Annotated in this window: 103 protein-coding genes and 2 riboswitches (2 of these 105 cut by a window edge); of the genes, 50 read left to right on the top strand and 53 right to left on the bottom strand. The window is 74.0% G+C overall.

Annotated features, from left to right (window positions below; genetic code table 11):
- Positions 1–377 carry the 5' end (the start) of an MFS transporter gene (locus ACFWPI_RS05595; protein ID WP_380424599.1) on the bottom strand. The gene continues 895 nt to the left of window position 1, outside the view, so only the first 377 of its 1,272 coding nucleotides appear in the window; it begins with the start codon at positions 375–377; its stop codon lies beyond the left edge, outside the window.
- Positions 378–607: 230 nt separating this feature from the next.
- Here ACFWPI_RS05595 and ACFWPI_RS05590 point away from each other — a divergent pair, with 230 nt between their 5' ends.
- From ACFWPI_RS05590 to ACFWPI_RS05580, 3 genes are all read left to right on the top strand, one after another.
- Positions 608–1,957 carry a condensation domain-containing protein gene (locus tag ACFWPI_RS05590; RefSeq protein WP_380377271.1) on the top strand — a complete coding sequence of 450 codons (1,350 nt, stop codon included), beginning with the start codon at positions 608–610 and terminating at the stop codon, positions 1,955–1,957.
- A gap of 108 nt (positions 1,958–2,065) precedes the next feature.
- The gene (locus tag ACFWPI_RS05585; RefSeq protein WP_380377272.1) at positions 2,066–3,037 is read left to right on the top strand and encodes an NAD-dependent epimerase/dehydratase family protein; all 972 of its coding nucleotides are present in this window, start codon (positions 2,066–2,068) and stop codon (positions 3,035–3,037) included.
- Between the two features lie 142 nt (positions 3,038–3,179).
- Complete coding sequence (locus tag ACFWPI_RS05580) at positions 3,180–4,028, top strand: aminoglycoside N(3)-acetyltransferase (protein ID WP_380377273.1); 849 nt, start codon at positions 3,180–3,182, stop codon at positions 4,026–4,028.
- 101 nt (positions 4,029–4,129) lie between these two features.
- Here ACFWPI_RS05580 and ACFWPI_RS05575 read toward each other — a convergent pair whose 3' ends face one another.
- From ACFWPI_RS05575 to ACFWPI_RS05560, 4 genes are all read right to left on the bottom strand, one after another.
- Positions 4,130–5,656, bottom strand: a complete 1,527-nt coding sequence (locus tag ACFWPI_RS05575; protein ID WP_380377274.1) for a M1 family metallopeptidase — start codon at positions 5,654–5,656, stop codon at positions 4,130–4,132.
- A 187-nt stretch (positions 5,657–5,843) separates the two neighbouring features.
- Entirely contained in the window at positions 5,844–6,716 is an 873-nt protein-coding gene (locus tag ACFWPI_RS05570; protein WP_380377277.1) for a sulfurtransferase, read from the bottom strand.
- A 139-nt stretch (positions 6,717–6,855) separates the two neighbouring features.
- A complete protein-coding gene (locus ACFWPI_RS05565; RefSeq protein WP_380377278.1) occupies positions 6,856–7,188 on the bottom strand; it encodes a hypothetical protein in 333 nt (110 codons plus the stop codon).
- Between the two features lie 177 nt (positions 7,189–7,365).
- Positions 7,366–8,271 (bottom strand): polysaccharide deacetylase family protein, encoded by a 906-nt coding sequence (locus ACFWPI_RS05560; protein WP_380377280.1) that lies wholly within the window; start codon positions 8,269–8,271, stop codon positions 7,366–7,368.
- Between the two features lie 198 nt (positions 8,272–8,469).
- Here ACFWPI_RS05560 and ACFWPI_RS05555 point away from each other — a divergent pair, with 198 nt between their 5' ends.
- Positions 8,470–9,330 carry an SAM-dependent methyltransferase gene (locus tag ACFWPI_RS05555; protein WP_079135406.1) on the top strand — a complete coding sequence of 287 codons (861 nt, stop codon included), beginning with the start codon at positions 8,470–8,472 and terminating at the stop codon, positions 9,328–9,330.
- A gap of 118 nt (positions 9,331–9,448) precedes the next feature.
- Here the strand turns inward: ACFWPI_RS05555 and ACFWPI_RS05550 are convergent, their stop codons facing one another.
- The gene (locus ACFWPI_RS05550; protein WP_380377282.1) at positions 9,449–10,318 is read right to left on the bottom strand and encodes an Fpg/Nei family DNA glycosylase; all 870 of its coding nucleotides are present in this window, start codon (positions 10,316–10,318) and stop codon (positions 9,449–9,451) included.
- Positions 10,319–10,452: 134 nt separating this feature from the next.
- Here ACFWPI_RS05550 and ACFWPI_RS05545 point away from each other — a divergent pair, with 134 nt between their 5' ends.
- The 4 genes from ACFWPI_RS05545 to ACFWPI_RS05530 all read left to right on the top strand — a co-directional run bounded on the left by ACFWPI_RS05545 (position 10,453) and on the right by ACFWPI_RS05530 (position 13,242).
- Positions 10,453–10,905: an SRPBCC family protein gene (locus ACFWPI_RS05545; protein WP_363369629.1), complete on the top strand. Its 453-nt coding sequence runs from the start codon at positions 10,453–10,455 to the stop codon at positions 10,903–10,905.
- 149 nt (positions 10,906–11,054) lie between these two features.
- Complete coding sequence (locus ACFWPI_RS05540; protein ID WP_063346431.1) at positions 11,055–11,732, top strand: hypothetical protein; 678 nt, start codon at positions 11,055–11,057, stop codon at positions 11,730–11,732.
- Between the two features lie 98 nt (positions 11,733–11,830).
- Positions 11,831–12,628, top strand: coding sequence for a DsbA family protein (locus ACFWPI_RS05535; protein ID WP_380377284.1), 798 nt, complete (start codon positions 11,831–11,833; stop codon positions 12,626–12,628).
- On the top strand, positions 12,625–13,242 hold the full coding sequence (locus tag ACFWPI_RS05530) for a vitamin K epoxide reductase family protein (protein ID WP_380377285.1): 618 nt from the start codon (positions 12,625–12,627) through the stop codon (positions 13,240–13,242). The genes ACFWPI_RS05535 and ACFWPI_RS05530 overlap by 4 nt, the downstream gene beginning before the upstream one ends.
- A gap of 111 nt (positions 13,243–13,353) precedes the next feature.
- On the opposite strand, the gene ACFWPI_RS05525 is transcribed toward ACFWPI_RS05530, so the two are convergent.
- A complete protein-coding gene (locus ACFWPI_RS05525) occupies positions 13,354–14,337 on the bottom strand; it encodes an adenosine deaminase (RefSeq protein ID WP_063346434.1) in 984 nt (327 codons plus the stop codon).
- A 173-nt stretch (positions 14,338–14,510) separates the two neighbouring features.
- On the opposite strand from ACFWPI_RS05525, the gene ACFWPI_RS05520 reads away from it, so the two are divergent.
- Together ACFWPI_RS05520 and ACFWPI_RS05515 are read left to right on the top strand one after the other, a co-directional pair.
- Positions 14,511–14,792, top strand: coding sequence for a DUF6158 family protein (locus tag ACFWPI_RS05520; RefSeq protein WP_063346435.1), 282 nt, complete (start codon positions 14,511–14,513; stop codon positions 14,790–14,792).
- A gap of 122 nt (positions 14,793–14,914) precedes the next feature.
- Complete coding sequence (locus ACFWPI_RS05515) at positions 14,915–16,303, top strand: NADP-dependent succinic semialdehyde dehydrogenase (RefSeq protein WP_380343024.1); 1,389 nt, start codon at positions 14,915–14,917, stop codon at positions 16,301–16,303.
- Positions 16,304–16,354: 51 nt separating this feature from the next.
- On the opposite strand, the gene ACFWPI_RS05510 is transcribed toward ACFWPI_RS05515, so the two are convergent.
- A complete protein-coding gene (locus ACFWPI_RS05510; protein WP_380377287.1) occupies positions 16,355–16,651 on the bottom strand; it encodes a hypothetical protein in 297 nt (98 codons plus the stop codon).
- A gap of 44 nt (positions 16,652–16,695) precedes the next feature.
- Positions 16,696–17,703 (bottom strand): Ku protein, encoded by a 1,008-nt coding sequence (locus ACFWPI_RS05505; RefSeq protein WP_380377288.1) that lies wholly within the window; start codon positions 17,701–17,703, stop codon positions 16,696–16,698.
- 101 nt (positions 17,704–17,804) lie between these two features.
- On the opposite strand from ACFWPI_RS05505, the gene ACFWPI_RS05500 reads away from it, so the two are divergent.
- From ACFWPI_RS05500 to ACFWPI_RS05490, 3 genes are all read left to right on the top strand, one after another.
- Positions 17,805–18,029, top strand: a complete 225-nt coding sequence (locus tag ACFWPI_RS05500) for a hypothetical protein (RefSeq protein ID WP_380377289.1) — start codon at positions 17,805–17,807, stop codon at positions 18,027–18,029.
- Positions 18,030–18,285: 256 nt separating this feature from the next.
- Positions 18,286–19,725: an amino acid permease gene (locus tag ACFWPI_RS05495; protein WP_063346440.1), complete on the top strand. Its 1,440-nt coding sequence runs from the start codon at positions 18,286–18,288 to the stop codon at positions 19,723–19,725.
- A gap of 165 nt (positions 19,726–19,890) precedes the next feature.
- A complete protein-coding gene (locus tag ACFWPI_RS05490) occupies positions 19,891–21,081 on the top strand; it encodes a helix-turn-helix domain-containing protein (RefSeq protein WP_380343018.1) in 1,191 nt (396 codons plus the stop codon).
- Positions 21,082–21,210: 129 nt separating this feature from the next.
- Here ACFWPI_RS05490 and ACFWPI_RS05485 read toward each other — a convergent pair whose 3' ends face one another.
- Positions 21,211–22,008: a trypsin-like serine protease gene (locus ACFWPI_RS05485; protein ID WP_063346442.1), complete on the bottom strand. Its 798-nt coding sequence runs from the start codon at positions 22,006–22,008 to the stop codon at positions 21,211–21,213.
- A 332-nt stretch (positions 22,009–22,340) separates the two neighbouring features.
- On the opposite strand from ACFWPI_RS05485, the gene ACFWPI_RS05480 reads away from it, so the two are divergent.
- The 4 genes from ACFWPI_RS05480 to ACFWPI_RS05465 all read left to right on the top strand — a co-directional run bounded on the left by ACFWPI_RS05480 (position 22,341) and on the right by ACFWPI_RS05465 (position 28,706).
- Positions 22,341–23,198 (top strand): EI24 domain-containing protein, encoded by an 858-nt coding sequence (locus ACFWPI_RS05480; protein ID WP_380377291.1) that lies wholly within the window; start codon positions 22,341–22,343, stop codon positions 23,196–23,198.
- A 539-nt stretch (positions 23,199–23,737) separates the two neighbouring features.
- A complete protein-coding gene (locus tag ACFWPI_RS05475; RefSeq protein WP_380377292.1) occupies positions 23,738–24,403 on the top strand; it encodes a lytic transglycosylase domain-containing protein in 666 nt (221 codons plus the stop codon).
- 202 nt (positions 24,404–24,605) lie between these two features.
- The gene (locus ACFWPI_RS05470; protein WP_380377294.1) at positions 24,606–25,610 is read left to right on the top strand and encodes a glycosyltransferase family 2 protein; all 1,005 of its coding nucleotides are present in this window, start codon (positions 24,606–24,608) and stop codon (positions 25,608–25,610) included.
- 174 nt (positions 25,611–25,784) lie between these two features.
- Positions 25,785–28,706, top strand: a complete 2,922-nt coding sequence (locus ACFWPI_RS05465; protein WP_380377296.1) for an FAD-binding and (Fe-S)-binding domain-containing protein — start codon at positions 25,785–25,787, stop codon at positions 28,704–28,706.
- On the opposite strand, the gene ACFWPI_RS05460 is transcribed toward ACFWPI_RS05465, so the two are convergent.
- Entirely contained in the window at positions 28,703–29,209 is a 507-nt protein-coding gene (locus ACFWPI_RS05460) for a hypothetical protein (RefSeq protein ID WP_380377298.1), read from the bottom strand. The genes ACFWPI_RS05465 and ACFWPI_RS05460 overlap by 4 nt on opposite strands.
- 41 nt (positions 29,210–29,250) lie before the next feature.
- The gene (locus ACFWPI_RS05455; protein ID WP_380377300.1) at positions 29,251–29,763 is read right to left on the bottom strand and encodes a DUF1453 domain-containing protein; all 513 of its coding nucleotides are present in this window, start codon (positions 29,761–29,763) and stop codon (positions 29,251–29,253) included.
- A 79-nt stretch (positions 29,764–29,842) separates the two neighbouring features.
- On the opposite strand from ACFWPI_RS05455, the gene ACFWPI_RS05450 reads away from it, so the two are divergent.
- Positions 29,843–30,466 carry a TetR/AcrR family transcriptional regulator gene (locus ACFWPI_RS05450; protein ID WP_380377302.1) on the top strand — a complete coding sequence of 208 codons (624 nt, stop codon included), beginning with the start codon at positions 29,843–29,845 and terminating at the stop codon, positions 30,464–30,466.
- A 63-nt stretch (positions 30,467–30,529) separates the two neighbouring features.
- Here ACFWPI_RS05450 and ACFWPI_RS05445 read toward each other — a convergent pair whose 3' ends face one another.
- From ACFWPI_RS05445 to ACFWPI_RS05435, 3 genes are all read right to left on the bottom strand, one after another.
- On the bottom strand, positions 30,530–30,988 hold the full coding sequence (locus tag ACFWPI_RS05445) for a CBS domain-containing protein (protein WP_380377304.1): 459 nt from the start codon (positions 30,986–30,988) through the stop codon (positions 30,530–30,532).
- 77 nt (positions 30,989–31,065) lie between these two features.
- Positions 31,066–32,037, bottom strand: a complete 972-nt coding sequence (locus ACFWPI_RS05440; protein WP_380377305.1) for a slipin family protein — start codon at positions 32,035–32,037, stop codon at positions 31,066–31,068.
- A 369-nt stretch (positions 32,038–32,406) separates the two neighbouring features.
- Entirely contained in the window at positions 32,407–33,324 is a 918-nt protein-coding gene (locus ACFWPI_RS05435; RefSeq protein ID WP_063346448.1) for a PIG-L deacetylase family protein, read from the bottom strand.
- Positions 33,325–33,618: 294 nt separating this feature from the next.
- Here ACFWPI_RS05435 and ACFWPI_RS05430 point away from each other — a divergent pair, with 294 nt between their 5' ends.
- Positions 33,619–34,401 (top strand): uracil-DNA glycosylase, encoded by a 783-nt coding sequence (locus tag ACFWPI_RS05430; protein WP_380377307.1) that lies wholly within the window; start codon positions 33,619–33,621, stop codon positions 34,399–34,401.
- 94 nt (positions 34,402–34,495) lie between these two features.
- Here ACFWPI_RS05430 and ACFWPI_RS05425 read toward each other — a convergent pair whose 3' ends face one another.
- Positions 34,496–35,269, bottom strand: coding sequence for an SDR family NAD(P)-dependent oxidoreductase (locus tag ACFWPI_RS05425; RefSeq protein ID WP_380377309.1), 774 nt, complete (start codon positions 35,267–35,269; stop codon positions 34,496–34,498).
- A 147-nt stretch (positions 35,270–35,416) separates the two neighbouring features.
- Here ACFWPI_RS05425 and ACFWPI_RS05420 point away from each other — a divergent pair, with 147 nt between their 5' ends.
- Complete coding sequence (locus ACFWPI_RS05420) at positions 35,417–36,268, top strand: helix-turn-helix transcriptional regulator (RefSeq protein ID WP_380377310.1); 852 nt, start codon at positions 35,417–35,419, stop codon at positions 36,266–36,268.
- Positions 36,269–36,286: 18 nt separating this feature from the next.
- Here the strand turns inward: ACFWPI_RS05420 and ACFWPI_RS05415 are convergent, their stop codons facing one another.
- Entirely contained in the window at positions 36,287–37,174 is an 888-nt protein-coding gene (locus ACFWPI_RS05415) for a CHAD domain-containing protein (protein WP_380377311.1), read from the bottom strand.
- A 286-nt stretch (positions 37,175–37,460) separates the two neighbouring features.
- Here ACFWPI_RS05415 and ACFWPI_RS05410 point away from each other — a divergent pair, with 286 nt between their 5' ends.
- The 3 genes from ACFWPI_RS05410 to ACFWPI_RS05400 all read left to right on the top strand — a co-directional run bounded on the left by ACFWPI_RS05410 (position 37,461) and on the right by ACFWPI_RS05400 (position 39,811).
- Complete coding sequence (locus ACFWPI_RS05410) at positions 37,461–38,135, top strand: hypothetical protein (protein ID WP_380377313.1); 675 nt, start codon at positions 37,461–37,463, stop codon at positions 38,133–38,135.
- A gap of 135 nt (positions 38,136–38,270) precedes the next feature.
- Positions 38,271–39,092 (top strand): DsbA family protein, encoded by an 822-nt coding sequence (locus tag ACFWPI_RS05405; RefSeq protein ID WP_380377314.1) that lies wholly within the window; start codon positions 38,271–38,273, stop codon positions 39,090–39,092.
- 68 nt (positions 39,093–39,160) lie between these two features.
- Positions 39,161–39,811, top strand: coding sequence for a vitamin K epoxide reductase family protein (locus tag ACFWPI_RS05400; RefSeq protein WP_380377315.1), 651 nt, complete (start codon positions 39,161–39,163; stop codon positions 39,809–39,811).
- Positions 39,812–39,844: 33 nt separating this feature from the next.
- On the opposite strand, the gene ACFWPI_RS05395 is transcribed toward ACFWPI_RS05400, so the two are convergent.
- The 4 genes from ACFWPI_RS05395 to ACFWPI_RS05380 form a co-directional block, all read right to left on the bottom strand.
- Positions 39,845–40,342 (bottom strand): NUDIX domain-containing protein, encoded by a 498-nt coding sequence (locus ACFWPI_RS05395; protein WP_380377316.1) that lies wholly within the window; start codon positions 40,340–40,342, stop codon positions 39,845–39,847.
- 113 nt (positions 40,343–40,455) lie between these two features.
- Complete coding sequence (locus tag ACFWPI_RS05390) at positions 40,456–41,529, bottom strand: serine hydrolase domain-containing protein (protein ID WP_380377317.1); 1,074 nt, start codon at positions 41,527–41,529, stop codon at positions 40,456–40,458.
- A gap of 46 nt (positions 41,530–41,575) precedes the next feature.
- Positions 41,576–42,088 (bottom strand): GNAT family N-acetyltransferase, encoded by a 513-nt coding sequence (locus ACFWPI_RS05385; RefSeq protein WP_380342973.1) that lies wholly within the window; start codon positions 42,086–42,088, stop codon positions 41,576–41,578.
- A 23-nt stretch (positions 42,089–42,111) separates the two neighbouring features.
- A complete protein-coding gene (locus ACFWPI_RS05380) occupies positions 42,112–42,537 on the bottom strand; it encodes an ankyrin repeat domain-containing protein (protein ID WP_380377319.1) in 426 nt (141 codons plus the stop codon).
- A 426-nt stretch (positions 42,538–42,963) separates the two neighbouring features.
- Between ACFWPI_RS05380 and ACFWPI_RS05375 the strand changes: the two genes are divergently transcribed.
- The 3 genes from ACFWPI_RS05375 (at position 42,964) to ACFWPI_RS05365 (ending at position 45,742) form a co-directional block, all read left to right on the top strand.
- Positions 42,964–43,158, top strand: coding sequence for a hypothetical protein (locus ACFWPI_RS05375; RefSeq protein ID WP_063346460.1), 195 nt, complete (start codon positions 42,964–42,966; stop codon positions 43,156–43,158).
- A 317-nt stretch (positions 43,159–43,475) separates the two neighbouring features.
- Entirely contained in the window at positions 43,476–45,092 is a 1,617-nt protein-coding gene (locus ACFWPI_RS05370) for a hypothetical protein (protein WP_380376503.1), read from the top strand.
- A gap of 275 nt (positions 45,093–45,367) precedes the next feature.
- Complete coding sequence (locus ACFWPI_RS05365) at positions 45,368–45,742, top strand: RNA polymerase-binding protein RbpA (RefSeq protein WP_030306127.1); 375 nt, start codon at positions 45,368–45,370, stop codon at positions 45,740–45,742.
- A gap of 111 nt (positions 45,743–45,853) precedes the next feature.
- Here ACFWPI_RS05365 and fxsA read toward each other — a convergent pair whose 3' ends face one another.
- The 4 genes from fxsA to ACFWPI_RS05345 all read right to left on the bottom strand — a co-directional run bounded on the left by fxsA (position 45,854) and on the right by ACFWPI_RS05345 (position 50,510).
- Complete coding sequence (gene fxsA / locus ACFWPI_RS05360) at positions 45,854–46,432, bottom strand: FxsA family membrane protein (RefSeq protein ID WP_380376506.1); 579 nt, start codon at positions 46,430–46,432, stop codon at positions 45,854–45,856.
- Positions 46,433–46,487: 55 nt separating this feature from the next.
- Positions 46,488–48,128, bottom strand: coding sequence for an apolipoprotein N-acyltransferase (gene lnt / locus ACFWPI_RS05355; protein WP_380376509.1), 1,641 nt, complete (start codon positions 48,126–48,128; stop codon positions 46,488–46,490).
- A gap of 296 nt (positions 48,129–48,424) precedes the next feature.
- Positions 48,425–50,038, bottom strand: a complete 1,614-nt coding sequence (locus ACFWPI_RS05350; protein WP_380376511.1) for an amidohydrolase — start codon at positions 50,036–50,038, stop codon at positions 48,425–48,427.
- Between the two features lie 31 nt (positions 50,039–50,069).
- Entirely contained in the window at positions 50,070–50,510 is a 441-nt protein-coding gene (locus tag ACFWPI_RS05345) for an Lrp/AsnC family transcriptional regulator (protein WP_045694655.1), read from the bottom strand.
- A 229-nt stretch (positions 50,511–50,739) separates the two neighbouring features.
- On the opposite strand from ACFWPI_RS05345, the gene ACFWPI_RS05340 reads away from it, so the two are divergent.
- On the top strand, positions 50,740–51,210 hold the full coding sequence (locus tag ACFWPI_RS05340; RefSeq protein WP_208869051.1) for a hypothetical protein: 471 nt from the start codon (positions 50,740–50,742) through the stop codon (positions 51,208–51,210).
- Between the two features lie 98 nt (positions 51,211–51,308).
- Here ACFWPI_RS05340 and ACFWPI_RS05335 read toward each other — a convergent pair whose 3' ends face one another.
- Complete coding sequence (locus ACFWPI_RS05335; RefSeq protein WP_380376514.1) at positions 51,309–52,472, bottom strand: acyl-CoA dehydrogenase family protein; 1,164 nt, start codon at positions 52,470–52,472, stop codon at positions 51,309–51,311.
- A 209-nt stretch (positions 52,473–52,681) separates the two neighbouring features.
- On the opposite strand from ACFWPI_RS05335, the gene ACFWPI_RS05330 reads away from it, so the two are divergent.
- Both ACFWPI_RS05330 and ACFWPI_RS05325 read left to right on the top strand, forming a co-directional pair.
- Positions 52,682–53,314 (top strand): uridine kinase, encoded by a 633-nt coding sequence (locus tag ACFWPI_RS05330; protein ID WP_380376516.1) that lies wholly within the window; start codon positions 52,682–52,684, stop codon positions 53,312–53,314.
- 407 nt (positions 53,315–53,721) lie between these two features.
- Entirely contained in the window at positions 53,722–55,698 is a 1,977-nt protein-coding gene (locus ACFWPI_RS05325; RefSeq protein WP_380376587.1) for an AAA family ATPase, read from the top strand.
- Positions 55,699–55,736: 38 nt separating this feature from the next.
- On the opposite strand, the gene ACFWPI_RS05320 is transcribed toward ACFWPI_RS05325, so the two are convergent.
- From ACFWPI_RS05320 to ACFWPI_RS05270, 11 genes are all read right to left on the bottom strand, one after another.
- Positions 55,737–56,723 (bottom strand): NAD-dependent epimerase/dehydratase family protein, encoded by a 987-nt coding sequence (locus ACFWPI_RS05320; protein WP_380376519.1) that lies wholly within the window; start codon positions 56,721–56,723, stop codon positions 55,737–55,739.
- Positions 56,724–56,821: 98 nt separating this feature from the next.
- Positions 56,822–57,868 carry a hemolysin family protein gene (locus ACFWPI_RS05315; RefSeq protein ID WP_063346468.1) on the bottom strand — a complete coding sequence of 349 codons (1,047 nt, stop codon included), beginning with the start codon at positions 57,866–57,868 and terminating at the stop codon, positions 56,822–56,824.
- A complete protein-coding gene (locus tag ACFWPI_RS05310) occupies positions 57,865–59,208 on the bottom strand; it encodes a hemolysin family protein (RefSeq protein WP_380376522.1) in 1,344 nt (447 codons plus the stop codon). The genes ACFWPI_RS05315 and ACFWPI_RS05310 overlap by 4 nt, the downstream gene beginning before the upstream one ends.
- A gap of 306 nt (positions 59,209–59,514) precedes the next feature.
- A complete protein-coding gene (locus ACFWPI_RS05305) occupies positions 59,515–59,955 on the bottom strand; it encodes a PH domain-containing protein (RefSeq protein ID WP_063346470.1) in 441 nt (146 codons plus the stop codon).
- Between the two features lie 164 nt (positions 59,956–60,119).
- Positions 60,120–60,968, bottom strand: a complete 849-nt coding sequence (gene hisG, locus ACFWPI_RS05300) for an ATP phosphoribosyltransferase (RefSeq protein ID WP_363369700.1) — start codon at positions 60,966–60,968, stop codon at positions 60,120–60,122.
- A 45-nt stretch (positions 60,969–61,013) separates the two neighbouring features.
- A complete protein-coding gene (locus ACFWPI_RS05295; RefSeq protein WP_063346472.1) occupies positions 61,014–61,286 on the bottom strand; it encodes a phosphoribosyl-ATP diphosphatase in 273 nt (90 codons plus the stop codon).
- Between the two features lie 100 nt (positions 61,287–61,386).
- A complete protein-coding gene (ribH, locus tag ACFWPI_RS05290; protein WP_063346473.1) occupies positions 61,387–61,860 on the bottom strand; it encodes a 6,7-dimethyl-8-ribityllumazine synthase in 474 nt (157 codons plus the stop codon).
- Positions 61,861–61,931: 71 nt separating this feature from the next.
- Positions 61,932–63,209, bottom strand: a complete 1,278-nt coding sequence (locus ACFWPI_RS05285; protein ID WP_380376527.1) for a bifunctional 3,4-dihydroxy-2-butanone-4-phosphate synthase/GTP cyclohydrolase II — start codon at positions 63,207–63,209, stop codon at positions 61,932–61,934.
- Positions 63,206–63,793, bottom strand: a complete 588-nt coding sequence (locus ACFWPI_RS05280; RefSeq protein ID WP_380376590.1) for a nicotinamide riboside transporter PnuC — start codon at positions 63,791–63,793, stop codon at positions 63,206–63,208. Before ACFWPI_RS05280 ends, ACFWPI_RS05285 begins: the two co-directional genes overlap by 4 nt.
- A gap of 56 nt (positions 63,794–63,849) precedes the next feature.
- Positions 63,850–64,512 carry a riboflavin synthase gene (locus tag ACFWPI_RS05275; protein WP_063346476.1) on the bottom strand — a complete coding sequence of 221 codons (663 nt, stop codon included), beginning with the start codon at positions 64,510–64,512 and terminating at the stop codon, positions 63,850–63,852.
- A gap of 208 nt (positions 64,513–64,720) precedes the next feature.
- Positions 64,721–64,848: riboswitch (FMN riboswitch) on the bottom strand.
- 197 nt (positions 64,849–65,045) lie between these two features.
- Positions 65,046–65,360: an antibiotic biosynthesis monooxygenase gene (locus ACFWPI_RS05270; protein ID WP_159398348.1), complete on the bottom strand. Its 315-nt coding sequence runs from the start codon at positions 65,358–65,360 to the stop codon at positions 65,046–65,048.
- A gap of 141 nt (positions 65,361–65,501) precedes the next feature.
- Here ACFWPI_RS05270 and ACFWPI_RS05265 point away from each other — a divergent pair, with 141 nt between their 5' ends.
- Positions 65,502–66,197 carry an MSMEG_1061 family FMN-dependent PPOX-type flavoprotein gene (locus ACFWPI_RS05265; RefSeq protein WP_380343448.1) on the top strand — a complete coding sequence of 232 codons (696 nt, stop codon included), beginning with the start codon at positions 65,502–65,504 and terminating at the stop codon, positions 66,195–66,197.
- 57 nt (positions 66,198–66,254) lie between these two features.
- On the opposite strand, the gene ACFWPI_RS05260 is transcribed toward ACFWPI_RS05265, so the two are convergent.
- Positions 66,255–66,443 carry a DUF1508 domain-containing protein gene (locus tag ACFWPI_RS05260; protein ID WP_063346479.1) on the bottom strand — a complete coding sequence of 63 codons (189 nt, stop codon included), beginning with the start codon at positions 66,441–66,443 and terminating at the stop codon, positions 66,255–66,257.
- Between the two features lie 167 nt (positions 66,444–66,610).
- Here ACFWPI_RS05260 and ACFWPI_RS05255 point away from each other — a divergent pair, with 167 nt between their 5' ends.
- The 5 genes from ACFWPI_RS05255 to ACFWPI_RS05235 all read left to right on the top strand — a co-directional run bounded on the left by ACFWPI_RS05255 (position 66,611) and on the right by ACFWPI_RS05235 (position 71,964).
- On the top strand, positions 66,611–67,024 hold the full coding sequence (locus tag ACFWPI_RS05255; RefSeq protein WP_380376532.1) for an HIT family protein: 414 nt from the start codon (positions 66,611–66,613) through the stop codon (positions 67,022–67,024).
- 258 nt (positions 67,025–67,282) lie between these two features.
- Positions 67,283–68,350 carry a glycoside hydrolase family 19 protein gene (locus ACFWPI_RS05250; protein WP_380376593.1) on the top strand — a complete coding sequence of 356 codons (1,068 nt, stop codon included), beginning with the start codon at positions 67,283–67,285 and terminating at the stop codon, positions 68,348–68,350.
- Positions 68,351–68,541: 191 nt separating this feature from the next.
- Positions 68,542–69,618 (top strand): serine hydrolase domain-containing protein, encoded by a 1,077-nt coding sequence (locus ACFWPI_RS05245; RefSeq protein ID WP_380376534.1) that lies wholly within the window; start codon positions 68,542–68,544, stop codon positions 69,616–69,618.
- Positions 69,619–69,782: 164 nt separating this feature from the next.
- Complete coding sequence (locus tag ACFWPI_RS05240) at positions 69,783–70,589, top strand: hypothetical protein (protein WP_380376537.1); 807 nt, start codon at positions 69,783–69,785, stop codon at positions 70,587–70,589.
- 199 nt (positions 70,590–70,788) lie between these two features.
- Positions 70,789–71,964 carry an alpha/beta hydrolase family protein gene (locus ACFWPI_RS05235; protein ID WP_380376540.1) on the top strand — a complete coding sequence of 392 codons (1,176 nt, stop codon included), beginning with the start codon at positions 70,789–70,791 and terminating at the stop codon, positions 71,962–71,964.
- Positions 71,965–72,097: 133 nt separating this feature from the next.
- Here ACFWPI_RS05235 and ACFWPI_RS05230 read toward each other — a convergent pair whose 3' ends face one another.
- On the bottom strand, positions 72,098–72,637 hold the full coding sequence (locus ACFWPI_RS05230) for a winged helix-turn-helix transcriptional regulator (protein ID WP_380376542.1): 540 nt from the start codon (positions 72,635–72,637) through the stop codon (positions 72,098–72,100).
- 121 nt (positions 72,638–72,758) lie between these two features.
- On the opposite strand from ACFWPI_RS05230, the gene ACFWPI_RS05225 reads away from it, so the two are divergent.
- Together ACFWPI_RS05225 and ACFWPI_RS05220 are read left to right on the top strand one after the other, a co-directional pair.
- Positions 72,759–74,261 carry an MFS transporter gene (locus tag ACFWPI_RS05225; RefSeq protein WP_380376545.1) on the top strand — a complete coding sequence of 501 codons (1,503 nt, stop codon included), beginning with the start codon at positions 72,759–72,761 and terminating at the stop codon, positions 74,259–74,261.
- Between the two features lie 69 nt (positions 74,262–74,330).
- Positions 74,331–78,011 carry a SpoIIE family protein phosphatase gene (locus tag ACFWPI_RS05220; protein WP_380376547.1) on the top strand — a complete coding sequence of 1,227 codons (3,681 nt, stop codon included), beginning with the start codon at positions 74,331–74,333 and terminating at the stop codon, positions 78,009–78,011.
- A gap of 54 nt (positions 78,012–78,065) precedes the next feature.
- Here ACFWPI_RS05220 and ACFWPI_RS05215 read toward each other — a convergent pair whose 3' ends face one another.
- From ACFWPI_RS05215 to ACFWPI_RS05205, 3 genes are all read right to left on the bottom strand, one after another.
- The gene (locus ACFWPI_RS05215) at positions 78,066–79,133 is read right to left on the bottom strand and encodes an S-adenosylmethionine:tRNA ribosyltransferase-isomerase (protein ID WP_380376549.1); all 1,068 of its coding nucleotides are present in this window, start codon (positions 79,131–79,133) and stop codon (positions 78,066–78,068) included.
- Positions 79,130–79,879 carry an SDR family NAD(P)-dependent oxidoreductase gene (locus ACFWPI_RS05210; RefSeq protein ID WP_380376551.1) on the bottom strand — a complete coding sequence of 250 codons (750 nt, stop codon included), beginning with the start codon at positions 79,877–79,879 and terminating at the stop codon, positions 79,130–79,132. Before ACFWPI_RS05210 ends, ACFWPI_RS05215 begins: the two co-directional genes overlap by 4 nt.
- A gap of 72 nt (positions 79,880–79,951) precedes the next feature.
- Complete coding sequence (locus ACFWPI_RS05205) at positions 79,952–80,920, bottom strand: pseudouridine synthase (RefSeq protein WP_380376553.1); 969 nt, start codon at positions 80,918–80,920, stop codon at positions 79,952–79,954.
- Positions 80,921–81,046: 126 nt separating this feature from the next.
- Here ACFWPI_RS05205 and ACFWPI_RS05200 point away from each other — a divergent pair, with 126 nt between their 5' ends.
- The 3 genes from ACFWPI_RS05200 (at position 81,047) to ACFWPI_RS05190 (ending at position 83,832) form a co-directional block, all read left to right on the top strand.
- Complete coding sequence (locus ACFWPI_RS05200) at positions 81,047–82,135, top strand: PP2C family protein-serine/threonine phosphatase (protein ID WP_380376556.1); 1,089 nt, start codon at positions 81,047–81,049, stop codon at positions 82,133–82,135.
- A 134-nt stretch (positions 82,136–82,269) separates the two neighbouring features.
- Complete coding sequence (locus tag ACFWPI_RS05195; RefSeq protein ID WP_380376559.1) at positions 82,270–82,659, top strand: DUF3224 domain-containing protein; 390 nt, start codon at positions 82,270–82,272, stop codon at positions 82,657–82,659.
- A gap of 102 nt (positions 82,660–82,761) precedes the next feature.
- Positions 82,762–83,832, top strand: a complete 1,071-nt coding sequence (locus ACFWPI_RS05190; protein WP_380376562.1) for a DUF5995 family protein — start codon at positions 82,762–82,764, stop codon at positions 83,830–83,832.
- On the opposite strand, the gene ACFWPI_RS05185 is transcribed toward ACFWPI_RS05190, so the two are convergent.
- Positions 83,793–85,232 (bottom strand): GuaB1 family IMP dehydrogenase-related protein, encoded by a 1,440-nt coding sequence (locus ACFWPI_RS05185; protein WP_380376565.1) that lies wholly within the window; start codon positions 85,230–85,232, stop codon positions 83,793–83,795. The two genes, ACFWPI_RS05190 and ACFWPI_RS05185, sit on opposite strands and share 40 nt — an antisense overlap.
- Positions 85,233–85,511: 279 nt before the next feature.
- Between ACFWPI_RS05185 and ACFWPI_RS05180 the strand changes: the two genes are divergently transcribed.
- Both ACFWPI_RS05180 and ACFWPI_RS05175 read left to right on the top strand, forming a co-directional pair.
- Positions 85,512–87,020, top strand: coding sequence for an SDR family NAD(P)-dependent oxidoreductase (locus ACFWPI_RS05180; protein ID WP_380376568.1), 1,509 nt, complete (start codon positions 85,512–85,514; stop codon positions 87,018–87,020).
- Positions 87,021–87,060: 40 nt separating this feature from the next.
- On the top strand, positions 87,061–87,513 hold the full coding sequence (locus ACFWPI_RS05175; RefSeq protein WP_380376571.1) for an NUDIX hydrolase: 453 nt from the start codon (positions 87,061–87,063) through the stop codon (positions 87,511–87,513).
- Between the two features lie 154 nt (positions 87,514–87,667).
- Here the strand turns inward: ACFWPI_RS05175 and ACFWPI_RS05170 are convergent, their stop codons facing one another.
- From ACFWPI_RS05170 to ACFWPI_RS05160, 3 genes are read right to left on the bottom strand one after another with little or no spacing between them, the layout of a single operon-like run.
- Complete coding sequence (locus ACFWPI_RS05170) at positions 87,668–89,908, bottom strand: FtsX-like permease family protein (RefSeq protein WP_380376574.1); 2,241 nt, start codon at positions 89,906–89,908, stop codon at positions 87,668–87,670.
- Positions 89,905–90,609, bottom strand: coding sequence for an ABC transporter ATP-binding protein (locus tag ACFWPI_RS05165; protein WP_380376577.1), 705 nt, complete (start codon positions 90,607–90,609; stop codon positions 89,905–89,907). Before ACFWPI_RS05165 ends, ACFWPI_RS05170 begins: the two co-directional genes overlap by 4 nt.
- The gene (locus tag ACFWPI_RS05160) at positions 90,606–91,130 is read right to left on the bottom strand and encodes a PadR family transcriptional regulator (RefSeq protein ID WP_380376580.1); all 525 of its coding nucleotides are present in this window, start codon (positions 91,128–91,130) and stop codon (positions 90,606–90,608) included. Before ACFWPI_RS05160 ends, ACFWPI_RS05165 begins: the two co-directional genes overlap by 4 nt.
- A gap of 467 nt (positions 91,131–91,597) precedes the next feature.
- Here ACFWPI_RS05160 and ACFWPI_RS05155 point away from each other — a divergent pair, with 467 nt between their 5' ends.
- Complete coding sequence (locus ACFWPI_RS05155; RefSeq protein ID WP_380376583.1) at positions 91,598–92,266, top strand: hypothetical protein; 669 nt, start codon at positions 91,598–91,600, stop codon at positions 92,264–92,266.
- 48 nt (positions 92,267–92,314) lie between these two features.
- Here the strand turns inward: ACFWPI_RS05155 and ACFWPI_RS05150 are convergent, their stop codons facing one another.
- The 3 genes from ACFWPI_RS05150 to ACFWPI_RS05140 form a co-directional block, all read right to left on the bottom strand.
- Positions 92,315–92,992, bottom strand: coding sequence for a YoaK family protein (locus ACFWPI_RS05150; RefSeq protein WP_063346500.1), 678 nt, complete (start codon positions 92,990–92,992; stop codon positions 92,315–92,317).
- A gap of 59 nt (positions 92,993–93,051) precedes the next feature.
- Positions 93,052–93,786 carry an MgtC/SapB family protein gene (locus tag ACFWPI_RS05145; protein ID WP_063346501.1) on the bottom strand — a complete coding sequence of 245 codons (735 nt, stop codon included), beginning with the start codon at positions 93,784–93,786 and terminating at the stop codon, positions 93,052–93,054.
- A gap of 120 nt (positions 93,787–93,906) precedes the next feature.
- Positions 93,907–95,556 carry an NRAMP family divalent metal transporter gene (locus ACFWPI_RS05140; RefSeq protein WP_380424594.1) on the bottom strand — a complete coding sequence of 550 codons (1,650 nt, stop codon included), beginning with the start codon at positions 95,554–95,556 and terminating at the stop codon, positions 93,907–93,909.
- Positions 95,557–95,914: 358 nt separating this feature from the next.
- A riboswitch (M-box (ykoK) riboswitch) is annotated at positions 95,915–96,092 on the bottom strand.
- 137 nt (positions 96,093–96,229) lie between these two features.
- On the opposite strand from ACFWPI_RS05140, the gene ACFWPI_RS05135 reads away from it, so the two are divergent.
- The 4 genes from ACFWPI_RS05135 (at position 96,230) to ACFWPI_RS05120 (ending at position 101,302) form a co-directional block, all read left to right on the top strand.
- Complete coding sequence (locus ACFWPI_RS05135; protein ID WP_380380971.1) at positions 96,230–97,084, top strand: ABC transporter ATP-binding protein; 855 nt, start codon at positions 96,230–96,232, stop codon at positions 97,082–97,084.
- Complete coding sequence (locus tag ACFWPI_RS05130; protein ID WP_380380969.1) at positions 97,081–99,831, top strand: FtsX-like permease family protein; 2,751 nt, start codon at positions 97,081–97,083, stop codon at positions 99,829–99,831. The genes ACFWPI_RS05135 and ACFWPI_RS05130 overlap by 4 nt, the downstream gene beginning before the upstream one ends.
- Positions 99,832–99,977: 146 nt before the next feature.
- On the top strand, positions 99,978–100,346 hold the full coding sequence (locus ACFWPI_RS05125) for a BlaI/MecI/CopY family transcriptional regulator (protein WP_063350923.1): 369 nt from the start codon (positions 99,978–99,980) through the stop codon (positions 100,344–100,346).
- Positions 100,343–101,302, top strand: coding sequence for a M56 family metallopeptidase (locus tag ACFWPI_RS05120; protein ID WP_380380672.1), 960 nt, complete (start codon positions 100,343–100,345; stop codon positions 101,300–101,302). The genes ACFWPI_RS05125 and ACFWPI_RS05120 overlap by 4 nt, the downstream gene beginning before the upstream one ends.
- A 38-nt stretch (positions 101,303–101,340) precedes the next feature.
- On the opposite strand, the gene ACFWPI_RS05115 is transcribed toward ACFWPI_RS05120, so the two are convergent.
- Both ACFWPI_RS05115 and ACFWPI_RS05110 read right to left on the bottom strand, forming a co-directional pair.
- Positions 101,341–102,360: an acetamidase/formamidase family protein gene (locus tag ACFWPI_RS05115; protein ID WP_380380670.1), complete on the bottom strand. Its 1,020-nt coding sequence runs from the start codon at positions 102,358–102,360 to the stop codon at positions 101,341–101,343.
- Between the two features lie 229 nt (positions 102,361–102,589).
- Positions 102,590–103,660 carry a C40 family peptidase gene (locus tag ACFWPI_RS05110; protein ID WP_063346507.1) on the bottom strand — a complete coding sequence of 357 codons (1,071 nt, stop codon included), beginning with the start codon at positions 103,658–103,660 and terminating at the stop codon, positions 102,590–102,592.
- Between the two features lie 302 nt (positions 103,661–103,962).
- Between ACFWPI_RS05110 and ACFWPI_RS05105 the strand changes: the two genes are divergently transcribed.
- The 3 genes from ACFWPI_RS05105 to meaB are packed head-to-tail and all read left to right on the top strand — an operon-like array spanning position 103,963 to position 109,046.
- Positions 103,963–105,831 (top strand): methylmalonyl-CoA mutase family protein, encoded by a 1,869-nt coding sequence (locus tag ACFWPI_RS05105; RefSeq protein ID WP_380380668.1) that lies wholly within the window; start codon positions 103,963–103,965, stop codon positions 105,829–105,831.
- Entirely contained in the window at positions 105,828–108,032 is a 2,205-nt protein-coding gene (scpA, locus tag ACFWPI_RS05100; RefSeq protein ID WP_063346509.1) for a methylmalonyl-CoA mutase, read from the top strand. The genes ACFWPI_RS05105 and scpA overlap by 4 nt, the downstream gene beginning before the upstream one ends.
- A gap of 12 nt (positions 108,033–108,044) precedes the next feature.
- On the top strand, positions 108,045–109,046 hold the full coding sequence (meaB, locus tag ACFWPI_RS05095; protein ID WP_380380665.1) for a methylmalonyl Co-A mutase-associated GTPase MeaB: 1,002 nt from the start codon (positions 108,045–108,047) through the stop codon (positions 109,044–109,046).
- A gap of 298 nt (positions 109,047–109,344) precedes the next feature.
- On the opposite strand, the gene ACFWPI_RS05090 is transcribed toward meaB, so the two are convergent.
- Both ACFWPI_RS05090 and ACFWPI_RS05085 read right to left on the bottom strand, forming a co-directional pair.
- Positions 109,345–109,818, bottom strand: a complete 474-nt coding sequence (locus tag ACFWPI_RS05090) for a DIP1984 family protein (RefSeq protein WP_380375422.1) — start codon at positions 109,816–109,818, stop codon at positions 109,345–109,347.
- A gap of 114 nt (positions 109,819–109,932) precedes the next feature.
- A protein-coding gene (locus tag ACFWPI_RS05085; protein WP_380375420.1) for a hypothetical protein crosses the window boundary here: on the bottom strand, positions 109,933–110,648 show its 3' portion. The gene runs 112 nt beyond the window's last position; only the last 716 of its 828 coding nucleotides appear in the window; its start codon lies beyond the right edge, outside the window; it ends in the stop codon at positions 109,933–109,935.

The raw sequence follows: 110,648 nt of genomic DNA, 5'->3' as shown, positions 1-110,648 counted from the left end.
GTGGCGAACAGCATCTCCAGGGTCTTGGCCGCGCGTTCGGCCAGACAGGTCAGGGCGACGGCGGGGAGCAGCGTGGCGAAGTCGTCGACGACCAGCAGCAGGCCCATCGTTCCGATCCGCAGCAGGTGGCACCCGATCAGCAGCCACCGCACCGGCAGCCGTTCGGCCGCCCGCCCGGCGAGCGGGGACCCGGCGATCCCCGCCGCCGCGCCCACGCCCAGCAGCACGCCGAGCTGCCGGGCGTCCATCCCGCACACGTAGGTGAAGTACAGCACCGAGGCCGCCGCCCACACCCCGCTCCCGGTCCGGTCGACGCACTGCGCCAGCAGCATGATCCGCGCGTCGCGCCCGCCCGGCGGCTTCCGCAGCTGCGCCATCAGTCCGTTCCCCCGCATGGCAGGCCCCCGTTGCATGATCGACATCAATCTCGACATCAAGATACTTCACGTCGAGATAGATGCGGAAGCCCCGGCCGCACACCCGCCGGGCCCCGAACCTCGGACCTCGACGGCGGGCGGGCGGTGCGCCACACTCTCCCCAGCAGCATCCGCGCTCCCAACGCACCGGCACGACGTCACGATCCACCGCCACATCGGAGAGCCACACGGTGACCACTCGTCAACTGCTGGAGATCGCCTTCTCGTCCGGCCGGGCCGGGTCCGGCCCTGCCACCTGGGGCCAACAGGCCATCTGGGACGTCCTGAGCCGGCTCACCCCGGCCGACGCGCCGCGCTACAACATCGCCGCGGCGGCGCCGCTCGACCCCGGGCTGCCGCTGCCCGCCCTGCTCGCCGGCCTGGAGGGGCTGCTCCACCTGCACGACTCGCTGCACACCCGCCTGGTGCCGGGCGAGGCCGGCCGGTTACACCAAGTGGTCGACGCCGAGGGCCGGTTGGAGGTGGAGGTGCGGCACTGCGCGGAGCCGGCCGATCCGGTCGAGGCGGGCGCGCGGCTGCACGAGGAGCTGGCGGCACTGCCGTTCGACACCGCCACCCAGTGGCCGATCCGGGTCGGCGTGGTGGAGGCGGGCGGGTCGGCCCGGTACGTGAGCCTGGTGCTCTCGCACACCGCGGTGGACGGCACGGGGATGAACCGCCTGGTGGCCGACCTGACCGCGCTCTGCCAGGGCACCTCGCCGGACGAACTGGCCAAGATCCGCGAGCCCGCCCAACAGCCGCTGGAAGAGGCGGAGTTCCAGGCCTCCGAGCGCGGTCGGCGGCGGGACGAGGGCGCCCGCAAACAGTTCCTGCGCAAGCTCCGGCTGGCCCCGGCCCGGCTGTTCCCCCCGCCCGGCGAGCCGGCCACGCCGGGCGCCAGGTTCCCGAACGCCGTCCTGCGCTCGCCCGCGCTGCCCCGCGCCGTGGACCAGGTGGCGGCCGCCCACCGGGTGACGCCCTCCTCGGTGCTGCTCGCGGCGACGGCGGCGATGACGGCCCGGCTGTCGGGCTCGACGGAGGCGGTGCTGAACGTCGTGGTGAACAACCGCTTCCTGCCCGAGCTGACCAACGCGGTGAGCGTGGTCGCGGGCGACGGGCTGTTCCACCTCCCGGACGCCACCGCCGAGTTCAGGGACGTCGTCCGGCGCACGAACGCCGCCGCGATCGGCGCCTACCGCCACGCCTACTACGACAAGCTGCGACTGCAGGCCGAGATCGGGCGGCTCGCCGCCGAGGGCGTCCCGCTCGCGGACCGGTCCTGCATCTTCAACGACACCCGCGAGCTGGTCACCGCCTCCCCCGACACCGGGACGGGCGAGGAGACCACCCTGACCTGGCCGGTGGAGTTCGAGCCCCGCCCCGGCCTGACCTACGCCCTGGACGCACTGCAGTCCCCGGGCGCACTGAGCCTGACCATGACGGCCGACCCCGCGGTGCTCCCGCGTCCGGCGATGGAGCGCTTCCTGTACGGGATCGAGGAGTTGATCCTCACCGAGGCCCGCACCCTCGGAGCAACCTAGGCCTGTCCCGAGACCGGAGGGCACCGCGCACCACGCGGCGCCCTCCGGCGCCTCCCCGCCACCCGCCGCTCCCCCCGGGCCCGTTGGCCCCGCCGCTACGCTGGGCCCATGCGGATCCTCCTCCTCGGCGGCACCTCCTTCGTCGGCCGCGCAATCGCCGACGACGCCCTGCGCGGCGGCGCCGAGGTCGCCCTGTTCACCCGCGGCCGGACCAACCCCGGTCTCTTCCCCGCCGCCGCCCACCTGATCGGCGACCGCGACACCGGCGACTACACCGCCCTGCGCGGCCGCTGGGACGCGGTGGTGGACGTCAGCGGCTACCGCCCCCGCCAGGTCGGCCAGGCCATGGACGCACTCGGCGACCGGGTCGGCCGCTACCTGTTCATCTCCAGCCACGCGGTGTACGAGCGCGCCGGCCTCGCCCCCGGCTCGGACGAGTCCGCCCCGCGCCGCGCACCCCTGCGCGACGCCGAGCAGCTCACCGAGGAGACGTACGGCCGGCTCAAGGTCGCCTGCGAGGACGACGTCACCGCCCGCTACGGAGACCGGGCGACGATCGTGCGCCCCGGAAAGGTGGCCGGCCCCCACGACGAGCAGCGCGGGCTCACCTACTGGGCGCGCCGGGCCGCCCGGGGCGGGCGGATCGCGCTGCCGGGGCGGCCGGAGCAGCCCGTCCAGGTGGTCGACGTGCGCGACCTGGCCCGGCTGGTGGTCCGGCTGCTCCAGGACGGCCGGGCGGGCGCCTTCCACGCCGTCGGCCCGGCCGAGCCGACCACGCTGGGCGGGCTGATCGCCACCTGTGCCGAGGTCGCGGGCGCCGAGGTGGAGGTCGTCCCGGTGCCGCCGGAGAGCGCGCCGCCGCCGTTCTTCCCGCTGGTCCGGGCCGCGCCGCTCTGGCCCGGACAGCAGCGCAGCGCCGCCCGGGCCAGGGCGGCCGGGCTGCCGGCGACCCCGCTCGCGGTCACCGCCGCCGACGTGCTCGCCTGGGACCGCGAGCGCGGCGAACCGCCCCTCGGCCACGGCTTCACGCCCGAGCAGGAGGCCCGGGTGCTGGCCGAAGCGACGGGGTCGAGGCCCTGAACGGCCGCCGACCCTGCACAGCACGACCGGTCAGGACGGACTGCCGGACGGCCAGCCCGTCCTGACCGGTTGTCAGTGTCACGCGCTATGGTCGGCCCCGAACGATCCCACCAGCACCTGCACAGCACCGCCAGGGGGCACCATGACCGCGCACCGCACCACCGCGCACAGCGCCGGCCCGCGCACCACCCCGCTCGACGCACCGCTCAGCACCGCCGATCTCGTCGACGGCTGGCGGCGGGTGGGCGTCCGCGAGGGCATGGCGATGATCGTGCACTCCTCGCTCTCCAGCCTCGGCCGGGTCGACGGCGGCGCCGCGGCCGTGGTGGCCAGCCTGCGCGAGGCGGTCGGGCCCGGCGGCACGGTCGCGGTGCCCACCTTCACCACCGCCGTCGTCCGGGACCCGGCACCGGAGCACGCCGGCCTGCCGAGCCCCGAGGTCGCCGAACGGCGCGCCGCCGTCCCGCTGTTCCACCCCGGGCTCCCCTCCCCGATGGGCGCCGTACCGGAGGCGCTGCGCGCGCTGTCGGAGAGCCTGCGCAGCACGCATCCGCAGGCCTCGGTCGCCGCGGTCGGGGCGCACGCCCGCGAGGTCACCGCCCGCCGCTCGCTGGGCTTCGCGGTCGGCCGCGAGTCGCCCTTCGGCGCGCTGCACGACCTCGGCGGGTACGTGCTGCTGATCGGTGTCGGGCACAACCGCAACACCTTCCTGCACTACGCCGAGACCTTCGCGCCCAACCGCCGCCTCAAGCTCCGGCGCTTCCCGATGGCGATCCAGGGCGAGCGGGTCTGGATCGAGGCGCCCGACGTGGGCGACGACAACGACACCCACTTCCCGCTCGTGGGAAAGGAGTTCGAGGAGCGGGCGGGCATCCGCGAGGTGCTGGTCGGCAACGCGCCCTGCCGGCTGATCCCGGTCCGGGAGCTCATACCCTTCGCCGTCCGCCGCCTCACCGAGCTGCTGGCGGCGGACGGCCTCGGAGCGGCGTAACCCGATCGACCGCCCGCTTCCTCAAGCGGCCGACCGGACCACGCCCGTCACCAGGTCACCAGATCACCAGGTCACATCCGGGGGCTCAACGCACCCAGACCTCAATGCTCCTCGTCGTGCAGCGAGTTGGTCTCCTGGATCTTCTTCCAGGACTTCGGCTCCGCCGGCAGCTGCCCGTCGGCCTGTCCCGCGCCCGCACCCGGCGCGAGCGAGGCCGCCGCTGCGGCCGGCGCCGGCCCGACGGCCGGCTTCGAGGCCGTGAACAGCCAGGTGGCGAAGAGGTCCCCGAGCTTCTTCCCGGAGACCTTCTCGGCGTACGCCTGGAACTCCGGGACGGAGGCGTTGCCGTAGCGGCGCTCGGTGGGCCAGCCCTTCAGGATCTGGAAGAACTTGTCGTCCCCGACGGCATTGCGCAGCGCCTGGATGGCCACCGCGCCCCGGTCGTAGACGGCGTTCGCGAACTGGTTGGCGGCGCCCGGGTCGCCCGGCTTGACGGTCCAGAAGGGGTCGTCGGCCGGGTGCGAGGCGTAGACGTAGTCGGCGATTTCCTGCGCCGTGCCCTCGTTCTCGTGCTCGGACCAGAGGAACTGCGAGTACCGGGCGAAGCCCTCGTTCAGCCAGATGTCGCTCCAGTGCGAGACCGAGACGCTGTCGCCGTACCACTGGTGGGCCAGCTCGTGCACGACGACGGAGGTGTTGGAGCCGCGCGCGAACTGCCGGGGGCTGTAGAAGACCCGGGTCTGGGTCTCCAGGGCGAAGCCGGTCTTGACGTTGGGCACGTAGCCGCCGACGGAGCTGAACGGGTAGTCGCCGAAGTAGCCGCTCAGCCAGTCGACGATCTCGCCGGTGCGCTCGACGCTGGCCTTGGCCGCGTCGGTGTTCTCGCCGAGGTCCTTGCTGTACGCGTTGTAGACGGGCAGCCCGCTCGGCGTGGAGTCGGTCGTGACGTCGAACTTGCCGACCGCGAGGGTGGCCAGGTAGGTCGCCTGCGGCTTGTTCTCGCGCCAGCTGTAGCGGGTCCAGCCGGCCTGGGAGACGGCGCCGGCCAGGATGCCGTTGCTGATCACCTGGTTGCCGTCCGGCACCTGGACCGAGACGTCGAAGGTGGCCTTGTCGCTCGGGTGGTCGTTGCTCGGGAACCACCACCACGCCGACTCGGGCTCACCGGCGGCCACCGCGCCGTCCGGCGTGCGCAGCCAGGCGGTGAAGCCGTACTTCTTCACGGTGGACGGGACGCCCTTGTAGCGGACCACCACGGTGGCCTGGCTGCCCTTGGCGAGCGGCCGGGCGGGCGTGACCTCCAGCTCCTGCTCCCCGCTGGTGGCGAAGGTCGCCGGACGTCCGTTGACCCGGACCTCCTGGACGTTCAGCGCGAAGTCGAGGTTGAAGCGGGAGAGGTTCTCGGTCGCCGTGGCGAGGATGGTGGTGGCGCCCTCCAGTTCGTCGGTGGCGGGCTGGTATTTCAGCCGGATGTCGTAGTGCGAGACGCGGTACCCGCCGTTCCCGTAGGTCGGGTAGTACGGGTCTCCGATGCCGGCCGCGCCGGGTTGGAAGTCGGCCGCCGAGGCGGGGACGGCCAGGAACAGGCTCAGGGCGCTGGCAGCAGAGACGATCAGCCTCTTGCGCACGTGGTCCTCCAGGGTCACTGGGACGATGGGTCGGATCGATCCATGTCCCGGCGGCTCCCGGTCCACTCCCCAATTGTGAGATGTTCATGAAAAGAAACAGGCCGACATGGCGCCGCCGCGACACCGCCACACACCCCGGGGACCCCCTGCGCCCCACCCGCCCCTCACGCCCCGGCCCCCGCCCCCCTCACCCGCCGAGCGTCACCGGCGCCCGCACCAGCGAGCCGTACTCCGTCCACGAGCCGTCGTAGTTCTTCACGTGCGGGTACCCCAGCAGCTCGGTGAGCGCGAACCAGGTGTGCGCCGACCGTTCGCCGATCCGGCAGTACGCGATCACCTCGCGCTCCGGTTCCACACCCTTCCCCCCGTACAGCGCCCGCAGTTCCTCCGCCGAGCGGAACGACCCGTCGTCGTTGGCCGCCTGCGACCAGGGGACGTTCACCGCGCCGGGGATGTGCCCGGGCACCTGCGCCTGCTCCTGCGGCAGGTGCGGCGGCGCGATCAGCTCGCCCCGGTACTCGGCGGGCGAGCGGACGTCGACCAGCACCGCGTCCGAACCGGGCTTGGCGAACAGCTCGGCCTTGCCGAGCACTTCGTCCCGCAGCGCCCGCAGCTCCGGGCGCTCGGGCCCGGTCAGCCGGTAGGAGGTGTGCTGGTAGTCCATCACCTCTTCGGTGAGCCCGCGCCCCTCCAGCTCCCACTTCTTGCGCCCGCCGTCCAGCAGCCGCACGGGCCCGAAGCCGCGCAGCCGCAGCAGCCAGTAGGCGTACGCGGCGAACCAGTTGTTGTTGCCCCCGTAGAGCACCACGGTGGTGTCGTCCTCCACGCCGGCCGCCCGCAGCAGGTGCTGGACGCCCTCCCGGCCGGCGTAGTCGCGGCCGACCCGGCTGTGCAGGTCGGTGGTCCAGTTCCAGCCGATCGCGCCGGGGATGTGGTCCCGGTCGTAGGCGGCGGTGTCCTCGTCCACCTCGACGACCCGGATCGTCCCGTCGTCCAAGTGGCGGGCCAGCCACTCGGTGCGGACCAGCGCCTCGGGGTGTGCGTAGCCGTTGCCGGTCATCCCAGGCCCTCCTTCGCTCTGCCCAGGCTTTCGGCGCCCGACCAGGGGCACAGCGAGCCGCGCACGGGCACGGCGGGGCGCCGGCGACCGGGCCGGACAGTTCGACGCTACGCCGACCGTCCGGCCCGGGCCACCCGGCTCAGGAGAAGATCACGGAGCGCAGCTTCAGCCGGTCGCCGAGCTTCTTGCCGGGGTTCATGACGTAGTAGACGTCGCCGTCGCAGTCGTAGTCCAGGAAGACGGTGGCCGTCGAGGTGGTGAGGTTCTCCGGCGCGAAGGCCGGGTCCTTGTCGGTGGCCCCGAACAGGTTGATGCACACGCGGCTCTCCGGGTCGGCGAGCCCGGCCGGCGTGCCGGGGAGACGGCCGACCTTGTAGAGGAAGTCGCCGGTGGCGGCGTTGGCGGAGGTCGGAACGGCGAGGACGAGGGCGACGGCGCTGGCGACGGCGAGTGCGGTGTTGCGGAGACGCATGATTGATGGCCTTTCAGGAGGTACCTGGTGGTACCTGATGCATTGATGCGAGATCACCCTAGAGGCCCAAAATCAGCAGAAACGGTTCTCCCAATCCACTCTTTCAGGTGGTTTAAGCGGCAAAGCCGCGACTTCTACCGGGAACCGTCACCCGCACCCGCCGCCCCGCGCCCGCACTCAGTTCGCCGGGGCCGAGAAGGAGTACCCCTGGTCGACCAGCACCGGCAGGTACGCCTTCAGCGCCGCCACCGTCTGTGACCGGTCGCCGCCGCCGTCGTGGTTGAGCACGATCGACCCGGGCCGGACGTTCTTGAGGATCCGCTCGGCGATCACCGAGGTCCCGGGCGTGGCCCAGTCCTCCGGGTCCACCGTCCAGCCCATCGGCCGCATCCCGAGTTCGGTGGTCACCCTGATCGCGACCGGCGACCAGTCCCCGCCGGGCGCGCGGAACCAGGACGGCTGGCGCCCGGTGGTCCGGTACAGCAGGTCGGAGGTGCGCTCCAGCTCGTCCCGCACCGCCTCGTCGGACATGTGCCGCAGGTCGGGGTGGGTCCAGGTGTGGTTGCCGATGTGGTGGCCGTGGTCCGCGATCTCCCGCACCAGCCCGGTGTTCTCGACGGCGCACTCGCCGACCAGGAAGAAGGTCGCCCGGATCCCGTACTGCTGGAGCAGCGCCAGGACGGTCGGCGTGTACCGGGGATCCGGCCCGTCGTCGATGGTGAGCCCCACCACCCGTTGGCCCGGGTCGAGTTGGTTGACCGGCTTGGCCTCCTCCTCCGTGAGCCGCCGGCGGGCGGGCATCGGCGGCGGGGCGGCGGCGGGTGTCGGCGGGGCCGGGGCGGCCTGCGGGGGCGCGGCGGAGGCGGCGGCCTGGGCCGCCTCCGGCCCCGGGGCCGGCCCGGCGGCCTCCGGCACGGCGCCCGGCGGCCTGGCCGTAGCGCCTGCCCCGGCGTCGTCCGCGCCGCTCCAGGGGCTCCCGCAGCCGGCCGCCCCGAGCAGGGACATCCCGGCCGCGACCAGCAGCAGTCGCCGCGAGGGCGTTCGCTTGGGCGTTTGTGAGTAAATCTGATGATCTGACAGCATTCTGAATGCTTCCCCCGTGTGCCGCCGCCGCTCCCCGATGGCGCCTCAGACGGGCCCGATCACCACTCCGACGGCGCAAGCGCACCCCGCCCGCCCCCGGCTTCCCCGCGACTTCCCCGACCGGACGCCCGGCCTCCCCTCCCGACCGCTACGCTGTGCCTTCCCCAGTGTGATGATCTGCCATCAGAGGACGTGGCCATGACGACAAGTCAGGACATCCCGGACCAGGGCCGGCCCGACGACGACCCCGCCGAGCTGAGCCAGTGGGAACGGTTCGGCGTCGACACCACCGCCCCCCACTCGGCGCGCGTGTACGACTACTGGCTGGGCGGCAAGACCAACTTCCCGCCGGACCGCGCCATGGGGCAGGCCATCGAGGAGGCCGTGCCGAGCGTCAAGCAGATGGCCAAGGCGAACCGCGCCTTCCAGGGCCGGGCCGTCCGCCACCTCGCCCGGGAACACGGCATCCGCCAGTTCCTCGACCTCGGCACCGGCATCCCCACGTCGCCCAACACCCATGAGATCGCCGAGGCGGTCAGCCCCGGCACCCGGGTGGTCTACGTCGACAACGACCCGATCGTGCTCGCCCACGCCCGCGCCCTGATGGTGTCCAGCCCGGCCAGCCGGACCACCTACATCCACGCCGACCTGCGCAAGCCCGAGGAACTGTTCACCGACCCGGCGCTCACCGCCACGCTGGACCTCACCCAGCCGGTCGGCCTGCTGATGATCGCCGTGCTGATGCTCATCGCCGACGAGGACGACCCGTGGGGCCGGGTCGCCGCCCTGCGCGACGCCCTGCCCGCCGGCAGCTGCATCGCCCTCACCACCCCCACCCAGGACTTCGACCCGGAGGCGGTCGGCAAGGTCACCGAGGCCGCCCGGGCCGGCGGCATGACCCTCGTCCCGCGCACCCACGACGACGTCCTGCGCTTCTTCGACGGCTGGGACCTGGTCGAGCCGGGCCTCTCCCCCGTCCTCGCCTGGCGCCCGGACGGCGAGCCGCCGGCCGACCCGAAGGCCGCGTACTACTGGGGCGGCGTCGCCGTCAAGCGCTGAACCCGCGCCGGGCCCGCTCCCACCGGAGCCCCACAGGAACCCACCCCGGGCGGGGCGGGCCGCACCAGGCCCGCCCCACCCGCGCCCTCACCCCAGCAGCCCCGCCCCACCCGCGCCCTCACTTCAGCAGCCGCGACAGCCGCCGGTCCGCCAGCGGCTTCCCCCCGGTCTGGCAGGTCGGGCAGTACTGCAGCGAGGAGTCCGCGAAGGACACCTCGCGCACGGTGTCCCCGCAGACCGGGCAGGGCAGGCCGGTCCGGCCGTGCACCCGCAGCCCCAACTTCTTCTCCGCCTTGAGCTCCCCCGCCGCCAGCCCCCGCGAGCGCTCCACCGCGCCGCGCAGCGTGGCGCCGAGCGCCTCGTAGAGCCGCGCCGTCTCCTCCTCGGTCAGGCTGGACGCCGGCTTGTACGGGGACATCCGGGCCGCGTGCAGCACCTCGTCCGAGTAGGCGTTGCCCACCCCGGCCAGCACGCCCTGGTCCCGCAGCACGCCCTTGAGCCGGCGCCGGTCGCCGCTCAACAGGGCGGCGAAGTCCGCCAGGGTGAACGCCGGGTCCAGCGGGTCGGGGCCGAGCCGGGCCACCCCGGGCACCTCGGCCGGGTCCTTCACCACGTAGACCGCGAGGCCCTTCTTCGTCCCCGCCTCGGTCAGGTCGAAGCCGTCGCCGGCCTCCCCGGCCAGGCGCAGCCGCAGCGCCAGCGGGTTCCTCGGGCTCGGGCGCGGCGGTTCGGCGGGCAGGCCGTCCTTCCAACGCAGCCAGCCGGCCCGGGCCAGGTGGACCACCAGGTGCAGCCCGCCGGCCTCGATGTCGAGGAACTTGCCGTGCCGGGTCACCGGGCCGACGGTCCGCCCCTCCAGCGCGGTGACCGGCGGGTCGTACGTCTTCAGCGCGCTGATCGCGACCGGCTGCACCCGGGCGATGACGCGCCCGGTCAGCCGCTCGGACAGGAAGTCGCTCAGCGCCTCGACCTCGGGCAGCTCCGGCATGCGCCCAGTCTCCCGCAGCCCCGCGGCGGCCGCCCGCCCGGGGGCGCGCCTTTGCCCGGCTCCCGCGCGGGGCGCAGGCTGGAACTGCGCGCCGTACCCAGCGCCCCCCTGCGCCCCCGCCACGGAGCACCGTGATGAGCATCCTTGAGGAACAGATCGACCTCGCCGTCCCCGTCCTCGTCGCCTGGGAGCAGCTGCACCGGGTGCACGAGTACCCGCAGTTCGTCGACGGCGTCCGCAGCGCCCACCCGCACGGACGGAACCTGGCGCACCTCGGGGTGGAGGTCGACGGCGCCGAGCGGGCGGTGGACACCGAGATCACCGACCGCGGCCGGGGCCGGGTGATGTCCTGGCGGACGCTCGACGAACCGCGGCTGCACGGCGCGTTCGCGCTGCTGCCGCTGGACGCCCGGCACACCCGGCTGCAGATCCGGGTGGAGTACGACCCGGAGGCGATGCACGAGGCGTTCGGCGGGCCGCGCGGCTTCGCCCTGGCCGGGGCGATCGAGCGGACCGTACGGGACGACCTGGAGCACTTCCGGGAACTGGTCGAGGAACGGGTCGGCGCGGCGGTCAGACGCGGGTGAGCGCAGCCGGCAGGCCCGGATGAGCACGGCTGGCAGGTCCCGGTGAGCCCGGCGGCCCGACCCGCGTAAGAGCCGCATAAGCCCAGCTCAGCGCCGGTGGTGAGGCTCTTCACAGCGGACCTCCGGCCCGACCGTTTCGCTTTCAACCTATGGCAGACTCGGATGCCATGGACATCGGCCCGGTCACCAGGACGCTCCGCGCGGCGGTCTTCGCCGCGCTGGTCGTGCTGCTCGCCGGGCTCGGCCAGGTGCTGGTCACCGGCCGCGCGCTGCCGGCCGGCCCGATGGCCCTGGCCTGCGTCGCCGTGTTCGCGGTGGCGTACGCGCTGGCCGGCCGCGAGCGCGGCTACCCGGCGGTCGCGGCGGTGTTCCTGCCGCTGGAGCTGGGCGTCAGCGCACTGTTCGACTTCGCGCAGACCGCCTGCCCGTCCCTGCCGCCCGGCTCCGCGCGCGGCTTCCAGCCGCTGCTGTGCGGCGGCGGTTCGCTGGGCGGGTTCCTGCTCGGCCACGGCGTCTCCCAGCAGATCGGCGTCCTGCTGCTCCTGCTGCTGCACGCCGCGATCGCGCTGGCCGGCGCGTTCTGGCTGCGCCGCGCGGACGCCGCGCTGGCCGGCCTCGCCCGCACCGTCCGGATGCTGGGCGACTTCCTGCACCGGCACCTGCCGGCCGCCGCCCGCTGGCTGCGGCTGCTCGCCGCGCCCGTCCCGGCCCGTCCGGTGGCGCGGGTGCCGTTCCCCCGGGCCAGCCGGGCCCTGGTCCCGGCCGAGGACGTCGTCGTCCGCCCGACCGTCCGGCGCGGTCCGCCGGCGCTCGCCCTGGCCTGCTGACAGGCGCGCGCCGCTCGGCGCCGCTCCCGGCCGGTCCTCTCGCCGCGCGCCCCGCGCGCCCGCACCCCCGCACGCCCGAGAGCACAGGACGACACCTCATGAGCAACACCCGCAAGGCCGCCGCCAAGACCAACGCCACCGATCGCATGCGCGCCGCCCGCGCCCAGGCCGAGCGCTCCGACCGGATCCGCCGCCGGGTCGTGGTCGGCGGCGCCTCCGCCGCCGTGCTCGCCCTCGTGGCGGGTGTGGCCTTCGCCGTCGGCGGCTCCTCCGGCTCCGGTTCCGCCGACGCGGCCGCGAGCGGCCCGCTGGTCGTCCCCGCCAACACGGGCGGCCAGGACGGCACCGTGATCACCTACGGCAAGGCCGACGCCCCGCACACCCTGGAGATCTACGAGGACTTCCGCTGCCCGTTCTGCGAGCAGTTGGAGACCACCACCGGCAAGGCCATCCAGCAGCTCGCCGACGACGGCACGTACAAGATCGAGTACCACCTGGCGACGTTCCTGGACAAGAACCTCGGCGGCAAGGGCTCGCGCACCGCGCTGGCCGCCGTCGGCGCCGCGCTCAACGAGGGCGTGGACAAGTTCAAGCAGTTCCACGACGTGCTCTACGCCAACCAGCCCGACGAGCGCACCGACGGCTTCGGCGACGTCAACCACCTCCTCGACCTGGCCGGCCAGGTCCCCGGGCTGAAGACCGACGGCTTCGTCAAGGCCGTCCAGGACGGCACCTACGCGCCGTGGGCGGCCAAGGTCAACGAGGAGTTCAACAAGAGCGACGTCACCGGCACCCCGACCGTCAAGCTGGACGGCAAGAAGCTGGACGTCCTCACCGGCGGCAAGGCCGCCACGCCCGAGCAGTTCACCGCGATGGTCAAGCAGGTGACCGGATGACGGCCGCCGCCCCCGCCGTGCGGACGTACGGCGCGAGCCGCCCGTTCGCCTGGCTGCTGCTGATCGGCGGCGCGGTCGGCCTGTTCGCCTCCTCGGTCCTCACCCTGGACAAGATCCGGCTGCTGAAGGACCCGTCGTACGTCCCCTCCTGCAACATCAACCCGATCATCAGCTGCGGCTCGATCATGCGCAGCGACCAGGCCGAGGCCTTCGGCTTCCCCAACTCGCTGCTCGGCCTGGTCGGCTTCGGGGTCGTCATCGCGATCGGCGCCGGGCTGCTCGCCGGGGCGGCGTACCGGCGCTGGTTCTGGCTCGGCCTCCAGGCCGGGACGGTCTTCGGCATCGGCTTCGTGACCTGGCTGATGTACCAGGCGCTCTACCGGATCGGCGCGCTCTGCCCGTACTGCATGGTGGTCTGGGCCGCGATGATCCCGCTGTTCTGGTACACCACCCTGCACAACCTGCGCTCCGGGATCATCCCCACCGGCCGCGCCCTGCGCCCGGTCGTCCGCGAGGCGGCGCGCTACCACTGGGTCGTCCCGGCGCTCTGGTACGCGGTGATCGCCCTGCTGGTCCTCAACCGGTTCTGGTACTACTGGAGCACCCTGCTCTGACCCCGTTCGGCCGACCGTTCGGCCGACCGTTCGGCAGACCCGGCCGCCCGGCCCCGGGCCCTACGCTCCGGGGCCGGGCGGCTGGCCGTCAGGCGCCGCCCAGGACAGTACCTAGAAGCGGAACTCCTCGACCTCGGCCAGCAGTTCGGCCCGGCGCTCGTCATCGATGAAGGAGGCCCGGAAGGAGTTCGCGGCGAGCCGGCGCAGGGTCTCCTCGTCGAGCGCGAGGGCCTGCTGCACGGCACGGAAGTTGTCGTCGACGTAGCCGCCGAAGTACGCCGGGTCGTCCGAGTTGACGGTGACCAGCAGGCCGGCCTCCAGCATCTCGCGCAGCGGGTGGTCGGCGAGGGTGTCGATGCACCGCAGGCGGACGTTGGAGAGCGGGCAGAGCGTCAGCGGGACCTGCTCGCGGACCAGCCGCGCGACCAGCTCGCCGTCCTCCAGGCAGCGCAGACCGTGGTCGATCCGCTCGACGCCGAGCACGTCCAGCGCCTCGGTGATGTAGGACGCCGGGCCCTCCTCGCCCGCGTGCGCGACACGGCGCAGCCCGGCCTCGGCGGCCCGCCGGTAGACCTCGCGGAACTTGGCCGGCGGGTGGCCGACCTCGGCCGAGTCGAGGCCGATGCCCGCGATCCGGTCGAAGTACGGGCGGGCGGCCTCGAAGGTCTCCAGCGCGGATTCGGCGGACTCGTCCCGCAGGAAGCACATGATCAGCTGGGTGCTGATCCCGTGCCGCTCCTCGCTGCGCGCCAGCGCCCGGGTCAGGCCGTCGACCACCACGCCGAGCGGCACGCCGCGCGCGGTGTGCGCCTGCGGGTCGAAGAAGATCTCCGCGTGCCGCACCCCCGCCTCGGCCGCCCGGGTGAGGTAGGCGTCGGCGAGGTCGGCGAAGTCCTCCTCGGTGCGCAGCACGGCCATCAGCGCGTAGTACAGGTCCAGGAAGGACTGCAGGTCGCTGAAGGAGTACGCCGTCCGCAGCGCCTCGGTGTCGGCGTAGGGCAGCGTGACCGCGTTGCGGGCGGCGAGGGCGAAGGCGAGTTCGGGCTCCAGGGTGCCTTCGATGTGGAGGTGGAGTTCGGCCTTGGGGAGCGGCATGGGGGATCTGTCCGAGCTGTAGGGGGCGGGAGCGAAGAGTCCAGAAGCATTCATCCTACGATCCGTTCGATCACGACCGGCCTGACGGGCACGCCCCCCGCCACCCGAACTGGTGCACCGGCCGGGGGCAGCGGGCACCCTGGAGGAGGGGGCTTCCGCCGAGGAGGTACCAGATGCGGCACGTCGAGGATCCGCACATCCGGCCTGCGGGCGTCTCCCCGCACGCCCTGGGCAACGACACGCTCCTGCACGAGCTGGAACAGCTGCACCGCACGCGCCACGAGACCTTCCTGTACGGCTCGGAGGAAGCCCTCAAGCGGCACACCCTGCGCACCGGGCAACTGGAGGCCGAGTACCTGCACCGCTTTCCCGGCCGGCTGGTGACGGCCGGGCGGACCAGGGCCGGCGCCCGGGCCCGCGAGGCGGCGGCCCGGGTGGAGTCGCTGCCCGAGTAGACGTGCCCGCGCCACCACCGCCCGGCGGGACACGCCGGGCGGTGGTGGCGTGCCCCGGGCGGGCCTTCGGGGAGGGTGAGAGGCGCAGACGCACCGGACCCCGACCCCCCTGGGAGCCCCGCATGCCCATCGCCAGCGTCAACCCCGCGACCGGCGAGATCCTGGAGACCTTCGAACCGCTCGACGCGGCCGGCATCGAGCAGCGGCTGGCCCGCGCCGAGGCCGCGTTCCACGGCTACCGCACCACCCCCTTCGCCGCCCGCGCCGACCTGCTGCGCCGGGCCGCCGACCTGCTGGACCAGGACCGGGAGGCGATCGCCCGCACGATGACCGAGGAGATGGGCAAGCCGCTCACCGCCTCCCGGGCCGAGGCCGCCAAGTGCGCCACGGCGATGCGCTGGTACGCCGACCGCGCCGAGGAACTGCTCGCCGACGAGCACCCGGCCCCGGCCGACGTCGCCGACTCCGGCGCCGCCCGCGCCTACGTCCGCTACCGCCCGCTCGGGGCGGTGCTGGCCGTGATGCCGTGGAACTTCCCGTTCTGGCAGGTGGTCCGGTTCGCCGCGCCGGCCCTGATGGCGGGCAACGTCGGCCTGCTCAAGCACGCCTCCAACGTGCCCCGGACGGCGCTGGCGCTGGAGGAGCTGTTCCGCCGGGCCGGCTTCCCGGAGGGCTGCTTCCAGACCCTGCTGATCGGTTCGGGCGCGGTCGAGGGCGTGATCCGGGACCGCCGGGTGGCCGCGGTCACACTCACCGGCAGCGAGCCCGCCGGGCGGGCGGTCGCCGCCACCGCCGCCGACGAGGTGAAGAAGGCCGTCCTGGAACTGGGCGGCAGCGACCCCTTCGTGGTGCTGCCCAGCGCCGACCTGGACGCGGCGGTGCGCACCGCCGTCCGGGCCCGGGCGCAGAACAACGGGCAGTCCTGCATCGCCGCCAAGCGCTTCATCGTGCACACCGACGTGTACGACCGCTTCACCGCCGCCTTCACCGAGGCGATGCGGGCGCTGCGCGTCGGCGACCCGATGGAGGAGGCGACCGACGTCGGCCCGCTGGCCAGCCGCCAGGGCCGGGACGACCTGGAGGAGCTGGTCGAGGACGCCCGCACCCACGGCGCCCGGGTCGAGTGCGGCGGCGGACGCCCGGAGGGCTGGGACACCGGCTACTTCTACGAGCCGACGGTGCTGACCGGCATCACCCCGGCCATGCGGATCCACCAGGAGGAGACCTTCGGCCCGGTCGCCACGGTCTACCGGGTCGCCGACCTGGACGAGGCGGTGGCGCTCGCCAACAACACGCCGTTCGGGCTCAGTTCCAACGTCTGGACCCGGGACGAGGGCGAGCAGGAGCGCTTCGTCCGCGACATCCAGGCCGGCGGGGTGTTCTTCAACGGGATGACCGCCTCCCACCCGGCGCTGCCGTTCGGCGGCGTCAAGCGCTCCGGGTTCGGCCGGGAGCTGTCCGGGCACGGGATCCGGGAGTTCTGCAACATCACCACGGTGTGGATCGGCTGAGCACCCCCGGATCCGCAGGCACGAACCGAGCCCGGCTCGGACCCGGCCGGGTCAGGACGCCACCCGGTGCCTGCCCCGGCCGGGCGTCATCCAGCGGGCGACCACGCCGACCAGGGCGAGGACGGTCGCTCCCCAGACGATGGCCATCAGCACCAGCATCGGCAGCCAGCTCACCTGGGCAGCGACCATGCCCAGGCCGAGCGAGAGCGCGACCATGACCACCACGGCGGTCGGGTTGAGGCTCAGCAGCCAGTGCCAGGCCCGCTGCGCCGGGCTCCGGCGCTGCGGCGGGGCCTCGGGGTCGGTGTCGGTGTCGGTGTCGAGTTCCTTGTAGGTCAGCAGGTCCATCGGGATCGCCTCCGGTTCTCGGGGGGCTGCCGGATCCGCGGGGCTCAGGAGGCCTTGCGCGGAGCCGTGGACTTTCCGGTCGCGGTCCTTCCCGCCACGGCCTTTCCGGTCGCGGACTTTGCGGTCGTGGTCTTCTTCGCCGGGGCAGTCCTCTTCGCCGAGGCCGCCTTCCCGGCGGCGGGCTTCTTCGCCGGGGCGCGCTTGCGGGTCGCGGGCTGCTCGTCCTCCGGTTCGTCCGTGTCGGGCCCCGCGTCGGGCCCGGCGGCGTGCCCCCGCCCGCCCTTGGCCCGCTTGAGGCTGCTGCGCAGCGCCTCCATCAGGTCGATCACGTTGTCGGGCGCCTCGCCCGGATCCTCCTCGTGCGGGAGCTCGACGCCCTCCAACCGGGCCGTGATCACCTGCTGGAGCGCCTGCTGGTAGTCGTCGTGCAACTGGGCGAGGTCGAAGTCCTCGGAGAGGGTGTCCATCAGCGACCGCGCCATCTTCAGCTCCTGCGGCCGGACGGTGACGTCCCCCTCGGGCGCGATGCCGGCCGCGGGGCGGACCTCGTCGGGCCAGATGCAGGTCTGGAGCACCAGCGTGCCGTCGTGCACCCGCAGCACCGCCGGGGATTCCCGGGTGCGCAGCGCGATCTTGGTGACGGCGATCTGCCCGGACGCGGTGAGCGCGTCGCGCAGCAGGGCGTACGGCTTGGCGGCGGCCTGGTCGGCGACGCCCACGTAGTAGGCCTTGGAGAACATCAGCGGGTCGATCTCGCCGGCGTCCACGAAGGCCAGCACGTCGATGATCTTCTTGCTGGGCAGCGGCAGGTCGGCGAGGTCCTCGTCGGTGAGCGTGACGGTCCGGCCGTCGGGGGACTCGTAGCCCTTGGCGATCTCCGCGTACGGGACTTCCTTCTCCTCCCGCTCGCAGTACCGCTTCATCCGCACCCGTCCGCCGTCCTTGGCGTGCACCTGGTGCAGCGGGACGTCGTGCTCCTGGGTGGCCGAGTAGAGGTGGACGGGGATGCTGACCAGCCCGAAGCTGATCGTCCCCTTCCAGGTGGTCTGCATGGGGGTCGCTCCTTCCCGGAGCGTGCCGAGAATCCCACTGTGCCTGGGTTTGCCCCGATCGGCCACACCGGGCCGACAATGAGCCGAGGAGGTCGATGCCGATGACCGTCCGGAGCCGTGGGCAGGGCGCAGCGCCGCCGCCGGAGCGGACCGTGTACCGGGTGGTGTACGCGGTGCGGGGCGAGGCCGGCGTGCGGCGGGCGGAGGTCGAGGTGGTTCCCGGGTACTCGCAGGAGGGCGACATCCCCCGGATCCTGGCGGCGCGGCTGACCGGCCGGCCCGCGGACGCGGCGCGGATCACCGTGCTGGACCTGCGCGGGCCGTGAGCCGCGACAGGGCTCCGACCGGGCCCCGAGCGCCGCCGACGCATTGGCGGTGCGTCAGATTTGAGCTTTTCGCACCCCTTTTCCACCCGCTCTGACCTGGCTTTTTATGTCCGGTTACCGAACATTTACGGATGCTCTGTTCCGATACTCGGCCGTAGAAGTTAGGTTGCACCGCAATGCGCGGGTCCGTCCCCCACCCTCCGGCGCAACGAGCCGAGGGTCGCGCCGCGCGCTGGAAAGGCACAGGGCTCATCTGATGAGTGCGGACACCACCAGGCCTGCGGCAGCCGCCCAGGTCCCCCAGCAGGCCGGGCCGCCCGGGCACGGCGGCGAGGGCCATCTGAAGGCGGGGCTCAAGAACCGCCACCTGTCGATGATCGCCATCGGCGGGGTGATCGGCGCCGGCCTGTTCGTCGGCTCCGGCGCGGGCATCGCCTCCACCGGGCCGGGCATCCTGCTCTCCTACACGCTGGCCGGTGTGCTGGTCGTGCTGGTGATGCGGATGCTCGGCGAGATGGCGGCGGCCGACCCGCAGAGCGGCTCGTTCTCGGCGTACGCGGACCGCGCGCTCGGCCGCTGGGCCGGGTTCACCATCGGCTGGCTCTACTGGTTCTTCTGGGTCGTGGTGCTCGCGGTGGAGGCCACCGCCGGCGCGAAGATCCTCAACGCCTGGATGCCCGGCGTGCCGCAGTGGGCGTTCGCGCTGCTCGTGATGGCGGTGCTGACCGCCACCAACCTGTTCTCGGTCGCCTCCTACGGCGAGTTCGAGTTCTGGTTCGCCGGGATCAAGGTGGTGGCGATCGCCGCGTTCCTGGTGATCGCCACGCTCGCCGTCTTCGGCGTGCTGCCCGGCACCCACGCGGTCGGCACCAGCAATCTGACCGGCCACGGCGGCTTCCTGCCGCACGGCGTGGGCGCGGTGTTCACCGGCATGCTCACGGTGGTCTTCGCCTTCATGGGCAGCGAGATCGTCACCCTGGCCGCGGGCGAGTCGGAGGACCCGGAGCGCGCGGTCAGCAAGGCCACCAACAGCGTGATCTGGCGCATCGGGATCTTCTACCTGGGCTCGATCCTGCTCGTGGTCACCCTGCTGCCGTGGGACTCGGACGCCGTCAAGGGCAGCCCGTACGTGGCGGTGCTGGAGCACGTGGGCATCCCGGGCGCCGGCCAGGTGATGAACGTGATCGTGCTGACGGCCGTGCTGTCCTGCCTCAACTCCGGGATGTACACGGCCTCCCGGATGGCCTTCTCGCTCGGCCAGCGCGGGGACGCGCCCAAGGCCTTCGCGACCGTGACCAAGCGGGGCGTGCCGCGGGTGGCCATCCTGTCCTCGGTGGTCTTCGGCTTCGTCGCGGTGTTCTTCAACTACACCTCGCCGGACACGGTGTTCGCGTTCCTGCTCAACTCCTCCGGCGCGGTTGCGCTGTTCGTCTGGCTGGTGATCTGCTTCTCCCAGCTGCGGATGCGCCGGATCATCGAGCGGGAGGCTCCCGAGCGGCTGACCGTCCGCATGTGGCTGTACCCCTACCTGACCTGGACGGCCATCGGCATGATCGGGTTCGTGGTGGCGTACATGTTCACCGACGCCGACGGGCGCAAGCAGATGTACCTGTCGCTGGTCGCCGCGGCGATCGTGCTCGCGGCCTCGGCCGTGGTGGGCCGACGGCGGCGGGCCGCGGTGGCGGCGGGGTCCTGACCCGTCCGCGCCGCGCGACAGTGCCGGGTCCGGGAGCCGTTGCGGAGGCTCCCGGGCCCGGTGCCGTTCGCCGGACACGAACCACAGTTTGACAATGGCACGTCAAGGGGGATACCTGGGCATGGCGCTCCCCCACGAGCGCTCCCCCACCCCCCGGGAGACCCCTTGCCACCCCTCCCCGCCCCCGCGTCCGCGCGCCTGCGCTTCGGCCACCGGCTGCGCCACTGGCGCGAGGCCCGCGGACTCAGCCAGGCCGAACTCGGCCGCCTGCTCGGCTACCACAACTCACTGATCAGCCGAGTGGAGAACGCCCGCCGCTGGCCACCGCCGGGGCTCCCCGCCCGGGCCGACGAACTCCTGCTCACCGGAGGCGAGTTGGCCGCCCTGTGGCAGCCCGTCCGGCAGGAGCGGGAACACCTCGGCGAACTCGCCGCCCCCGCCCTGCCGCCCCTCGGCGAGAGCGGCACAGGGCCCCCGACGGGCCGACCGGACGCCGCCACCTTCGCCGTGCTCGGCCACCTGCTCGACGTCTACCGCGCGGCCGCCGCCCACACCGGCGGCGAACAGCTGGCCACCGTCCTCGAACACCACGCCCGCACCCTGGCCGCCTGGCAGCACGCCGCCCCGCGCGAAACCGCCCCCGCCGTCCGCTCGCTCGCCGCCCGCTACGCCGAACTCGCGGGCTGGGCCCACTTCGAGGGGGACCGCCGCACCCGCGCGCTCGGCTGGTACGCGGCCGGACTGGAATGGGCCCGCGCCGCCGACGACCAGCCGACCGCGGCCGCCCTGCTCGCCCGGCAGAGCACCCTGCACTGGTGGAGCGGCGACCCGGCCACCGCGCTCGCCCTGGCCGAGGCCGCCCACGCCACCGCCCGCACCCTGCCCGGCCTGCGGGCCTGGGCCGCCCTCGCCCAGGCGCACGCCCACGCGCTGGCCGGCGCGGCGCCCGAGACGTGGCGGGCGATGGCGGACGCCGAACGGCTGACCGAGGCCGCCCTGCGGGCCGGCGAGCCGGTGCCCGGGGCCGCCCGAGCGGCCCTGGTGCTGGGCGTCGCCCACGGCACCTGCCACCGGGACCTCGCCGTCCGCACCGGCCGCACCGCCCACGCGCACGCGGCGGTGGCCCACCTGGGCGCCGCCCTGGGGCGCCTGGACCAGGCCGCCCACCCGCACGACCACGCCCTGGTCGCCGGCCGCCTCGCCGGGGCGTACGCCCGGGCCGGGCGCCACGAGGCCGCGGCCGCCGTCCTCTCCCGGCTGCCGCCGGACGCCACCGGCCGGATCGCCTACGAGCGGCGCCGGGCCCGGGCCTGGCTGGGCGGCTCGACGGCGCACCGGCCCCCGGCGGACGGCTGACGGCTGACGGCTGACGGCTGACCGCTGACCGCTGACCGCTGACGGCGGACGCGCCGGAGCGCCCGGTGGGGATTCTCCGGGCGCTCCGGCTCTTCGGTTCTTCGTTCTTCGGTTCTTCGGCGGTCGGCGTCAGAGCCCGGCCGCCGCCGAGGCGATGTCGGCCGCGTAGGTGCTGACCTTGGTGTAGACGCCCGGGTAGCCGGGCCGGGCGCAGCCGTTGCCCCAGCTGACGATGCCGACCTGGACCCAGCGGCCGGCCGCGTCCCGGTGGACCATCGGCCCGCCGGAGTCGCCCTGGCAGGTGTCGACGCCGCCCTGGTCGACGTAGCCCGCGCAGAGCGAGGCCGCGCTGTTCAGGCCCGGGTAGGCGTTGGCGCAGGCGGCGTCGTCGACGAACGGCACGGTGGCCTTGAGCAGGTAGCGCTGCTGCGCGCCGCCCTCGGTCGCGGCGCCCCAGCCCATGATGGTGAAGGTGCCGCTGTCGTAGGCGGTGGAGTCGGTGGTCGGCAGCGTGCTCACCTGGCTGCCGCCGACCGGCGAGGCCAGCTTGATCAGCGCCCAGTCGTCGCCGCTCTCCGCGCCGGAGAAGCCGGGCGCCTGGTACACGTACGTCGAGCGGACCTTGACCGCGCTGCCGCTGCGCAGGTCGACCGCGCCGGCGGTCGCGGTGATGCTGGTGTCGGCACCGGTGCCGTTGACGCAGTGGGCGGCGGTGAGCACGATCTGCGGGGTGTAGAGCGCGCCGCCGCAGCCCATCGAGAGCCGCACCACGAACGGGAACTCGCCCTGCGCCGCCCGCGTGCCGCCGACCACGCCCGGCGACGGCGCCGAGGGTGCGGGCGAGGCGGCGGCGGGCAGCACCAGCGCGCCGGTGCCGAGCACCAGTGCGGCCAACAACACGATGAATCTGCCGAATTGACGCTTCATCAGACTCCTCCACTGACAGGTCGGGGAGCACCGAGGGTGGCCCCGAAGGCGTCGCGACAGGAGGGGCCCGACCCTGCCGGTCGAAACTGGCAGGAACACGGCAATGCGGGGTTCCGGACGGGGAAGCCAGGGCATGTCTGACAATTCGCGTCGGATCGGCGTGTGGCGTCTGGGTGCGTGCATCGCAAGGCGGAGGAGGGAGTCCATGCGGTGGGGGCACCTCCCGGCCGGAGGCTGGGGGCCATCGGCGACCGACGACAACGCGGCGAGGTGCGTGCCCAGACGCCACACGCCCGGCGGGAATTGTCAGACATGCCCTAAGGTGATCGCCCATGCGAGATCTTGTGGCGGGGATGAAGTACCTGGTCGGGGGCCAGAAGTGGGTGGGTCGGCACGGCCGCTGGTGGGGCTTCGGCATGCTGCCCGCACTGCTCACCCTGGCCGGGTACGCCGTCGCGCTCGTCTTCCTCGGCGGCTGGTCGAAGGACCTCGCCGACTGGGCCACCCCGTTCGCCGACCACTGGAGCTCGCCCTGGCAGGGCCTGCTGCGCGACGCGCTCGCCGCGATCGCCTTCGGCGGCGGCCTGCTGCTCTCGCTGCTCACCTTCACCGCCGTCACGCTGCTGGTCGGTCAGCCCTTCTACGAGGCGCTGTCCGCGAAGGTCGACGAGACCGAGGGCGGTGCGCCCACCCCGCCGGAGTCGCCGCTGTGGCGCGAACTGGTGATCGCGGTACGGGACAGCGTCTCCGTCCTGGTGCGGGTGGCCGCGTTCGGCGTGGTGCTGTTCGCCTGCGGCTTCATCCCGGTGATCGGGCAGACGGTGGTGCCGGCGCTGGGCTTCCTGGTGTCCGGCTTCTTCCTGACCGTCGAGCTCGTCGCCGTCGCCCTCCAGCGGCGCGGGGTGCCGCAGCGTGAGCGGATCCGGCTGCTGCGCGCCCGGCTCGGGCTGGCGCTGGGCTTCGGCACGCCGCTGATCCTGGCGTTCCTGGTTCCTCTGGTGACGGTGCTCGCCATGCCGGGGGCCGTCGCGGGCGCCACCCTGCTGGCCCGGGACCTGGCCCTCGACACGGCCCGCGACCTCGCCCTCGACCCGGTCCGCGACGCGGCCCCGGCGGACGAGCAGGAGCCGGAATCGGCGGCGGAGCCGGCCTCCCGGCCCGCCACCGGGAACCCGTACGCGACCTCCTGAAGCGGTGACCGGCCGGTCACCCTGCGCCGATCCCGGCCGGCCGGAGGTGTGAGGCCGCCCACACGGGGTTCGCCGTCTACTGCCCCCGATAGTGGACGGCTACGGCCCGGGCGCCGGCCGACCCCCCGGCACGGGCTCCCGTCCCGCGTCGGGCTGCCCGGAACACCTCGAAGAACGCAGGCCACCGCACCTCACACCCACGCATTCCGCTCGCGCCACCGACCTTCGACCTACAAATACGCAAGTCGGACAAATTCCCCCAAACCCATCACCGCGTCTCGCCGCAGCCACCCTGCGGCTACTACCCGCCGTAGTGGCACCCGCCTTTGCCACCCGTCCCCGGCCCTGCGAAGAATGGCCCGTCGCCAGGCAGCGCAGCCGGCCCCCTCCGCCGCGCAGCCGACCCGCCCCGCCACTTCCGCCGGGGCGCCACGGCCGTCCCGGACGGCCGCGCGGGCCCCGCCCACCCGGGCGCCCGTGCGATGCCCCGCACCCGGTGCCACCGGCACGGCCCCCGACGGAAAAGGATTGTCCGCTTCATGCAGCTCAGCCATGCCCGCCGCAACTCCCTGATCACCGGCATCGCCACCCTCGTCGTCGCGAGCGCCGCCACCGCCGCCCTCGCCCTCCCGCAGGCCGGGAACACCACCGAGGCCGCCGCCCCTGCGGCCGCCGTCACGGTGGACGGCAAGGCGGCCGCCGACCAGGCCCAGGCTGACACCGCTGCTGCTGCCGCCGACCAGGCCGCTCAGGAGGCCCAGGCCCAGGCGCAGGCCCAGGCCGAGGCGGAGTCCGCCGCCCAGGCGCAGGCCGAGGCCGACGCGAAGGCCCAGGCGGACGCCAAGGCCAAGGCCGACGCGGACGCCGCCGCCTCCCGCTCCCAGGCGCGCCAGGACCTCACCAGCGCCCCGACCCTCACCGGCAGCCCGCAGCAGATCGCCGCGCAGCTCGTCCCGGCCGGCCAGCTCCAGTGCTTCAGCAACATCGTGTCCCGCGAGAGCAGCTGGAACCATCTCGCCGTCAACGCCTCCTCCGGCGCGTACGGCCTGGTCCAGGCGCTGCCCGGCAGCAAGATGGCCTCGGCCGGCTCCGACTGGCGCACCAACCCGGCCACCCAGATCAAGTGGGGCCTGGACTACATGAACTCCCGCTACGGCAGCCCCTGCGCCGCCTGGTCGTTCTGGCAGAACCACCACTGGTACTAAACCGAGGCTGCCGAGCCTCGACGCACCCCGGGCCCGCGACGCACCACGCGTCGCGGGCCCGGCGCGTTCCGGCTGTCGTGGACGCGTCCGGCAGGCCGCGTGAAGATATGGCGTACGGTCGTACGATTTGGCGGGGATTGCTCGGTATTACGCACCGTCAGGGCTTTGCCACGGTCAGCGCGTCCTCTTACGCTCCGGCGTCATGCCCTCACCCCTCATCAGCGTCGTACTCCCCGCCTACGACCAGCACAAACAGCTCGCGGACTGCCTGGACTCGCTGCTCTCACAGTCCCTCCAGGACGTCGAGGTGATCGTGGTCGCCGACCGCTCCCCCGACGCCGCGGGCGAACTCGCCGACGCGTACGCGGCCCGGCACCCGCGGCTGTCGGTCCTGCACCTCAACGCGGCGGTCGGGGTCGGGGTGAGCCGGAACGCGGGGGCGGCGCGGGCCACCGGCGAGTACCTGCTGTTCCTGGACGCCGACCACCAGCTGCCCCAGGACGCGTTGCAGACCCTCGCCGACCGGCTCGGGCAGACCGGCCCGGTGGACCTGCTGCTGTTCGGCCACTCCCGCCGGCACAACGACCGGGACTGGCCGGGCGGAGCGGAGTCGCTGCTCGCCGAAGCCGGCCCCGAGGTGTTCGAGCCCTTCGACCAGCCCGCCCTGTTCGGCGCGCCGCCGCTGGTCTGGGACCGGCTGATCCGCCGCGGCCACTGGGAGGAGCTGCGGCTGGCCTTCCCCGACGGCCGGTACGAGGAGATCCCGGTGGTGCACGCGGCACTGCTCGGCGCCCGCCGGGTCGCCGCGCTGGCGCGCGAGTGCGTGCAGCTGCGCCGCCGGGAGACCGTCCACCCCACCGGCTCCCCGGGCAGCGGCGTGTTCGACCTCTTCGACCAGTACGAGCGCAGCTTCGCGCTGCTGGAGGACCAGCCGCACCTGTACGCGGTGCGGGACGCGCTGTTCGTCCGGATGATCCGGCACTACCTGTTCGTCTTCGACCTGGCCGGGTGCGTCACCCGCGCCGAGCGGCCGCAGTTCTTCCACCGGGCCGCCGAGCACCACCGGCGCTTCCAGCCGCCCGGCCACCGGCGGCCCGGCGGCCGCGAGGGGATCAAGTTCTCGCTGCTGGCCGGCGGCGCCTACCCGGCGTTCGAGATGGCCAAGCTCTCCCACATCGCCCGCGGCACGCTCACCGGGCGGCGGTGACCGGACTCCGCACGTGCGCGACCCCGCCTCCGCAGGCGGCGGGGCCGAGGTCCTGTCCGGGCGGCCGCCGACCGACACCCCATCGGCGGTACCCCGGTCGTGGCCGGTACCCCTGCGGGCGCGCGGCTGCCATGATCGGCCGGAGCCGTCGCCGCACCCGCCCGGAGGTCCCTGGTGAGCCGTCCGTCCGCAGCCCCCGGGGCCGAGCTGGCCCGCGAACTGGCCGCCGTACTGCGCGGGGAGGTCCGCTTCGGCACCGCCGAGCGGACCGTCTACAGCCACGACGCGTCCAACTACCGGCAGCTGCCGCTCGGCGTGGTCAAACCCGCCGACCTCGACGACGTCCGCACCGCCGTCGCGCTCTGCCGTCAGTACGGCGTGCCGGTGGTGCCGCGCGGGGCGGGCACCAGCATCGGCGGGCAGGCGATCGGCCCGGGCGCGGTGGTGCTGGACTTCCGCCGCCACCTCGGCGCCGTCCTGGACGTCGACCCGCAGGCCCGCACCGCCCAGGTCCAGCCGGGCACCGTGCTGGACGACCTCCAGCGCGCCGCCCGGCCGTACGGGCTGCGCTTCGGCCCCGACCCGTCCACGCACAGCCGCTGCACCCTCGGCGGCATGATCGGCAACGACTCCTGCGGCTCGCACTCGCTCGCCTGGGGGCGCACCTCGGACAACGTCGAGCGGCTGGAGCTGCTGCTCGCGGACGGCACCGAGCTGACCGTGGGCGGCCGGCTCACCCCGCAGGAGCGCGCCGCGCTCCGCGCCCTGCCCGGGCGGCCCGGCGAACTCCACCGGCAGCTCCAGGAGTTCACCGACCGCAACCTCGCCACCATCCGCCAGGGCCTGCCCGCGCTGCCCCGCCGCACCTCCGGCTACCCGCTGGACGCCCTGCTGCCCGAGCACGGCCACGACCTGGCCCGCGCGCTCACCGGCACCGAGGGCAGCTGCGCGGTGCTGCTCGGCGCGACCGTCCGGCTGGTCGAGGAGCCGCCCGCGCGCGCCCTGGTGGTGGCCGGCTACCCCGACGAGGGCGCCGCCGCCGACGCCGTCCCCGCGCTGCTGCCGCTCGGGCCGCTCACCGCCGAGGGCATGTCCGCCGACCTGATCGCCGCACTGCTCGCCGCCGGCCCCCGCCCGCCCGCGCTGGACCGGCTGCCCGCGGGCGAGTGCTGGCTCTTCCTGGAGACCGGCGGCGCCACCCCGGTCGAGGCCTACCAGGCGGCCCGCCGGCTCGCCGACGCGGTGCGCCGCGAGCGCTCCGCCTCCGTCGCCCTCGTCACCGACCCGGCCGAGCAGCGCCAGCTCTGGGCCGTCCGGGAGGCGGGCGCCGGCATCGTCACCCGGCTGCCCGGCGGCGGCGAGGCCTGGCCCGGCTGGGAGGACTCCGCCGTCCCGCCCGAGCGCCTCGGCGACTACCTGCGGGACCTGCGCGCCCTGCTGCGCCGGCACAGCCTGCACGGCGTGCCGTACGGGCACTTCGGCGACGGCTGCGTGCACCTGCGGATCGACTTCCCGCTGGACGAGCCCGCCGGGGTGCTGGTCTTCCGGGAGTTCCTGGAGCAGGCCGCCGACCTGGTGGTCTCCTACGGTGGTTCGCTCTCCGGCGAGCACGGCGACGGGCAGGCCCGCGGCGAGCTGCTGCCCCGGATGTACCCGCCCGAAGTGATCGCCCTGTTCGGCGAGTTCAAACGGATCTGGGATCCCGAGCACCTGCTCAACCCGGGGGCGCTGGTCGACCCGCGCCCGCTCGACGCCGACCTGCGCTTCGTCACCGCCCCGCGCCGCCCGCTGCCGCTCGCCCTCCCGTACGAGCAGGACGGCGGCAGCCTGGCCAAGGCCGTGCACCGCTGCGTCGGCGTCGCCAAGTGCGTGGACCCGAACACCGGGGTGATGTGCCCCAGCTACATGGCCACCGGCGAGGAACGGCACTCCACCCGGGGCCGGGCCCGGCTGCTGGCCGAGATGCTGCGCGGCATGGCGGCACCTCCCGGCCGCCAGGGCGGCGCGGCGATCGCCGACGGCTGGCGCTCGACGGAGGTCCGGGAGGCCCTGGACCTCTGCCTGAGCTGCAAGGGCTGCGCGAGCGACTGCCCGGTCCATGTCGACATGGCGACCTACAAGGCCGAGTTCCTGCACCAGCACTACCGGCACCGCCCGCGCCCGCTCGCCCACTACTCGATGGGCTGGCTGCCGCGCTGGCTGCGGGCCGCCGCCCTCGCCCCCGGCGCCGCCAACACCCTCGCCCGCTCCCCGGCCGCCGGACTGCTCAAGCTACTCGGCGGAGTCGACCGGCGCCGGGTGCTGCCGGTCCTCCCGCCGGAGACCTTCACCCGCTGGTACCGCCGCCACCGCGCCGCGCACCCGGCCCCGGCGGGGGCACGGCCGGTGCTGCTGTGGCCGGACACCTTCTCCGACCACCTCCAGCCGAACGTGCTGCGCTCCGCCGTCGAGGTGCTGGAGCACCTGGGCTTCGACGTGCGGCTGCCCGCCGGCCCGGTCTGCTGCGGCCTGACCTGGTACTCCACCGGCCAACTCGGCACCGCCCGCCGGGTGTTGCGGCGCAGCCTGCGGACGCTGGCCGACACCGGGCTGCCCGCCGACACCCCGGTGGTCGGGATGGACCCGAGCTGCACCGCCGCCCTGCGCGAGGACCTGCCCCGACTGCTCGGCCCGGACGGCCGCCCGCTCGCCGAACGCACCCGCACCTTCGCCGAGTTCCTCGACCAGTACGCCCCCGACGCCCCGCTCCCGCACGTCCCGCTGGACGCCGTCACCCAGACCCACTGCCACCAGCACGCCGTCCTCGGCAGCGCCGCCGACCGCCGGGTCGAGGCCCGACTCGGCCTGCACAACCGGGTGCTGGACTCCGGCTGCTGCGGCCTGGCCGGCAACTTCGGCTTCGAGCGGGGCCACTTCGAGGTGTCCGAGGCGATCGCCGAGCGCGTCCTGCTGCCCGAGGTCCGGGCCGCCGCCCCCGACACGGTGATCCTGGCCGACGGCTTCAGCTGCCGCACCCAGATCACCCAACTCGCCCAGGGCCGCCAGGCCCTGCACCTGGCGGAACTGATCGCCCGGGCGCTTCGGGGGCGCGCTTAGGGCGCGGCGTGCTCGCCGAGGAAGGCCCCGGCGCGGGCCGCGGCCTCCTCCTTCGTCGGGTAGCCGCGGTCGGCCGCGCCGCGCGCGCCGTCGGCGCCGACGCCCGCCCAGCGCCAGCCGCCGGATTCCTCCTCCTGCCCCAACTCGGCCGTTCCGCCGAACAGTTCGAGCATGCCCTGCGGCACCGCAGGGCGGGCCTCCGGCCACTTCTTCCGGGCGCCCTGCCGGGTGATGCCCCAGGCCGCACCCAGTTGCTCGTAGCTCGCGCCGTAGGAACCCGCCGTCGCCGCCGCGATCGCGGTCAGCCGCTTGACCTCCGTGTCCACCACCTTCCAGGTGGCGAGGACGGAGAGCGCGACCTCGGCCGGGTCCGCGTTCCACATCCGGTCCTCGGGCAGCCCGGTCTCGTGCGAACGAACAGCCCTGGCGAGGGGGTTCAGTGCGTCACCGAGCGCCCTGGCCAGCTCGGACCGCTCCTCGGGGGTGATCTCGATCGATGTCATGCGACAACCATAGTTACCGAACCGGCCTACGACAACCAAAGTTACCGCCTGATTCGATCCGCGCCGAGTGACGGACTCAGACCCCGTCGCTCGGGCGCGAAGGGAAGACCCGCGACGAGCACCCGGCAGCCGACCGCCAGGGCCTCACCGAGGAAGCCCACGCCGATCGACAACTGCACCGGCCGGGCATCCGGAGCGAGACCGAAGCGGCCGGCGAGGAGGCCGAAGCCCGCCATCACCGCGAGGGAGCCGGCGGCGACCAGGAAAGTCCGGCCGGTGTACCGCTGCCACGCCACACCGTCGCGCTCGAACAGCGTGACGGTGATGCCGCGCAGCACCCCGAGTCCGACGCCGAGCGCGGCACCGGCGGCCACCCAGGCGTAGTCACCCGCACCCAGACCCGGGCGCCGCACCAGCGACCAGAACCCGATCGCGGTCAGCACCACCGGCGGCGCGAACAGGTCCCGGGCATTGAGCGGCTCCCCACGCAGCCGCCGGATCACCACCACCACGACCACGACGGCGATCAACCCCGCTTGCAGCCAGACGTTCATCGGCACACCCCTCCCCGGGAGTTTTTTAGCTCGACCATGCTAAATCAGCAATTTAGCTCGACCGTGCTATAACGGCAACATGCCCAAGATCGTGGACCCCGCGGAACGCCGCCAGGCCGTCGCCGACGCCGTGCTCCGCGTCGCCGCCCGAGAGGGGCTGGAACGCGCCTCGCTACGCAACGTCGCGGACGAGGCCGGGCTCGCCATCGGCTCGGTACGGCACTACTTCGCCGGCAGCTCCGAACTGATGATCTTCGCGATGCAGGAGCTGGCCCGCCGCATCGACAGCCGCATCCGCACCCACGCCCGCACCCTGCTCGACCCGGAGGGCGGCACCGACCGCCGCACACAGGTCGAGGAACTCCTCACCGAGACCCTCCCCCTGGACGCCGAGCGCCGGGAGGAGTCCGCGCTCTGGCTGTCCTTCGTCACCGCTGCCCGCACCCGCCCCGAACTCCGCTCCCGCGCCGCCGAGTTGCAGGCCGGACTGGACGGGCTGATCCACCGCGTCCTGACGGAGGCCGAGCGCTCCGGCGCCCTGGCGCCCGGCCTCGACCTCGCCGTCGAGACCCGCCGCCTCTCCGCCCTGCTCGACGGCCTCACCCTCCAGGCCGTCCAGCACCCGGACCTGGTCGGCCCGGACGAACTGCGCGCCGTGCTGCGCCGCCACCTAGACACGCTGGCCGGACGATGCCCTGATTGATTCGCCGCGTCCCTGATCCGCCACAGCTGGCACTGACCCCCCGGCCCGGATCAGCCGACGCCGTCAGGCCCCGGCCTTGGCCGCCTCCTCCGCGGGCGCCTCCTCCGCGCAGACCGCCGACACGAACTCCGCGACCCGGGCCTGCGGCAGCCCGCGCGCGATGTCCGCCTCGCTGATCATCCCGACCAGCTTGTGCTCCGGGTGGTTGATCACCGGCAGCCGGCGCACCCGGTACTGCTCCATCACCCGTAGCACCTGCTCCGCGTCCTCGTCCGCCTCCACCGTCATCGGCCGGCCCAGGGCCAGCTCGCCCGCCGTCACCGCGGCCGGGTCCCGGCCCTCGGCGACGCAGCGCAGCACGATGTCGCGGTCGGTCACGATGCCCAGCAGCTTGTCGTCCTCCCCGCAGATGGGCAGCGCGCCGACGTGCCGTTCCCGCATGATCCGGGCGGCGGCGGCGAGCGTCTCGTGCTCGCGGATGCACTCCGCGCCCGGGTGCATGATGTCGCTGGCTCTGGTCATGGTCCCGCCTCCTGGCCTGGCTTCGGCTCCCCTGTCCATCCTGGTCCGGGCCCGCGGAGGCCGCCACCGGGCGCCGGTCAGGCCGCCTGGTCCGGCTCCGCGCGCCCGCCCGGCGCGTCCGCATCCGGCACCGGCGACTGGTCCAACAATTCCTCCAGCGGCGGGAGTTCGTGCTTCGAGCTGTCCTGCTCGACCTCCGCCTTCGCCGCCTCCTTCCCCTCCACGGCGGCCCGTTCGGCGGCCTTCGCCGCTGCCGCCGCGGCATTCACCGCAGCCCGCTGCTGGTTGTCCGTCGCGCTGTCCAGGAAGCGCAGCAGCTCCACCGGGAAGGGCAGCACCAGCGTCGAGTTCTTCTCCGCCGCCACCTCCACCACCGTCTGCAGCAGCCGCAGTTGGAGCGCCGCCGGGGTCGCGCTCATCACCGCCGCCGCCTCCGACAACCGGGCCGAGGCCTGGAACTCACCGTCCGCCGTGATGATCCGCGCCCGCCGCTCCCGCTCGGCCTCCGCCTGCCGCGCGATCGAGCGCTTCATCGACTCCGGCAGCGCGACGTCCTTGATCTCCACCCGGTCGATCTCGATGCCCCAGCCCAGTGCCGGGCTGTCGATCATCAACTCCAGCCCCTGGTTGATCGGTTCGCGGTTGGCCAGCAGGTCGTCCAGCTCGCTCTTGCCGATGATCGAGCGCAGCGAGGTCTGCGCCACCTGGGAGATCGCGAAGTGGTAGTCCTGCACGTTGACGATCGCCTTCACCGGGTCCTCGACCCGGAAGTACACCACCGCGTCCACCCGGACGGTCACGTTGTCCCGGGTGATGCCCTCCTGCGCCGGGATCGGCATCGTCACGATCTGCACGTTCACCTTGCGCAGCTTGTCCGCGATCGGCAGCAGCCCCACCAGCCCGGGCTCGCGCACATCCCTGCGCACCCGGCCGAAACGGAACACCACTCCCTTCTGGAACTGCTGGACGACCCGGACGCTCAGGCCCGCCCAGATCGCCCCCAGCCCGACCAGCCCCCCGATGGCACCCAGCACCGCATCGACGATCATCGCGGCCTCCTTGCGGCCTCGGCGAGGCCTCCTCGCGCACCAGCCAGCCCCGGCCGTCGCCGACCCGGCCCAGCCGGGGGCCGCCGGAGCAGCTGATTCCACGCTACGCCTGCCCGGCCAGGCCGGCGCAGGGCCGATACGGGCCCGGCACGAGCTCGGTGCACGGCCGATGCGGGCCCGGTGCGAGCCCTAGGAGGGCTTTGTCAGGTCCTGTGGTGGGGGTCGGGGGGTTGTCCGGCCTCGAACGTCGCTGCGAGACGATCACCCGCTCGGGGATCGGTGGGGCGGTGGTGACCGGTTCGTCCCGCGGGGTTGAGCGGGAATCCGGGTCGGGCCGTCCGCCGACAGCCCGACCCCGGCCCTGTTCTGTTACGACCACTCCGGGTGCGGGGCCGTGATGCTCCCGAACTGGTACGAGTTGTTGGGGAGGGTGAAGACGTACTCGTGCGGGTCGTTGTGCGCGGACTCCAGCTTGTTCGGGACGCTGTGGTAGCCGAGCGCGTAGAGGTTCCGGGACGGGGCCCAGGTGTTGTAGCAGTAGATGGCGTTGCGCTTGGTCGCCATGTGCGCGGCAGGGATGTCCAGCACGTAGGCGGCACCGTTCGCGCGGGAGCCGAGCGGCTGGTCGTAGGCGTAGACGAAATTGAAGCGCACGTCGGTGAGTTTGCCCTCGCGGGCCAGTTGCACGGCCGCGTCGGCGATCGCCTTGTGGGTGTCGGTGATCTCCAGCCAGCCCGCGGTGAACTTGTGCGAGGCGCCCGGGTACTGCCGCGCGATGGACGCGATCTTCGACTTGACCGTGGCGACGAACCGGGCGAAGGCATCGGGCCCCCCGTAGGGGGAGTCGACGATCTTCAGGTTGATCACCTTGTCGACCCCGAGGGTGGCGGCAGAGGCCATGAACTCGGCCGTCCGGCAAGGGACGATCTTGCTGCTGCCGTCGGTCGGCCAGTTCACCCCGTGGTGGCCGCCGGCCGCGCAGGGGTGCCGGTCCGAGCCTGTGGTCAGCGGGCAGGGATCGGTGTTCATCAGCTTCGCCAGCCCGTCGTTCTCTCCCCGTGTCACCAGCACGAGGTACACCGGCCGGCCGGCCGCCTTGTGCTCCAGGATCGCCCCGGCCAGGCCCAACGCCTCGTCGTCCTGGTGCGGCGAGTAGAAGATCGCCGGCGGTGCCGCCGCCGACGCCTCGGTCGCCCACATGCCGGAACTCAGCACCGTCGCGCCGGCCAGCGCGCCGGCCGTCAGGACCTGCCGTCGAGACGGACCCGCGTACCCGTTCTCCACCATTGTTGCCTCCCGGTCCCACCGGACCTTCTCGCCACCGCCCCGATCACCGGGCCCAACCCGGTCGACGGGCCACCGTCACCCGGCGGTTCAACCAGGCCACCGTCCAGACCGCCCAGCGGGTGCGGCCGGACAGGGCCCAGTAGGGCTTTGTCGGGCGCCACGGATGGTCAGGCGAGGGGAGGGATGCCTCACCCGCCCAGGCCCCCTGGACCGGTGCCTGCCCGATATGCGACCGACCCGCATCCGCCCCGCTCCCACCACAGGACCTGACAAAGCCCTACTAGGATCGGGGCCATGCCGCAGTCCGCCGCCGCCGACGACCCCGGCCACCCCCGCCACCCCGCCGAGGCCGCCGCCCGCGCCATCTCGCTCACCGCGCTGGACCGCGTCGTCACCGACTGCCGGGCCTGCCCGCGCCTGGTCGAGTGGCGCGAGGAGACCGCCCGCACCAAGCGCCGCGCCTACCTGGACTGGGACTACTGGGCCCGCCCGATCCCCGGCTTCGGCCCGCCCGACGCCCCGCTCGTCCTGGTCGGCCTCGCCCCCGCCGCCCACGGCGCCAACCGCACCGGCCGGATCTTCACCGGCGACCCGTCCGGCGACCTGCTCTACGCGGCGCTCTACGACCTCGGGCTCGCCAACCGCCCCGAGTCCGTCCGGTACGGCGACGGCCTGCACCTGCACGGCGTCCGCATCACCGACCCGGTCCGCTGCGCCCCGCCCGACAACAAGCCCAGCACCGCCGAACGCGACACCTGCCGCCCCTGGATCACCCGCGAACTCCAGTTGCTGCGCCCCACCGTACGGACCGTCGTCGCCCTCGGCGGCTTCGCCTGGCAGGCCCTCCTGCCCGCCCTCGCGCAGGCCGGCTGGCAGGTCCCCCGGCCCCGCCCCGCCTTCGGCCACGGCGCCCTGGCCGTCCTCCCCGCCACCGACGACGGCCCCGCCCTCCAGCTGTACGGCTGCTACCACGTGAGCCCGCGCAACACCAACACCGGCCGCCTCACCACCCCCATGCTCCGCGCCCTGCTCCGCACCGCCGCCCGGTCGGCCGGGCTGGAACCTGCGTCGGAGTAGGCCCGACGGCACCGACCCCCGTACGGTGCCGTCGGACCCGCCCCGACCAGCCGGGCCCCCGACCGACCGGGCCCCCAACTGATCGGGCCCGCACTCAGTCGAACCGCCGGGTCGCGGTGATCCCGCCGTCCACCGGCAGGGTCACCCCGGCCACGTACGACGCCCGGTCGCTCAGCAGCCAGGCCGCCGCCTCCGCGATCTCGGTGTCCGCTCCCGCCCGGCCCAGCGGGGTGGAGCGGACCACCAGGGCGTCGAACTCCGGGCCGGACGCGAAGAACTGCTCCGTCGAGGGCGTCCGCACCACGCCGGGCGCGACGGCGTTGACCCGGATGCCGTGCCGGGCGTAGTCGGCGGTGGCCGCCTTCACCAGGCCGGTCAGGCCGTGCTTGGCGGCCTGCTGGACGCCGTCCCCGAAGCCGCCCACCAGCGCGCCCACCCCGGAGTTGAGCACCACCGCGCCGCCCCGACCGCCCGCCGCCATCGCCCGCAGCTGGGCCCGCAGGCAGAGCCAGCTGCCGCGCAGGTTGAGCGCGTGGGTGTCGTCCCACTCGGCCTCGGAGCGCTCGGCGAGCGGGGCCGGCGACAGGCCGGAACCCGCGTTGTCGAAGGCCGCGTCCAGCCGGCCGTACGTCGTGAGCGCCGCCTCGACCGTCCGCTCGGCGCCCTCCGCGGTGGTCAGGTCGGCGGCGACGGCCACCGCCCGGGCCCCGCCGGCCCGCAGCTCGGCGGCCAGCGCCTCCACCTCGGCGCCGGAGCGGGCGGCCAGCACCAGCAGCGCGCCCTCCCGGGCGAACAGCCGGGCGGCGGCTGCGCCGATGCCGCGCCCGGCGCCGGTGACGATCGTGACCTTGTCGTCGAGAAGTCCCATGCGGCGAGCCTCCCGGCGCCCCGCCCGGGCCACCAGCGGCCAGCCCTTCCCGGGGACGGGCCGACCAGGGACCAGCCGACCAGGGACGGGCCAGCCAGGGACGGCCAGGTCCTGGCTAACCCCGCCCGGCTGTGGCAGCGTGACCGCATGCCCGAGACCCCGCTGGGCGCGTTCCTGCGCGCCCGCCGCGCCCGCCTCGCGCCCGCCGAGGCGGGCCTGCCCCCGGCCGGGCGCCGCCGGACGCCCGGGCTGCGCCGCGAGGAGGTGGCGGCCCGCGCGGGCATCTCCGCCGACTACTACGCCCGGCTGGAGCAGGGCCGCCAGCGGGTGCCCACCGGCCCGGTCCTCGACGGCATCGCCGAGGCCCTGCAACTGGCCGGGGCGGAGCGCGCCTACCTGCACCGGCTGGCCGCCCGGCACCGCGCACCGGCCGGGGCGCCGCCCGAGCCGCCGGCCGTCTCCGCCACCACCCTGGCGCTGCTGGACACCCTGGACGCCGCGCCCGCCTTCGTCACCGGCCCGACCTTCGAACTCCTCGCCTGGAACCGCCCGGCCGGCCTGCTGATGGCCTGGCCGGAACGGCGCCCGCCCCACGAGCGCAACCTGCTCTGGCAGGTGTTCTGCTGCCCGTACGGGGACCGTTCACAGGGCAACCTCGCGGCCACCGGCTCGATCGGCGCGGACCTCGTCGCCTCGCTGCGCGCCCACCACGCGGACCGCCCCGGCGACCGCGGGCTCACCCGCCTGGTCCGCCGGATGTCCTCGGACAGCCCGGCCTTCGCCGCGCTGTGGGACCGCCACCGGGCCGGCCCGCCCGGCCCCGGCCGACTCCACATCCGCCACCCGGCCCTGGACACCGACGTCCTGGACTACACCGTGCTCGCCCTGCCCGAGGAGGGCCGGTACGTCTTCGCGTGCCTCGCCCCACCCGGCAGCCGCGCCCGCCACGCCTTCGCCGCCGCCCACGACGCGGCCCCGGCCCACGCGGCGCCGTTCTAGGTTGGGCCTAGGTTTGGCCTAGCCGAACCGCGGCAGCTTGCGCCCCGCCGCCCAGGCCCACACCTGGGGCAGCCGGGCCCGGGCCGTCTCGGCGGCGGTGAGCTGGCGGGCGTAGAGCACCCCGAGGCCGAAGGGCTCGCCGCTGTCGGCGGCCTGCCCGGCGAGGGTGCCGGCGGCGACCACCGCGTCCTGGTGCTCGCCGAGCAGTTCCTGGACGGCCTTCATCCGGTCCGTGTACCGCTCGGCGGCCGAGCCGACCGCCGGGGCGGCGGTCTCGCCGGCGTAGCGGGCGCGTTTGGCGGCCTTGCGGGCCTCGTGCAGGGCGCGGTCGCGCTGTTCGGCGGGCCCGGCCCCGGCGTCGAGGGCCGCCCGGACGCGCTCGCCGGTGCGGTGCTGCTCGCGCTCGGCGATCCGGGCCAGCTCGGGGACGGCGTCACGGCCGGCCCGGCGGCGCAGCGGGGGGTCGGCGAGGAGGGTGGCGAGGGCGTCGGCGAGGGCGCGGCGGCGCGGGCTGTCGAGGGCCGCGAGCACCTCGGGCCAGGCCTGCCGGTACTCGGTCCGCCCCCACCGCTCCAGCTCCGCCGCGACCCGCTCCGGCCGGCACTCAGCGGGCAGTGCCCGGGCCTGGGCGGCCAGCCGCTCGGCGAGCACCTCGCCGTCCCGGGCGCGGCCGAGGGCGGCCGCGAGCCAGCGCAGTTCGGCGACCAGGTGGTCGGTGGCCCCGGGGGCGAACAGCCGCCGGAAGGTCCGCAGGGCGCTGCGCAGCCGTCGGCAGGCGACCCGCATCCGGTGCACCGCGTCCGGTTCGTCCGCCCGGACGGCGTCGTCGAGGCCGGCCAGTACCGCCGCCTGCGCGCCGAGGCGGTCCAGCAGCACCTGCCCCACCGTGGTGGCGGGTCGCGCCATGAGCGCTCACCCCCTCATCGGGGTCGCCGGGAACGCCTTCCAGGCTACGGGTCCGGGCGCACGACGACGACCAGGACCGCGACGGGAACGAGCAGGCCCGGGACGGGGACGAGCCAGGCCCGGGACGACCGCTCGGCGCACACGACGCCGACCCGCACGAACAGCGAAGCGGCCGCGGCTGAGCGGGCGTCAGGCGGGTGAACGAACGGCCTCCGGCGGGCAACGCTTCCGCTCCCCGGGTACGCGCCCTCGTGCCGGATGTAAGCGTCGTGGCATACTCCGGGACGTGACGACCTCCACCCATGCGATCAGGGCCCTGCGGGCCGCGGTGTTCACCGCGCTCGCCGTGCCGCTGTCCGCGCTGGGCCAGGTGGTCATCACGGGTCGCCCGCTGCCGCTCTCGCTGGTGGCGGCCGCGACCGCCGTCGTCTTCCTGGTCGCGGCCGCGCTGGCCGGCGGGGAGCGGCGGCTGCTGCACATCTCCAGCGTGCTGGTGCCGGTCGAGCTGCTGCTCAACACGACGTTCAACCTGGGGCAGGCCGGCTGTGGGCCGATCCTGTCCGAGCACGTGCCCGCGCGCGGTGTGAACCTGCTGGTGTGTGGCGGCGGTTCGGTGGACGGGTCGCTGCTGGCCGGTCCGCTGGGCCATGTGGGGCCGCTGGCCCCGGCGGCGACCCAGGTGCTGCTCCTGCTGGTGCACCTGGTGATCGCGCTGGCCGCCGCGGCCTGGCTGCGGCTGGGCGACGCGGCCCTGTCGGGCCTGGCCCGGTCGCTGCGCGCGCTGCGCCAGTCGCTGGCCCGCCCGTTGCGCGCCCTGGTCCTGCTGCTGCTCCCGGCTCCGGTTCGGCCGGTGCTGCGGGTGCCGCTGCCGGTGTCGGACCGCGTGCGGCCGCGCCGCGAGGACGTGGTGCTGAGCCCGGCTCCCCGGCGTGGTCCGCCGGTTCTCGCGCCTGCCTGCTGACCCGCCCGAGGCCGTAGGGCCGCCGCGCACGTTCGTCCGCAGGCAGCGCGCACAACTCCCGCGTTCACTCGATCCCGCCGCACCCGGTGCGGTTTCCCGCGCGCATCCGCGCGCCGCGTACAGGAGTTGCCTTCCATGGCTCAGACCCCCAGCAAGCAGCAGGCCAAGCGCATCAGTGCCCGTGAGCGGATCCAGGAGGCGCAGCGCATCGAGCAGGCGGCCTCGAAGCGCCGCCAGCGGATCGTCGTGGCGGTGTCCGCCGTCGCGGTGCTCGCCCTCGCGGGCGGAGCGGCGGTCGCGATCAACTCGGCGTCCGGCAAGAAGGACTCGACGGCGGCCGCCGATGCGGCCGCGCCGACGGAGCTGGTCGTCCCGGCGAACGCCTCCGGCCCGGACGGCACGGTGATCACCTACGGCAAGGCCGACGCCCCGCACACCATGGAGGTGTACGAGGACTTCCGCTGCCCGGTCTGCAAGCACTTCGAGGCGGCGAACGGCGAGGCGGTCAAGAAGCTGACCGAGGACGGCTCGGTCAAGGTGGAGTTCCACCTGGCGGCGTTCCTGGACAACGCCCTCGGCGGCAAGGGCTCGCGCACCGCGCTGGCCGCCGCGGGCGCCGCGCTGAACGAGGGCGTGGACAAGTTCAAGCAGTTCCACGACGTGCTGTACGCCAACCAGCCCGACGAGCGGAAGGACGACTTCGGCAACGTCAACCACATCCTCGACCTGGCCGGCCAGGTGCCCGGGCTGAAGACGGACGCCTTCGTGAAGGCCGTCACCGACAAGACGTACGCGCCGTGGGCGGCGAAGGTCGCGGAGGCGTTCAACGGCAGCGGGGTGACGGGCACCCCGACGGTCAAGGTGGACGGCAAGTCGATCACGCTGTTCAGCGGCCAGTCCACGGTGACGCCGGAGCAGTTCACCGCCCAGGTCAAGCAGGCCGCCGGCCTGAAGTAAGCAGGGCACCACCGGCCCGGCCGAACCCCGGCCGGGCCGGCTCCTCCCAGCCACCGGAGTGTGCTGCCATGACCGCCGCTACCTCTGTGCACCTCTCCACTCCCGCCCCCGGCGACGCCGGCCGTGCGCCGGTCGGCGCGGGCCGGGCGTTCTCCCTGCTGCTGTTCCTCGGCGGGCTGATCGGGTTGGCCGCCTCGGCCGTCCTGACCTTCGACAAGCTCCGCATCCTGGAGAACCCGTCCTACGTCCCCAGTTGCAACCTCAATCCGGTGATCAGCTGCGGTTCGGTGATGCGCACCGAGCAGGCGGAGGTCTTCGGGTTTCCGAACCCGCTGCTCGGGCTGGCCGCCTTCGGCGCGCTGGCGGCGGTCGGGGCGGGGCTGCTGGCCGGTGCCGCGTACCGGCGCTGGTTCTGGCTGGGCCTGCACGCGGGCACCCTGCTGGGTGTGGTGTTCGTGCACTGGCTGATCGACGAGGCGCTGTACCGGATCGGCGCGCTGTGCCCGTACTGCATGGTGGTGTGGGCGACGGTGGTGGTGCTGTTCTGGTACACGACGCTGCACAACCTCCGGACGGGGGTGATCCCGGTGGGCCCGCGGCTGCGGCCGGTCGTGCGGGAGGCGGCGCGCTACCACTGGGCGGTGCCGGTGCTGTGGGCGGCGGTGATCGCGCTGCTGATCCTCAACCGGTTCTGGTACTACTGGAGCACGCTGGTCTGACGGGCCTGACCGACTGGCATATTTGACGGACCGTCAGCCGACGTACCCCGTGGAGTGCAGCAGCGCGGTGGCGCCGGTGCGCCGGGCCGCCAGGGCCCGGGTGAGCCGGCGCGCCGCGCAGGGGTGCAGCAGTGCGGCCGCCCGGGCGGGGGTGAAGTATCCGTACTCGGTGATCTCCTCGGCCTGCACCCGGATGGTCGCGCCGGCCGGGACCGTTCCGCCGTCGAACATGAACTGCACGGCGGGGTGGGCGTGTTCGCCCTGGCCCGGGATCGGGTCGCGCCACTCGACGACGAGCAGCCGCAGCTCGCCGGCCACCAGCCCGGTCTCCTCTCGCAGTTCGCGGGCGGCGCATTCGGCGGGGCCCTCGCCCGGGTCCATCCCGCCGCCGGGGAACTGCCACTGGGCGCGGTAACTGGCCTTCAGCAGCAGGACGTCGCCGCCTTCGCCGGTGAGCAGCACGCTGCAGCCGACGTAGGCGCGCAGCAGCCCGGCCAGCCAGTCCTGTTCCGAGAGCCAGGTGTCCGTCATCGCGCCTCCTCCGCCGGTGCCCCGTCGCGGTGGTTACTCTGCCGCAACCCCCGTGCCGGATCCGGCGGTTCGTACCTAATCCACCCGATCGGGTACTCGACGCACGAGAGCTCCTACCCGAAGACCGCCCGCCGGTAGGCGTTGCGCAGGTCGGTGAGCGGCTGGATGCCGCGGTCGTAGTGGACCTTGTTGGTGAGCAGCAGCGCCCAGCGGCCGAGCCGCCGGGAGATCCAGATGCCGGTGCCGGTGAAGCCGTAGTGGACGAAGGTGCCCTCGGCGGGGTCGGTGCCGGGGGCGTGCAGCCAGGACAGGCCGCGGGCGGGGGCGAGACCGCCGGTCTGTTCGCGCAGCGACTCCGCGATCCAGGCCTCGCCCCAGGGCAGTTGGGGCGGCGGGGCGAGCAGCGCGGCGAGGAAGCGGGCGAGGTCGCGGGCGGTGGAGAAGGCCCCGGCGTTGCCGGAGACGCCGCCGAGCAGCCGGGCCGAGGGGTCGTGGACGACGCCGCACAGGTGGCTCCCGACCTGCGGGTCGTACTCGGTGGGCGCGGTGCGGGCGGTGTCGGCGGGGCCGAGCGGCCCGTACCGGGTGTCGGCCATGGCGAGCGGCCGCCAGATCCAGCGACTGGCGAGCTCGGCCGGCGGCGCGCCGCCGAGGTCCTCGACGAGGTAGCCGAGCAGGACGGCGGCGCGGTCGGTGTACTCGACGGCCGTGCCGGGCGCGCGGTGCAGCGGGGCGGCGATCACCCCGGCCCGGATCGCCGCGAGGTCGCGCCCGTAGAGCTGCTCGAATCCGGTGTGCGGGAGCATTCCGGCGGTGTGCGCGAGGAGTTGACGGACCGTCACCACGCCGACGGGGTGCCCGGAGGCGGGCGGCCACCAGTGGCCGAGCGGTTCGTCGAGCGGGAGCCGCCCGGCCTGCCGGAGCACTCCGACGCAGGGCCAGAGGGCGACGATCTTGGTGAGGCTGGCGAGGTCGTACCGGGTGTCCGGCCCGGGGGCGAGCCGAGCGTACGGGCCCTGCCCGAGCACACCGTGCGCGCCGCCGCCGAGCGCCCCTCCGGCATCGCCGACGGCCCAGACGGCGCCGGCCCCGACGGTGCGCACGCCGCCCCGGACCAGCCGGTCCAGCTCCCCGCCGGGCGCGGCCAGGGCGGGGAGCCGGTCGGCTCCTGGCGGTTGCTGGCTCATCGTCCCCCCTCAGAGGTGTCGTGAGCCTACCCGCCGGGCGGGCCGGTCAGGCCGCCGCGGGCAGTTCCTTGCCGAGGCAGATGCTCTGCGGGTGATCGCGGTAGATGCCGAACTTCCGGATCGCCGCGTACCCCTCGGACCCGTACAGCGCCACGGCCTCGGGCTGCTCGGTGCCGGTCTCCAGGATGACGCGGGTGCGGCCGGCCTCGGCGGCGGTCTGCTCCAGGCGGCGCAGCACCGCCCGGGCCAGGCCACGACCGCGGGCGGCGGGGACCACGAACATCCGCTTCAGCTCGACGTCGCCGTCGCGCAGCCCGTCCGGCCCGGCCTGCTTGGCCCGCCAGCCCCCGCAGGCGACCGGCCGGCCGTCGAGGTAGGCGATCAGGAACAGGCCGGCCGGCGAGTCGAAGTCGTCGAGGTGCAGCACGGTCTCGTCGGGGTCGCCGTAGCGGCGGACGTACTCCTGCTGCACCTCCGCCGACAGGGCCTGGGCGTCGGGGTGGGCGTAGCCGGTGACGCGGAACTCGACGGTTCCGGCCTCCATGGTGGTGCTCTTCATGAGGGAAGAGCCTACGACCTGGATCAGCGGGCCTCGAAACGGGCGACCAGCTCGTTCTTGCCGAACATCCGTGCGGTGTCGACGGCGTTCGGGGTGCCGGCGGTGGGGTCGGCGCCGCCGTCCAGCAGGACGGTCAGCACGTCCTCGGCGCCCTTGAAGACGGCGCCGGCGAGCGGGGTCTGGCCGCGGTCGTTGGCGCGGTTCGGGTCGGCGCCGCGCGCCAGCAGGGCTTCGACGGTGGCGGCGTGGCCGTGGTAGGCGGCGAGCATGAGCAGGGTGTCGCCGCGGTCGTTGGTGAGGTTGGCGGGCGCACCGGCGTCCACGTAGGCGGCCAGGGTGTCGGTCTCGCCGGCGCGGGCGGCGTCGAAGAGCTTTCCGGCCAGGGCGATCACCTCGGCGTCGGGGGCGCCGGGAGCGTCGGCGGGCTGCTGGTTGGCGGCGTCGGTCATGGCGGGCGGCCTTTCCGGTCTGTGGGTCCTGCGGGTTCTGCGGGCTCTGCAGGTTCTGCGGGTGGCGGAGCCGCGGTGACGGAGTGCGGCTGGAGGAGCTGCGCGTACCGCACCGTAGCGGCCGGGTGCCGGGCCGGGCCAGCGCGCATCCGGATGGCGGATGGCGGCCCTCGAACGGCGGCCATCCGGGCGAACTTCCCCGACCCCCCGGAAACCTCCCGCCCACCCGGCGGGAATGCCTCGCCGCGCTGGAACTGCGCGGGACACGGCCCCACCCCGGCCGGTCCGCCCGCCTTCGCCCGAACTCCAGGGCGACGTTGAACGGGAAACCACCCATTTGCACCGTTCCATCATCTATTACTTTTTGTCACGATTAGCGCACTTTCCGTAACACCGTCCCCGTCCCCCCTCCCCGAGGAGCAGAACGTGATCCTCTCGATTTCCGGCATCGTCCTGTTCGGCACCATCGCCTTTCTGTTCTTCCGCAGGGACGGGCTAAAGGTCTCCCACGCCGTCGTCTGCGCCCTCTTCGGCTTCTACGTCGCCGGTTCCTCGATCGCCCCGAGCATCACCGCCGGCGGTGCCAGCCTGGCGAGCCTGCTCGGCGGCCTCAAGTTCTAGGGCGTGTCTGACAATTCCCGCCGGGCGCGCGACGCCGGGCATCCCGCCTGGACGCACCGGCGAAACGTCCAAGTACGGCCCAGTACGAGGACGCTTCGCCGGCACGCCCAGCCGGGCGCCCACCGCCGCGCGCTGATCCGACGCGAATTGTCAGACACGCCCTGGACCCTGTCCGGCCGGACAGGGCCCAGGCCCCACGTTCCAGGCGCTGCCACTCCCCCGCACGGGCCCGGGCGCGGATCCCACCGCCCCGGGTCCCGTCGTACCGGCTCCGCCCCCGCCACCCGACCCGTCCCACTCGCCCGGGGAGTCAAGGAATGCCGCTCCAACGCCACCTCAGCAAGGGCCGCGAGATCGCCCGAACCGCCGGGGACCACGCCTCCGACATGTTCGCCCCCCTCTCCGTGATCGGCCGCGGACTGCGCCACCACGCGGGCTGGGCCAAGGACCGCTGGAACGCCACCCCGAAGGAGCGCCGCGGCCCGACGCTGTTCCTCTCCGCCGCGATGCTGGTCGGCGTCTACCTGCTGCCGCACGGCCTGCTGTTCGCCCTGATCGCCCTGATGGCCAGCTCCGCCTGGACCGGCCGGGCCCCCAAGCCGGCACCCGCCCCGCCCGCCCCGGACGTCGCCGACGTCAAGCTCGGCGCGCTCTACGCGGCGCTCACGCCGTACCTGTGCGGCCCCGAGGACGCCAACCCGCTGTACCACTACGAGGGCCACTACAAGCGCGCCTTCGGCTCCTGGGAGTTCGACGACGAGGGCCGGCTCTCCCGGCTGGAACTCGGCTACCCGGCGTACTTCACCGACACCGAGCCGAGCGCGCGGGCCCGGATCGAGCAGGTCGTCCAGGGCAAGGCCGGCCGGGCCCGGGAGTACCGCTTCGACTGGGACGAGGAGTCCAACCGGCTGCGGATCGCCGCGCTCACCCCGCTGCCCGCCGACATCGTCGCCCAGCGCTTCGTGGCCGCCCCCGGCGAGATCGTGCTCGGCTTCACCGACGAGGACGGCACCGCCCGGACCATCCCGGTCTTCCAGGGCGGCACGATCGCCCAGCAGCCGCCGGTCGTCTGGCGCACCGGCCCGCGCTCGGCCGAGCCGCACCTGCTGGCGCTCGGCGTCACCGGCTACGGCACCTCCAGCCTGATCCGCTCGATCGCGCTCCAGGCGCTCCCGTACGGGGACCTGGTGGTGGTCGACGGCGCGGGCACCGGGGAGCACGCCTGCCTGGTCAACCGGCCCGGCGTGCACACCGTGGAGACCAGCCTGCACGGCGCGCTGGCCGCGCTGGAGTGGGCCTCCCAGGAGACCGAGCGCCGGCTCGCCGCGCTGAACGCCGCCCGGCACGCCGGCACCGCGCCGCCCGAGGACGCCACCCGTCCGCTCTGGCTGCTCCTGGACCACCCGACCGAGCTGAGCGAGCTCGCCCACGCCGAGGGCCGCCCGGACCCGCAGGACCTGCTGGAGCTGCCGCTGCGGCACGGCCGCGCCGCCCGCGTCACCGTGGTGATCGCCGACGACATCGAGGCCAGGGGCCGGATCACCGCGACCGTGCGCTCCACCACCCGGGCCCGGGTGCTGCTCGGCCCCGCCGGCCCCGAGGAGGGCCACGCCGTGCTCGGCGCGCCGCTGGACATCGTGCCCGCCGCGCACGCCCCCGCCGGCCGCGGCTACGCCCGGATCGGCAACAGCACCCCCGTCCGGCTCCAGGTGCCCGCCACCGTCGACCCGCTGGACGAGGAGGCCCCGGCCCAGCTGCGGGACGCGGTGATCGCCCTGCTGCCGCACCGCGACACCCGCACCGAGGCCGCCGCCGACCTGCCGCCCCGGCCGGAGCGTCCGCCGGTGGCCCTGCCGGCCGATCCGGCCCCCCGGGCCCACCCGGTCGACCTCGCCAAGGGCGAGCCGATGATCCGTTCCCGCCCGATCTCCTGACCGCGGCGGACGGGGGCGGCGGCGCTCGTCGAATCCCGTCCCGGTAGGCTCGTCCAGGAAAGGCCGACCGATCACCAGATGTGAAATAGGTGACACCTAGGGTGATATCCACGGCCAGATGTGACAAATCGGGCGCCGATGGGTACAAACAGGGGCGGCACGACAGACGACGCATGTCCCGGGACGGGAATCTTCGTCGGAAGCCGAGCGTTGACCGAACGACGAAGAACAGCGACCACTAGTCCTGTGGGCTATAAGCCCGGGAGGCACGATTCATGAGCGAGCGAGCTCTCCGCGGCACGCGACTCGGGGCCACTAGCTACGAGACCGACCGCGGTATCGATCTGGCTCCCCGCCAGACCGTCGAGTATGCATGTCAGAACGGACACCGATTCGAGGTTCCTTTCTCGGTCGAGGCGGAGATCCCCCAGGCCTGGGAATGCCGCTTCTGTGGCCAGGAGGCGGTACTTCTCGACGGCGACGAGCCGGAAGAGAAGAAGGTCAAGCCGACGCGTACCCATTGGGACATGCTGATGGAGCGCCGGACCCGTGAGGAACTGGAGGAGGTACTGGCCGAGCGACTGGCCGTGCTCCGCTCCGGCGGAATGAACCTCGCGGTGCACCCGCGGGACACCCGCAAGAGCGCCTGACCTCGCTCCCGCCACGGCGGGAGGACGCGAAAAGGGACCCTGGTGACCAGGGTCCCTTTCGCGTTCCCGCCTCGCGTTCCCCGGGACGGGAACGCGAGGCGGGAGGGGCGGTCAGCCCGAGATCGGCGGGCGGTACGTGGTGTCCGGGCCCTGCGGACCGCGCGGGCCGTCGCCTGGCTCCACCACCTCGCCCTGGATCACCTTGCCGTCCGGGCGGTGGATGCGCAGCTGCTCCTGCAGCCGCATCGCGTCCGCGAACGGGTCCGCCCCGGCGGCGACGGTGCTGCGCAGCGCCTTGTCGGCCACCCGGCGGCCACCGGCCCGCCAGAGCGCCCGGGTGGGCGGGAACAGCAGGGTGAGCGCCACCAGGTCCGACAGGAAGCCCGGGACCATCAGCAGCAGGCCCGCCAGCACCGTCAGACTGGTGCCGGTCTGGGGCTGCTCGGACTTCGGGTCCTTGCTCTGCTCGATCGCCGCGGACAGCGCCTTCAGCCCGGCCCGCTTGATCAGCGAACCGCCGATCAGCGCGCCCGCGATGAGCAGCAGCACGACGACGAATCCACCCAGCCACGAGCCCACTTGGACCAGCAGCCAGATCTCCAGCACCAGCCAGGCGGTGATCAGCAGCGGCAGCACCCGGCGGAGCTTGCCGCGCGGGGCCGGACGGGCGGGGGTAGCTTGCTGGGTCACGGTACGAATCCACTCCAAGCAGTGCTCTGCGCGCCGCACGGGAGGTCCGGGCCGGCTACGGCACCACCTGGTCCAACGATTCCCCGGCGGCCGGTGTTCCGGCGCCGGACTTCCGTCGGCGGCCGACCAGCACGCCCGCGCCGCAGGCCAGCAGGCCTGCGAGGGCCAGCGTCCACTCCGGCGCGGCGCCGACCCGGTCGGCGACTGTGGTGCCGTCGCGCAGCGGGACGACCGCCGACAGCTCGGCCGCGGTCAGCTCCTCGGTGCGCTGCTGGACCGTGCCGTCCGGGGCGATCACCGCGCTGATGCCGCTGGTGGCGGCGATCAGCACGGCCCGGCCGTGCTCGACCGCACGCAGCCGGCTCATCGCGAGCTGCTGCTCGGGCTGGCCCGTCTTGGCATAGGTCGCGTTGTTGGTCTGGACCACCAGGACGCGGGCGCCGCTGTCCACGGTGTCGCGGACGATCTCGTCGTAGGCGACCTCGAAGCAGATCACGTCGCCGATCCGGGCCGGGCCGAGCTGCATGACGCCGTTGTGGTCACCGGGGTAGAAGTCCCGGGCGACCCGCTGGAGGCGGGTGATCACCTTCATCAGCTGGGCGCGGAACGGCACGTACTCGCCGAACGGGACGGGGTGCTGCTTGGTGTAGGAGGCGCCGGGGCCGGTCTTCGGGTCCCAGACGATGCCCTCGTTCTGGACGTGCTGCGCGTCCGGGCCGTCCACCAGGGTACCGACCAGGGTGGGCACGCCGACCGTCTTCACGGCCTGGTCGATGCGCTGGTAGGCGAGCGGGTCGCTGAACGGGTCCAGGTCGGAGGAGTTCTCCGGCCAGATCACGATGTCGGGGCGCTCGACCTTGCCGGCGGCGATGTCCGCGGCCAGCCGCTCGGTCGCCACCGCGTGGTTGTTGAGGACCATCATCGGGCGGCCCAGGAAGTCCATGCCCGGGTTGGGCACGTTGCCCTGGACGATGGCGACCTTGACGGTGTCGGCCGGCGCGGTCGGCACCGGCACCAGGTACCCGGCCAGCAGCGCGGCCACCGCGCCCAGCCCCGCCAGCGCGGCGGCCCGGGGCGTCTTACGCGGCCCGCGCAGGCGCAGCACGGCGCCGGCGAGCAGGGCGCCCGAGAGGGCGACCGCGAAGGTCACCAGCGGTGCGCCGCCGAGCGCGGCCAGCGGCGTGAACGGGGTCGCGGTGTTGGCGAAGGCCAGCCGCCCCCACGGGAAGCCGCCGAACGGCAGCCGGTCGCGCGCCCACTCCTGGGTGATCCACAGGCAGGCCGCCCAGAGCGGCCAGGCCGGCAGCCGGGAGGTGAGGGCCAGGCCGCCGCCGAGGACGGCCAGGAACAGCGCCTCCACGACCGACAGGCCGACCGTCGCGTCCCAGCCGACCACCCGCAGCCAGCTGAGCAGCAGCAGGAAGAACGGCAGGCCGAAGGCGAAGCCCGTCCAGGCCGCCTGGCGGACGGTGCGGCCCCGGGTGAGCAGGGACAGCGCGGCGACGCCGAGCAGCGACAGCGGCCACAGGTCGAAGGGCGGGAAGGCGAGTGCGAGCAGCAGGCCCGCCAGGGCCGCGAGGCCGGTGCGGGGAAGGCCCGCCCGGACCTTGGCGACGGCGCGGGCGGCCCGGCCGGGCCTGGGCGCCGACTCCGCCGGTTCGGGTGCGGCCCCGGGCCGCTCCTGGGTGACGGGCATGGCCACCGGCGCACCATCTTCCTGGATCTTGCTGTTCGGACGCTGTCCGAAGAAGGTACCCCGGACGGTCAGGGAAGCGTGAGGTCAGGGTGGTAGCAGGGTCAGCGGCTCACGGCCCGGCGGGCCTTGCCGCACATGCCCCGTCGGAGGCGCTGCGCTGCTCGCCCAGGGGTTCCGGGTGGAAGTCCGGGGCGGGCAGCTCACGGGGGACAGTGAAGTCGGCGGGGCGGTCGTCCTGGGGACCTGTGGGCCGGCCGGCCGCCGCTTCAGCTGGCGCCACGCGGGCCTGCTCGGCGCTACTCGGCGGCCAGGTGGACGGTGCGGCCTCGGACGACGGTGCGCAGGCAGGCCGGCAGCGGGTGGCCGGGGGTGAGGTCGGGCAGGCCCGGGGTGCCGGAGCGCGGGTCGGTGGACCAGCCCGCCACCCGGGAGTCGGGGGCCTGGACGACCAGTTCGTCGGCGGCCCAGATCGCGTAGCTGGCGACGGCGCCGGGCACGAGCACGCCGTCCTGGTCGCGGCCGATCGCGCGCCAGCCGCCGCGGGTGTGTGCGGTGAAGGCCGCGCGGACGGAGATCCGGTGGTCCAGGGTCTGGTGGAAGGCGGCCGCGCGGACGGTGCCCCAGGGGTCGAGCGGGGTGACCGGGGCGTCCGAGCCGAAAGCCAGCGGCACGCCGGCCCGCAGCAGGGCGGCGAAGGGGTTGAGCCTGGCGGCCCGCTCAGCGCCGAGGCGCTGGACGTACATGCCGTCCGGGCCGCCCCAGGCGGCGTCGAAGGCGGGCTGGACGGAGGCGGTGAGGCCGAGCTCGGCGAAGGCGGCGACGGACTTGTCGTCCAGCGCCTCGGCGTGCTCGACGCGGTGGCGCAGCGCCCGGACCCGCCCGGCGCCGACCCGCTCCCCGGCCGCCCGGACGCCGTCCAGGACGGCGGCCACGGCCGCGTCGCCGATGGCGTGGAAGCCGGCCTGGAGCCCGGCCTCGGTGCAGGCGGCGACGTGGTCGGCGACCTGCTCGGCGGTCAGGTAGGCGGTGCCGGTGTGCTCGGCGTCGGCGTAGGGGGTGTGCAGGCAGGCGGTGTGCGAGCCCAGCGCGCCGTCCGCGAAGAGGTCGCCGCCGGCGCCCACCGCGCCGAGCCGGCGGGCCGTCTCGGCGCCGCCCAACTCGCCCCAGTAGCCGAAGACTTCGGGGCCTTCGCCCTCGGCGGCGAGGGCCAGCAGGGCGGCCAGGTCGGCCTCGGAGGAGATCTCCGGGCCGGCGCACTCGTGCAGCGCGCCGATGCCGAGTTCGGCGGCGCGGGCGAGGGTGGCGCGCTGGGCGCGGCCGCGCTGCTCGGGGGTGAGGTGGGCGAGCGCGGTCTGCCGGACGGCGTGGTGGGCGTCCTTGGTGAGCGGGCCGTCGGCGGTGTGGCCGGGGCGCTCGGCCAGGCCGGGGGCGAGGCTGCGCAGCGCGGTGGTGGCGAGCGCGGAGTGCACGTCGGTGCGGGAGAGGTAGAGCGCGGCGCCGCGGGCGGCGGCGTCGAGTTCGGCGAGCGTGGGCGGGCGGCCCTCGGGCCAGCCGGTCTCGTCCCAGCCGTGGCCGATGAGCACCCCGCCGGGCTCGGGGCGGGCGTCGACGAAGGCGGTGACGGCGGCGAGGGCTGCGGCCAGCGAGGGGCTGCCGGTGAGGTCGAGGCCGGTGAGCGCCAGGCCGGTGGCGGTGGCGTGCACGTGGGCGTCGACGAAGGCGGGGGTGACCAGGGCGCCGTCCAGCTCGACAATCTCGTCGGCTGCGGCGGCGTACGCCTCGGCGGCGCCGTCGCTGCCGACCCAGGCGATGTGCTCGCCCTCGACGAGCATCGCGGTGGCGAAGGGGTCGGCGGGGCTGTAGACGGCGCCGCCGCGCAGCAGGACGGTCCGGGAAGTGCGTTCGGTCATGCCGCTAAGTCTGCACCTGTGGGGTTCGTCCTCAGAGCTTCGGGGGTCGCGCTTCGTAGGGGGTGGAGAGGACGACGGTGGTGCGGGTGGAGACGCCGGCGGCGCTGCGGATGCGGGCGAGCAGGTCCTCCAGGTCGCCGGGGGCGCCGACGCGCACCTTGAGGATGTAGTTCTCGTCGCCGGCGACGCTGTGGCAGGCCTCGATCTCGGGCAGGCCGGCCAGCCGTTCGGGGGTGTCGTCCGGGGCGCTGGGGTCGAAGGGCTTGACCGAGATGAACGCGGTCAGCGCCAGGTCGACGGCGTCGGGGTCGATGATCGCGGTGTAGCCGCGGATCACCCCGCGCTGTTCGAGGCGGCGCACCCGCTGGTGCACCGCCGAGGTGGACAGGCCGGTGGCCTTGCCCAGGTCCGTGTAGCTCATCCGGCCGTCCTCTAGGAGCAGCTGGACGATGCGTTGGTCGAGATCCTCCACAGTGCGCAAACCTACCCGGTCGGGGGCACGGGGGGCGCACGCGGTGTCACATCGGGTGCCCGCAGGTGTCACGCGGGCAAATGCCAGGCGAATGTGGCAGTGGATGTGGCCAAGGACACACCCGGTGCATCACGGTGCACCGGACCGCAGGGTTATGAGCCCGAATCGGAGGGAAGTGCTGGTTGTGGCCCCGGGCGACCACGCCGGGCCCGATCCGAGGGGGATCCTCATGCCGACTGACCAGCGTGCCCTGGGCGCCGACGAGACCGACGATACGACCGGCCGCGACGACCTCGCGGTCGATCACGGCCACGTCCCGGGCATCGACCCGGGCGAGGCCGAGACCTGGGACATCTTCCGGGTGCACTGCCCCGAGTGCCGCCGCCCGATCGCCCTGGTGGCCGACGAGGAGCGGCTGCCGCAGCACGCGCTGCTGCCGACCGCCTGGAACCCCTTCGCCCCCGCGCTGTGCCCGGGTTCGGGCACGCCGACCGACGACCTCGCCGAGGTGGAGACCCCGGAGGACGACCAGCCGGCCGGGCTCGACGCGCTGTTCAGGCTCCCCACCGAACTCGACTGGCGCACCCAGCCGTTCTCGCACGCGGTGGCGCACCGGCCGACGCGGACCGCCGTCGTCGCCCCGGCCGTCCCCGTCATCTCGGCCATCCCCGAGCAGCGCCGCCGCCTGGTCCGGCGCTGATCCGCCAGCCCGCGCAGGCGGGTCGACGCAGAGACGAAGACGCCTCCGGCCGTCACTCCGCACCCTGGAGTGACGGCCGGAGGCCGTTTGTGGGGGGCTCAGCCCTTGGTGAGGTGGCGGCCGATCACCAGGCGCTGGATCTGGTTGGTGCCCTCGACGATCTGCAGCACCTTCGCCTCGCGCATGTAGCGCTCGGCCGGGAAGTCCTGCGTGTAGCCGTAGCCGCCGAGCACCTGGACCGCGTCGGTGGTCACCCGCATCACGGCGTCGGTGCAGAACAGCTTGGCCATCGCCGCCTCCTTGGAGAACGGCAGGCCCGCGTCCCGCAGCCGGGCGGCGGACAGGTAGAGCGCCCGCCCGGCCTCGATCTGGGTGGCCATGTCGGCGAGCATGAAGGACAGGCCCTGGAACTCGGCGATCGGGCGGCCGAACTGGCGGCGGGTGCGCGCGTAGTCGACCGCGAGGTCGAGCGCGGCCTGGGCGACGCCGACCGCGCAGGCGGCGATGCCGAGGCGGCCGGAGTCCAGTGCGGCGAGCGCGATCTGGAAGCCCTGGCCCTCCTCGCCGATCAGCCGGTCGCGGGCGACCCGGGCACCGTCGAAGTGCAGCTGCGCGGTCGGCGAGGAGCGCATGCCCATCTTGTGCTCCGGCGGGGCGGCCGACAGGCCCTGTGCGTCGCCCGGGACGAGCAGGCAGCTGATGCCCTTGGAGCCCTCGTCGCCGGTGCGCACCAGGGCGCTGTAGAAGTCCGCCCGGCCGCCGTGGGTGATCCACGCCTTGGTGCCGTTCACCACGTACGCGTCGCCGTCGAGGTCGGCGCGGGTGCGCAGCGCGGCCGCGTCCGAGCCGGACTGCGGTTCGGAGAGGCAGTAGGCGCCGAGCTGCTCGCCGGAGAGCATTCCGGGCAGCCACCGGCCGCGCTGCTCCTCGGTGCCGAAGCCGACCAGCGCGTGGCAGGAGAGGGTGTGCACGCTCACCCCGAGGCCGACGGCCAGCCAGCCGGCCGCCAGCTCCTCCAGCACCTGCAGGTACACCTCGTAGGGCTGCCCGCCGCCGCCGTACTTCTCGTCGTAGGGGAGGGAGAGCAGGCCGGCCTCGCCGAGGGTGCGGAAGACCTCTCGCGGGAAGCGGTCGGCGGCCTCGTCCTCGGCCGCGCGGGGCTGCAGCTCGCGCTGGACCAGGTCCCGGGTGAGGCTCAGCAGCTCGTGGGCCTCCTCGCTGGGCAGCTGGCGCTCCACGGCTTTCACTGGGGACGGGGTCATGGCGGCGGTCGCCTCCTCGATCGGGCACCGGAGCGTGGTGTGGCTGGTCCGGCGCGGGTGTGGCAGGTCGGCCCGACCGGCACCGGATTACGGTGAACGGCCGTTCACAGGCATGGCGATGCGAGTATGCCGGAAACCCGCGCCGCCGTCACGATCACTCAGGAGTAACTGGACGGACTGGTGGGCTACGGCACCGTAGGGTTGCCGTTGTGGCTGCTTCCCGACCCCTCGCCCCCGCCCTTTCGCCCGTTCCCGGCGACGCGGTGGCCTCGCTCGCGGCGGAGCTGCGCGCGCTGCCGCCCTCCTGCGGGCCGGTGCGGCTGGTCGCGGTGGACGGGCACGCGGGCTCGGGCAAGACGACCTTCGCCGGGCGGCTGGCGGCGGCGCTCGGCGGGGCGCCGGTGGTCCACCTCGACGACCTGGCCACCCACGCCGAGCCCTTCGGCTGGACCGGGCGGCTGCGCGAACAGGTGCTGGAGCCGCTGGCAGCCGGCCGGGACGGTGCGTACCGGGTGTACGACTGGACGCTGCGCCGCTTCGCGGGCACGGCCGCGGTGCCGGTCGCCCCGGTGGTGCTGGTGGAGGGCGTCGGCGCCGGGCGGCGGGCGGTGCGGCCGTGGCTGGCCCGGGTGATCTGGCTGGAGTTGGACGCCGCCTCGGCCCGGCGGCGCGGCGAGCAGCGGGACGGGCCGGATCTGGCCGAGTTCTGGGCCGGCTGGGCGCGGGCCGAATCGACGCATTTCGCCGCGGATCCGAGCCGTCCGTTCGCCGGGACGCGAGTCGACGGGGTGACCGGACGAATCACGCCGGGCACCGTGGGTGAACCTTCAACAAGCCCTTGACCTGCACTGTCACCAGGATTTAGGTTCTCCTCAGCCGCCGGAACGGGATGTTCCGGCCGCCTCGGACCCGGCGTCCCCGACTTGTTCCCCCGTGAGCCGGGGGCGCCGTCCGGTCCTTTCCGAATCGCGCTCCCCCGCCGCCGGTCCAGGCCCCCACCCGCTCAACGACCGCTCACACGATCGCATTTGACTCCGTGGGCGCCCTTCCGGATCAGCGCCACGCCGGTACGATTCCTCGCAGGCGCAGATGCGCCCGGGGGCTTTCGACCACCGGCCCGGCTGCACGCAGGCGACCTGCCACCGAGCCCCGGGCCAAGCCGCGGGGGGCGTGAGTGACGACGGTGGACAGTTCGGACAGCAACGCGGGCGGCCCGGACCGGCTCGCCGAACGCGCGTGGCTGCGTGCCATGGACGCGTACACGGCGGGCGCGTACGCCCGTGCCGAGGAGGAGTTCCGCGCGGCCGTCCGGCTGGACCCGGGCATGGCCGACGCCTGGCTCGGCCTGCACGCGCTGCGCAGCGACACCTCGGCGGCGCTGCTGGCCATGTACCGCAACCAGAAGCGGTTCGGCGAGCAGCGGCGGCGCCACCGCCGCCCGCTCAGTTCCTGGTACTGGCTGGGCTGGTGGGTGCAGCCCGTCCTGGAGGACGCCCGCGACCTGGCGCTGGCGCACGCCTCGCACTGGCTGGACGGCCGCCACCTGGCCGAGCTGGACCGGGCGCTGGAGCAGTGCCCGGCGCCCAGCGAGGACCCGTCCGCCCAGTTCCTGTACGCCTGCCGGTCCTATCTGCTCAAGGACTGGGAGCAGCTGATCCGGGACACCGACCGGCTGCTGGACGACCCGCTGCTCGGCATCGAGGCCGGGCTGTTCGCCGGCATGGCGCGGGTCCGGCTGGACATGTGCGCCCAGGCGCAGGCGCCGCTGGCCGCCTCGCTGGCCCGCTGCCGCTCCGAGCAGCCCCAGCGCAAGGAGCTGCGGTACTGGCTGGCCCGGGCGTACGAGGGGGCCGGGCGCAGTGCGGCCGCGCTGCCGCTCTACCGGGCGGTGCACCGGGCCGATCCGGTGTTCATGGACACCGCCGCGCGGCTGGCCGCGATCGCGGCGGAGGACGGGTTGGCGGACGACCTGCCGGACGCCCTGCTGGACGGCGGCCTGCCGGCGGGCGGGCGGGCGGCCGGGTACGAGGACACCGAGCCGGACGAGATGGACGAGGCGGACGAGGCGGACTTCCAGGACGGGAACGGGTACGCCACGGCGGGGGGCTTCGGCGACGCGGCCCCCGGGTTCACCGAGAGCGCCGGGTTCACCGAGGGCGCCGGGTACACCGGCGGGGTCGGATTCGTCGAGGGGGTCGGGTTCCTCACGGGGCCCGGCCCGGGCGACGGCTCCACGGCCGGCCCGGCGCCGCAGGCGGCCGGCGAGCGGTCGGGTTCGCCGGCCGGCTCCGCCGCCCCGCTGCCGGCGCCGGTCCGCGCCGAGGCCCAGCCCCGCACCGCGCCGCTGCCCGCCGCCCAACCGGTCGACGACGAGCGCGAGTTGGACGCGGCGCTGGCGGAACTCTCGCTGATGGTGGGCCTGGAGCCGGTCAAGCGCCAGGTGCGGGCGCTGTCGGCGCAGCTGCGGATGTCCAGACTCCGGGCCGCGCAGGGCCTGCCGGTCCAGCCGCCCAAGCGCCACTTCGTCTTCTCCGGCCCCTCCGGCACCGGCAAGACCACCGTGGCCCGGATCCTCGGCCGGGTCTTCCACGCCCTCGGACTGCTCTCCGGCGACCACCTCGTGGAGGCCCAACGGGCCGACCTGGTCGGCGAGTTCCTCGGCCAGACCGCGGTCAAGGCGAACGAGCTGATCGACTCGGCACTGGACGGCGTGCTGTTCATCGACGAGGCGTACAGCCTCTCCAACTCCGGCTACACCAAGGGCGACGCCTACGGCGACGAGGCCCTCCAGGTGCTGCTGAAACGCGCCGAGGACAACCGCGACCGCCTGGTGGTGATCCTGGCCGGCTATCCCGAGGGCATGAACCGGCTGCTCGCCACCAACCCCGGCCTCAACTCCCGCTTCACCACCCGGGTCGACTTCCCCAGCTACCGCCCGAACGAGCTGACCGCGATCGGCGCCGCGCTGGCCGGCCGGGACGGCGACGGCTGGGACGAGGACGCGGCCGAGGAACTGGCCAGCATCTGCACCCACGTGGTCCGCGAGGGCTGGATCGACGAACTCGGGAACGGCCGGTTCATCCGCACCCTGTACGAGAAGTCCTGCGCCTACCGGGACCTGCGGCTCTCGCTGCTGCGCGAGCCGCCGGGCCGGGAGGACCTGGCGACCCTGCGCCTGCCCGACCTCGTCCAGGCCTACGGGGAGCTGATCGACGGCCGCGGCTGAGACCAGCTCCCCGGGATCACGCCGGGATCGCGCCGGGCTCAGCCCCGGAGCAGCTCGGCCTCGCGCTCGGGGTCGAGGCCGACCTTCGGCCGGTCGGCGCGCTGCGGGGCGACGCCGCCGATCGACCGCAGCCAGGTCCAGGTGTCCTCGACCGTCTCGCCCACCGGCCGGCAGCGCAGCCCGGCGGCGACCGCCCGGTCCACGGACGCGCCGTGCAGGAAGTCGTTCAGCTCGCCGGGCGCCAGCCAGATCGGCAGCTCCGTCCAGGGCTCGACGCCGGCCGCCAGGATGCGCTCGGGGTCGGTCCAGCGCAGGTCCGCGTCCGAGCCGGTGACCCGCACGCAGGCCTCCAGCAGCTCGCCCATCGTGGTGTGGCCCGCCGGGCTGACCACGTTGCACGCGCCGCCGAGCCGGGCCGCCGCCGCGTCCAGCAGCCAGCTCGCGAGGTCGCGGACGTCGATGTACTGCAGCGGCAGGTCGTACGGGCCGGGGGCGAGCACCGGGCCGCCCCGGGCGATCCGGTTCAGCCACCAGGGCAGCCGGCCGATGTTCTCGTGCGGGCCGAGGATCAGCCCGGCCCGGGCGAGCAGGGCGCGCCCACCGAACTCCGCCTCCAGGGCCAGTTCGGCGCCGCGCTTGGCCTCGGCGTAGGGCACCTGGCCCTCGGCGTCCGGGGACGACCCGACCACCTTCGCCGACTCGTCCGCCCCGCGCGCCAGCGGGTAGTCGTACACCGACCGGCTGGAGACGTACCCGTAGTGGCCGACCCGGCCGGCCAGCAGGCGGGCGCTGTCGCGCACCGCCGTCGGGGCTCCGGACCAGGTGTCCACCACCGCGTCCCACTCCCCCGTGGCCAGCGTCGCCAGCCCGCCCTCGGCGGTGCGGTCGCCCAGCAGCGCGGTCACGCCCGCGGGCGCGGGCTGCGTACCGCGGTTGAGGGCCGTCACCTCCCATCCCCTGGACAGCGCCTCCTCGGCGACGACCCGTCCGACGAAATTCGTTCCACCCAGCAGGAGAAGCCTCATGCCGACCACCCTGCGCCCAGGGTGGCCGGCATGGGAACGGCTGCACGCTGAGAGCAGAATCGCCCGCAGCGGACACGCCGTCAGCGAAAGGGGCAACCTCAGGCGGCGGAGCGGTGGTCCGGGTCGTGCATCTCGCCGACCAGCTCCTCCAGCACGTCCTCCAGCATGACCACACCGAGCGTGCGGCCGTCCTGGTCCAGCACGGCGGCCAGGTGGCAGGTCGCCCGGCGCATCGCACCGAGCGCGTCGTCCAGCGGGAGGCTGCCGCGCAGCACCGTGATCGGACGCCACAGCCGGGCCGGGACGGGCGCGGACGGGTCCTCCACGTCGAGGATGTCCTTGAGGTGCAGGTAGCCCAGGTAGCCGTGGCCGGCCGGGTCGCCGTCGGTGACCGGGAAGCGCGAGAAGCCGGTGCGCAGGGCGAGCTCCTCGACCTCCGCGGCGGTCACCTTGGTGTCCACGGTGACGAGCTGCTCGGGCTTGAGCAGCACCTCGGTGACCGGGCGGTGGCCCAGCTCCAGGGCGTCCTCCAGACGCTCCTGGCGGCCCTCGTCGAGCAGGCCGGCGTCCCGGGAGTCGACCAGCAGGTACATCAGCTGCTCGGTAGTGAACACCGACTCGACCTCGTCCTTGGACTCGACCCGGAACAGCCGCAGCACACCGTTGGCGATGGCGTTCAGCAGGCTGATCACCGGGGCCAGCCAGCGGGCCAGCCGGTCCAGCGGCGGGCCGAGCCAGAGCGCGGCCTTCTCCGGGCCCGCCATGGCCATGTTCTTGGGCACCATCTCGCCGATCACCATGTGCAGGAAGACCACGACGGCCAGCGAGATGCCGTACGAGAGCGGGTGCATCAGACCGGACGGGACGCCGATCGCGTGGAACGGGCCCTCCAGCAGACTGGCGATGGTCGGCTCGGCCAGGGCGCCGAGGCCCAGCGAGCAGACGGTGATGCCGAGCTGGGCGGCGGCCAGCATCGCGGACACGTTGGACAGCGCGTGCAGCACGGTGCGGGCACGCTTGTGGCCGGCCTCGGCGAGCGGCTCGATCTGGCTGCGGCGCACCGAGACGACGGCGAACTCGGCGCCGACGAAGAAGGCGTTCCCGAGCAGGAGCAGGACGGCGACGGCCAGTTGGAGCGCGGTCATCGGGCGTTCTCCTGGTCGTCTCCGAACGAGGCCGGCGCGCTGGTGCGCTCGACCCGGACCTGGCTGGTGCGGTGCCGGTCGACACCCGTCACGGTGAAGCGCCAGCCCGGCAGCTCCGCCTGCTCGCCGACCTCGGGCAGCTTGCCGAGCAGGTCGGAGACCAGGCCGGCCAGCGTCTCGTACGGGCCGTCCGGGGCGATCAGGCCGATCGCCTCCAGCTGGTCGATCCGGGCGCGGCCCTCGGCCTCCCAGGCCGGCAGGCCGTTCACCGGGGGCAGCGGGAGCAGCTCGGGGCGGTCGGCGGGGTCGTGCTCGTCCTGCACCTCACCGACGATCTCCTCGACGATGTCCTCGACGGTGACGACGCCGGCGGTGCCGCCGTACTCGTCGACCACGATGGCCATCGGCTGGAGGCGGCGCAGCTGGTCGAGCAGCCGCTCGGCGGGCAGGGTCTCGGGCACCAGCAGCGGCGGCGAGGTGAGCTCGCCCACCCGGACCAGGCCGCGCCGGGCGGCCGGGACGGCGAGGGCGTCCTTGAGGGTCACGATGCCGGTGACCTCGTCCAGGCTGTGGGTGTAGACCGGGAAGCGGGACAGGCCGGTGGCCCGGGTCAGGTTGATCACGTCGGAGGCGGTGGCGTCGCTCTGGAGGGAGGCGACGTCGATCCGCGGGGTCATCACGGACTCGGCGGTCAGCTCGCCCAGGCCCAGGGTGCGGACGAACAGGGTCGCCGACTCCTCGTCTATCGCGCCGGCCTTGGCCGAGTGGCGGGCCAGCGAGACCAGTTCGGCCGGGGTCCGGGCGTGGTCCAGCTCCTCCTGCGGCTCGACGCCGAAGGCGCGGACCGTCCGGTCGGCCGCCCCGTTGAGGAAGCTGATCAGCGGGCGGCAGGCGAAGGAGAAGGCCATGTGCGGGGCGGCGACCGCGCGGGCCACCTGGAGCGGGCGGGAGATCGCCCAGTTCTTCGGGACCAGCTCGCCGATCACCATCTGCACCACGGTGGCGAGCACCATGCCGACGACCACGGCGACGCCGCGGGCGGCCGACTCGGGCACGCCGATCCCGGTCATGACGGGGCTGAGCAGGGTGGACAGCGCCGGCTCGGCGAGCATGCCGACCACCAGCGAGGTGACGGTGATGCCGAGCTGGGCGCCGGAGAGTTCGAACGAGAGGTGCCGCAGGGCCCGGGAGACGCGGGCGGACTTGGCGTCGCCGGCCCCGGCGGAGCGTTCGACCGCCCCGCGCTCGACGGTCACGAAGGCGAACTCGGCGGCCACGAACAGGCCGTTGGCGAGGATCAGCAGGAGGGCTGCGAGCAACAGCAGCCAGGCGGTGATCACAGTGCCGCCTGCCTTCCGCTGACAGGAAGGTGGGCGGCGCAGATACTACCGGACGGATCGTCCATCGAGGGGGGAAGTCACTCCTCAAGTCGTCTTTCGGGCAGGACGGAAGTTTTGCCCTGCTTTTACCAGCGTAGACCATAGCCGGACGATGGTAGGAAGAGTGTTCGGACCCGCCGGGCCGAGGATTCGCAGGCCCGGCGGGGCCCGGCGGGGTGTCGGGAGGGGTGTCGGCGGGGCGTCGGCGGACGGGCGGTGCCGGTGTGAACGGGCGGGCGCCGACCGGCGGCGGCGGTGGCGCGGGGCTCAGGCCCTGGCGTGGTGCTCGACCAGGTCGCGCAGGGCACGGGCCTGCGCGATCGCCTGGTCCTTGCCGACGCCGGACTGGATGCCGACCGCGGCGAGCGAGGTGCCGTCGGCCAGGTCGAGGGTGGCCCACGGGTCGCCCTGGCGGAAGTTGACCCGGACGATCTCGGCCCAGGTGAGCCGGCGGCTGCGGACGAAGTTGACCACCGTCACGCCCTGCGCGTCGGCGCTCACCCGGGGGCGGGCCAGCATCAGGCCCACGCACGCGAACAGCACGCCGCTGCCCGCCATCATGATCCGGTCGTTGAGCTGCCAGTTCTCCGGGAGCACCACGGCCATCACGGCGAACAGCACCACCAGCAGCGCGCAGACCGGCAGCAGCACGGCGCGGGTGCGGCGCGGCGCCCAGGTGACGGGGAACTCGACGGGCGGCGTGGACACGTGGGGTCTCCGGTGGGGTGGTTCGGGGGAACGGTCGTTCCCGGGAACGACGGTTCCGGGCAACGGACGGATCCAGACGAAGGGCGGGGACGCCGGTCAGCGTCCCCGCCCCATTCAACCGTTCCTTACCCGCACCACGGCGGGCGAGGTCGCCGCCGCGCCGGTCAGAGGCGGCAGGCGTGGATGTTGGTGACCAGGATGGCCCGGGCGCCGATGGCCCACAGGTCGTCCATGATCTGCTGGGCCTCCTTGCGGAGCACCATCGAGCGCACCGCCACCCAGCCCTCGGTGTGCAGCGGGGAGACGGTCGGCGACTCCAGGCCGGGGGTGAGCGCCACGGCGGCGCCGACCTTCTCGGCGCGGATGTCGTAGTCCATCAGCACGTAGCGGCGGGCCACCAGCACACCCTGGAGGCGGCGCAGGAACTGGTCCACCCGGGTGTCCTCGCCCGCGCCCTTGGGGCGGATCACCACGGCGTCCGAGATCAGGATCGGCTCGCCGAACACCTCCAGGCCGGCGTTGCGCAGGCTGGTGCCGGTCTCCACCACGTCGGCGATCACGTCGGCGACGCCCAGCTGCACTGCGGTCTCCACCGCGCCGTCCAGCTTGGTGACGGTCGCCTTCACGCCGTGGTCGGCGAGGTGCTGCTCGACCAGGCCGGTGTAGGAGGTCGCGATCCGCAGGCCCTCCAGGCCCTTGACGTCCTCGACGGCGACGCCTTCGGGGCGGGCGAAGCGGAAGGTCGACGCGGCGAAGCCGAGCGCGAGCACCTCCTCGGCGTTGGAGTGCGAGTCCAGCAGCAGGTCACGGCCGGTGATGCCGACGTCCAGGCGGCCGGAGCCGACGTAGACGGCGATGTCGCGCGGGCGCAGGAAGAAGAACTCGACCTCGTTGTTCGGGTCGACGAGGACGAGCTCCTTGGGGTCCTTCCGCTGGCGGTAGCCGGCCTCATGGAGCATCTCCGCCGCGGGACCCGAGAGCGAACCCTTGTTGGGGACGGCGATGCGCAGCATGGGAGGTTGGTTCCTTACCTGTGGGGAGGGGCGTGCGGTTCGGGTTTAGAGGTACTTGTAGACGTCGTCGAGCGTCAGCCCGCGGGCGATCATCATCACCTGAACGTGGTACAGGAGCTGTGAGATCTCCTCGGCGGTCTGCTCGTCCGTCTGGAACTCGGCGGCCATCCAGACTTCGGCGGCCTCCTCGACGACCTTCTTGCCGATCGCATGGACGCCCTGCTGGGCGAGCTGCGCGGTACGGGAGGACGAGGGGTCGCCGGTGGCGGCCTTCTGCTGGAGCTCGGCGAAGAGCTCCTCGAATGTCTTCGAAGCCATGATGGGACTCACCTTACGGCGTGCGGGCTGACCGGCGGTAAACGGTCCCGGACCGTGGACAGTCCGTTGGACGTCCACGGTCCGGGTCGGGGCGGTGCGCTCAGAGCGCGGCGCGCAGCACCGCGGCGGTCGCGACGGCGGCGGTGACCGCCTCGTGGCCCTTGTCCTCCGCGGAGCCGGGCAGGCCGGCGCGGTCGAGCGCCTGCTCCTCGTTGTCGCAGGTCAGCACGCCGAAGCCGACCGGGACGCCGGTGTCGACGCTCACCTGGGTGAGGCCGGCGGTGGCCGCCTGGCAGACGTAGTCGAAGTGCGGGGTGCCGCCGCGGATCACCACGCCGAGGGCGACGACCGCGTCGTAGCCGTGGTCGGCGAGGCGCTTGGCGGCGACCGGCAGCTCGAAGGTGCCGGGGACGCGCAGCACGGTCGGCTCGGTGACGCCCAGTTCCTTGAGCGCCCGGTGGGCGCCGTCCAGCAGGCCGTTCATCACAACGTCGTGCCACTGGGCGGCGACGACGGCGACCTTGAGGTCGGCGGCGCCGTCGATGGTCAGCTCGGGGGCTCCGTGGCCGCTCATGCTCGTTCTTCCTGTCCGTCGTCATGGGGTGCGTGGGGTGTGGGGTGTGGTGCGTGGGGCGCGGGGTGGGTTCAGGAGTCGAGGCCGGGCAGGTCGTGGCCCATCCGGTCACGCTTGGTGCGCAGGTAGCGCAGGTTGTGCTCACCCGGCGCGATCTCGACCGCTTCGCGCCCCTTGACCTTGAGGCCGTGCTCGGTGAGCGCGGTGAGCTTCTCCGGGTTGTTGGTGAGCAGGATGAGCGAGCGGACGCCGAGGTCCACCAGCATCTGCGCCGCGATGCTGTAGTCGCGGGCGTCGGCCGGCAGGCCGAGGTCGAGGTTGGCGTCGACGGTGTCGCGCCCCTGCTCCTGGAGTTCGTAGGCGCGCAGCTTGTGGGCCAGGCCGATCCCCCGGCCCTCGTGGCCGCGCAGGTAGAGCACCACGCCGCGGCCGGACTCGGCGACCTTGTGCAGCGAGGCCTCCAACTGGGGGCCGCAGTCGCAGCGCAGCGAGCCGAAGACGTCGCCGGTCAGGCACTCGGAGTGGACCCGGACCACGACGTCCTCGCCCTCGGGCAGCCGGCCGTCGGCGCCGAGGCCGCCGGCCACCAGCGCGATGTGCTCGACGCCGTCGATGGTGCCCTGGTAGCCGACGGCGGTGAACTCGCCGTGTGCGGTGGGCAGGGCGGTCACGGCGGCCCGGTCGACGTGCAGCTCGGTGCGGCGGCGGTAGGCGATCAGGTCCTCGATGGAGATGATCGCGAGGCCGTGCTCGCGGGCGAAGGCGACCAGCTCGGGCAGCCGGGCCATGGTGCCGTCGTCGTTGACCACCTCGGCGATCGCACCGGCCGGCGGCAGCCCGGCGAGCCGGGCCAGGTCGACGGCGGCCTCGGTGTGGCCGGGGCGCACCAGCACGCCGCCCTCGACCGCGCGCAGCGGGAACACGTGCCCGGGGCGGGTGAGGTCGCCGGGCTCGGTGCCGGGCGAGGACAGCAGCCGGACGGTGCGGGCGCGGTCGGCGGCGGAGATGCCGGTGTCGACCCCCTCCCGGGCGTCCACCGAGACGGTGTACGCGGTGCCCTTGCGGTCCTCGTTGACCTGGGTCATCGGCGGCAGCTTGAGCCGGTCCAGTTCCTCGCCGGTCAGCGGGGCGCAGATCACGCCGGAGCTGTAGCGGATGGTGAAAGCCATCAGCTCCGGGGTGGCGGCGGAGGCGGCGAAGACGATGTCGCCCTCGTTCTCGCGGTCCTCGTCGTCGACCACGATCACGGCGCGGCCGAGGGCGATGTCGGCGATCGCGCGCTCGACCGGGTCGAGGACGAGCTCGGGTGCCACCTCGCGGTCGCGGTCGGCGGTGTGGTTCTCGGTCATACCGTGGCTCCCTGCGGGACGTTGGCGGAGTTGACGCGCGGCTCACGGCTGCTCAGCCACCACGAGCGCAGGCCGAGCAGCACCAGGACGAAGTAGATCGAGTAGGTGAGGCCGGAGAAGGGGTAGCCGTTGTTGAAGGCGAGCGGGACGCCGACCACGTCGACGGCGATCCAGGCGAACCAGAACTCCAGCCAGCCACGGGCCTGGGCGACCATCGCGGCCAGCGTGCCGACGAAGATGTAGGCGTCCGACCAGGGGCTCCAGGACAGGCTGGGGTGGGCCGTGAACAGCCAGGCCAGCGCGACGGTGCCGGCCGCGGTGCCGACCACCAGGGCGGCCCGCTCCGGCCAGGTGGCGAAGCGGACGGCGATCGTGCCGGTGTCCCGGCGGCCCCGCCGCCACTGGGCCCAGCCCCAGGCGGCGGTGACGAGCACGATCAGCTGCTTGCCGATCAGGCCGGGGACGTGGCCCCCGAGGTAGGCGGCGATCAGCACGGCGCCGGACAGGAGTTGGAGCGGCCAACTCCAGACCGAGCGGCGCCAGCCGAAGGCCAGCCCGGCCAGGCCGAGCAGGTTGCCGAGCATGTCGGCCCACTTCACGTGCTCGCCGAAGACGGTGAACGCTTCTCCGCTGAGCCAGTTCACTTGGACTCTCCGGCGATCGTCGGGGGAAGGGTGCGGGAGTCGAGCAGTCGCTCGACGTACTTGGCGAGCACGTCCACTTCGAGGTTGACGCTCTCGCCGACGGCCTTGGCGCCGAGCGAGGTCAGCGCGAGGGTCGTGGGGATGAGGCTGACGGTGAAGCTGTCCCGGGCGGCCTCCACCACGGTGAGGCTGACGCCGTCGACCGTGATCGAGCCCTTCTCCACCAGGTAGCGGGAGATGGTGCCGGGCAGCGAGAAGCGCAGCACCTCCCAGCGCAGGTCGCCGGCCGCGTCGCGCTCGCCGGGCTCGCGGCCCAACAGCGTGCCGGTGGCGTCGACATGGCCCTGGACGAGGTGGCCGCCGAGCCGGTCGCCGAGCGCCATGGCGCGCTCCAGGTTGACCCGGGAGCCGGGCTTCAACTCGCCGAGGCTGGAGCGGTGCAGCGTCTCGGCCATCACGTCGGCGCTGAACTCGCCCGTATCGGCCGCCAGTTGGTCCGGGCTGTCGACGACGGTCAGGCAGACGCCGTTGACCGCGATGGAGTCGCCGTGCCGCGCACCCGTACAGACCACCGGGCCGCGCAGGCGGATTCGCGAGGAGTCGCCGATCTCCTCGATCGACACGACCTCGCCGAGCTCTTCGATGATGCCGGTGAACACCCGGGTTCTCCTCGCGCTTGGGGGCGCGGACTCCGGGGCGGCATGGGAGATGACACGGACGGGCAACGGCGCGCGAGCCGACGGCACGACCCGTCGCCGGGATGCCGAGGCCGCCGGGAGATCGCTCGCCCGGCCCGGGAGACACCTCTCCCGCCGTTCACCTGGCCGTGGTCCACCGGGGGACCACGGATACTGCTCTTCGTCCGCCCGCGCACGCCTCCCATCCGGACTTTAACCGTCGGTCCAGGAATTTCACCTGGTCAACCGGCCGCTGGCTGCGGACGGGTCGCGGACTGTAACCGCCGGTTCGGATTTTCACCGACCCCGGAGTGCGCTGAACGTCACTGCTGTTGGGGTCATTCTGCCACGACGCGCGCAAGGCCAGGGAGAGCCTTCCGCTGTGGCCTGTTTCACGCGGATGCGGGGAATGTGCGGCCGGGTGGTAGGTGACGCCCACAACGTGGCGGTCGCCTACGGAGGGTGGCAGGCACGTACGGAGGGTAGTGGGTACGGCCGGAGCGCGGCGGGTGCGGTCAGAGCGTGGCGGGTGCGGCGATCGACGTGAAGTGGGTGACCACCGGCGGGTGCGCGAGGTAGCACAGCTCGCCCTCCGACCAGACCGGCCGGATCCGCCACATCGGCCCCGCGTACCCGCGCAGGGCCGCCTCGTCGCGCCAGCGGCTCACCACGAGCACCCGGTGTCCGTCCTCGGTCACCGAGCGCAGCAGTTCGCCGCCCAGGCAACCGTCGGTCCGCCCGAGCTGCGGGATCACCTGGGTTGTCAGCAGCACACAGAATTCCTCGATGCGACCGGCCAGGACCTGCCCGGCCCAGATCCTCACGATCACGACCACCACCTCCGAGCGGAGCGCCTGGCCCCATTATCAGCGTAAAACCGCTGGTGGGGAGGGGTGGCGGGGAAGCTTTACCGAGGGGTGCACCGCCCGGCGGCCGGGCGCTCCGGGAAGGGGCTCGGCTAGATTTCCGGTATGACCAGCACACCGGAATCTGTCATTGCGTCAACCACCGCTCCGGACATGCCGGGCAGCCTGTTCGCCGCCCTCAGCACAGGGGCGCTGACCGACCAGGCGCAGCTGCGCGAGATCTACGAGCAGCCCGGCGAGCACGCGCGCCGCAAGCAGGTCGACCACCTGCACGAGGTCGCGCGGCGGCTGATCGCCTGCTCCTCGCTGGTGTTCGTGGCGAGCTCGGACGCCGCCGGGCGCTGCGACGTCTCCCCGCGCGGCGGGCCGGCCGGGGTGGTCTCCGTCCTCGACGAGCACACCCTGGCCATCCCGGACGCCACCGGCAACAAGCGGTTGGACACCCTGCACAACATCCTGGAGAACGGCCGGGTCGGGCTGCTCTTCGTGGTCCCGGGCCGGGACACCACGCTGCGGGTCAACGGGCGGGCCTGCATCTCCACCGACCCGGAGCTGCTGCGGCAGCTGACCGCCGTCGGCAAGCCCCCGCGCAGCGCGATCGTGGTGGCCGTCGAGGAGGTGTACGCGCACTGCCCGAAGGCCTTCCTGCGCGGCTCGGCGTGGAAGCCGGAGAACTGGCCGGCCAAGGACGCGCAGCCGACCTCGGCCGAGATCACCCTCTCGCACCTGCGGGACGAGTCGCTGACCGTCGAGATGATCGAGCAGACCGAGCGGGAGGCGCTGCTCTACCGCTACGAGTGACGAACGGTGCGGGCGGGCGTGGCGCGCTCGGTGCTCGGTGCTCGGCGCTCGGCGTGCTCAGGCGGCCTTGGGCACGTCCACCACCGGAGCGTCGCTGGCCGCCCGCTGGACGGCCTCGACGCCCTTGTGGGCGGCCTCCTTGCTGGAGTAGCCCTGGCCGGTGGCGACGATCTCGCCGTTGCCCGCCTTGAGCCGGAACCGGTACTTGCCGCCGGCGTCCTCGTAGACCTCGAACTTGCCCGCCATCGGGCCACCTCCTCGTACGGCGCGCGGCGCGCCTCTGGTCGACCCCCTCCAGCACCGTGCGCCCCCCGACCGGGCGGCCGCACCTGCTCGGCGGCCGGACGGGTGACGCCCCGCAACCGCGCGATCGCGGAAGTGCCGGGGCGGCCGCCGGTGGATTGAATGGACGGATGGACTGCGCCTTCTGTGCGGTGGTGGCGGGCGAGGAGCCCGCGCACCGAGTGCTGGACGACGAGGCGGCGGTGGCCTTCCTGGACCGGCGGCCGCTGTTCCCCGGCCACGTGCTGGTCGTCCCGCGCGCCCACCACCGCACCCTGGCGGACCTGCCGGCCGCCGAGGTGGGGCCGTTCTTCCTCCAGGTGCAGCGGGTGGCCGCCGCGGTGGAGCGCGGACTGGGAGCCGCGGGCAGCTTTGTGGCGGCGAACAACCGGATCAGCCAGTCGGTGCCGCATCTGCACGTCCACGTGGTGCCGCGCAATCCGAAGGACGGGCTGCGCGGCTTCTTCTGGCCGCGGGGGAAGTACCCGGACGAGGCGGGGGCAGCGGAGGTCGCGGCCCGGCTGCGGGCGGCGCTCGGGGGCTGAAGGGGGCGGGTCGGGGGCCGATGGGGCTCGCAGGGGCGCCGGGGGGCGTGCGCACCGCATTTGTGAGCCGGTTTCACCCACTCTCTTGACAGGTATAGAACACTCCGCTTGAGTCGCCTTCACGGCCCCGCACCGGCCCACACCCCGGTCGGCCGCCCCCCTGGCGCACCCCCGCACGGGACCCGGCTCCCCTGCCCCACTCAAGTCCCTGTCACGACGACGTGCGGCCCCCACCGCACAAGGGGTGATGACGTGTCAATGAAACGCCTGCTCGCGCTGCTCTCCGCCGTGGTCACGGCGCTGGCGGTCGCGGTGCTCCTCCCCGCCTCCGCCAGCGCCGCCGCCTGCGGCACGCCGTGGAGCGCGGCCACCGCCTACACCGGCGGCGCGGCCGTCTCGTACAACGGGCACAACTGGAATGCCAAGTGGTGGACCCAGAACGAGCCCCCGAGCACCGGCGGCACCGGGGTCTGGGCCGACCAGGGCTCCTGCGGCGGGTCCACCGACCCGACGCCGACCCCGACGTCCGGCACCTGCAACTACCCCGCCTGGGTCGCCGGCCGCGCCTACGTCGCCGGCGACATCGTCCGGTACACCAACGGCGGCTACTACCGCGCCACCCACGACAACCCGGGCTACGACCCGGTCATCAGCACCTGGTACTGGGAGCCGTACGGCTGCGGCTCGACCCAGCCGCCCAACCCGGGCGGATTCCCGGTCAGCCAGGCCCAGTTCGACCAGATGTTCCCGGGCCGGAGCTCCTTCTACACCTACCAGGGCCTGCTCGACGCGCTCGGCGCCTACCCCGGCTTCGCGGCCACCGGCAGCGACACCGTGCGCCGGCAGGAGGCCGCCGCGTTCCTCGCCAACGTCAGCCACGAGACCGGCGGACTGGTGTACGTGGTCGAGCAGAACACCTCCAACTACCCGCACTACTGCGACACCTCGCAGCCGTACGGGTGCCCGGCCGGGCAGGCCGCGTACTACGGGCGCGGGCCGATCCAGCTGAGCTGGAACTTCAACTACAAGGCCGCCGGCGACGCGCTCGGCATCGACCTGCTGAACAATCCGAACCTGGTGCAGACCGACCCGGCGGTGGCCTGGAAGACCGGCCTCTGGTACTGGAACACCCAGAACGGGCCGGGCACCATGACCGCGCACAACGCCATGGTCAACGGATACGGCTTCGGTGAGACGATCCGCAGCATCAACGGCTCGCTGGAGTGCAACGGCAACAACACCGCCCAGATGCAGCACCGGATCAGCCTGTACCAGAGCTTCGTCCAGATCCTCGGCACCGCCCCCGGGGGCAACCTGAGCTGCTGACGGCTCGCCCCCGCCCCACCACGCGCCCCGCTACGCCCGGACCGGTCATCACACCGTGGTGCCCGTACGCTGCCGAGCGTAGCGGGGCGTACCCATGTGGGGGGCGTCCTCCTGCGGGAGCAGCGGAGGGCGGTTGAAATCGTCGCTCCGGCGGACGACGGGGGTTCGAAGACACGCCCTACGCTCAAGGCATGAACGAACTCGCCGGCCTCGTGCAACAGACCGCCGACCGGCTCGCAGGCCAGCACGTCGGTGCGGTGGTCGCCGGGCTGGCCGGCGGCGCCGTGGAGATCCGCGGCGCCGGGCGGACCGGTCCGGGCGGCGCCGCGCCCGGGCCGCACACCCTGTTCGAAGTCGGTTCCGTCACCAAGGTGTTCACCTCGCTCGTCCTCGCGCGGCTGGTGCTCGCCGACTCCGGCGGGGCCGCCACCGGGCTCGACGAACCGCTCGCCGACGTGCTCGCCGACGTACGGCCCGGCGGTATCGCCGTCCCGGCCAGGGGCGGGCAGCCGATCACCCTGCGGCACCTCGCCACCCACACCTCCGGGCTGCCCCGGCTGCCCCGGGGCCTGCTGGCGACGGCACTGCTCAATCCCAACAAGCCCGATCCGTACGCCCGTTGCAGCAGCGAGTACGTCCTCGCCGGGCTGGCCAGGACGAGACTGCGGGCCAGACCCGGGCGTGGCTTCCGCTACTCCAACCTCGGCGCCGGGCTGCTCGGCCTGGCCCTCGCCCACCGGGCCGGCACCGGCTACGAGGAGCTGGTGGCGCGTGAGATATGCGAGCCGCTGGGGCTGGTGGACACCCACGTGCGCTCGGGCCGGGAGCAGTCCGGGCGGCTGGCGCACGGGCACACCTCCGGCGGGCGGCCCGTGCCGTACTGGGACTTCGCGGACGTCCCCGGTATGGGCGGGCTCCGGTCGACCGCCTCCGACCTGGCGATACTCCTGCGGGCCCAGCTGGCCGCCGACCGCGAGCCGGACGCGCCGCTGGCGCCCGCGATCACCCTCACCCGGGCGACCCGGCACCGGGTCAACCCGTTCGCCTGGATGCACCTGGGGTGGCTCGGCCACCGCCTGCACACCCAGCAGGGCGGCCACCTGCAGATCTGGCACAACGGCGGCACGGGCGGGTTCCGCTCCTTCGTGGCCTTCGATCCGGAGAAGCAGGTGGGGGTGGCGGTGCTGGTCAACACCCGCCGCTCCGCCGATCCGACCGGGACGGCCCTGCTGCGCACGCTGCAGAACGAGTACGCGACGACGAGCTGAGGCGGCGGGTCCGATCGAGCGGCAGGCCGGGTCGAGTGGAGGACCGGGTGCGGCCGTCGGCGGAGTGAGGTGGAGGATGGGGTGAGTTCGTTTCAGGGCCAAGAGGTACGAATTGGCCCTGTTCGAGGGCGCGGCGGTCGGTCGATGCTGAGGATCTGACAGTCGTGGTTCCGGTTGTGGTGTTCGCTCAGCGGGAGGTGGCCGAGGTGGCGGTGGTGTGGCCCTTGTCGCGGGCTCGGTCGGTCGCGGGCGGCGACGGGCGGCTCGGCCGGGCGGTGCGGGTGTACCGGCGGTTCCGGCCGCTGCCGTGGCGGACGCGGGCCTGGCTGGACGCGGCGGCGGCCGCCGTCGCCGGGGCGGCCTGGCTGGCGAGCGGGGAGTGGTGGCCCGCGCCCATGGTGGCCGCGGCGGCGATCACGGCCGCGAGCGGGTACGGGCGGCTGCGGCCGGCACCGGGCCTGCGGGCCGTCCGGGTGCACGAGCGCGGGCTGGTGCTGGTCGGGGCGGACGGCGCGGAGCGGCCCCTGCCGTGGAGTGCGGTGGAGGCCACCGAGTACTCCCCCGGCGGGCGGCACGGGGTGGGCGAGCAGGGCCGGATCTGGCTGGTCGGCGCGGACGAACCGCTGGCACTGGCGCAGCTGCGGCGGCTGGACGAGCTGTTCCGGGAGCTCGACGAGCGGCTCCGCCCGACCCTCCGGGCCGCGCTGCACGAGGCGCTGCGCACGGAGGGCGGCGTCCGGTTCGCCCGGGGGCGGCTGACGCTGACGGCCGGCGGGCTGGTGCACCGGCCGCCGCATCCGCTCGCCGCGACGGAGGCGTTCCGGTGGGCGGAGGTGCAGTCCGCGCGGGCCTCGGATCTCGGGGAGCTGGAGATCCGGACGCACTCGGCCGGCCTGCCGCTCACCCTCCCGGTGCCGAACGCCGGTGCGGCGGCGGCCTTCGTCGAGGAGGTCCGGGCCCGGAGCCTCTGACCGGCGAACGGTCCCGGGGGCTGGACTCCCGGACTCGCTGCTCAGCGGCGAGTTCGGCTCCTCAAAGGACCCCCCCGGTCCGGTCCGGCCGGCGTCCGTCCGGCCGACCCCTAAGGGTCCCCGCCCGCACCTCCCGGAAGGGATCTGTACGCCGCTGAGGGGACGTCAACTTCCGCTCCCCCGACCTACCGTCCCTCACATGAACCGACTTCGCGCCACCGCCGCCGCGGCGGCCCTGCTGCTCACCCTGCCGCTGTCCGTCGCCGCCGCCGTGCCGGCCCTGGCCGCTCCCGCCTCCCCGACGAACGTCTCCGCCCCCGCCGCCGTCCACGTCGACCTGCCGCGCCCGACCGGCCCGTACGCGGTCGGGCAGGAGATCCTGCACCTGGTGGACCAGGACCGCCCGGATCCGTGGGTCCCCTCCGCCGGTCCGCGCCAGCTGATGGTGTCGATGTACTACCCCGCGAAGGCCGGGACGGGCAGCACGGCCCCGTACATGACCCCTGCGGCCGCCCGGATGCTGCTGGACGGGAAGCTCCCGGGCAACACCATCCCGACCGAGGCGGTCACCGGCACCCGGACCTGGGCGAAGTCCGACGCGCGCCCGCAGGGCGGCCACTTCCCGATGGTGGTGCTGTCGCCGGGCTTCACGATGCCGCGGGCCTCGCTGAGCAGCCTCGCCGAGGACCTGACCAGCCGCGGGTACGTCGTCGCGCTGGTCGACCACACCTACGAGAACACCGGGACGACGTTCCCCGACGGGCAGACCCTCCCGTGCCTGCTGTGCAACAAGCTGACGACCCCGGAGTCCTGGGCGGCCGTGGACAACAGCCGGGCGAAGGACGTCTCCTTCGTCCTCGACCAGCTGACCGCCCGCCCCCACCCGGCGTGGCGCTACGCCCGCATGATCGACCGCGACCGGATCGGGATGGCCGGGCACTCGGCCGGCGGCGCCTCGACCGTCCCGTCCCTGCTCACCGACGACCGGATCCGGGCCGGGGTGGACCTGGACGGCACCATGGACGTCACCGTCCCCGCCTCCGGGATCGGCGGCAAGCCCTTCCTGATGATCGGCCACCCGCTGCCCGACGGCGCCGAGGACAGCAGTTGGACGGAGAGCTGGCCGCACCTCGACGGCTGGAAGCGCTGGTTGACCTTCGCCGGCTCCAACCACGGCACCTTCACCGACTTCCCGCTGTTCTTCGAGAAGCTCAACCTGCCCCAGCCTCCCGGCACCACGATGTCGGGCGAGCGGGGCGTGGAGCTCACCCGCTCGTACGTGGCGGCCTTCTTCGACCTCCAGCTGAAGGGCGTGCAGCAGCCGCTCCTCGACGGGCCGACCGCCGCCGATCCGGAGGTGACGTTCCAGCCGTAACCGGGACGTGGTGGGCGCGGCCGTCGGCAGCCTGCCGGCGGCCGCGCCGCCGTCTGTCGCCAGCCGTTCGCCGTTCGCCTTTTGCCGTTCGCCTTTTGCCGACCGCCGACCGCCGACCGCCGACCGCCGACCGCTACGCGGCCGCCGCCGAGGCGATCGGTTCGAGCAGCCGGTGCGGGCGGACCAGGGAGCGGGAGACCGGGTCGTCCCGGTGCGTGCCGCCGCGGGCGGGGTTGGGGCGCATCGCGATCCCGGCCGGCGGGACGGGTGCGCCGCCGCACCGCGGGCAGACGCCGACGACGTCCAGGTCGGTGCCGCAGACGGCGTGCGCGAACAGGTGGTGCGGGCCGCCCGCGGTCGCGTGGCGGCCACCCCAGCGACTCAACTGGTAGAGCGGCCCCCACAGTTCGAGGCCGGTCCCGGTGAGCAGGTAGCCGTGGCGCAGCGGCGCCTGCTGGTACGGCTCCTTGCGCAGCACCCCGGCCGCGACCAGGGCGTTGAGGCGGGCGGTGAGGACGGCGCGGGGGATGCCGAGGTGGGCGAGGAAGTCGTTGAAGCGCTGCACTCCGTAGAAGGCGTCGCGGAGGATCAGCAGGCTCCAGCGTTCGCCGACCACCTCAAGGGCGCGGGCCAGTGCGCAGTCCTGCTGTTCGTAGTCGGTTCCCAGCGCCATGCGGGTCAGCCTAGTCCACCCGGACAGAGGGTTCAATGAACAGACCAATGGTGGTAGCGTGCCGACCGAGACGAAGGTTCATTCACCAGACCTAAGGTCCGCGCTCCGGAGGGAACACCCCATGTCCCCCGCACCACCCGGCTCCTCCCCCGGCTCCTCCCCCGTCACCGTGCCCGTCACCGCGCCCGCCCGGCCCCGCGCCACCCTGGCCGCCACCGCGGCCGCGACCGCGCTGGTCACCGTCGCCTACACCGCCCCCACCGCCTCGCTCGCCGCCACCGCCCAGGCCGCGCACCTCGGGGCCACCGGCCGGACCTGGATCCTCACCGGCACCCTGGTCGGCATCTCCGCCCTGCTGCTCACCGCCGGAAGCGCCGCCGACGACCACGGCCGCAAGCGGGTCTTCACCTTCGGCGTGCTGCTGTTCGCGGCCGCCGAGGCGCTGGCCGCGCTGGCCCCCGGCGGCGCCGTCTACCTGGCCGCCCGGGTGCTGCTCGGCGTCGCCTCGGCCGCCGTCCTGGCACCCGCGCTCGGCCTGATCAGCCACGCCCACCCGCCCGGACCGGGCCGGATCCGGGCCCTCGGGGTCTGGGGCGCCGCCGTCGGCCTCGGCATCGCCGTCGGCCCGGTGTACGGCGCGCTGGTAGGGCAGTGGGCCGGCTGGCGCGCGGTCAGCGGCGGGATCGCGATCGTCTCGGCCGCCGTGGCGGCGTACGCGGCCACCGTCCTCACCGAGTCCCGGGCCGAACGGCCACGCGCCCTCGATCCGTACGGGGTGCTGACGCTGGCCGCCGGGACGTCCTGCCTGATCGCCGGGCTGGCCGAGGGGCGCGGCGGCTGGGGGCGGCCGGTGGTCGTCGCGCTGCTGGCCCTCGGCGTGCTGCTGCTGGCGCTGTTCGGGCTGGTCGAGGCGAAGACCCGGGAGCCGATGCTGGACCTCGCACTGTTCCGCAGCCCCGGCTTCGTCGCCGCCACCGTCGGGGCGCTGTTCACCGGGCTCTCGCTGGTCGGCTTCATGAGCTACCTGCCGACCCTGCTCCAGGGCGTCCTGGGCCTGTCCGGCCTGGCCGCGGGCGGGGTGCTGGCGCTCTGGTCGGGCCTGTCGGTGCTGTCCGCGCTCCAGGCGCGGCGGCTGGCGGCGCACCTGTCGGCCACCGCGCAGGTCGCCGTCGGACTCGCGGTCTGCGGCCTCGGCGAGGCGGGCCTGTACGGGCTGGCGCCCGGCTCCGGCTGGCTGCGGCTGGCGCCGGGTCTGGCGGTGGCGGGCGTCGGCAGCGGGGTGCTCAACGCGGCGCTGGCCCGGCTGGCCGTCAGCAGCGTCCCGGCGCACCGGGCGGCCATGGGCTCGGGTGCCAACAACACCTCCCGGTACCTGGGCTCGGCGCTCGGCGTCGCGGTCACCGTGGCCGTCGCGGGCTCGGCCCGACCGGGCGGCCCCGGCCGGGAGGCCGCCGCCCGCGCCCTGGCGGCGGGCACCGACCGGGCCGTCCTGGTCGCCGCCGCACTGTGCCTCGTCGGCGCGCTGCTCGCCCTGGCCGCCCGCACCGCCGAAGTCCGGGGCGCCGAAGCCCGGCGAGCCCTTCCCGGAGCGCCCGCTGCCGCACCGGTGAGCCCGCTACGGTGAGCGGCCCGCCGGGGCCGCGTGCGAAGATGGCAGGGCTGGTGGGGACGATCTCCGGACGGTTCTCTGGCCATGGTGAACGACAACGAACACCACCAGGGCGAGCCGCAACAGGACGCCCTGCTGATGGTGCCGATCGCGACGGCGCTGATCGAGGCCGACGGCCGGATCCTGCACTGGAGCGGCGACGCGGAGGCACTGCTCGGCTACTCCCCGGGGCAGGCGGTCGGGGCCAGGGCCGCCAAGTTGCTGACCTCCGAGGAGCAGCGGCCCGAGGTGCTGGAGCTGTTCCAGCAGATCCTGAACGGCCGGGCCTGGTCCGGCGTGTTCCCGGTCCGGCACCGGGACGGGCACCTGGTGAACCTGGAGTTCCGCACCCATCCGATCACCGGGCCGGACGGCCGCACGCTGGTGCTGGCCGTCGCCTCCGACGTGACCACGCTGCGCCGGATCCAGGCGGACCTGGCGGTGCTCGACGGCTTCTTCACCCAGTCCCCCGTGGGCATGGGCGTCTTCGACCCCGAGCTGCGGTTCGTCCGGCTGAACGAGGCGCTGGCCCGGGCCAACGGCCTGCCCGTCGAGGAGCAGCTCGGCCACCGGCTCACCGAGGTGCTGCCCGGGATCAACGGCGCCGAGGCCGAGGCAGTGATGCGGCGGGTACTGGAGAGCGGCGAACCGGTGGTGGACACCCGCTCGCACGGCCGCACCCCGGGCGACCCGCAGCGCGACCACGCGTGGTCCGCCTCGTACTTCCGGCTGGAGGAACCCGGCGGCCGGGTGCTCGGCGTGAGTTCCACCGTCATCGACGTCACCGAGCGGTTCCGCGCCGAGGCCCGGGCGGCGCGCGCCCAGGAGCGGCTGGCCCTGCTGGTCGACGCGACCGCCTCCATCGGCACCACGCTCGACCTGCGGCAGACCGCCCGGGAGCTGGCCGACACGATGGTGCCCAGGGTCGCCGACATCAGCGGGGTGTTCGCGCTGGAGGTGCTGGTGGCCGGGCGGAACGTCGAACCGCCCGACCCGGACGCGCCGCAGCTGGTCCGCCGACTGGCCCTGGCCACCACCGACCCGCTGTACCCGGCCGAGTCACTGCCGGTGGAATCGCTGTACGAGCTGACCCCGGACTCGCCGTACGCCCGGGCGCTGGCCACCGGGCGGACGGTGGTGGTGCCGTCCTGGGAGCTGCCGCTGCTGAGCGAGGCCATCACCGAGAGCCACCGCCGGGCCTACCTCGGCGACCGGCCGCGCTCGGTGCGGATCACCCCGCTGGTCGCGCGCGGCACCACGCTCGGCATGGTGGTGTACTCGCGGCGCGGCGACCGGGAGTCGTTCGCCGAGGCCGACATCACCCTCGGCGACGAGCTGGCCTCGCGGGCCGCCGTCGCGATCGACAACGCCCGGCTGTACCTGCGCCAGCACCAGACCGTCCTGGCCCGGCAGCAGGCGCTGCGCGAGGCGAAGGCCGCCCAGGAGCGGCTGGCGCTGGTCAACGTGGCCTCCGCCCGGATCGGCACCACCCTCGATCTCGCCCAGACCGCACAGGAGTTGGCCGAGGTGGCGACGCCCAGGCTGGCCGACTCCGTGGTGGTGGAGGTGCTGGAGGAACTGGTCCGCGGCGAGCGCGAGGCCCGCGCCCCGGAGGACGGTTCGGCGCTGCTGCGGCGGATGGCCTTCCACTCGGTGCCCGGCTCGACATTGCGGCCGGTCGCCCGGCTCGGCGGGGTGCACCGCTTCGCACCCGGCACGCCGTACGCGTGGAGCCTGGCACACCGCAAGCCGGTCCTGGTGCCGCGGATGGACGCGGAGGGGCTGGCCTGGTTCGCCGACGACCCGGTGCGCGCCGCGGCGGTGCGGGAGCAGAACGTCCACTCCTTCATGGTCGTCCCGCTGATCGCGCGCGGCACCGCGGTCGGCGTCGCGGGCTTCTACCGCACCCTGGTGGAGCGCCCGTACGAGGAGGACGACATGGCGCTGGCCGGCGAGTTGGCGGTGCGGGCCGCCGTGTCGATCGACAACGCACTGCTGTTCACCCGCGAGCGGGACGCGGCCGCCGCCCGGCAGCGGGCGCTGGACGCGGCCCGGGCCGCGCAGCAGCGGCTGTCACTGCTCAACGAGGCCAGCACCCGGATCGGCACCACCCTCGATCTGCACCGCACCGCCCAGGAGTTGGTGGAGGTGGTGATCCCGCGCTTCGCCGACTTCGTCACCGTGGACCTGCGCGACGCGGTGCTCGGCGGTGAGGAGCCCGGCCCCGTCCCGGATAACGAGTCGATACTGATGCGGGCGGTGGCGGTCGGCGAAGCGACCCAGGACGGCACCATGACGGCGGCCTCCGACCAGGTCGGCGAGACCTCGCAGTCCGCCCAGTTGTACGCGCAGAGCCTGCGCACCCGGCGCTCGATCCTGGTCTCCGAGGTGACCGAGGAGGAGATGCGCCGGATCGCCGCCTCGCCCGACCGGGTCCAGCCGGGGCTGGCCGCCGGGGTGCACTCGTACCTGATGGTGCCGCTGGTGGCGCGCGGACTCGTACTGGGCGGCGCGGAGTTCGTCCGCACCCGCAACCCGGAGCCGTTCGGCCCGGAGGACCGCTCGCTGGCCGAGGAACTCGCCGCGCGCACCGCCCTCGCGATCGACAACGCCCGGCTCTACCGGCGCGAGCGGGACACCGCGCTCACCCTCCAGCGCAGCCTGCTGCCGCAGGAGATCCACCGCACGCTCGGCCTGGACCTCGCCTACCGCTACCTGCCCAGCAGCGTGGTCAGCGAGGTCGGCGGCGACTGGTTCGACGTCGTGCCGCTCTCCTCGGGGCGGGTCGCGCTGATCGTCGGCGACGTGATGGGCCACGGCATCCGGGCCGCCGCGACGATGGGCCAACTGCGCACCGTCGCCCGAACATTGATCACCCTGGACTTGGACCCGGAGCGCGTCCTGCACCGGCTGGACGAGGCCTCCAGCGCGCTCGGCGAGGGCCAGTTCGCCACCTGCGTCTGCGTGGTGTACGACCCGGTGGACCGCCACTGCACCGCCGCCTGCGCCGGCCACCTGCCGCCCGTCGTCGCCGATCCGCAGGGGCGGGCGCACCTGGTCGAACTGCCGCCCGGCGCACCGCTCGGCGTCGGCGGAGTCCCGTTCGAGAGCGTGGAGTTCACCCTCCCCGAGGAGGCCATCCTGGTGCTCTACACCGACGGGCTGGTCGAGCGCCGGGGCCACGACATCGACGAGGGACTGCAGTTGCTCTGCCGGACGGTCGCCGACCGGCGCCGCTCGCTGGAGCAGACCTGCGACGCCGTCCTGGCCGAACTCACCGGCCCCACCAGCGAGGACGACATCGCCGTCATCATGGCGCAGGTCCGGCCGGTCGGCGCGGACCGGATCGCCAGCCTGCCGCTCACCGGCGACCGCGCGATGGTCGCCCACTCGCGCCGCTTCACCCGCGAGACGCTGGCCGCCTGGGGCCTCGAAGCGCTCGCCGACTGGGCCGAACTGCTCACCAGCGAGCTGATCACCAACGCCCTGGTGCACGCCGGATCCCCCACCCAGCTGCGGCTGTTCTGCAACCGGGCGCTCACCGTCGAGGTCGCCGACCAGGAGAGCGAGACGCCCCGGATCCGGCGCGCCCGCGCCGAGGACGAGGGCGGGCGCGGCATCCACCTGGTCAACGAGCTCGCGCACCGCTGGGGCAGCCGCCGCACCGGGGACGGCAAGGTGGTCTGGTTCGAGCTGGAACTGCCCCCGGGCAGCCCGTCCGAGTGATCCGGCCCGCGACCGGGTGGCGCGGCCTACGACCGGGAGGCACGGCCCGCGGGCTCAGTCCGGCAGGAGCAGGTTCACGTCGCCGAACTCGTGCCAGAGGTAACGGTGCTGGACGGCAGCCCGGTAGCACTCGGCGAGCAGGGGCCGCCCGGCGACGGCGGCCAGCATCAGCAGGTGTGAGGCGCGGGGCTCGTGCCAGCCGGTGAGCAGGCCGTCGACCGCGCGCACCCCGCGCTCCGGGGTGATCACCAACTCCGTCCAGCCGTCCGCCTCCTGGACGGTGCCGTCCGGCGCGGCGGCCGACTCCAGGGCGCGCACCACCGTGGTGCCGACGGCGATCACCCGCCCGCCGCCGGCCCGCACATGGCCGACCAGGCGGGCGGTGGCCGCCGGGACGTGGAACCGCTCGGCGTACGGCGCCTCGCGCGCCTCCGGCGAGGCCACCCCGGTGTGCAGTGTGACCGGCGCGACCAGCACCCCGCGACCCGCCAGCCGGGCCACCACCTCCGCGCTGAACGGCCTTGCGGCGCTGGGCATCTCGCTGCTTCCGGGGACGGCCGCGAAGACCGTCTGGTAGGCCTCGATCGGCCAGTCGCGGTCCACGTAGCCGTACCGGATCGCCTTGCCGTGCGCCTCCAGGTACGGCAACAGCCCGGCTGGAAAGGTGAGTCGGGCGTACCAGAGCCGGGCGGTGAACGGTGCGACCAGCTCGGCCGCGCCGCCGGCGGGCAGCGCCACCCGCAGACCGGGGCGGGCCGGGGAGTCGGCCGGCGGGTAGCAGGCGGCCGCCGACCCCGGCACCACCCGCCGCAACTCCACCAGGTAGGAGCCACGTTGGTCGGGCTGGGCGGAGGAAAGGTGCAGCGCGACCGCCGTACCCTCGGGCAGCCGGCCGGGCAGCGCGGCCGGCAGGGTGGCCGAGTTGTTGACCACCAGCAGGTCACCCGCGCGCAGCACCCCGGGCAGCTCGGTGAAGCGGTGGTGCTCGACGCTCCCCCGGTCGCGCCGGCCGACCAGCATCCGCACGCCGTCCCGCGCCCCGCCGCGCGCCTCCGCCGGTGCCCGGGCGGAGAGTTCGGGCGGCACGGCGACGTCGAGGCCGAGGTCCGCGAGTCCGGTCATCGCCCACCCCGGGCCGCGGCCCTCAGGTCCTCGGCGCGGTAGCGGCCGGAAGGGGCGCGGTCGTGCAGCAGTCCGAGCAGGACCGGCACCACCTCCTCGGGCAGCGGCTCGCCGGAGATGTCCTCACCGGGGCTGGCCTCCTGCAACATCCCGGTGCGCATGCTTCCCGGGTCCACCGCCCACACCCGCAACTCCGGCTCCTCGCGGGCGAGTACGGCGGTGGCGAGGTCGAGCGCCGCCTTGCTGGCGCCGTAGCCGCCCCAGCCGAGATAGGGCACGACGGCGGCGTCCGAACTGATGTTGAGCACGGCCCCGGCGTGGGCGCGCAGCTGCGGCAGGACGAGCTGGGTGAGGGCGATCGGGGCGAGCACGTTGACCTCGAAGGTCTCCAGCAGGTCCGGCAGCGGGAAGTCGGCCAGCCGGGGCAGCGGTTCGGCGCCGGGCGCGGTGGCGCCGTTGAGCGTACCGGCGTTGTTGACCAGCAGGCTCGCGCCGCCGAGCCCGTCGGCGGCCGCGGTCAGGTGGGCGCGGTGGTCGTCGTCGACGATGGAACCGGGGAGGGCGACGACCTTGGTGACGGCGGCCAGGGCCGCCTCGGCGGCGGCGAGTCCGGCCGCGCCGCGGGCGCTGATCACCAGCTGCCAGCCGTCGGCGGCGAGGGCCCGGGCGAGCGCCAGGCCGAGCCCCCGGGAGGCGCCGGTGACCACGGCGACGGGGGCGGGGGCGGTGTGCTGTGCTGCGTTCATGCCCCCACCCTCGCCCCGCAGGGGGCGGCGGCGGATCGGCCACCGGAACCGGGACCCGGTCGTCCGTTGGGCCTACGGCACCTGGGTCGCCGGACCGGGGCCGGCGGCCCAGGCTTGCGGGTCCGTCCAGGCGGCGAGGGTGCGACGGGTGTCGAAGCGGTGCTCCCGGCCGGTCAGCGGGTCGGTGAACTCGACGACCGAGGCGAGGAGTTGGAGCGGGCGGCGGAAGTCGTCCGGGGCCGGTTCGGGCAGCACCACCGGATACACCGGGTCGCCGAGGATCGGCACGCCGAGGCCGCACATGTGCAGCCGCAGCTGGTGGGTGCGCCCGCTCAGCGGCCGCAGCCGGTAGCGGGCCAGGCCGTCGCGGCGTTCCAGCAGGTCGATCCGGCTCTCGCTGTTCGGCGGCGCGTCGAGCTCCCGGGCCGCGATCACCCCGCGCTCCTTGAGGATGTGGCTGCGCACGGTGCGCGGCAGGTCCAGCGCCGGGTCGTACGGGGCGATCGCCTGGTACTCCTTGCGCACCAGCCGGTCGCTGAACAGCGTCTGGTAGGCACCGCGCTCCTCGGGCCGCACCACGAACATGGCCAGGCCCGCGGTGAGCCGGTCGAGCCGGTGCGCGGGGCTGAGGGCGGGCAGGTCGAGACTGTGCCGCAGCCGGGACAGCGCCGTCTCGACGACGTGCCGGCCGCGCGGGGTGGTGGCCAGGAAGTGCGGCTTGTCGACGACGACCAGGTGTTCGTCGCGGTGCAGCACCTCCAGTTCGAACGGGACGTGGACCTCCTCGGGGAGGTCCCGGTAGAACCACAGGTGCGCACCGGGCCCGAACGGCTCGTCCGGGGCGACCGGGCCGTGCTCGCCGACGATCTCGCGGCCGCTCAACGCCGCGTCGATCCGCGCGGCGGCCACGGCCGGCAGCCGCTCGACCAGGTAGGCGCGGACGGTCGGCCAGGGGCCCTCGGGCGGCAGCCGCAGGTGCACCGGGTCCACACCGTGGCGCTGCGGGAGGGGGGAGGCCGGGCGGCGGCTCTTGCGTCTCATCTCCCGGCCAGCGTAGTCCGCCCGCTGGGGCGGCCTCGGCCGAGGTCCCCGAGGTGCCGCTCACGGGGAGTGCGGAGCACAGTGGACGGTAGGTCGCCAATCCGCCGGGAGCAGCCGGGAGGACGTGTGAGCGCAGACGGCCCGGGCGGTGTGCCGCCGCTGCACCTGCCGCGGCGCACCCGGATGCTGCTGGTCGGCGCCTTCGGGCTGCTGGTCGCCGCCGTGGTGGCCGACCTGGTGACCGGGCCGGGGACGACCCTCTCCCCCGTACTGGCCGTCGCGCCGGTCCTGGCCGGGGCGACCACCCGCAGCGCCCGGGTGCCGCTGGCCGCCGGGGGCATCGCCGTCGTGGCGGTCGGGCTGCTGGAGACCACCAACACCGAACTGCCGGCCGAGGTGCACATCACCGCGCTGATCACGGTGCTCGCGGCGACCCTGGCCAGCGCCGCCAACGTCGTCCTGGTCTCGGCCCGGGAGCGGGAGCTGTTCCACGTCCGGACGGTCGCCGAGGCGGCGCAGCGGGCCCTGCTGCGCCCGCCGCCGGAACGGATCGGGCGGCTGCGCACCGCGGTGCGCTACGTCGCGGCGGCGGCCGAGGCACGCATCGGCGGGGACCTGTACGCGGTGGTCGACACCCGCTACGGCGCCCGGATCCTGCTCGGGGACGTGCAGGGGCACGGGCTGCCGGCGGTGGAGACGGCGGCGGACGTGCTGGGGGTGTTCCGCGAGGCGGCCCGGACGGAGCCCGATCTCGGGCGGCTGGCCGAGCGGCTGGACGCGGCGCTCGCCGCCCGACCGGGCGAGGGGCGCTTCGCCACCGCGCTGCTGCTGACCGTGCCCGCGGAGCGGGGGCCGGTCGGCGTGGTCAACTGCGGGCACCCGCCCCCGCTGCTGCGCCGCGCGGGCCGGGTGCACGCGCTGACGCCGCCGTACGCCGCGCCGCCGCTCGGGCTGCTGGGGCTGACCAGTGACGGCTATCCGACGGGCCGCTTCGAGCCGCTGCCGGGGGACCTGCTGCTCCTGTACACCGACGGCATCACCGAGGCCCGCAACGCCGAGGGGCGGTTCTACCCGCTGGAGGAGCGGCTGCCGGAGCTGCCCGCGGGGAGCCCGGCGGACCTGCTGGAGGACCTGCTCGCGGACGTCGACGGCTGGGTCGGCGACGCCGGGCTGACGGACGACGCGGCGCTGCTGGCGCTCCGCTGGGAGCACTGACGAGCGGACGGGCGGGCGGGTCGGCAGGTCGGCGGGAGCAGTGACGGCCCGGCCGATTGTCAGAGCCGTGTGCAAGGCTTCGCACACGGTCGGTGAGGGGCCGGCCGGGTAACGATCGTCGGGAGGAGAGCAGCATGGGGTCCAAGGCCAGCGGGTCGTTCGAGCTGACCAGCTTCGAACCGGTGGAGACGGAGGAGCGCGAGGGTGCGGCCTTCGGGCGGGTCCGGATCTCCAAGAACTTCACGGGCGGGCTGAGCGGCACCAGCGAGGTGCGGATGCTCTCCGTCGCGGGCCCCTCGGGCGGCCCGGCGTCGTACGTCGCGGTGGAGCACGTGACGGGCGAACTGGACGGGCGGAGGGGCTCGTTCGTGCTCCAGCACGCGGCATGGGACACCGGCGGGACGACCATACGCGTGGTGCCGGGCACCGGGTCGGGCGAGCTGGCCGGGCTCACCGGCGAGTTCCGCCTGGCCGTCGACGAGGCCGGCACTCACACCTACGTCCTGGAGTACGACCTGGGCTGATCACCTGGTCTCCCCCGCGCGCCGCGTGCCGCACGCACCGGGCTGCCGTCCGCGCTGCCACGATGATGCGATCAGTGCACGATCGACATCGAAGGGTGGCGCATGCCCGGTACGACGATGGCGGCGGACGGCACGCCGGTCGCGGTGCTGGCCGCGAATACGGTCACAGCGCCTGTCGCGACTCCTGTCACGGCGCCGGTCACGGCTCACGTCACGGCGCCGGTCACGGTCGAGGAGGTGGTCGGTCGGCTGCGGGAGATCGGGGCGGGTCTGCCCCCGGCGGACGGGGTGGCGGTCTTCAACCGGCTCTACCTCACCGTCACGGAGGCCGTCCGCGACCGGCTCGGCGGCTCGTACTTCGCCGATCCGGCGGCGATGGCCGAACTGGACACGGTGTTCGCCGGGCGCTACCTGCTGGCCGTGGCCGCCGACGCGGCCGGGCAGGAGCCGCCCGCCTGCTGGCGGCCGCTGTTCGCGCTGCGCGCCCACCCGGGGGTGCACCCGCTGCAGTTCGCGTTGGCCGGGATGAACGCCCACATCCAGCACGACCTGCCGCTCGCCGTCGTGGACACCTGCCTGCGGCGGGGCTGCGAGCCGGCCGGGCTCGCGGCGGACTACCACCGGATCAACGGCCTGCTGGCGGAGGTGGAGACGGCCGTCCGGGAGCAGCTGATGCCCGGCCCGGACGTGCTGGAGCGCGCCGAGCCGCTCACCCACCTGCTCGGCGTCTGGTCGGTGGAGGCCGCCCGCGAGGGGGCGTGGTCCGCTGTCCAGGCGCTCTGGGAGCTGCGCGCGGTGCCGACCGCCGCGCGGGCCTTCGCCGCCGCCCTGGACTGCTCGGCCGGCCTGCTCGGCCACGCCCTGCTGCTCCCGCTCGGCCCGCACCCCGCGCGGGACGCAGCCTGCGGCGCACCACGCACGGCGGACGCACCGGGCACGGCGGCGGACGCACCGGCCGCACCGGACACACCAGGCAAGGCACTGCACGCACCGGGCACGGCGCCCGACGCCCCAGGCACGGCGCCGGACGTACCCCGCAAGGCACCGGACGCGCCCCGCACGGCGGCCGGCCGGCTCCCCGAGGCGAGGAACCGGCCGGCCGGTGAAGGAGCGGGCGCTCGGGCCCGGCCCGATCAGGCCCAGCTGGAGTGCAGCGGCTTGCCCTCGGCGTAGCCGGCCGCGCTCTGGATGCCGACGATCGCCTTCTCCTGGAACTCCTCCAGGGTGTTGGCGCCCGCGTAGGTGCAGGAGCTGCGCACACCGGCCACGATCGAGTCGATCAGGTCCTCGACGCCCGGGCGGGCCGGGTCGACGAACATCCGGGAGTGCGAAATGCCCTCCTCGAACAGCGCCTTGCGGGCCCGGTCGTACGAGGAGTCCTGGGAGGTGCGGTTGCTGACCGCACGGGCCGAGGCCATGCCGAAGCTCTCCTTGTACTGGCGGCCGTCGGCGGCGGCCTGCAGGTCGCCCGGGGACTCGTAGGTGCCGGCGAACCAGGAGCCGATCATCACGTTGGAGGCGCCGGCGGCCAGTGCCATCGCGACGTCGCGCGGGTGGCGGACGCCGCCGTCGGCCCACACGTGCTTGCCGAGCCGGCGTGCCTCGGCGGCGCACTCCAGCACGGCGGAGAACTGCGGGCGGCCGACGCCGGTCATCATCCGGGTGGTGCACATGGCGCCGGGGCCGACGCCGACCTTGAGGATGTCGGCGCCCGCCTCGACCAGGTCGCGGACACCGGCGGCGGAGACCACGTTGCCGGCCACGATCGGGATCCGCGGGTCGAGGCCGCGCACCGCGCGCAGCGCGCTGATCATCGATTCCTGGTGGCCGTGCGCGGTGTCCACGACCAGCACGTCGGCGCCGGCGTCGATCAGGGCCTTGGCCTTGCCGGCCACGTCGCCGTTGATGCCGACGGTGGCGGCGATCCGCAGCTTGCCGGCGGCGTCCACGGCCGGGGTGTACAGGGTGGCGCGCAGCGCGCCCTTGCGGGTGAGGATGCCGACGAGCCGGCCCTCGGCGTCGACGACCGGGGCGAGCTTGCGGTGCGCCTCGGTGAGCTTGTCGAAGGCGGTGCGCGGGTCGATGCCCTCGTCCAGGAGCAGCAGGTCGCGGGACATCACGTCGGCGAGGCTGGTGAAGCGGTCCACGCCCTGGCAGTCGGAGTCGGTGACGACGCCGACCGGCTTGCCGTCCTCGACGACCACGAGGGCGCCGTGCGCGCGCTTGGGCAGCAGCGACAGCGCCTCGGCGACGGTGGCGCCGGGGGCGAGGGTGATCGGGGTGTCGTGCACCAGGTGGCGCTGCTTGACCCAGGAGACGACCTCGGCGATGACCTCGGTGGGGATGTCCTGCGGGATGGCGACCAGGCCGCCGCGGCGGGCGACGGTCTCGGCCATCCGGCGGCCCGCGATGGCGGTCATGTTGGCGACGACCAGCGGGATGGTGGTGCCGGTGCCGTCGTCCGAGGAGAGGTCGACCGCCTGCCGGGAGCCCACGGCGGAACGGCTGGGGACCATGAAGACGTCGTCGTACGTGAGGTCGTACGAGGGCTTGAGGTCGTTCAGGAAGCGCATGAAGGGGGCTCTCTGGCTGGGAGAAATTACACCTCGGGTGCGGTTGCGGCACTGCCGCCGGGCGCACTCGGGCGCCCGGCACCCAGCATTCGATTCTCCGGGACGGTGGGATCAAAAGCCAGTTCGAGGCCCATTGCTGGCACTGTGTACAAACCATGATCAATGCTTCGCGCGTAGACTTGGACGATCATCCAAGGCCGACGGTTTTCGCCCCGGCCTGGGCCGCTCCCGTAGCATTCACGCGGTAACGGCGAGGCGAGCGGGAAGCGGCGACAGGCAATGACGGCGGGCGTGGACATCAAGCAGGACCAGAGCGGCACGGACACCGGGGAGGAGATCGACTACGGTCCCGGCCTCGACCCCGAGCGGCTGCGGCTCTGCCTGGACGTGCTCGCCGAGCTCGACCAGCTGCACGTCGACCACCCGGACGCGATCACCGTGCGCCAGGCCGTCGGCGGCATATTCCGGACCCTCAAGCAGCGCCGCCGCCAGGAGACCCGGGCCCGCAAGACCGCCAACGACCGCGAGGTCACCGCGCGCACCGCCACCGGCGCCCCCACCCGGATCGACGACGAGACCGCCGGCGCCTTCGGCCTGACCACCGTCACCAGCACCGAGATCGCCGGCATCCTGGAGCGGCCCCGCTCCTGCTACACGTGCAAGCAGCGGTACGTCGAGGTCGACGCGTTCTACCACAACCTCTGCCAGGACTGCGCCGTCAAGAACCGGTCCCACCGGGACGCCCGAGCCGACCTCACCGGCAAGCGCGCGCTGCTCACCGGCGGCCGGGCCAAGATCGGCATGTACATCGCGCTGATGCTGCTGCGCGACGGCGCCCACACCACCATCACCACGCGCTTCCCCAACGACGCCATCCGCCGCTTCACCGCGATGCCGGACAGCGCCGAGTGGATCCACCGCCTCAAGGTCATCGGCATCGACCTGCGCGACCCGGCCCAGGTCATGGCGCTCGCCGACGAGGTCGCCGCCGACGGCCCGCTGGACATCCTGATCAACAACGCCGCGCAGACCGTGCGCCGCCCGCCGGAGTCCTACCGCGAGCTGCTCGCCGCCGAGTCCGCGCCGCTGCCGGCCGGCGAGCTGCCGCAGGCCACCACCATCGGCCGCTTCGGCAGCGGCAGCGTCGACCTTCCCGCCCTCCCCCACCAGGCGAGCGGCGACGCGCAGCGGATGGCCGCCGAGGACGTCACCTCGCTCGCGCTCGTCACCGGCTCCGCCACGCCCGCCCGGATCGAGGCCGGCACCGCGATCGACGCCGGCGGGCTGGTGCCCGACCTCGCGCCCACCAACAGCTGGGTGCAGACCGTCCAGGAGGTCGGCCCGGTCGAGCTGCTGGAGGTCCAACTCTGCAACTCCACCGCGCCGTTCATCCTGATCAGCCAGCTGCGCCCGGCGATGGCCGCCTCCGCCTCCCGCCGCAAGTACGTGGTCAACGTCTCCGCGATGGAGGGCGTGTTCCAGCGCGGCTACAAGGGCGCCGGCCACCCGCACACCAACATGGCCAAGGCCGCGCTCAACATGCTCACCCGCACCAGCGCGCACGAGATGTTCGAGACCGACGGCATCCTGATGACCGCCGTCGACACCGGCTGGATCACCGACGAGCGGCCGCACCCGGACAAGATGCGGCTGGCCGACGAGGGCTTCCACGCCCCGCTCGACCTGGTCGACGGCGCGGCCCGGGTGTACGACCCGATCGTCCGCGGCGAGCTCGGCGAGGACCTGTACGGCTGCTTCCTGAAGGACTACGAGCGCTCCAACTGGTAACCCCGGTCCCCGCGAGGATCCCCGCGAAGGAGATGGCGAATTGACCACCGCACCGCTGCTCGGCGCAGGAATCATCGTGCCCACCGGGGACGGCCGGGTGCTGATCGGCCGGCGCACCACCGCCGGCGAGCCGCCCACCTGGAGCCTGCCCGGCGGAAAGGTCGATCCCGGTGAGTCCTTCGAGCAGACCGCGGCCCGCGAACTCGCCGAGGAGACCGGCATCGTGCTGCCCGCCGAGCAGATGCGGGTGCTCGCCCTCCTGCTCGACCACGAGCTCGGCCGGCCCCGGCTGACCGCCGCCGTGCTGGCGCCGCCGAGCCTGGCCGAGGCGGTCGTCACCGAGCCGCACGCCTGCGGCGGCTGGGAGCGCGTCGCGCTGGACGCGCTGCCGGAGCCGATGTTCTACCCGTCCTCGCTGGTCCTCGGCAGCTGGCTGCCGCAACGGCCGTCGGCGGTCCGGGCCGGAACGACCGGGTACCCCGTCACCCGCTGAGGGCAACGGGGTACGCCCGGGCGGCGGCGGTCCAGCTCGCCCGGGCGGCGGCGGTCCAGCCCACCCGGGCGGCGGCGGTCCAGCTCGCCCGGGCGCCGACGGTCCGGCTCGCCCGGGCGCCGACGGTCCAGCTCGCCCGAACGGCGACGGTCCGTCAGCCGTTGCGGGCGGCCTCGGGGCCGGTGATCCGCTTCAGCAGCGGCAGCGTCGAGGCGATGATCCCGACCGAGGCCACCACACCGAGGGCGACGAAGCCGAAGTACACCGCGCCCGGCGACACCAGGTGGTAGTCCATCTGGGAGCTGAGGAACAGGGCCGAGGCGGCGAGGGCCGCGCCGATCGAGATCACCGCCACCGACAGCAGCGGCAGCACGCTCTCCAGCGCGATCACCCGCTGGAGCAGGCGCAGCGGCGAGCCGGTGAGCCGCAGCATCGCGAACGGCCGCCTGCGGTCGGAGAGTCCGGCCACCACGCTGACCGCGAGGCTGCACCCGGCGATCGGGAGTGTGGTCAGCAGCACCACGTTCGCCAACTGCCGCCAGCCGGCGAGCCGTTGCTGGCCTTCGGTGGCCCAGTCGCCGACCGTGTGCGCGTCGTGGTCGGGCCACGCCTCGGTGAACACCGTCCGGACCTGCTCCTTCGCCGCCGTCGATCCGTCGGTCGTGGCGTAGAGCAGTTGGACCGGGAGCTTCGCGACCTCCTCCGCGGAGACCGGGACGGCGGGCCACTCGGCGTCCGGGCGCGAGGTGAGGTTGAGGAACTCGCGCGACGGGACGGCCGCCACGCTCGCCCCGGCCGCGCAGTGGCCGACCACCGGGACCTCGGCGAGGTCCGCGCAGGACACCAGGCCGGGGGTGAGGAGCGGGGCGTCCGGGCGCGGGCTCACCGGGATCTTTCCGAGGCCGGCCGGGTTGGTGTGGAGCACCGCGAGACCCCGCAGGCCCGGCACGGCCCGCGCCTGCGCCAGGACCTGGTCCGGCACCGCGTCCGTCAGTTGCCTGCCGTCCCGGTAGTCGCCCTGCACCACGGACGCGCGGGACGACTGGTCGCCATCCAGCGAGCCGCGGTTGGCGTTGATCGTGCCGATGACGCAGACCGTCGACGTGGTGACGAACAGCGCCAGGATCAGGCCGCTGACCGCGCGGAATCCGGCCTTCGGGTCGTCCGCGAGCCGGCGCACCGCGATCAGCGTGGCCGGACGGCTGGTGCGGCGGGCGACCGCACGGGCGGCGACCATGGTCAGCCACGGCCCGGCGATCACCAGGCCGAGCATCACCAGCAGGAACCCGGGCAGGTAGGCCGCCGCCTGTCCGTTCCCGGTGGCCGGGCGGCGGCCGAGGAAGTACAGCAGCTCCGCGAGCCCGGCCAGCAGCGGGACCAGCCGCCAGGCCCGGGGCGGCCGCGGGGTGACCCGGCGGCTGACGCCCAACGGGGAGACGGTGACCCGGCGCAGCGCGAACCGGGCCGCCACCGCCGAGGCCAGCGGCACGGCCAGGACGGTGCCCAGCACCTGGAGGCCGGTCAGGCTCAGGTCGTCGAGGTGGAAGCGGCCGCCGGTGAAGGGCACGTCGGCCACCAGCGGGCGCAGCGCCAGGTAGAGGCCGAAGCCGGCGGCCGTACCGGCCACCGCGGCGACGGTGGACTCGACCGCGGCGATCACCGAGATCTGCCGCGGGGTGGCACCGACCAGTCGCATCGCGGCGAACCGCTGCTCGCGGGTGGCGGCGGACAGGCGGGTCGCGGTGCCGATGAAGATCAGCACCGGGAAGATCATCGCACCGCCCACCACCGACAGGATGAGCGTCATCGCGTCACCCCGGATGCCCCGGCTCAAGCAGTCGCCGTTCCCGCACTCGGGCCGGGTGGTGGCGATGGCGGTGACGGCGACGGCGCGGGGCGCGGCCTGGACCTCGCCGACCGTCCGGCCGACGACCACGGCCAGCGTGTCCGGAGAGGGCATCGCCGAGTCGTTCAGGGTGCCGGCCATCCGGCCCGGGAAGCGATCGCCCAGCTCGACGGCCGGGACGGTGCGCAGCAGCGCGGCCAGCGCCGGGGAGGCGTAGTACTCGCCGGGGGCCGGCACCCGGTCGAGTCCCGGCGGGACGGGCGAGGTCGGCCCGGTCGCGGCGACGTCGATCTCGCGGATCTCCGAGCCGTCGTAGTAGTCGTTGTGGGGCTGCCACCACAGCGGGTCGACCTGCGCGCTCTCGGTCCGGCTCCGGGCCCCGGAGTCGAGCCAGACCTGGCGCTGGTTGGCGCGGTCGATCGCGTTCATGCTGGCGAGCGTGGACAGCAGCAGCCCGACCCCGATCGCCACCGCCGCCGCGATCATCAGCAGCCGGGCGAGCGCCTCCCGGCCGCCGCTGACCGCCAGCCGGAGCGAGAACCGGATCACGAGGCCACCGACCCGGCCCCGGCCCCGGCCCCGGCGGAGAGCGTGCGGGCCTGGCCGTCGCGGACGATCGCCTCGCGGTCGGCGTAGGCGGCGACCCGCGGCTCGTGGGTGACCAGGATGACGGTGGTGCCCTGCTCCCGGGCCGAGCCGACCATCAGTTCCATCACCTGCTCGCCGGTCAGCGAGTCCAGCGCGCCGGTCGGCTCGTCGGCGAACAGCACCTGCGGCCGGGCCACCAGGCCCCGGGCCAGCGCCACGCGCTGCGCCTGACCACCGGACAGTTCGCCGGAGCGGCGCCGCTCCATGCCGTCCAGGCCGAGCCGGGCGAACCACGGCCGGGCCTGCGCGAGAGCGTCCGCGCGGCGCACGCCGTTCAGCAGCAGCGGCAGCGCCACGTTCTCCTCCGCCGTCAACTCCGGGACGAGCTGGCCGAACTGGAACACGAAGCCGAACTTGTCGCGGCGCAGGGCGCTGCGCCCCGCCTCGTTCAGGGTGTCCAGGCGCTGCCCGTTGAACAGCACCTCGCCCGCGTCGGGCACCAGGATGCCGGCCAGGCAGTGCAGTAACGTCGACTTTCCCGAGCCGCTCGGGCCCATGACGGCGAGCACCTCGCCGGCCTCGACGGACAGGCTCGCCCCGCGCAGGGCGGGGGTTTCACCGAAGGACAGGGCGACGTCGCGGGCCTCGATCACGGCGGTCATGAGCGCACCGCCTCGGCCAGCGCGTCCAGGCGGGCGGTGGTGAGGTCGATCCAGCGCAGGTCGGCGTCCAGGTGGAACAGGCCGTGGTCGGCGAGCAGGGCGTCCACCAGGGCGCCGGTGCGGCGCAGTTCGGTGAGTTCGCGCATCCGGCGCAGGTGGGCGGCGCGCTGGGTGTCCAGGTACTCCTCGGCGTCACGGCCCAGCATCAGGGCCAGCACCACCTTGGTGAACAGCACGCTCTGCAGGTTGGGTTCGGGCGCGACCGGATCCCGGAGCCAGGTCTCGAACTCCGTCACCCCCGCGTCGGTGATCACGTAGCGCTTGCGTTCGGGTCCGTCGCCGGGCTCCGCCTCGCCCGCGACCACCTTGCCGTCCCGGGCCAGCCGGCCGAGGGTCGCGTACACCTGTCCGTACGGGAGGGGTTTGCCGCGGCCGAAGAGGGAGTCGTAGTCGCGCTTGAGGTCGTAGCCATGGCTCGGCTCCCGCTCCAGCAGCCCCAGCAGGGTCAAAGGAACACTCATGGGGGAGACCATACCCCACGCGTATACTCTGAGTGTATAGCTGGCGAGAATACGGCCCCTGCCTGCGGAAACCCCGTCAGAACCCGGGCGGAAACACCGTCACCCGGGTGCGGGCGGGCAGGAGGCAGCCCCACGCTCACCCCCTGCACCGCACCACGGCCCGACACCCCCACGGTCAACCGGGCCAAGCCGTCCCCTGACACGAAGGATGCGGCCGGACCCCAGCCTGCCCGCCCGCCCGGCCGCTGCCGAGGGCCGAACGTCCCGGGTGCGCGAAGGGGCGCCGGGAGGCCGCGCACCCGGGCGCGACCCGGAACGCGACCGGCGCGCGGCGGCGCCGTCCGCAGGTCCCGGTGGTACGAGCCCGCACGACTCTTGTGCGCGGGCGGCCACCGGGTGGAAATTGGGTGACGAAGCCTCACGACCTCACCACCGCGCCGCCCCAACCCCCCTGAGGAGCCGTCGACGTGTCCAGCACACCCCGCCCCGCCCGGCCCTCGTCGCGCCCGCCGCGAACCGGCCGCCGGCTGCGGCGGGCCTTCGGTGCCCGGCACGAACCGCTGGTCCGGCCCGTCGACCGGGCCCGCGCCCGCGCCTGGCTGCTGAGCGCCTTCGGGGCCCTGCTCGCCCTCGCCTTCGCCACCGGCAGCTCCCTGCTCGCCTACCACGCCACCGCACCCCAGGCCGACAGCGACCGCCTGCGCCTCCACAAGGTCGACGCCGTGGTGCTCACCCTCCCCGACCACGGCTCCGGCACGGGCACCGGCGCCGGAGGACGCTTCGGCGCCGGCTACAGCACCCGCGTCGACGCCGAGGCCTCCTGGACCTACCCCGACGGCCAGCCGCACACCGGCACCGTCCAGGCCCCCCGTACGGCCGTCACCGGCACCGTCGTCCCCGTCTGGGTCGACCCCGCCGGCGCCCTCTCCTCGCCCCCGACCAACCGCGCCACCGTCGCCGTCTCCGCCGTCTGCACCGGCGCCGGCGCCCTCCTCGCCCTCCTGGCCCTGCTCACCCTCGCCCTGCGCCTTCGCCTGCACGTCCTCGACCGCCGCGCCGACGAGGCCTGGACCCAGGGCTGGGCCCGCCTCGAACCCCTCTGGAGCGGCCGCGCCGGCCACCGCCAGGACGACTGACCCCTGTGGACGAGCGGGAACCGGCGAGCAGCGGGACGCGGCGCCAGGTCAGAGCGGGTGGGTCCAGTCCGGGGCGGGGTGGGCTCCGGCGGCCCGGTGGGTGAGGGCCGCGACGGCGACGAGGAGGGCCAGGGCGAGGGTCAGGGCGATGGGGACGTCGGCCTGGCGGATGAGGAGGGCGCCGACGAGGGCGCCGACGAACATCCAGACGGCGGAGGCCAGCCGGCGGGGGCCGGTGCGGTCGGCGGCGAGGGCCGTGATGGTCATGGTGAGCACCGTGGTGGTCAGGTCGGGGACCTTGAGGGAGCGGACCACCGCGTTCTGGCCGCCCATGGCGAAGGCCAGCAGTCCGATGAGGCCGTAGCGGGCCGGGTCGGAGGTGTAGCCGGCCACGGTGGCCAGGGCGATGCTCGCGGCGACGAACACCGTCTGGGCGACCACCGCCGTGGTCAGCAGCCGCCCGCGGTGGTCGGGCAGCCGTCGGGCGAGGTGGCCGCCGACCAGGGCGCCGAGTACGAACGCGGCGAGGGCGCTCAGCGAGGCGGTGGCGGAGAGTCCGGCGGCACCGGCCAGGGCGAAGCCGAGGAAGACCACGTTGCCGGTCATGTTGGCGACGAAGACGTGGCCGAGCCGGAGGTAGCTGACGGCGTCCACCAGTCCGGTGACGACGGTGAGCACCAGCAGCATCGGCACCAGCGGCCCGTGCCTGGGGTCGGGGGTGAACATCGGGACCTCCTGGTCGGCCTCGTGACGGTGCCTCCGTTCTACCTCCCCCGGGCCGCGCCCTAGGCGAGCGCCGGGCGGCTCGGGTCGTCGGGTTCGTCGTCGAGGTGCCAGTGCAGGTCGCGGACGCCGGGTTCGAGGGAGAGCCGGCTGACGACCTGTTCGAGGGCCGGGGCGACCTGCCCGGTGATGGCCACGGTGGCGCGCAGGCTGGTGGCGTCGCCGCTGTCGGTGCGGCGGGCGCGCAGGCCGGTGGGGGCGAGGCCGGAGGCGGACAGGGCCTGGAGCAGCAGGGCCCGGATGTGGGTCTCGGCCTTGCGCTCGCATTCCAGGTGGACGGTGGCGCGGACGGTGGAGTCGGGGTCGCTGCCGGACTGCGGGGCCCGGTCGAGCATCCGGCCGGCCGGGCGCAGGATCAGGTGGACGGCGAGGACGCCGAGCGTGCCGAGGACGGCGAATTCGAGCTTCCCGGCGGCGGCGAGCACCCCGACGGCGGCCGAACACCACAGCGTGGCGGCGGTGTTGAGGCCGCGGACGCCGGCGCCGTCGCGCAGAATGACGCCACCGCCGAGGAAGCCGATGCCGGAGACGACGTAGGAGGCGACCCGGGTGGGGCTGGCGGCGTCGCCGACGGCCTCGCTGTACAGCACGAACAGGGTGGCGCCGGCGGCGACCAGGGCGTTGGTGCGCAGGCCGGCCATCCTGGCCCGCCACTGGCGTTCGACGCCGATGAGCGCGCCGCAGGCGACCCCGGTGGCGAGCCGGACGAGGAAGTCGGCGGTGGTCAGGGTGTGCACGACGGCACCTCCTTCACTGGGAGAGCTGGGAGAGCGGGGAGAGCTGGAAGAGCAGGGAGACGGACGGACGGGTGACGGGCCGCTGCCCACCACCCGTCCGTCCGGGCTGCGGTCTGCGGCTCAGTGGTTGAGCGCGGTCTGGACGATCTTGATGATGACCATCACCATCGCGACCAGGAGGTAGGCGCGCAGGGCGCCCATGCCGACCTTGCGGGCGGTGGACATGACCGGCTTGCCGAGGGTCTCCAGCGGGGGCATCCGCCATTCCTCGCGGCCGGTGCGGTCGACGGGGTCCTCCTTGGTCCCCCGGCGGCCGAAGGTGAAGAAGTACCCGGCGACCAGGACGCCGGCCACGCCGCAGCCGGCCATGATCCACAGGATCGCCTGCGAGCTGATGTCGGGCCAGACCACGGCGGCGGTCAGGATCAGCGACAGCATCACCAGGACGCCGACCACGGCGGAGGTGAAGGCGTTGGTCTTGGGCCCGTTGACCCAGGGCCCCAGGACGGCCTTGTCGTTGCACAGCAGCAGCAGGAACACCGTCGCCGAGGGCAGCAGCACACCGGCCAGCACCTGGACGAACTGCGTCATCAGGCCCTGGGTGTAGCCGGTGGACAGCAGCGTGATCGCGGCCGCCGCGACCACCAGGCCGGCGTAGATCGCGTAGAAGCCCTTGGCGCCCTTGACGCCCCGGTGCAGCGAGTGCCTGATGCCGAACACGTCGCCGATCGCGTAGGCGGTGGACAGCGACACGGCGAAGGCGCCGATGATCGAGGCGTCCAGCAGCGCGATGGCGAACAGCACACCCACCACGTGCCCGGCCTTGTCCTCAAGGCCCTTGGCGACGGCGCCCGCATCGGAGAACTGGCCGAAGCCGTCGGTGCCGGCGAAGGCCGCGGCGGTGAAGCCCATCATCGCGGCGGCGCCGATGATGACGATGGCGATCCCGATCCACAGGTCGACCTTCTCGTACTTCATGAAACGCGGCGTGATCCGCTTGTCGATGACGTACGACTGCTGGAAGAACAGCTGCCACGGGGCGACGGTGGTGCCCACGATGGAGACGATCACCAGCATCACGGCCGCCAGCTGGCCCGAGCCGCCCGGCATGCTCGGCACCGTGAAGTCGTGTGCCATCTGCGAGGTCTTCGGGTGGACCATGAAGTAGATCGGCACCAGCAGCAGCGAACCCACGCACAGCGTGACGGCGACGCGCTCGAAACGCCGGAACGAGCCGGTGAACGCCGAGGCGATGATGATCACGGCGGCCAGCACCACCGAGGCGACCTTCGGCAGGCCCAGGTACCCGGCGGCCAGGGTGACGCCGATGAACTCGGTGACCAGCGTCAGCGCGTTCAGCAGGAACAGGTCGATGACACTGAACGCGCCCCAGAACTTGCCGAAGCGCTCCAGGATGAGCCGGGCGTGGCCGACACCGGTGACGGCGCCCAGGCGCAGCACCATCTCCTGGTTCACGTACAGCACCGGGACCAGCATCAGCAGCGTCCACAGCAGCTGCGTGCCGTAGTTCTGCCCCGCCTGCCCGTACGTCGAGAAGGCGCCCGCGTCGTTGTCGCCGACCATCACGATCAGGCCGGGGCCCACGATCGCCAGCAGGGTCTTGAGCCGCGCGGACAGGCCGTGGCGCGGGGTGGTGTCGTCGAGCCGGATGGTGCCGAGCGCACCCCTGATGTCGCCGACGTGGGCGTCGTCGAGCACGGCGGTACGGGTGGTGGTGGGGACCTTCGGGTCCAGCATCACGTTGGTCATGGCAGGGCCTCCCTGCCCCCTTCCTTGAGGGGGCGACAGGGGGCACGCAGCAGCGATCCTCCCTGCGAGCGCACGCCGCCGGACCGCACGGCGGCGCTGAGCGGCGGCGGCCGTGAGGGCATGACGGAGCGTCAGACGTCGTGCGTCGGGGCGCGGTTGAGCGCATGACGCAGCGTCAGGTGAACGAGCGCAGGGAAGGTTGTTACCGCGTGCCAGAGGTGATCGAGAGCATGCGGGGGCAGGGGCGACTATGGCCCGGACTATCGCAGTCCATGTCTCTCGCCTCCTCCCGGTCGGGGGTGCACCGTCTGTGCACCGCATCGCGACACGGCAAGGAGCGGACCGGCCCCACGGGACCGGCACACCCCAACTCGTCAGAGCTTTGGCACTCCACGGCGTGTCCAGCCCGGTCGGGCCGGAAGCCACTTGGGGTCAACCCTTAACTCGGGAAGACCTGTCCTGAACCTGGGCGTCTCTCGACGTCGTCGGGTCAGTGGCCTGTGTCCGTGAAGACGCCTCACCGAACGAGGTGCCTTGCAAACCTCGTCAAGCATAGACCCTCCCCTTCACCCGGATAGCGGCGTTTCGACCGAACTTCGACAGCTTTGTAGAAGCTTGACCAAACCCACCCCTCGACGTGCACCCCCATCCGGCATATATAGTTCACCGACATATGCAGCTCAACAGCTCACGAGGGGGAAGTGTGTCCCACAGCGATCCGACCCGATCCGCACCCGTCCTGCACCTGGCCAACGTCACCCGGGTGCACGGGCGGGGCGCCGCCGAGGTACACGCCCTGCGCGGCGTCGAACTGGCCGTCCACCCCGGCGAGTTCGTCGCCGTCATGGGCCCGTCCGGCTCCGGGAAGTCCACCCTGCTGACCCTGGCCGGCGGACTCGACACGCCCAGCGAGGGCGAGATCCTGGTCGAGGGCGTGGCCCTCGGCGGCCTCAGCCGCGGCCGGCTCGCCGACCTTCGGCGGCGCTCCATCGGGTACGTCTTCCAGGACTACAACCTGATCCCCGCCCTCACCGCCGCCGAGAACATCTCGCTCCCCCGCGAACTCGACGGAGTCTCCGGACGCACCGCCCGCCGCGAGGCGCTCGCCGCCCTGGAGGAACTCGGCATCGGGGAACTCGCCGACCGCTTCCCCGACGACATGTCCGGCGGCCAGCAGCAGCGCGTCGCCATCGCCCGCGCGCTGATCGGCGAGCGCCGGCTCGTCCTCGCCGACGAACCGACCGGCGCCCTCGACTCCGCCACCGGCGAGGCCGTGCTCGCCGTGCTGCGCGCCCGCTGCGACGCCGGGGCCGCCGCGATGATGGTCACCCACGAGGCGGCGCACGCCAGTTGGGCGGACCGGGTGGTCCACCTGAAGGACGGCGCGGTCGCCTCCGAGAGCCACGGGCGGCGCACCGGCAAGCGCCGACTGACCACCGAGCCGCTCAGTGCTCCGGCCGACGGAGCCGGGCACGCGTCCGGCGACTTCGGCCACGCGGCCGGCGGCTTCGGCGAGGTGACCCGATGAGACTCGGCGCCTGGAAGGTCGCCCTGCGCATCGCCCGCCGCGACGCGCTGCGCGCCAAGGGCCGCAGCGCCCTGATCGTCGCCATGATCGCGCTGCCCGTCCTCGGCGTCACCGGCGCCGACGTCGTCCACCGCAGCGGGCAGCTCACCCCGGCCGAACGGGTCGAACGGGTGCTGGGCGGGGCGGACGCCCTGGTCACGTCGCTCGCCCCCGGCCGGACCGTCGAGCAGGCCCCGGTCGCCGAGGACGGCGCCTTCGCGGTCCAGCCCCGCCCCGGGCAGCCGCCCACGGCCGAGCAGCAGAAGGCCGCCGGCACCGACCCCGTCGCCCTGGTCACCGGACTCCTGCCGCCGGGCAGCGTGCTCACCTCCGCCCGGCAGGGCCCGGAGACCGGCGCCACCTCCCCCGAAGGCCTGGTCCGCACCCTCACCACCGAGGCCGACCTCGCCGACCCGCTCTGGCACGGCCGGCTCGACCTGGTCGACGGCCACGCCCCGGGCGGCCCGCGCGAACTGGCCGCCACCCGGGCCTTCCTCGACAACTCCGGACTGGCCGTCGGCGGCACCACCACCTTTCCCGGCCTGGAGCGGACCACCTTCACCATCACCGGCGTCGTCGAGCACCCGGACGACCTCCGCCGGGTCGAACTCGTCGCCCAGCCGGGCGCGTTGCTGAGCCAGCTCGCCGCCGCCACGCCTCCCGGCAGCCCGGCCGCGGCAGCGCCGGAGCCCGAACGCGGCGCCTGGCTGGTCCGGCTCCCCGCCGGGGCCGCCCTCGACTGGGCCAAGGTCCAGGAGTTCAACGCCCACGGCTACACCCTCACCGCCCGCTCGGTCGCGCTCGCCCCGCCGCCGCGCGCTGCCGTCCCCTACTACCGGGACGCCTACCGCTCCTTCGGCCCCTCCGCCGACGACAACACCAAGGTCGTGGTGGCCACCGTCACCGGCATGGGCCTGCTGGAGGTCGCCCTGCTCGCCGGCCCCGCCTTCGCGGTCGGCGCCCGCCGCTCCCGCCGCCAGCTCGCGCTGCTCGGCGCCGCCGGCGGCCGGCGGACGCACGTCGGCGCGGTGGTGCTCGGCGGCGCCCTCGTCCTCGGCACGGCCGGGGCCGTGGTCGGCGTGGTCCTCGGCGGCGGCCTCGTCGCCGGGCTGCGCCCGTGGATCGAACGGGCCGGCGGCGCCCGCTTCGGGCACTTCGCCCTGCCGCCACTGGACCTGCTCGCGATCGGCGGGATCGGCCTGCTCACGGCGCTCCTCGCGGCCGCACTGCCCGCCCGGCAGGCCGCCCGCAGCAGCGTCACCGCCGGACTCACCGGCCGGGACACCGTCCAGGCCCCGAACCGCTGGGTCACCGTGCTCGGTGTGCTGCTGCTCGCCGCCGGCGCCGCCCTGGCCCTGTACGGCGCGAGCGCGGTGCAACACGGCGGCGTGCCCGTCGTCAGCACCTACGACACCCGCACGCTGACCGTGCTCGGCGGCTCCGTCATCGCCGAACTCGGCCTGCTCGCCTGCACCCCCGCACTCGTCGCCCTGCTCGGCCGGCTCGCCAAGCGGCTGCCGCTCGGCCCCCGACTCGCCCTGCGCGACTCCGCCCGGCACCGCTCGCGCACCGCGCCGGCCGTCGCCGCCGTGATGGCCGCCGTGGCCGGGGCCGTCGCCATCGGCGTCTACAGCACCAGCACCGACGCCGAGAACCGCCGCGACTACCGGCCGCAGGCCCCGTACGGCGCCGTGCAGCTCCTCTCCACCGCCGACGGACCGCAACTCGACGGCCTGCGCGCCGAGGTGGGCAAGCAGCTGACCGACCTGGGGCCGCGCGCCGACCTCGGCGAGGCGGTGTACCAGTTCTGTGCCAACTGCTCCAGCACCGTCCAGCTCAAGGGCACCGTGAACTGGCGCACCGCGTCCGGCCCGCCGCACCTGGCCGCCGGGGACGCCGCCATGCTCCGCACCCAGTTCGGCATCCACGACCCGGCCGCCGAACAGGCCCTGGCCGCCGGGAAGATCCTGGTCTTCGACCGCGCCTTCCTCGCCGGCGACGGCCGGGCGGTGCTCCAACTGCGCGGCAGCTCCGGAGCGCCGCTCCAGCCCGGCGAGGTCCCCAAGCCCGACCTCCAGGAAATCCCGGCCGACGCCGTCCTGGTCGAGAACCCCAACGCCGCCCGCTTCGCCCAGGGCCTGATCCTGCCCTCGGCGCTGCCCAAGCTCCTGCCCGGGCTCACCGCGAGGCCCACCGGCGCGATCTGGGTGCCCGCCACCCCGCCCGACCGCAAGGCCCAGCAGCGCGCCGAGGCCGCCGTCGTCCGACTCGACCGGGCCGCCCAGCTGGAGGTCGAGCGCGGCTTCCAGCCCCGCGGCGACGCCCTCACCCTGGCGCTCAGCGGCTTCGCCGGGCTGGTCGTCCTCGGCGCCGCCGGCATCGCCACCGGTCTGGCCGCCGCCGACTCCCGCCAGGACCAGGCCACCCTGGCCGCCGTCGGCGCACCGCCGCGGATCCGCCGCACCATGGCGGGGCTGCAGTGCGCGATGATCGCCCTGCTCGGGGCGCTGCTCGGGGCGGTCAACGGCTTCGTCCCCGCGGTGGGCCTGCTGAAGTCCCGGGCTAGCGGGTTCGGCGGCCACCCGGCCCTGATCACCGCCCCCTGGGACCAGCTGCTGCTGGTCGTCCTGGTGCTCCCGGTGCTGGCGGGGCTGCTCGCCGCCCTGCTGACCCGCTCCCGCATCCCGATGGGGCGGCGGCTGTCCTGACCCCCGGCGCACGCCGAAGCCCGCCCTCCGAAATGGGGGGCGGGCTTCGGCGTGCGCGGGCGACCCACGCGCGAGAGGGCCGTACCATGGGCGGGTTCTAGCGGGCGAAGGGCGCCGGCGGGTCGGCGAGGGAGAGAACGGCGGTGCTGCGCGGGTTCGGCGACCTGGAGGCCGAGATCATGGACCGGCTGTGGTCCTGGGGCCGGCCCGCCACCGTACGCGAGGTGGTGGACGACCTCCAGCGTCAGCGGCCGGTCGCGTACACCACCGTCACCACGGTGGCCGACATCCTGCACACCAAGGGCTGGCTGCGCCGGGACAAGGTGGGCCGGGCCTGGGCGTACGAGCCGACCTGCACCCGGGAGGCGTACACCGCGCAGCTGATGCGCCAGGCGCTGGAGACCACGCCGGACCGGGCGGGTGCGCTGCTGCACTTCGTCGACGGGATGAGCAGCGACGAGGCGTCCGCGCTGCTGGCGGCGCTGGAGCAGGTGAAGGCCCGGGACGCCGAGTGACCCTCGCGCTGCTCGGCCTCCACCTGGCCGTGACCGGGGTCCTGCTGCCGCGCCGGCTGGCCGGCTCGGCCCGGTTGCAGGCGCGCCCGGCGGCGGGCGCCGCGCTCTGGCTGGCCCTGATGGCCTCCTTCCTGGTCGCTCTGCTGCTGGCGGCGCACCACGCGGTGGAACCGTTCGCCCACGAGCCGGCCGGGCTGGTCGGGCTGTTCCCGCACCCGGAGCCGGTCGGGCCCACCGCCCCGCACACCCACGACTGGTGGCTGCTGGCCGCCGCCGGGGCCGCGATCGCCACGGTGGTGACGGCCGTCGGCGTCCGGGCCGGACGGGCGCGCCGGCGGCACCGGGCGATGCTGGACCTGGTCGCCGTCCGGGACGGGCGCTGGGGCGCCCTGATCCTGGAGCACGCCCACCCGACCGTCTACTGCCTGCCCGGCCGCAGCTCCCGGGTGGTCCTGTCGCGCGGGGCGCTGCGGCTGCTGGACGAACGGCAGTTGGCCGCGGCGGTGGCGCACGAGCACGGACACATCCGCGGCCGCCACCACCTGTTCCGGCTGCCGGCGGACACCTTCGCCCTGCTGTTCGGCCCGCTGCCGCTGGCCCGGCGAGGGCGGGCGGAGGTGGGGCTGCTGCTGGAGATGGCGGCCGACGACGCCGCGCTGGCGCGGGTTTCGCGCAGCGAACTCGCCTCCGCGCTCTGCGCCCTGGCGACGTCCGGGGCCCCGACGGGCGCCGCGCCCGGCATCGTGCCGGGCGGGGCGCACGGCATCCCGCCGGGCGGGTCACTGGGCCCCGCGTCGGGCGGGGCGCTGGCGGTGGCCGCCACCGGGGTGCTGGCCCGGGTCCGCCGACTGGCCCGCCCGGGGCACGGTCGGCGCGGGCGCCAACTGGCCTTCTGGATGGCGGTGTCGGCGCTCCCGCTGCTGCCGTACCTGCTGGCCTGCGCGCCGCACCCGTAGGGCGCCCGCCGCCCCCCGGTCACGATCCCGGACCGACCCTACCGGTGCCGCAGGTACGCCTCGGCGGTCTCGCGCAGGCGGTCGTGCAGGCCGTCGTAGGCGCGGACCCGCCCGAGCAGGCTCTTCGGCAGCTTGGCGACCATCGTGTAGTTGGTGTCGCAGACGTTGGCGGCCGGCGCCAGCCCGGCCTGGCTGACCAGTTGGTAGGCGTCGAGCTGGTCCAGGCCGAGCAGGTGCCCGGTCCAGCCGACCAGGTCGTGCTGGCTGATCCGGAACGCGTCCTCCAGGGGGCGGGCGGAGCCGGTGCTGATCAGGAAGCGGTCGTCCTCCAGCCGGGGCCAGGCCGGTCCGCCGCCCTTGACCAGGTCGACGATCACGGTGGTGCGCATGGCCGCCTCCACCGCCGTCCCGCACACCTCCCCCTCCCCCTGGCGCGCGTGGCCGTCGCCGATGGCGAGCAGCCCGCCCGGGACGTTGACCCCGAAGTAGGCGGTGGTGCCGGCCCTCATCTCGGGGGTGTCCAGGTTGCCGCCGTGCGCGCCCGGCGTGATCGAGGCCAGCACCTCGCCGGCCGCCGGGGCGACCCCGACGGTGCCGTGCATCGGGTCGAGCGGGAGGTCCACCGTGAAGTCGCTGTTGCGGGCCCGGAATCGGCAGACGCCCGCCTTGAGGTCCAGGTCGTAGACCCAGACCCGCTCCTCCAGCGGCGGGTGCAGCATCGCCGTGCTGTGGGTCGCGGTCAGCGCGCCGAAGTGCGGGAAGGTGCTGGAGACGCCGTAGTCGCGGGCCGGGGTGATCTCCACGAAGTGCACCGCGAGGACGTCGCCGGGCTCCGCGCCCGCCACCGCGATCGGCCCGGTGACCGGGTTGAGGTAGGGGAAGACGCACACCTGGCTGGGCAGGTCGCCGGTGCCGCGCACCTTGCCGCCGAAGCAGTCCTCGGTGGTCAGTTCGACGATGGTGCCGGGCTGCACGGTGACGAGCGGTGCGCGCCCGCCGAAGGTGTAGGCGTAGTCGGCCGAAGCGGGGGCCAGCTGGACGGTCTCGGGCAGGCTCACGGGTTCTCCTCGCGGGTGGTGGGCGCGGGCGTGTCAACCATGGTGCTCTCTCTCCGTGACGACCCTGCAGGTGTGGGGAGACTGCGGAGGCAAGTATGTCCAGATGGCGGCCCCGGAGAACGCGAAGGCCCGCCCCCGCCGAGGCGGGAGCGGGCTGCCGGACTGCCGGACTGCCGGACTGCCGGGCACAGCACACAGCTGCAGCCACGGCCTACGGCTACGGCTACGGCTACGGGCGGACGGCGCCCACGTACGGCATGGCACTGATCGGGAGGACCTCGACGTTCTTGCCGGTGCGCGGGGCGTGGATCATCTTGCCGTCGCCGATGTAGATGCCCACGTGGTGGATGTCGGGGTAGAAGAAGACCAGGTCGCCGGGCTGGAGGTCGGCGCGCTGGACGCGGGAGCCGGTGTTCCACTGGTCCTGGGACATCCGGGGCAGCTTGACGTTGCCCGCGCGGTAGGCGCCGCCGGTGAGGCCGGAGCAGTCGAAGCTGTTGGGGCCGGTCGCGCCCCAGCCGTAGGGCTTGCCGAGCTGGGCGTAGGCGAACTGGAGGACGGCGGCGGCGCGACCGCTGGCGGGCGGCGCCGGGGTGTTCATGTTCGGGCGCTCCGAGGAGCGGGAGGCCCGGTCGGCGGCGGCCGCCGCCTGGGCCTCGGCCTTGGCCTTCTCGGCGTTCTGCTGGGCGTTGATCTTGGCGCGGTCCTCGGCGCTCAGCTTGTTGAGCATGCCCTGCGCCTGGGCGAGCTTGACCTGGATCTGCTTCTTCTTCTCCCCCAGCTCGGTGCCGACGGAGTCGAGCTGGGCCAGGGTGGCGGTGGCCTCGGCGCGGTCCTGGTCGAGCTTGCGCTGCTCGTTCTGGGCCTGCTTGAGCAGGGATATCTGGGAGTCGGCGAGGTGGTTCTGGACCGAGGCGCGCTCCAGGTAGGCGGCCGGGTCGGAGTCGAGCATCAGCTGGAAGGACGGGTCGATGCCGTTGGTGCGGTACTGGTCGGCGGCCACCGCGCCGAGCTGGGAGCGCAGTTCGTTCATCGCCTCCTGCCCGCGGGCGACCTTCTCCTGGATCTTGCTGGCGTCGCCCTGGAGCTTCTGCTGCTTCTCCTGGAAGCCGTTGAACTGCTCGACGGCCTGCTCGGCCTCCTCGTTGAGCTTGTCCACCTGCTCCTTGACGGAGGCCAGGTTGGGGGCGGGCTCGGCGTGGGCGGTGCCGGAGGCGAGGACGGCGCCGCCGGCCATGGCCGTGGTGAGGACCGCCATGCGGGCCCGGCTCGGGGGGCTGGGCTTGCGACGCTTTCCCATGGCGGGGGGCTCTCCTTCGGGGGACGGCAGGGGACGGCGAAGGCGGGCGAGGACCTACGGGGGTTCGGTCCCCGCCCACCTTCTTCGAAGTAACTTAATAGATGAGTGGAGGGGTTCCGCAATCCCCCTGTTCCGGGCCGTTCCGGGCGATCGATCGTGGCCCCCGGCACCGGCGTTGACCTCGGGTGCCACCGTCCGCGGCACTCCTCGCCGCCCGGAGTGCTGAGAACGTGCCAAATCGAGGGAAAGGTCACACGGGCCGCCCCTCCTGCGGGCCTGCGAACGAGCGCTAACCTGCGGTCATGAACGTCCTGCCCGAAGGGCTCCCCCTCGCCGCCGAATTCCCGGCCGCACACCGCGAGCAGTGGCAGCAGCTCGTCGAGGGCGTGCTGCGCAAGTCCGGCGCGCAGCCCGCGGACGGCGCCGCCGCCGAGCGGGCGCTCACCACCGAACTCCCGGACGGGCTGCGCGCCCGCCCGCTGTACACCGCCGAGGACGCCCCGGCCGAAGCCGGCTACCCCGGCTTCCCCCCGTTCGTCCGCGGCGGCCGGCCGCAGGGCGCGGCCGTCGCCGGCTGGGACGTCCGCCAGCGGCACGCCGACCCGGACCGCCGGCGCACCAACGAGGCGGTCCTGGCCGACCTGGAGAACGGCGTCGGCTCGCTCTGGCTGGAGCTCGGCGGCGCGGGCCTGCCCGTCACGGCCCTGCCCGAGACGCTGACCGGCGTGTACCTCGACCTGGCCGCCGTGGCACTCGACGCCGGGCCCGAATTCACCGCCGCCGCCGAGCAGTTGTTCGCCCTGTACGAGGAGCGCGAGGTCTCCCCCGGCGCCGCCGCCGGCAACCTCGGCGCCGACCCGCTGGGCCTCCAGGCCCGCACCGGCGAGACCGGACGCACCACCGCGCTGCTCGCCGAGGCCACCGCGCTGGCCGCCCGCTGCGCCGCCGAGTACCCCGGCGTCCGGGCGCTGACCGTGGACGCCCTGCCCTACCACGAGGCCGGCGCCTCGCCCGCCCAGGAGCTGGGCTGCTCGCTCGCCACCGGCGTCGCCTACCTGCGGGCGCTCACCGCCGCCGGGCTGTCGGTGGACGCCGCGCTCGGCCAGCTGGAATTCCGCTACGCGGCCGACGCCGACCAGTTCCTCACCATCGCCAAGTTCCGTGCCGCGCGCCGCCTCTGGTCCCGCGTCGCCGAGGTGTCGGGGGCCTCCGCGGCGGCCTCGGCGCAGCGCCAGCACGCGGTCACCTCCCGGGTGATGATGACCGCCCGCGACCCGTGGGTGAACATGCTGCGCACCACCGTCGCCTGCCTCGCCGCCGGCGTGGGCGGCGCCGACGCCGTCACCGTGCTGCCCTTCGACAGCGCCCTCGGCCTGCCGGACGCCTTCGCCCGCCGGATCGCCCGCAACACCCAGTCGATCCTGCTGGAGGAGTCCCACCTCGCCCGGGTGATCGACCCGGCCGGCGGCTCCTGGTACGTCGAGCAGCTGGGCGAGGAGCTGGCGGCGGCCGCCTGGGCCTGGTTCCAGGAGATCGAGCGGGCCGGCGGCCAGCAGACGGCGCTCACCGACGGGACGGTCCGCGAGCGGATCGCCGCGACCTGGGCGGAGCGCTCCGTCAAGCTCGCCAAGCGGCGCGAACCCGTCACCGGTGTCAGCGAGTTCCCGCACCTGGACGAGCAGCCGCTGGTCCGCGAACCGGCCCCGGCCGCACCGGGCGGCGGGCTGCCGCAGGTGCGCCGCGCCGAGGCGTACGAGGCGCTGCGCGACCGCTCGGACGCGCAGCTCGCGGCCACCGGCGAGCGGCCGAAGCTGTTCCTGGCCTCGATCGGCACCGCCTCCGCGCACACCGCGCGCACCACCTTCGCCGCCAACCTGTTCCAGGCCGGCGGCATCGCGACGACCTCGCTGGAGTCCGTCGACCCGGCCGCCTTCGCCGAGGCCTTCACCGCCTCCGGCGCCACCGCCGCCTGCCTGTGCTCCAGCGACGCGCAGTACGGCGAGCACGCCGAGGCCGTCGCCGGCGCGCTGAAGGCGGCCGGAGCCCGACGGGTGCTGCTGGCCGGTCGACTCGGCGAAGTCCCGGCAGGAGTAGACGAGTTCATCCACGCGGGCGGGGACGCCATCGCCGTCCTCACCTCCCTGCTCGACCAGATCGGAGTGGCACGATGATCCCCGACTTCACCGGAATCGGGCTGAACGGGGATCCCTCCGGGGACGTCACCGACGGCCAGTGGCGGGCCGCCTGGCGGCAGTCCACCGGCAAGGACGTCGACGAGCTGGTCTGGGACACCCCCGAGGGCATCGGCGTCAAGCCGCTGTACACCACGGCGGACCTGGCCGGCCTGGACTTCCTGGAGACCTACCCGGGCATCGCCCCGTACCTGCGCGGGCCGTACCCGACCATGTACGTCAACCAGCCGTGGACCGTCCGCCAGTACGCGGGCTTCTCCACCGCCGAGGAGTCCAACGCCTTCTACCGCCGCAACCTGGCAGCCGGCCAGAAGGGCCTCTCGGTCGCCTTCGACCTGCCGACCCACCGCGGCTACGACAGCGACCACCCGCGCGTCACCGGCGACGTCGGCATGGCGGGCGTGGCGATCGACTCGATCTACGACATGCGCCAACTCTTCGACGGCATCCCGCTGGACAAGATGTCGGTGTCGATGACCATGAACGGCGCCGTCCTGCCCGTCCTGGCCCTGTACATCGTGGCCGCCGAGGAGCAGGGGGTGGCGCCCGAGAAGCTGGCGGGGACCATCCAGAACGACATCCTCAAGGAGTTCATGGTCCGCAACACCTACATCTACCCGCCGCAGCCGTCGATGCGGATCATCTCGGACATCTTCGCGTACACCTCGCAGAAGATGCCCCGGTACAACTCCATCTCCATCTCCGGCTACCACATCCAGGAGGCCGGGGCCACCGCCGACCTGGAGCTGGCCTACACCCTGGCCGACGGGGTGGAGTACCTGCGCGCGGGCCTGGACGTGGGCCTGGACGTGGACGCCTTCGCGCCGCGGCTGTCGTTCTTCTGGGCGATCGGCATGAACTTCTTCATGGAGGTCGCCAAGCTGCGCGCGGCCCGGCTGCTGTGGGCCAAGCTGGTCAAGCAGTTCGACCCGAAGAACGCCAAGTCGCTGTCGCTGCGCACCCATTCGCAGACCTCCGGCTGGTCGCTCACCGCCCAGGACGTGTTCAACAACGTGACCCGTACCTGCGTGGAGGCGATGGCCGCCACCCAGGGCCACACCCAGTCGCTGCACACCAACGCGCTCGACGAGGCGCTGGCGCTGCCCACCGACTTCTCCGCCCGGATCGCCCGCAACACCCAGCTGCTGCTCCAGCAGGAGTCCGGCACCTGCCGGGTCATCGACCCGTGGGGCGGCTCCGCCTACGTCGAGAAGCTCACCCACGACCTGGCGCGCCGCGCCTGGCAGCACATCCAGGAGGTCGAGGCGGCCGGCGGCATGGCCAAGGCCATCGACGCGGGCATCCCGAAGATGCGCGTCGAGGAGGCCGCCGCCCGCACCCAGGCCCGGATCGACTCCGGCCGCCAGCCGGTCATCGGCGTCAACAAGTACCGGGTGGACAGCGACGAGCAGATCGACGTGCTCAAGGTCGACAACTCCTCGGTGCGCGCCCGCCAGCTCGAAAAGCTGCGCCGGCTCCGGGAGGAGCGCGACGAGGCGGCCTGCCAGGACGCGCTGAACGCGCTCACCCGGGCCGCCGAGGCCGGCCCGCAGCGCGGCGGCTCGCTCGACGGCAACCTGCTGCACCTGGCCGTCAACGCGGCCCGGGCGAAGGCCACCGTCGGCGAGATCTCGGACGCCCTGGAGAAGGTGTACGGCCGGCACAGCGGCCAGATCCGTACCATCTCCGGTGTGTACCGAGACGAAGCGGGCCCCTCGGCCTCCCTCCAGCGCACCCGCGACCTGGTCGAGCGGTTCGAACGGGCCGAAGGCCGGCGCCCGCGCATCCTGGTCGCCAAGATGGGCCAGGACGGCCACGACCGCGGCCAGAAGGTGATCGCCACCGCCTTCGCCGACCTCGGCTTCACCGTGGACGTCGGCCCGCTCTTCCAGACCCCCGACGAGGTCGCCCGCCAGGCCGTCGAGGCGGACGTGCACATCGTCGGCGTCTCCTCGCTCGCCGCCGGGCACCTCACCCTGGTCCCCGCGCTGCGCACCGCACTCGCCGAGGCCGGCCGGGAGGACATCACCATCGTGGTCGGCGGGGTGATCCCCCCGCAGGACTTCGACGCGCTGTACGAGGCGGGGGCGGCGGCGGTCTTCCCGCCGGGCACCGTCATCCCGGACGCCGCCTACGACCTGCTCACCTCCCTGGCGGCCGACCTCGGCCACGAGCTGTGAGATTTTGATCGTATGCCTCCGCGGACGATCGACCTCGACAGCTATGTGACGGGTGTCCTCGACGGCTCGCGCGCCTGGATCGCGCGCGCCGTCACCCTCGTCGAGTCCACCCGGCCCGACCACCGCGCGCTCGCGCAGCAGTTGCTCCAACGGCTGCTGCCGCACGCGGGCGGCGCGGTCCGGGTGGGCATCACCGGCGTGCCCGGTGTCGGCAAGTCGACCTTCATCGACTCCTTCGGCACCATGCTCACGGGGCTCGGCCACCGGGTCGCCGTACTCGCCGTCGACCCCACGTCCAGCCGCACCGGCGGCTCCATCCTCGGCGACAAGACCCGGATGGAACGCCTCGCCGTCGACCCGCACGCCTTCGTCCGCCCCTCGCCCACCTCCGGGACACTGGGCGGCGTCGCCAAGGCCACCCGGGAGTCCATGGTGGTGATGGAGGCCGCCGGCTACGACGTGGTCCTGATCGAGACGGTGGGAGTCGGCCAGTCCGAGACCGCCGTCGCCGGGATGGTCGACACCTTCCTGCTGCTCAGCCTCGCCCGCACCGGCGACCAGTTGCAGGGCATCAAGAAGGGCGTCCTGGAGCTGGCCGACGTCATCGCCGTCAACAAGGCCGACGGCCCGCACGAACCCGACGCCCGCGCCGCCGCCCGCGAACTCGCCGGCGCCCTACGGCTGTTGCAGGCCCCCGACGCGGCGTGGACGCCGCCCGTGCTGACCTGCAGCGGCCGCGACGGCGCCGGACTCGACGTGCTGTGGGAACGGCTCCAGCAACACCGCAAGGTCCTCGACGCCACCGGCGCACTGGCCGCGAAACGGCGGGAACAGCAGGTCGAATGGACCTGGACGATGGTCCACGACCAGCTCTACGCGCGGCTGCACGAACACCCCGAAGTGCTGCGGCTCTCGGTCGAGTTGGAGGCCCAGGTCCGCGCCGGCACCATGCCGGCGGGGCTGGCCGCGCAGCAGATCCTGGACGCCTTCTTCGGCTTCTTCGGTGCGCCCTGACGGGAGGCGCTTCTTGAGCGGCCCCGGGGTGGAAAAGGTGCGAGGGCCGTGCTGGTGTGCACGGCCCTCGCACCGGGTGTGGGGCGCCCCGTTCCCGCCCTCGTCGCCCGGATCTGCACGTGGTGGTGAGCTGTACAGTGTGCTCTGTCACCTGTACGCGATGCTGAGCTGCATTGTTTGATGAGGAATCGAACCCCCTGCGTTGCTCTTCACGCGCCAAGGGCCGGATGAACCGCCGGCCCGCGGTGTGTGCACGCCTCCGTGGCGACTACCTGCTTCCCACACCCAGCTGGTGGGGTCAGTCCTCGATCAGGTCGATCTCCCAGTTGGTGCGCTGGATCAGGGTGTCCACCTCGCGGATCTCCTTCGCCAGGGCGTCCGCCTGGGCGCGGAGCTCGGCGACCGGCAGGGCGGCGAGGATCCTGAGTTCGGACCGCAACTGCCGTACGACTCCGCGCTGGTCGCGCCCGGAGGCGGCGTCGGCGGCCGCGGTGATCACCGAGTGGCGCAGCCGCAGGACGTCCCGGCGGGCGAGGGCATCGGTCAGCGTGCCGCCGCCCTCGATGAGCGCGGTGGAGTTGGTCCGGTTGATCTGACGGATCAGCCGCTCCAGCTCGTCCAGCACCTCTCCGGCCTGGGCCAGGACCTCCGCCGCGCTCTCGGCCGGCTCCTCGCCCTCCTGGTAGCGGGCACTGCCGACGACGCGCGCCCGCAACTGCTCCACCCGCCGCACCGCAGCCGCGCGCTGCGCGAGCGCTTCAGCCAGTTTCACCGCGTCATCACCTCTACGTCCTACTGATCGTCCGGCAAGTATGCACGTCAGTGCCTGCCGGCACGGTTCGCGGGGTGGGGTCGGCCAGGCCGACCCGGCGGGCGCCGGGCGGGTTCATGCCTCTCGACGGCGTTCGGCCGCGGCCCGTACGTCCGCCAGCGCCCTCGCCCGGTCGACCGGCGGCGGCGAGAAACGTCCGGGCGCCGCGAGTACATGCTCCTCCCAGCGGTCCTGCCAGAACTCCACCGTCCAACCAGGCCACCGCTGCGGCATCTCGTACGCCTCCGCCGACGCCCCGAGCACCCACCAGCCCACCCGCCGACGCAGCGGATCGACGTGGATGCCGGCATCGGCCGACGCCTCGCAGACCCCGTGCTCGGGGCCGCCCGCCAGTCGGTCGAGCAGCGCAGCCCCCTCCCGGACCGGATGGTCGTTGACGTTCGCCAGCACGTAGCAGTGCTCCGCCCCGACCGCCCCGACCGTCACCACCGCAACCATCGACTCGGGGTCAGCCAGCTCCTCGTCGCCCGGTTCGAGCAGCGGCCCCACCGCATGCCCGCGCCCACGAGCGCGGACGTGTTCGGGGTCCAGCCCCAGGTACGTCCGCAGCTCGGCAGGGCCGTCGTACATCCACCGGACGTCCCACCCCACCCATGCCTCCCGCAACAGTTCCAGAGTGGCCGCCCTGTGACGCATCTCGGCGCTCGGCCCTTCCCAGGCGAACAGCATCAGCACCTTCCGGCCGAGGTCGATCAGTGCCGCACCCTGGCAGTGCACATCATCCAGCCACCAGTCGACCGCCCTCAGGTGCCGGACCATCGAAAGCGCCT

Source organism: Kitasatospora sp. NPDC058492 (assembly GCF_042720685.1).
In the GTDB taxonomy this organism is placed as follows: domain Bacteria; phylum Actinomycetota; class Actinomycetes; order Streptomycetales; family Streptomycetaceae; genus Kitasatospora.
Note: the sequence above shows the minus strand (reverse complement) of the source record. Positions and strands in the feature narration are given on the sequence as shown.

Excerpts from the sequence above, each read along its gene's own strand:
- ACFWPI_RS05295 (WP_063346472.1), bottom strand. The coding sequence starts at position 61,286 with ATGGCTTCGAAGACATTCGAGGAGCTCTTCGCCGAGCTCCAGCAGAAG.
- ACFWPI_RS05340 (WP_208869051.1), top strand. The coding sequence starts at position 50,740 with ATGCCGACTGACCAGCGTGCCCTGGGCGCCGACGAGACCGACGATACG.
- ACFWPI_RS05110 (WP_063346507.1), bottom strand. The coding sequence starts at position 103,660 with ATGGGAAAGCGTCGCAAGCCCAGCCCCCCGAGCCGGGCCCGCATGGCG.
- ACFWPI_RS05445 (WP_380377304.1), bottom strand. The coding sequence starts at position 30,988 with ATGACCAGAGCCAGCGACATCATGCACCCGGGCGCGGAGTGCATCCGC.
- ACFWPI_RS05525 (WP_063346434.1), bottom strand. The coding sequence starts at position 14,337 with ATGCCGCTCCCCAAGGCCGAACTCCACCTCCACATCGAAGGCACCCTG.
- ACFWPI_RS05105 (WP_380380668.1), top strand. The coding sequence starts at position 103,963 with ATGAACGTCCTGCCCGAAGGGCTCCCCCTCGCCGCCGAATTCCCGGCC.
- ACFWPI_RS05425 (WP_380377309.1), bottom strand. The coding sequence starts at position 35,269 with ATGGGACTTCTCGACGACAAGGTCACGATCGTCACCGGCGCCGGGCGC.
- ACFWPI_RS05520 (WP_063346435.1), top strand. The coding sequence starts at position 14,511 with ATGCGGCACGTCGAGGATCCGCACATCCGGCCTGCGGGCGTCTCCCCG.
- ACFWPI_RS05395 (WP_380377316.1), bottom strand. The coding sequence starts at position 40,342 with ATGACGGACACCTGGCTCTCGGAACAGGACTGGCTGGCCGGGCTGCTG.
- ACFWPI_RS05250 (WP_380376593.1), top strand. The coding sequence starts at position 67,283 with ATGAAACGCCTGCTCGCGCTGCTCTCCGCCGTGGTCACGGCGCTGGCG.
- ACFWPI_RS05435 (WP_063346448.1), bottom strand. The coding sequence starts at position 33,324 with ATGGTGGAGAACGGGTACGCGGGTCCGTCTCGACGGCAGGTCCTGACG.
- ribH (WP_063346473.1), bottom strand. The coding sequence starts at position 61,860 with ATGAGCGGCCACGGAGCCCCCGAGCTGACCATCGACGGCGCCGCCGAC.
- scpA (WP_063346509.1), top strand. The coding sequence starts at position 105,828 with ATGATCCCCGACTTCACCGGAATCGGGCTGAACGGGGATCCCTCCGGG.
- ACFWPI_RS05530 (WP_380377285.1), top strand. The coding sequence starts at position 12,625 with ATGACGGCCGCCGCCCCCGCCGTGCGGACGTACGGCGCGAGCCGCCCG.
- ACFWPI_RS05365 (WP_030306127.1), top strand. The coding sequence starts at position 45,368 with ATGAGCGAGCGAGCTCTCCGCGGCACGCGACTCGGGGCCACTAGCTAC.
- ACFWPI_RS05390 (WP_380377317.1), bottom strand. The coding sequence starts at position 41,529 with ATGAGCCAGCAACCGCCAGGAGCCGACCGGCTCCCCGCCCTGGCCGCG.
- ACFWPI_RS05495 (WP_063346440.1), top strand. The coding sequence starts at position 18,286 with ATGAGTGCGGACACCACCAGGCCTGCGGCAGCCGCCCAGGTCCCCCAG.
- ACFWPI_RS05210 (WP_380376551.1), bottom strand. The coding sequence starts at position 79,879 with ATGAACGCAGCACAGCACACCGCCCCCGCCCCCGTCGCCGTGGTCACC.
- ACFWPI_RS05255 (WP_380376532.1), top strand. The coding sequence starts at position 66,611 with ATGGACTGCGCCTTCTGTGCGGTGGTGGCGGGCGAGGAGCCCGCGCAC.
- ACFWPI_RS05215 (WP_380376549.1), bottom strand. The coding sequence starts at position 79,133 with ATGACCGGACTCGCGGACCTCGGCCTCGACGTCGCCGTGCCGCCCGAA.
- ACFWPI_RS05160 (WP_380376580.1), bottom strand. The coding sequence starts at position 91,130 with ATGAGTGTTCCTTTGACCCTGCTGGGGCTGCTGGAGCGGGAGCCGAGC.
- ACFWPI_RS05440 (WP_380377305.1), bottom strand. The coding sequence starts at position 32,037 with ATGATCGTCGATGCGGTGCTGGGTGCCATCGGGGGGCTGGTCGGGCTG.
- ACFWPI_RS05400 (WP_380377315.1), top strand. The coding sequence starts at position 39,161 with ATGACCGCCGCTACCTCTGTGCACCTCTCCACTCCCGCCCCCGGCGAC.
- ACFWPI_RS05580 (WP_380377273.1), top strand. The coding sequence starts at position 3,180 with ATGACCGCGCACCGCACCACCGCGCACAGCGCCGGCCCGCGCACCACC.
- hisG (WP_363369700.1), bottom strand. The coding sequence starts at position 60,968 with ATGCTGCGCATCGCCGTCCCCAACAAGGGTTCGCTCTCGGGTCCCGCG.
- ACFWPI_RS05150 (WP_063346500.1), bottom strand. The coding sequence starts at position 92,992 with ATGTTCACCCCCGACCCCAGGCACGGGCCGCTGGTGCCGATGCTGCTG.
- ACFWPI_RS05285 (WP_380376527.1), bottom strand. The coding sequence starts at position 63,209 with ATGACCGAGAACCACACCGCCGACCGCGACCGCGAGGTGGCACCCGAG.
- ACFWPI_RS05565 (WP_380377278.1), bottom strand. The coding sequence starts at position 7,188 with ATGCGTCTCCGCAACACCGCACTCGCCGTCGCCAGCGCCGTCGCCCTC.
- ACFWPI_RS05335 (WP_380376514.1), bottom strand. The coding sequence starts at position 52,472 with ATGACCCCGTCCCCAGTGAAAGCCGTGGAGCGCCAGCTGCCCAGCGAG.
- ACFWPI_RS05475 (WP_380377292.1), top strand. The coding sequence starts at position 23,738 with ATGCAGCTCAGCCATGCCCGCCGCAACTCCCTGATCACCGGCATCGCC.
- ACFWPI_RS05180 (WP_380376568.1), top strand. The coding sequence starts at position 85,512 with ATGACGGCGGGCGTGGACATCAAGCAGGACCAGAGCGGCACGGACACC.
- ACFWPI_RS05540 (WP_063346431.1), top strand. The coding sequence starts at position 11,055 with ATGGCAGACTCGGATGCCATGGACATCGGCCCGGTCACCAGGACGCTC.
- ACFWPI_RS05315 (WP_063346468.1), bottom strand. The coding sequence starts at position 57,868 with ATGACCGCGCTCCAACTGGCCGTCGCCGTCCTGCTCCTGCTCGGGAAC.
- ACFWPI_RS05555 (WP_079135406.1), top strand. The coding sequence starts at position 8,470 with ATGACGACAAGTCAGGACATCCCGGACCAGGGCCGGCCCGACGACGAC.
- ACFWPI_RS05320 (WP_380376519.1), bottom strand. The coding sequence starts at position 56,723 with ATGAGGCTTCTCCTGCTGGGTGGAACGAATTTCGTCGGACGGGTCGTC.
- meaB (WP_380380665.1), top strand. The coding sequence starts at position 108,045 with ATGCCTCCGCGGACGATCGACCTCGACAGCTATGTGACGGGTGTCCTC.
- ACFWPI_RS05130 (WP_380380969.1), top strand. The coding sequence starts at position 97,081 with ATGAGACTCGGCGCCTGGAAGGTCGCCCTGCGCATCGCCCGCCGCGAC.
- ACFWPI_RS05280 (WP_380376590.1), bottom strand. The coding sequence starts at position 63,793 with ATGCTCGGCAACCTGCTCGGCCTGGCCGGGCTGGCCTTCGGCTGGCGC.
- ACFWPI_RS05380 (WP_380377319.1), bottom strand. The coding sequence starts at position 42,537 with ATGACCGACGCCGCCAACCAGCAGCCCGCCGACGCTCCCGGCGCCCCC.
- ACFWPI_RS05485 (WP_063346442.1), bottom strand. The coding sequence starts at position 22,008 with ATGAAGCGTCAATTCGGCAGATTCATCGTGTTGTTGGCCGCACTGGTG.
- ACFWPI_RS05225 (WP_380376545.1), top strand. The coding sequence starts at position 72,759 with ATGTCCCCCGCACCACCCGGCTCCTCCCCCGGCTCCTCCCCCGTCACC.
- ACFWPI_RS05195 (WP_380376559.1), top strand. The coding sequence starts at position 82,270 with ATGGGGTCCAAGGCCAGCGGGTCGTTCGAGCTGACCAGCTTCGAACCG.
- ACFWPI_RS05235 (WP_380376540.1), top strand. The coding sequence starts at position 70,789 with ATGAACCGACTTCGCGCCACCGCCGCCGCGGCGGCCCTGCTGCTCACC.
- lnt (WP_380376509.1), bottom strand. The coding sequence starts at position 48,128 with ATGCCCGTCACCCAGGAGCGGCCCGGGGCCGCACCCGAACCGGCGGAG.
- ACFWPI_RS05455 (WP_380377300.1), bottom strand. The coding sequence starts at position 29,763 with ATGAACGTCTGGCTGCAAGCGGGGTTGATCGCCGTCGTGGTCGTGGTG.
- ACFWPI_RS05325 (WP_380376587.1), top strand. The coding sequence starts at position 53,722 with ATGGACGCGTACACGGCGGGCGCGTACGCCCGTGCCGAGGAGGAGTTC.
- ACFWPI_RS05500 (WP_380377289.1), top strand. The coding sequence starts at position 17,805 with ATGACCGTCCGGAGCCGTGGGCAGGGCGCAGCGCCGCCGCCGGAGCGG.
- ACFWPI_RS05140 (WP_380424594.1), bottom strand. The coding sequence starts at position 95,556 with ATGACCAACGTGATGCTGGACCCGAAGGTCCCCACCACCACCCGTACC.
- ACFWPI_RS05135 (WP_380380971.1), top strand. The coding sequence starts at position 96,230 with ATGCAGCTCAACAGCTCACGAGGGGGAAGTGTGTCCCACAGCGATCCG.
- ACFWPI_RS05430 (WP_380377307.1), top strand. The coding sequence starts at position 33,619 with ATGCCGCAGTCCGCCGCCGCCGACGACCCCGGCCACCCCCGCCACCCC.
- ACFWPI_RS05265 (WP_380343448.1), top strand. The coding sequence starts at position 65,502 with ATGACCAGCACACCGGAATCTGTCATTGCGTCAACCACCGCTCCGGAC.
- ACFWPI_RS05570 (WP_380377277.1), bottom strand. The coding sequence starts at position 6,716 with ATGACCGGCAACGGCTACGCACACCCCGAGGCGCTGGTCCGCACCGAG.
- ACFWPI_RS05515 (WP_380343024.1), top strand. The coding sequence starts at position 14,915 with ATGCCCATCGCCAGCGTCAACCCCGCGACCGGCGAGATCCTGGAGACC.
- ACFWPI_RS05535 (WP_380377284.1), top strand. The coding sequence starts at position 11,831 with ATGAGCAACACCCGCAAGGCCGCCGCCAAGACCAACGCCACCGATCGC.
- ACFWPI_RS05480 (WP_380377291.1), top strand. The coding sequence starts at position 22,341 with ATGCGAGATCTTGTGGCGGGGATGAAGTACCTGGTCGGGGGCCAGAAG.
- ACFWPI_RS05460 (WP_380377298.1), bottom strand. The coding sequence starts at position 29,209 with ATGACATCGATCGAGATCACCCCCGAGGAGCGGTCCGAGCTGGCCAGG.
- ACFWPI_RS05505 (WP_380377288.1), bottom strand. The coding sequence starts at position 17,703 with ATGCAGACCACCTGGAAGGGGACGATCAGCTTCGGGCTGGTCAGCATC.
- ACFWPI_RS05185 (WP_380376565.1), bottom strand. The coding sequence starts at position 85,232 with ATGCGCTTCCTGAACGACCTCAAGCCCTCGTACGACCTCACGTACGAC.
- ACFWPI_RS05370 (WP_380376503.1), top strand. The coding sequence starts at position 43,476 with ATGCCGCTCCAACGCCACCTCAGCAAGGGCCGCGAGATCGCCCGAACC.
- ACFWPI_RS05420 (WP_380377310.1), top strand. The coding sequence starts at position 35,417 with ATGCCCGAGACCCCGCTGGGCGCGTTCCTGCGCGCCCGCCGCGCCCGC.
- ACFWPI_RS05245 (WP_380376534.1), top strand. The coding sequence starts at position 68,542 with ATGAACGAACTCGCCGGCCTCGTGCAACAGACCGCCGACCGGCTCGCA.
- ACFWPI_RS05230 (WP_380376542.1), bottom strand. The coding sequence starts at position 72,637 with ATGGCGCTGGGAACCGACTACGAACAGCAGGACTGCGCACTGGCCCGC.
- ACFWPI_RS05350 (WP_380376511.1), bottom strand. The coding sequence starts at position 50,038 with ATGACCGAACGCACTTCCCGGACCGTCCTGCTGCGCGGCGGCGCCGTC.
- ACFWPI_RS05510 (WP_380377287.1), bottom strand. The coding sequence starts at position 16,651 with ATGGACCTGCTGACCTACAAGGAACTCGACACCGACACCGACACCGAC.
- ACFWPI_RS05550 (WP_380377282.1), bottom strand. The coding sequence starts at position 10,318 with ATGCCGGAGCTGCCCGAGGTCGAGGCGCTGAGCGACTTCCTGTCCGAG.
- ACFWPI_RS05385 (WP_380342973.1), bottom strand. The coding sequence starts at position 42,088 with ATGAAGAGCACCACCATGGAGGCCGGAACCGTCGAGTTCCGCGTCACC.
- ACFWPI_RS05205 (WP_380376553.1), bottom strand. The coding sequence starts at position 80,920 with ATGAGACGCAAGAGCCGCCGCCCGGCCTCCCCCCTCCCGCAGCGCCAC.
- ACFWPI_RS05260 (WP_063346479.1), bottom strand. The coding sequence starts at position 66,443 with ATGGCGGGCAAGTTCGAGGTCTACGAGGACGCCGGCGGCAAGTACCGG.
- ACFWPI_RS05560 (WP_380377280.1), bottom strand. The coding sequence starts at position 8,271 with ATGCTGTCAGATCATCAGATTTACTCACAAACGCCCAAGCGAACGCCC.
- ACFWPI_RS05545 (WP_363369629.1), top strand. The coding sequence starts at position 10,453 with ATGAGCATCCTTGAGGAACAGATCGACCTCGCCGTCCCCGTCCTCGTC.
- ACFWPI_RS05470 (WP_380377294.1), top strand. The coding sequence starts at position 24,606 with ATGCCCTCACCCCTCATCAGCGTCGTACTCCCCGCCTACGACCAGCAC.
- ACFWPI_RS05165 (WP_380376577.1), bottom strand. The coding sequence starts at position 90,609 with ATGACCGCCGTGATCGAGGCCCGCGACGTCGCCCTGTCCTTCGGTGAA.
- ACFWPI_RS05220 (WP_380376547.1), top strand. The coding sequence starts at position 74,331 with ATGGTGAACGACAACGAACACCACCAGGGCGAGCCGCAACAGGACGCC.
- ACFWPI_RS05190 (WP_380376562.1), top strand. The coding sequence starts at position 82,762 with ATGCCCGGTACGACGATGGCGGCGGACGGCACGCCGGTCGCGGTGCTG.
- ACFWPI_RS05450 (WP_380377302.1), top strand. The coding sequence starts at position 29,843 with ATGCCCAAGATCGTGGACCCCGCGGAACGCCGCCAGGCCGTCGCCGAC.
- ACFWPI_RS05405 (WP_380377314.1), top strand. The coding sequence starts at position 38,271 with ATGGCTCAGACCCCCAGCAAGCAGCAGGCCAAGCGCATCAGTGCCCGT.
- ACFWPI_RS05585 (WP_380377272.1), top strand. The coding sequence starts at position 2,066 with ATGCGGATCCTCCTCCTCGGCGGCACCTCCTTCGTCGGCCGCGCAATC.
- ACFWPI_RS05415 (WP_380377311.1), bottom strand. The coding sequence starts at position 37,174 with ATGGCGCGACCCGCCACCACGGTGGGGCAGGTGCTGCTGGACCGCCTC.